This window comes from Bordetella muralis, from assembly GCF_054781015.1.
This window is the reverse complement of record NZ_BAAGVF010000008.1, coordinates 1029738-1142106: the sequence shown is the minus strand read 5'-3', so window position 1 is coordinate 1142106 and position 112369 is coordinate 1029738. Positions and strand designations below refer to the sequence as shown.

The window sequence follows — 112369 nt, the reverse complement described above, 5'->3', positions numbered from 1 at the left end:
AGGAACCTTGCCGATGATGAAGCTTCCTGTGGTCCGCAACGTGACCCCCTAACGTTTACCGTGCCCATCTCGGCACGAATACCGCGAATCTCCTAATATCGAGGTTCTGACCGTTTTCTGTCCATCCTCATTGCATTCCTATGGCCAAAGATCCTGTCTCGCATATCGACACGCTGTTGCAGCATACCGGCACGGCGCCATTCAATCCGCAAACGGGGGCGGCGCCGGTCAACCTGCCGTCGATGCGAGCCAGCACCGTGCGCTTTCAGAATCTGGACGCGCTCGAGGCCACCCAGCGGCGCAAGGCGTCTGGCCAGCGCGCCGCGACCTATGGCCGCATGGGGATGGATACGCATGCCGCGCTCGAGCAGGTGTTCTGCGAACTCGAAGGCGGCACGCATGCCTATCTGGCGTCCTCGGGGATGTCGGGCATCACCTTGGTGATGCTGTCGCTGCTCTCCGCTGGCGACCATGCGCTGGTGGCCGACTGCGTCTATGGCCCGGTATATGAACTCGATGCGGCGTTACTCAAGCGCTTGAATATCGAGATCACCTATTTCTCGGCGGATGACGATCTGGAGTCCTTGGTGCGGCCGAACACCCGGCTGTTGTACGTCGAATCCCCGGGTTCGTTGCTGTTCCAGATGCTGGATATTCCCGCATTGGCGGCGTTTGCGCGCAGCCATGACCTCGTGCTGGCTTGCGACAACACGTGGGGATCGGGGTACATCTATCAGCCGTTGAAGTTGGGCGCGCACGTCTCGGTCGTGGCCGGCACGAAATACGTGGGCGGACACTCGGACCTGATGCTGGGCGCGGTCGTCACGAATGATGCCGAGGTTGCGCAGCGCCTGAATCGCACGCAGTACGCCATGGGATATTCGATCAGTGCCGACGATGCCTGGCTGGCGCTGCGCGGGGTGCGGACCCTGCCCATCCGTATGGCACAACACGCCAATCATGCACTGCAGGTATGCGAGTTTCTCGCGGGACGCCCAGAGGTCGCGCGCATTTATCACCCCGCCTGGCGGGACGACACGGGCCATGCGCTGTGGCAGCGCGACTGCACTGGTTCAAATGGCATGTTGGCTGTCGAGCTGCGCCTTTCTCCCGAAGCCTCGCGCCGTTTCGTGGACGCGTTGCAGCTGTTCGGCATCGGCTTTTCCTGGGGCGGCTTCGAAAGCCTGGTGCAGTGGGTGACGCGTGGCGAGCTTGCACGGCATCGCTATTGGACGGGCGGTGATCACGCATTGGTGCGGCTGCATATCGGGTTGGAAAACCCGGCAGATGTGATCGCCGATCTGTCGCAGGCGCTGGATCAGGCCAGCGGGTCACAACCACAGTAGAACTATTGAGTTTCAACGAAAAAAAGCCCCACGCTACGCGCAAGGGGCTTTTTGTTTTGGGCGGCCCGGCAACAAAAAACCGCCTGAATCACAGGCGGTTTGATCACGTGCTTACTTGCGCGCCATCGGGATCAAGCGATCGATTTCCTGGATCGCACCCTCGTAGCTGTTGCCCGCCAAGCTGGGCGAGGTGATGAACTTGCCGCCCACGCTGAACGTCGGCGTGCCGTCGATCTTGTATTCCTGAGCCAATTGATCGGCGCGTTGCACTTGGGTCTGCACGCTGAACGAATCGAAAATCGAATCGAACTGGGCACGATCGACACCCTGCTCGGCCGCCCAATCGCCCATGGCTTTCTTGTCGAACAGGCGCTTGCGCTCGACGTGCATGGCGGTGAACACCTTGGTGTGCAGGTCGGGGCGATTCAGCGTCTGCAGCGTGTAGTACAGCTGCTGCAACGGCTTCATGCTGGCGTTGAAAGCGATGGGAACTTGCTTGAGCACGACATCGTCCGGCTTGGTCTTGGCCCAGCTCTCGACCATGGGTTCCATCGTGGCGCAGTGCGGGCAGGTATAGGCAAAGAATTCCAGCACCTCGATTTTGCCCGGGGTGTCAGACGGCAGCGGCGGATTGACCGCTACATACTGCTGGTTGCTTTGTGCCTGGCTGGCGGGGGCGAACAAGGTGGTGGCAGCCAACGCGGCGGCGGCGGCAAAGCGGGTGAGCATGGAGAACTGCATCGTGCGTATTCCTGAGTAAATAGTTACTAGCTACGGTGACAGACTGATCGTACCCGAGATAAGTTCCGGGGGTTACCAGGTGCAACGGCCGTGGGCGGGTTCGACGGGTGGCGCCAGATGATGCGTCACCTGATGTTTCCTACTGCCGCACCACAGCCGTCTCGATCTTGTTTTCGCCCAAACGGCCTCGGGCGCGGTTCATATCGTCCAGCCGGGCAAAGGGACCGACTCGTACGCGGTTGATCTGTTTGCCATTGACCTCGGCACGCTGCACGGCGACGGGCAGGCCCAACAACAAGATGCGGGCTTTGACCGCCTCGGCGTCCGCTGCCCCCTGGTAGGCGCCGGCCTGCAGAAAATACTTGCCGCTGGATGTGGCTGCTGGGGGGGCTGCGGCAGGAGTTGCCGCCGGGCGTTTTTGCGTGGCGGCGGGGGCCGGTGCCGGTGCTGCAGCGGGCGCCTGGGCGCCGCTGGGCGGCAACGTCGCAATCAACGCGCCCAGTTCGTCTGACGGCTTGCTAGCGGGCGTGTCGGGCGTAGGCGTCGGGATAGCCGGCTGCAAATTGGGCAAAGGCGCGGGCGCCGTGGCCGTCGGGCCGCTGGGCGGTATGCCTGCGGCGCCATCGCGTCCATACAGTCCCAGATTCGGGTCCGGCGCCAGGCGAGGATCGGGCTGTTCGGTCCGGTCGGGATCGCGTGTGGCACGGTCTACAAAAGGCATCGGGGCCTTGGTGACGTAGAACGCCACGATGGCCGCGATGATGAGGCCGATGAGCAGTCCGGCCAGCGCACCGTACATGGTGCTGCCGCGTTGTTGGGGCTGACGGGAGGTTGATTTGCGTTTGGTTGCCATGAAACTGCTTACATTCGTTGCGGGGCCGATACGCCCAGCAGCGCCAGCCCGTTGGCCAGGACCTGCCGGGTGGTGGCGGCCAGGCGCAGACGGGCTAATTTGAGAGACTCATCGTCGACCAGGACACGTTCGGCGTTATACCAGGCGTGGAAGTCAGAGGCACAATCACGCAGCCAGAACGCGATGTGATGCGGCGAGAGCTCCTGCGCCGCGAGCGCCACGACCTGAGGGAGCCCAGCCAGACGTTGCATCAGGGCGAATTCCGAGGGCGCGGTCAGCAGCGCCACGTCGGCCTGCGCGATCTTGGCGTCGTCGGCGTCCGCATTTGCAATCATCGAGCAGATGCGGGCGTGGGCGTATTGGATGTAGTACACCGGGTTTTCGTCGCTCTTGGACAGTGCCAGATCGATATCGAAAACGAATTCGGTATCGGCGCGGCGCTGGATCAGGAAATAGCGAACGGCGTCGCGGCCCACCCAGTCGATCAGGTCGCGCAGGGTGACGTAGCTGCCGGCGCGCTTGGAGATCTTGACCTCTTCGCCGCCGCGCATGACCTTGACCATCTTGTGCAGCACATACGACGGGTAGTCTTTCGGGATGCCCTCTTCGAGGGCCTGCAGGCCGGCGCGCACGCGTGCTACCGTGCCGTGGTGGTCACTGCCCTGAATGTTGACGGCACGGTGAAAGCCGCGTTCCCATTTGGCCTTGTGGTAGGCCACGTCGGGGACGAAATACGTATAGCCGCCCTCGCTTTTGCGCATGACGCGGTCTTTGTCGTCGCCCGTACCCAGCTCGGTCGTGCGCAGCCACAGGGCGCCGCCTTCTTCGTAGGTATGGCCCTTGGCGATCAGGGCCTGGACGGTCTGTTCGACCCGGCCAGATGTATACAGCGAGCTTTCGAGATAGTAGTTGTCGAAAGCCAGGCCGAATGCCTGCAGGTCCAAATCCTGTTCGCGGCGCAGATACGCCACGGCGAATACGCGGATGTCGTCGAGGTTGTCGACGTTACCCGTGGCGGTGACTGCCTGGTCATCGGCGGTTACCGTTTTGCCGGCGACGAAATCCTGGGCAATCTCGACGATATAGTCGCCCTTGTAGCCATCGGCGGGATAATCCGGCGAGTCGGGGGCAATGCCGCGGGCGCGCGCCTGCACGCTGATGGCCAGGTTCTGGATCTGGTTGCCGGCGTCGTTGTAGTAGAACTCGCGCGTGACATCCAGGCCGGTGGCCTCATACAAGCGGCAAATGGCATCGCCCAGCGCTGCCTGGCGAGCGTGGCCCACGTGCAGCGGGCCGGTCGGGTTGGCCGAGACGAATTCGACCAGGACTTTTTCGCCATTGCGGGGCGCGCGGCCAAAGGCCTCGCCCTGCTCGGCTACCGCCTGGATCACGGCCTGTCGGGCGGCCGCAGTGATGCGGAAATTGATGAACCCGGGACCTGCGATCTCGGCGCTCTCGATGAGCGCCCGCGCCGGGGTCTCGGCCATCAGGGCATCGACGATCCCCTGAGCCAATTCGCGCGGATTACGGCGGGCGGGCTTGGCCAGTTGCATGGCGACATTGGTCGCGACATCGCCGTGCGCGGCGACTTTGGGACGCTCCAGCAGCACCTGGGCCTGGGCATCGGGCAGGCAGCGCGCGACAGCGGCCTGAATCAGCGAGATGAGTTGTTGTTGTTGCTCAGGGAGCATGAGAGAAATCAGAAGAAAGTTTTAAGTATCAGTGACGAGATGCCAGTCAACGGCAAGCCGGCTGCCCATGTCGGGCGTATCAAGAACCATGGCATTCACGGGAATTCCCTAGATCATAGCGTGATTTGGCCGGTTTTCTCTGTGTAACGGCAATGTAGCGGTTCATCTCAAGCTGTCGCCCGCATGAGGAAATCCGTACTATGTATCTTGCCAGTGGCAGTGTGCGCCACATTGCGGTAGTGTATGCAAATGTCCATTGTGGAAGTCCGCAACATGCTTATCAAATTTCACTCCAAAACCGTCGCTGAAGTCCTGATGTTGTCGCCCAATGCCGCGCCATTGTTGCGTGCCGCAGGCAAGTCGATAGGCGATCAGGTGCCCGAGCGTGGGGTCTTTACGGTCGAGCAGTTGCCCGCCGCCATTGCGGGTATCGAGGCCGCGATCAACGCCGAGGAACGCGGCCACCCGTCAAAAGCGAACGATGCTGACGAAGACGAGGAAAAATCCGTCCCCGCCATGGCTCAGCATGTGGAATTGCACCAGCGGGCGTATCCCCTCGTGGACATGATGCGCCGTTCGCTGGCGGATGGCGAGGATGTTACCTGGGAAGCCACCAAGGGTTGGTGAGGGACAGATGGAGGGCGCCATGCGCAGCGATGTGACAGTCATTTTCGATACTCGTCGTACGGTCAATCTTTCCGTCGATGTTGAGCCCTCTGCGCAAGCTGCCAGCGACGCGCGCGATTGGTTCGAGGCAGCCTGGGATACGCTCGGATGCGAACCGCTGCGCCCCAGTGGCAAGGTGCTGCTGCTCGACAAGATCATGGGCGTGGCCGATGCCCTGGGGTATGAAATCCTGACCTCCGACGCCAAGGAAAGCCAGGAATTCGCTCAGCATGCCGCGCTGGCCCTGGACAAGCCCCGCGTCATCGTGGACCTGCCGGGACTGTCGGTTGGCTATTAATCGTCTCGATAGCCGCGTTTCGCTTCGCTGCCGCGCTAACGGATTCCCGCTCGCATAAACGATTGCACGAATTGCCGCTGAAACAGCAGAAAAGCGATCAATAAAGGGGCGGCCGACAGCAAGGTCGCTGCCGTGATCACGGACCAGTCGATGCCCTGGTCCGTCGACGAAAACACCTGCAAACCGACCGTCAGAGGCCGTGACTCTACCGAATTGGTGATGATCAGCGGCCACAGAAAATTATTCCAATGGTGGCTGACCGATACCAGTCCGTACGCGACGTAAATCGGCTTGGCCAGCGGCACGTAGACTTTCATCAAGATCTGCAACGGACCCGCTCCCTCTACGCGTGCAGCCTCCTCCAGCTCTCGCGGTACGGTCTTGAACGTCTGCCGCAGCAAAAAGATGCCGAATGCCGACGCAAAATATGGCAAACCCACTGCGAAGACGGTATCGCGCACCCCCAACAGGCTCATGGAGCGGTAGTTTTCCACCAGCAATACATCGGGCATGATCATCAGTTGCAGCAGCACCAGCATGAATGCGACATCGCGACCGCGGAATTCAAAGCGTGCAAAGGCATAGCCCGCCAGTGTGGACAACACCAACTGTGCCGCCAACACCATCGTCACCAGTAGAAACGTATTCAGGAAATACCGTGGAAACGGCGCCGCGTGCCAGGCGCGGCTGAAGTTTTCCAGCGTCAACGGCGCCAGCAGATCGAAACGCGTGGCATAGGCCGGCGGATGAAACGCTGCCCAGACGGCATAGGCCAGCGGCAAGATCCACAGCAGGCCCAGCAGCCAGGCACCCAGAGTGTCGAGTTTGTGGGTCATTGGTAGTGCGTCTTTCTATCGAGCCAGCGGAACTTCACCAATGCGGTGATGGCCAGGATCAGCAACAACACGACGGTCAGCGTGGCGGCATACGAGGTGTCCCAGAAACTGAAACCCACCTGGTAGATGTAGTACAGCAACAAGGTACTGGCGTTATCGGGCCCGCCCCGTGTCATGACCACCACATGGTCCACCAGCCGGAATGCATTGATCAGCGCGTTGACCAGCACGAACAGCGTTGTGGGCATCAGCAATGGCCACAGCACGCGGCGGAAATATTGCCAACGTGATGCACCCTCCAACAGCGCCGCTTCGCGCAGCGACGGCGATACCGTCTGCAATGCAGCCAGATAAAAAATCATGAAAAAACCGGCTTCTTTCCAGATCGTCACGACCATCAACGCCGGCAGCGCGGTATCGCGGCTGCCCAGCCAGTTCGGACTGGGCATGCCGAACATCTGCAGCACCTGCGCGATCAGGCCATATTGCGGGGTATAGAAAAACAACCAGATATTGGCCACGGCCACCATCGGCAGGACCGTGGGCGTGAAATACGCCATGCGCAGAAAGCCGCGCCCTGCCAAATTGCGATTGACCCACAAGGCCATGATGAGCGCGATCGCGATCGATGTGGGAATCGTACCCAGGGCAAACCACAAGTTGTTCCATAGCGATTGCCAGAACACCGGATCATCGCGCATCAGCGTGTAGTTCTCGAGCCCCACGAAGCGCGCAGGACGGCTGCCTCGCGGGGTCGAGAAAAAGCTGTGCCACAACGTAGCCAGCGCAGGATAGTGCGTGAACGCGGCCAGCAATACGATCGCCGGCAGCAACAGCAGCCAACCGTAGACCGCTTGCATGGACTTGTTCATCGCACGGTGCCTTTACCGATAGCTGCGCAGCACGCGGTCGGCTTCGCGTTGCGCGTCGCCAAGTGCTTGCTCAGGGGTCTTGGAGCCCGTCAGCATGGCTTGCAGCGCATCGTTCAGGGTCTTGGTCACGCGCTGATTGTCGTGCGTGGAGAACTCCGCCACGCTGACATCCAACTGGTCACGCGCGACCGTCGCGGCTGGGACTTCCTCGGCGTATTTTTTCATCTTGTCGGTGGACCAGGCCGCAGGCGTGACGGCAACGTAGCCCGTTGCAATACTCCAGTCCGCAGCGCGTTCGGGCGTCGTGGCCCATTGCGCGAATTTCAGCGCCGCGGCCTGTTGCTCCGGCGTGCCGCTCTTGAACACATAGAAATTGCCGCCGCCCGTCGGGCTGCCGCCGCGTTTGGCCTTGGGCATCATGGCGACACCGAACGGAAAGCTGGCATTCTTGCGGATGTTGGTCAGATTGCCGGTGGTGGTCCAGACAATGGCGGCCTTCTTTTCCAGGAAATCCTTGGGCGTAGTGCCCCAATCGATCGTCCCACGCGGCATGACGCCGTGCTTGGCCGACAAATCATTCCAGAACGTGGCGGCTTCGATGGCGCCGGGTTTGTTCAGATAGACTTCGTTGCCTGCTTCGTTCATCAATATGGCATCGTTGGGCGTGGTCAATGCCTGGAACAGCCAATATGCAAAGGCACCCCCCGACGGGATTTCCAGGCCCCACTGCGTGACGTTGCCGGAGGCGTCTTTCTTGGTCAGCTTCTTGCTGTATTCAACCAACTCGTCCCAGGTCGCGGGCGCGCGTTCAGGATCCAGGCCGGCTTCTTTGAACAGATCCTTGTTGTAGTACATCACGATGGTCGAGCGCTGAAACGGTACGCCCCACACATGACCGCCGGTGCGGCTGTTCTGCATGAACGCATCATAAAAACTGCCCAGCCATTTTTTGTCGGCATCGGATTTCGCCAGGCCGTCGATAGGGACAATGGCGTCTTCATCGATCAGCGTAAACATGTCGGTCGATAACAGCACCGCCAGTTGCGGGGGCGTGCCGCCCTTGAGCGCCGTCAATGCCTTGGCGATCGAGTCTTGATACGAGCCCGCGTAGATAGGCTTGATGTCGATGTCGGGATTTTCTTTTTCGAATGCGGCCACCATGTCGTCGACGATTTTGGTGATCGGACCGCCGACGGCAACGGGGTAATAGAACTCGACTTCGACAGGTTTGGCCTGCGCGTAAATAGGCAGTGACAGAACGGCGCCAGCCAGACCGGCTGCAATGGCTTTGAGAGCGGTGCGTCGCATGATGGCTTTCCTAAAGGGATGGAGAGTCGGCGCCTGAGCGCCCAGAGGGGGTAATAGCGGCCGCATCGGCGGCGAAAAAATGCTGGTGCTCGGGTTGCCACGTCAGCTTCACCGCATCGCCAGCCGCAGCCCGTAAATGGCCTGGCGCACGTACGGCAATGCCGCTACAAGTACCGATCCGGCACACCACAATGGAATCTGCGCCAAAATATTCGACGCTTTCCACGACAGCAGGACGGCCATCGCCGTCAATCCGAATATGTTCCGGCCGAACGCCTAGACGCTTTGCTTGAACAGGGGCTGCGATGGCCGGCAGGCTTTCTGTGCCGGCGATGCCGAGGCCGTTGCCTTGTGTAGACAAGTCCATGAGGTTCATCGGCGGTGTGCCGATAAAACGCGCCGCAAACTCAGTGGCAGGCCGTGCATACAAGCCATCAGGCGTGTCGCGTTGCTCGATGCGTCCATCACGCAGCAACACGACCTGATCGGCCATGCTCATGGCCTCGGTCTGATCGTGCGTGACATACACCATGGTGATCCCGAGCGACTGTTGCAAGGCGCGGATCTCGCGCCGCATCTCATGGCGCAACTGTGCATCCAGATTCGAAAGCGGTTCGTCCATCAGGCATACCGGTGCCTCTGAAATGACTGCACGCCCTAATGCCACCCGTTGTTGTTGCCCGCCTGACAACTGCGAGGGCTTGCGATCCAGCAGGGCCGTCAAGCCCAGCAAATCCGCCACGCGCTTGAGCCGGCGAGGATAGTCGGCAGACGGTTCTTTGCGAACCTTCAGGCCAAACAAAATATTCTCGCGCACCGATAGGTGAGGAAACAACGCATACGACTGGAACACCATCGAGATGCGCCGTTGGGACGGCGGCAGATGCGTGACATCGCGATCCCCGATACGAATGTGGCCCGACGTCGGCGTGTCGAGTCCTGCGATCATGCGCAGCGTCGTCGATTTGCCGCAGCCTGATGGTCCCAGCAGCACCGTAAAACTCCCCGCAGGCGCAGTGAAGCTGACGCCCTGGATGGCAGCCGCATCGCCGTACTGTTTGGTCAGGTCTTCCAGGATGAGCGTGGACATAATGATCGTTGGGTGGAATCGGATATGCGTGCGGCGGTGTGAACCCCTGGGGGCGCGAACCTCCTATTCTGGGGGTAAATGAAATCCTTTTCATTCTGCGGTGCAAACATGACGTGGCCGTGTCAGGGCCACGCCTGCAGCACCAATTACTCATCGATCAGGACGCCGCCCTCTTCGTGAAACGGATAGGGGCCGGGATAGTCGCCGATGTAGGCATGGTGCGTGACCAGGACGCCGTTACGCCATTCATGTAAGTGAAAACCCGGTGGCTCCATGACAAAAGCAGAGGGGCCATCCGGCCGTAAATCCAGTGCGACTTGATGCGCCGGACTCGGGCAAGTCGAGGCAATAGTGCCGCCAAAACGCTGAAAAATGGTGCGGTGCAGATGGCCGCACAGAATGCGTTCCACATTGGGATGCGCGGCGACGATCTGTTCCAGCTCGGGCGCACCCGAGAGCAGGCCAATTGCATCCATGTGAGCAATGCCGGTAATGAACGGCGGGTGATGCATGGCAATCGCGGTGGGCCGGCCCGGTTGTTCCGCGAGGCGTTCACGCAGCCAATCCAGCCGCTGCGAGCACAATGTGCCGTGGCTTTGCATCGGCACGACCGTGTCCAGCATCAACAGGCGCAGAGGGTGATCCTCGACCGCGTATTGAACAAAGCCGTTTGCACCCTGCAGATAGGCGTGCGAGGGAAAGGCCGCCAATAATGCTTCGCGCGCATCGTGATTACCGGGCATCAAAAAATACGGCGCATGCAAAGCATCCAGCATATTTTTGAGATGGGCGTATTCCTGCGGCCGGCCAAAATCGGTGAGATCTCCACTGATGATGACCAGATCGGGCGCGGGATCGAGGCGGTTCAATGCTTCGATGGCAGGCGGCAGATATCGGTCGGTTTCGACCACGCGATAGGCTTTCTGGCCCGGCATGCGGATATGCAAATCAGTAATCTGTGCGATGAGCATGATGAGTGTATAGGTGAGAGTCGTTAAATATGGCCGGCAGCAGGCAACGCAATCGCGGACCTCGCCAGCACAATGCTGACGTGATCGCCTGCGGCATGTTGACTATGTGCGGGGGCAACCACCGGAAATCGCTGACCGTCGTCCAGGCCGATTTCGTAGCGGACTGAACTGCCGAGAAAGAAGCGGGCCAGCACACGGCCTGTCAATGCGCTGTCGTGAGGCGCCTCGAGTTGCGCCTCATGCGGACGAAACGCGACGGCATCATCACCGGCAATCAACCTGCCATCGTGCAGCCGCGCACGGACGCGGCACAAGGTGCCGAGAAACTCCGCGACGAAATCGCTGGCCGGCTCTTGATACAGGGTTTCTGCGGTGCCGACTTGTTCCAGATGCCCTGCAGACATGACGGCGATGCGGTCACCCAGCATCATCGCTTCGTCCTGGTCGTGCGTGACGATGACCGTGGTGATGCGTAATTCACGCAGCATCTGCGCCAACTCCACGCGCAGATGCTCACGCAGTTTGGCATCCAGTGCCGTCAGCGGCTCGTCAAGCAATAGCACACGCGGCTCGATAGCCAGGGCACGGGCCAGGGCCACGCGCTGACGCTGTCCACCGGACAACTGATCGATGCGCCGATCGGCATAGACCTCCAGGCGCACCAGCGCCAGCAGTTCGCGTGCGCGCCGTTCGCGCTCGCTCGCGTTGATATTGCGCACGCGCAGACCATACGCCACGTTCTGCACGACCGTCATGTTGGGAAACAAAGCATAGCTTTGGAACACTACGCCTACGCCTCTATCTTCTGGCGAGAGCTGTGATACCTCGTCATTGCCGAAACGAATAGACGCGCCGGCATCGGCCTGCTCCAGGCCACAGATCAGACGCAGCAGCGTCGTTTTTCCACAGCCTGATGGACCCAGTAATGCCAGCGTTTCGCCGCCCTGCACGTGCAGATCAATGGGATGCAGGGCGCGCGTTCCATCTGGCCAGGTCTTGGCGCAGCCGCCGAGCGTAATAGCGACAGGGTCGGTCATGATGAAGAAGTCCGGATAACAGGTGTGTGGGCGGGCCGATCGCCGCGCGCAGCCAGCCATTGCAGGCCTACCAGTAGCGGGATCAGCATCAACAGAAAGACCAGGGTATATGCCGATGCGATCTCCAATCGCATCGAGGCATAGCTGTCGGCCAGCCCGACAGGTAAAGTCTTGGTCAACGGCGTGTGCAGCAACCAGGTCAGATTGAATTCACCGATCGATAGCGTCAGCACGGTCAACGCGCCAGTGACGATGCCGGGCGCGGCATTGGGCACGACAATGTGCAAAAAACGCTGTATGCGTGTTGCGCCCAGCGTCGAGGCGGCCTCGTCCAGCGTTGCCAGGTCAGCGCCTTGCATGCTGGCGCGCGCGGCACGCACCATGAATGGCAGCGTGAACAACACATGTCCGATCACGATGAACCAGACGCTGCCGCGCAGCCCGCTGACGGTGCCCCACGATACGATCAGGGCCAGCGCCGAGGCCAGGCCCGGGACGGCAACGGGCAAGGTCAACAGTTCCTCCAGCGCGCGAGCCAGACGCCCGCGATGCAGCGTGAGCACCCACGCCGCAGGGACACCGACGAGCGTACAAATCGCCAGGGTTAACAACGCTACTGCGAACGAACGCCAGATGGTATCGGCGTAGAGTGCCCACACCTCGGCCACCCATCGCAGCGTCAGTCCGCTGGAAAGTCCGACAAAATAATTGTTGGTGAGACCCGCCAGGACGGACAGCACAACGGGGCCGATCAAGAACGCCGCGACCGCCAGCGTGACGGTCAGTCCCAAGCGCGTATCAAATTTGGAAGCATGCATCATGGACCTCATCACGCAGCCGCACCTGCGCGGGCTCCCGCCAGACTATGAGCGAGATACAGCACTGCCCACGTGGCCAGGCCCAGCACGATAGACAGTGCCGCGGCGACCGGGATGTTCGCGTAGTTGGTGAACTCGTTATAGATAGTGATGGGCAGCACGTCGATTTGTGTTGCCAATGTGAACGCCGTACCGAATGCGCCCATGCTGGTCGCAAAACTCATCGCACCTGCGCCGATCAAGGCAGGCGTCAATGCCGGTAATTCAATATCCATGAAGCGACGCCACGGGCTCGCGCCCAATGTCCGTGCGGCCTCGAGCAAGCTCTGATCAATTTGTTCGGCCGCCGCCGTCAGCACACCGACACAACGCGGCAGCGAAAAATACAGATAACCCAAAAACAGTCCGGCCATGCCATAGGCAAACACCACGGTATCACCGGTGAGCCATTTCGTGAGTGCGCCAATGATCCCCTGACGTCCCGCGAGCAAGATGATCAGGAACCCGACGACTACACCCGGAAAGGCCAATGGAAACATCAGCAAGGAAATCAGCAAGCGGCGTCCGGCAAAATGCCGATGGCGGGCCAGAAAGCGGCCCACCGGCAACGCCACCAGCAATGTGGCCAACGTCGCGGCCAGTGACAGCACGACGGTATTGAACAAACTGATCCAATACTGCGTGCCCGTCAGCACCGTCCAGTAGGCCGATTGCCCGTTGCGGCTTTCTGCGCCTGCCAGCGCCAGCCCTGCCATGGGCAACAGCCAGAATGCCAGAAACAGCGTGGCAGCAGGCGCCGCAAACCAAATCCATCCGCGACGTCCCATTTCAGTGCACTCCCAGGACAATGCCGACAAGCACGCAGAACATCAGTTCACCTCTTTGGCGTACCGCTGCGAAAACGCGCGCTGACCTTCGGCCATTTTGACGTAGTCCACCGTACCGGCGCGAGCATACTCTGCCTCAGGCAAGAATTTTTTCTGTGCTTCGGCCGACATGGCTTCCGGCCGCACGGGACGCAGGAACGCGTTGGCCCAGATGGCTTGGCCCGCATCCGACAACGTAAAGTCCAGCACTTTCTTGCCATTGTCGGCATGCGGTGCATTGGCCACCAGGCTCATAACGTAAGGCACGGCGATCGTGCCCTCGGCGGGGATCACGAATTCAACGTTGCTGTGGTCCTTATATTTGGCCCGATACGCATTGAAGTCGTAGTCGATCAAGATCGGAATTTCGCCCGACAAGACGCGCGCATACGCCGTTTGTTTAGGCACGATGGGTTGGTTGGCCTTCATGTCCTTGAACCACTTGAGGGCCGGGTCGAAGTTATCCGGCGTGCCTCCCAGCGCGCGGTTGATGGCGACGGCGCCGACATAGCCGACAAAGGCCGAGGCCGGATCCAGATAACCAACCATGCCCTTGTACTCAGGCTTGAGCAGATCGGCCCACGAACGCGGAACAGGCTTGCCATCGAGGGCGTCGACGTTGACCATCAGGCCCAACGTGCCCGAATGGATGGCGAACCACTTGCCATCAGGATCTTTCATGCCGGCGGGAATTTGATCCCAATGTTGCGGCTTGTAGTTTTGCACCAGTCCGTCCTGGGCAGCCTGGATACCAAACGTGACGCCGTAGTACACGACATCGGCCACGGGATTGCCTTTTTCCGCCGCGATGGAGGCTAGCGATTGTCCCGAGTTTTTGTTGTCTGCAGGTACGGTGATGCCGGTGGCTTTCTTGATGGCTTGGAGCTGTGTGCCCCAATCCGCCCACTCGGGTGGACAGTTGTAGCAGATTGCGTTTTGCGCGTAGGCCGATGCGCCTGTCAGAGAAAGCGCCAATGTGGCAGCGCGTAACACGCAATGGACGAGGGATTTCATGTCGAACGTTTCCTTGGCGAGGGGGGAAAAGAATGCGCCGCCACGCTTGCTGCAGCGCGGCGACGCTGCCCTTCATGAGGGCGTTTTGCTTCTTCAGACGGGTTGGTAATGCAGAGCGCAGTAGCCGTGCCGCCATCGGAAATACGGTGTGGCAGCCTGACTGATGAGGGTTTGTCTCCCTCCAGGCAGCCCAGTAATAAGGCGCACGCTGTCGCGCCAATTTCGCGGCTCGGTTGTGCCACCGTGGTCAGCGCCGGGACCATGAGTGCGCCAATGCTTGCACCGTCGAATCCGCAGACAGCAACGTCATCGGGTACGCGTATCCCCAGCGAAGCGAGTTGGGCAATGACGGAGACGGCCAGCAGATCGTTAGAGCAAAACAATGCACTGGGGGCATCTGGATGCGCCAGCATGTCACGCAGCATCGGCGCGCTGGACTCGGTGTGCGCAGGCATGACCCAGTGCGCAATCGGAGGCAAGCCTGCCGTTTTCGCACAGGCCTGCGCGCCTTGCAGGCGGCGTCGCGCGCGATCCGACGCCGTCAATGGGCCGCTGACAAAGGCAATGCGCCGATGGCCCAGTGCGCTCAGACGCGACACCATGTCATGTGCGGCGGCCTTGTTATCAACCGAGACAAAAGGGTGCGAGTTTGATTCGTTATAGGCCAGAATGTGCGGCATGCCTGCTTCATCCAACGCGCGCAAAGTCGCATTGCGCGAGGGATTTCCCACTGTCAGGATCAAGCCATCGATCTGATGATCGATCAAGGCTTGCACACATTCCGATTCCACCGACGGGTCGTAGCCCGTGATCCCCATCATGACGCTATAGCCCGCTTTGCGTGCGTATTGCTCGGCGCCTTCGAAACAATCTGCGAATACCGGATTGGCCAGCGTAGGCAGCAACAGACCGATGGTACGCGTGCGGCCGGCGCGCAAACTGCGGCCCACCCGGTTGGGGCGAAATCCGATGCGTTGCGCGACAGCGGCGATATGCGCACGCGTTTCGGGGCGCAGCAGCTCGGGTTGGTTGAAGGCGCGCGAAACCGTCGCAGGCGATACGCCGGCCTGCTTGGCGATCTCCAGTATCGACGGTCGGTGCGGTGTTTTTGCGGTCACGGCAGGCTCGGCAATGAAAACGATTTCATCTTAGGGGTAATACATGACAGCCAGATTTCACGAGATACGGTATCGTGCTTGTATGGCAGTGCCAATGAAAATCGGTGTTGCGATGCGGCACGAGTTCATGATCGTGACATTTTTTTGTCGTATGAACTTACAGAAAACCAATGTTGCCGCAACGCAATAAAGATGGTGCGCCTGTGCTACATCTGTAGGACGCAAAATTGAGGATCATCCCGGGGAAGGGGTATGGGTGTGCAGCAGAAAAAAACTATTGAACTGAATCGTCTGAGCGCAACGCGTGCGGCGCAGCTATTGGCACGTCGCGAATTGAGCGCCGAGCAATTGCTACGGGCGTGTTTTGCGCGCATCGAACAGCGTGAGGGCGTGGTGCGTGCATGGGCTGCCTTGGACAAGGAGCTCGCGCTGACGCGTGCCCGCGAGTTGGACCGGTCGAGCACGCAAGGGGTTTTGCATGGTTTGCCGATCGGTGTGAAAGACATCTTCGCGACCAGCGATTTGCCCACGCGCTATGGCTCGCCCATCTATGACGATCATCAGCCGTCTATGGACGCGGCAGCGGTCGCGTTGTGCCGCGAGGCGGGAGCCGTGGTAGCGGGCAAAACCGTAACGACGGAGTTCGCAACCTTTCAAGCGGGCCCCACACGTAATCCACACAATCCGGCTTACAGTCCAGGCGGTTCATCCAGCGGCTCTGCGGCTGCAGTGGCCGATCATATGGTGCCACTGGCGCTGGGCACTCAGACCGCCGGTTCGATCATTCGTCCTGCCGCCTATTGTGGCGTTGTCGGATACAAACCTTCCTTTGGCCGCATTCAACGCGCCGGTTTAAAGACAACCGCCGATTCATTGGACACCATTGGCGGCTTCGCACGCTCGGTTGACGATGTTGCATTGTTAGCCTCTGTGCTGATGCGTGATCCCGAGCTGCGCGAACTCGACTACGATGCCAAGCCTCGTATTGGCATGTATCGCACCTCGCAATGGCGGCATACGGATCATGCCACGCGCGATGCCTATGCACAGGCTGCGAGCGTGCTGTCGCGTGCGGGTGCGCAGATCGATGAGGTGGAGCTGCCACCGATACTGTGTTCCCTGGTGCAGGTGCACGCCGATATCATGGGCTTTGAGATGGCGCAGTCGTTGGCTTTCGAGCGCACGCGTCATCGAGCGAGTCTGAGCAGCTCGCTACAGGCTTTGCTGGATGCTGGATCCCAGATCACTGCAGAGGAGCATCGCGCGAATCTGGTCCGCGTCGAAGAAGGCCGCCAGCGTGCGCTGGATTGGTTTGAGCAGTACGACGTTATCTTGGCGCCCAGCGCCAGCGGCGAGGCTCCTTTTTTTGACCAGGGTACGGGCGATCCTTTGTTCTGCCGCGTGTGGACACTGTTCGGTGCACCTTGCGTGCATCTGCCGTTCTACACCGGTCCTCAGGGCCTGCCTGTGGGATTGCAGGTGGTGGGGCGCAGTGGCGACGACAGGCGTACGCTCGCCCTCGCCCGGTGGCTTTTGAATGTGCTGCGTCCCGATGACGTGGATTGATCAGCGCCATAGTATGGACCGACGGCATGACTGCATGCGCCGCGACTCCATGGTTGCCTCATAGAACACAAGCTAAAAGGCCTGAGTCCGATGCAGAATCGGACTCAGGCCTTTTCAATTCAGCCCGGCTTTTGGACTTCAACTTCCTTGTGGGCAGTTCAAGTAGACGGGCTTTTCATGGTTACCCAGGACTGCGGATCACGCAGCCTGGGCCGTCTCGCTTTCAGCTTGTTCGGCAGTAACGCGCGACAAATGACGGTTGACGGCGCCGAGCACGGCGCGGAACGAGGCGGTGACGATATCGCGGTCGATGCCGACGCCAAAGCCGGTTGCGGAGTCTCCGACGCGCAGCTCAACATAGCTGGCCGCGCGGGTATCTGTGCCCGTGCCGATGGCGTGCTCGTGGTAATCCATGATGCGCACGGGAATATCCAACGCGTTCACAAAGGCCGAGATGGCGCCATCGCCCGAGCCCGTGACGACGCGGCGTTCACCGTTGTAGTCCAGCTCGACCTGGATGTTGAATTGCTTGCCTTCACCGGCAGACGGATCGCCCTCGATGCGGTGGCGCACCAGCTTCCAGGGCGTATGTTGTTCCAGGTATTCGCTGCTGAAGATCGTGTGAACGTCATCCGCTGTGACTTCGCGGCCGGTTTCGTCGGTGACCCGTTGAATGGCGCGGCTGAATTCGATTTGCAGGCGGCGCGGCAAGACCAGGCCATGTTCTTGTTCGAGCAGGTACGAGACACCGCCCTTGCCCGATTGGCTGTTGACGCGGATGACGGCGTCGTAGCTGCGGCCGAGGTCGGCCGGGTCGATAGGCAAATAGGGGACTTCCCAAACGGCATCGGCCTGCTGTTGAGCAAAGCCCTTTTTGATGGCGTCCTGATGCGAGCCGGAAAAGGCCGTGAACACCAAATCGCCCGCATAAGGATGGCGCGGATGCACGGGCAACTGATTGCAGTACTCGGCACAACGGCGCACTTCGTCGATATCGGAAAAGTCCAGGCCCGGGTGCACGCCTTGGGTGTAGAGGTTCAGCGCGAGCGTGACCAGGTCGACGTTACCCGTACGTTCACCGCTGCCGAACAGGCAGCCCTCGATACGATCGGCGCCGGCCATCACGGCAAACTCGGCGGCAGCGACAGCAGTGCCGCGGTCATTATGCGGATGTACGCTGATGATGATGCTGTCACGGCGAGCGAGGTTCTTATGCATCCACTCGATCTGATCGGCATACAGATTCGGCGTGGTCGCCTCGATCGTTGCGGGCAGATTCAGCACCATTTTTTTCTGCGGCGTGGCGCCCCAGGTTTCGGCGACGGCATTGGAGACTTCGAGCGCGAATTCAGGTTCGGTGGTGCTGAAGACTTCGGGCGAGTATTCGTAGCGCCATTGCGTCTCCGGATACTTGGCCATGTGTTGCTTGATCAACTGCGTACCGGTGACGGCGATTTGCTTGATCTCGTCTTTGCTCATGTTGAAGACGATCTTGCGAAACGCCGGTGCGCACGCGTTGTACAGGTGCACCATCGCTTGCTTGGCGCCGGCTGCCGATTCGACCGTGCGGCTGATCAGGTCTTCGCGTGATTGGGTCAGAACGATGATGGTGACGTCATCGGGAATGCGTTTCTCGTCGATCAGCTTGCGTACGAAATCGAAATCCGTTTGCGAGGCGGACGGAAAACCGACTTCGATTTCCTTGAAGCCGATCTTGACCAGCTGTTCAAAGAAACGCAGCTTGCGTTCGATGCTCATCGGTTCGATCAGCGCCTGGTTGCCGTCGCGCAAGTCGGTGCTCATCCAGATGGGCGGCTGCGTGATGCGGCGGCTGGGCCAGGTGCGTTCGGAAAAGTCACGCGCGAACGGGGCAAACGGTACGTATTTGGTAGCGGGGTTGGCAAGCATCATTACACCTTGATCAGTAGTCCCGGGGGTGGCGGGATAAGTATTTCCGGGTTTTGTTACCGGCATGCTCTGTTCGGCTGGTCAGGGTTCTAGGCCTGGACCGTCAGTGGACCGTGGATGGGCCGACTGGAATCAATAAGTGAACAGAGAAACTTGTGGCGTACGAGGCTGCCGAGCTACCACAGGCGCGAGGCCCGGCAACCGATCGGTAGGTGTAGCGATAGCGCGATGAGGGAAATACGAGCGCGCAGGCCGGCACCCGGTGCGCTGAAGCGTCCGGAGGCAATCGCGAGGGGGATTCGGATATCGGCCATAAGACGATAGTCAAACACATTTTTGGCCAAGATGCAACGGACACGGGCGGGACGAGCGTAAAAAGCATCACACGGCGCTCGCCGCATGCTGTCCGCCTCACGGCAATAAGCCTTGCGGATTGGTCGGAAACAAAGCAGCAGGCGGGCGGATCTGCCCGGGAGGTACATTTTGGATGCCAAGTCGAAAAAAAATCGCCTCGAGAGGCGATTTTTTCAAAGACCGGAGTGGCGCTGCCTGCTACAGGTTGGGCTCGATGCGCCCTGAGGTTGGGCGTGTCTCGGTAGCGGCGGCTGGCGTCGTCAGGATGGCGGCCTGGGCGGGGGCCGGAGCCGGAGCCGCCGCAGGTGTGCTGCGAGCGGGTTGGGAGCGTGTCGCGGCAGCCGTCTGGCCATCAAGAATGTTGCCTTGCTCTCGGACCAAGTCGATTTTATCGATGCGGCCATGGCGCAACTCGATATGCGCCTGGCGCAAGTCGCCGAGCGTAAACGGCTCTTCGCGATTGCCCCAGACCCAGCGCAGAACATTGGTGACTTCGTCGCAGAGCTGCGAAGTCAAGGCGGACAGATCTCTCGGGGCGACCGGTTTGGCACGCGCGGCGTCAATGTCTGAGGTCACCCAGGCGCGTACTGCGAAAAATACAATCAGCGACCAGATGACCACGACACCCCACCATAGATAGGGGTTGACGCGCGTCAGGAGGTCGATCGCCTGCTGGCCAAAAGCCTGCAGGCCTTCAAAGCTCAGGCTGCGGCCGAAATCCAGCAACCACGAGGCGACTAATAGCCATATGATGGCGGCGATGACCAGCACCACCCCCCGGACTATGAGTCGAGGCAGCGCTAATTTCAGCAGCGTTTGGCCGATCAGTCGGCGATCTTGGCGTACGCGTTCGGGCGAGGCGGCATTCATCATGCAAAATATTGTACCTATGACTCGGCCCGCATTAGAACTTCGTACTGGTCAACATTTGACGTTGACCCCTCAACTGCAGCAATCTATCCGATTGTTGCAGCTTTCGACGCTGGACTTGCAGGCCGAAATCTCGCAGGCGCTGGCTGAGAACCCGATGCTGGAGCGCAGCGAAGAACAGGCGGAGGCCGAGCCAGACGCGCCGGCCGAACGCGAAACGTCGATGGACGACGAGTCATTACGCGATACGGAGCCCCGCACAGAGGAAATGCCCGGCTCGGGGGGCGTCTATCCCGATGACCGTTCCGACGGCCCGGATCGCGCATGCGTCGATACGTTACGTGAGCACTTACTTTCACAGTTGGGCCTGACCCGCGCGGGAACCCGTGATGCAGTATTGGTCGCGTTGCTGATTGATGAGCTGGATGAGAACGGTTATCTAGGGTCTTCGCTGGAGGAGATTCTCACGTGGATGCCCCTTGAGGCCGAGACGGACCTGGACGAGCTGAGGGCGGCGCTGACGTTACTGCAGTCATTCGACCCGCCCGGGATCGGTGCGAGGGATATGGCGGAATGTCTAGTGTTGCAATTACGCAACCCCGACGTGCAACATTTGCGCGAAGCCGCCGATCCGAAAGTGCTGGCCTGTGCACGTCGGCTATGTGCCGAGCATTTGCAGTTGTTGGCCACCGGCAATATGACGCGGCTGCGCGATGCCTTGCATTGCGATGAGGCGACGGCGCGCGCGGCGCAAACGCTGATTCGCAAACTGGACCCTCGCCCGGGCCGCGCCTGGACGGTGCCCGCGGCCGATTATGCGGTGCCGGACGTCATTGTGCGCAAGACCCGCCTGGGATGGCAGGTGGTGCTGAACACCGCGGCTGTCCCGCGTTTGCAGGTCAATGCACTGTACGCCCAATTGCTGGGCAATCAGCGTGAGGCCAGCCATGCGGGGCTGCATGCCCAGTTGCAGCAGGCGCGTTGGATGATCCGCAATGTGGAGCAGCGCTTTGACACCATCCTGCGTGTGGCGCAGGCCATCGTGGCGCATCAGACCGCTTTTTTCAGTGAGGGCCCCGCTGCCATGCGTCCGTTGATTCTGAAGGATATTGCTGCAGAGCTGGGATTGCACGAGTCCACCATTTCACGGGCGACGACGCAAAAATACATGTTGACGCCGTTCGGGACCTTGGAGCTGAAGCATTTCTTTGGAACGGGCGTGGCGACTGACGGTGGCGAGGTGGCCTCGGCCACGGCGGTACAAGCCGTGATCCGCCAAATGGTGGCCGACGAGGACCGCGGCAAGCCTTTATCCGATAGCCAATTGACAAAGCGCCTGGCCGATCAGGGCATCGTGATTGCCCGCCGCACGGTGGCCAAGTATCGCGAGGCCATGCGGATTGCCCCGGCCAGCCTGCGAAAGGCGCACGCGGCACGATAGATAGTTCGGGTGCTGCGGCGCTGTGCGTCTGTAGGGCGGTTTTTCTGCCAGAGTGAAATGGCGATAGTTTTGTCCCTATTTTTCAATGACTTGGAGGAAACGGATCGCCATTTGACCCGCTTGCTTTTGCGAGAATAAATCACGATAATTATTCTCATGTACATTTGCATATGTAATGCCGTCACTGAACGCCAAGTTCACGCCGCCGTCGATGCGGGCGCTACTACATTGTCCGATTTGCAGTTTGAATTGGGGGTAGCCTCGTGCTGTGGTTGCTGTGCAGAGATGGCTCAAGAATATCTGCCAGGTGGCCGCTGTTCCAGCGTGTGTCAGGGCAAGTCGATGGCTGTGGATCTCACGGCCTCTGCACCCATGGTCGACGCCCAGCCCGCTGCCAATAGTTTCCCGATCGCGCTGGTTGCAGCAGCCTGAGCCGGGGCATCGTTGCGCAGTCAGGCAGCGCGTGTATCGTGCCTGGTAGCGACGGCGCGCGGTCGCGTGCGTTGCAGTTCTCCAACATCACGCCTTGTCGAGATTTGAGTCGATTTGCCCCCGTACGGTGCTGATAATTCGACATTCGGCAGGCAATTTTCCCCGAGATTTTCCGTATTGGCCGGCCTCAATGGCAAGCCTGGCGTCACGCTATGTGCGGATAGTCCGAAACGCATACTCATTCTCATTGTGTTGTCGCTTTCAGATTGCGCTTGCAAAGCCATTTATCAAATGCAGCGCGGCTCTAGCCGTGACCCTGCCGGCGGTGTTAGCCTGCGATCGTTGCATACGCGATAAGGCGTACGCAGGGTCGCGGGCGCCGCGTCCCGGGATCGTAAGGAGTACACCATGAAAGGCGATAAAACCGTCATCCAGTTTCTGAACAAGCAACTGACCAATGAGCTGACGGCCATCAATCAATATTTCCTGCATGCCCGCATCTTGGGGCATTGGGGCCTGAAGAAGCTGGGCAAGCACGAGTACGAAGAATCGATTGGTGAGATGAAGCACGCCGATCGTTTGATCGAGCGTATCTTGATGTTGGACGGTCTGCCGAATTTGCAAGACCTGCACAAACTGCTGATCGGCGAAGACGTTCCCGAGTTGCTGGCCTGTGACCTGAAGGTCGAGCAAGGCGCGCAAGCCACGGTGAAAGAAGCCATCGCTTACTGTGAGTCAGTGCGTGATTACGTGTCCCGCGATCTGTTCCAGGCCATCCTGGACGATACCGAAGAACACATCGACTACCTGGAAACCCAGATCGAGTTGATCGACAAGGTCGGCCTGCAGAATTATCTGCAAAGCCAAATGGAAGTCGAAGGCTGATTGGTTGCAGGTGGCGTCGATGCGCTAACGCCCGCATTGCCGTTGTGTTGATGAGCCCGTACAGGCCTGCTGGTCTGTACGGGCTCAATGCATTTGAAGGTCAGCGGTGTATATCGCCGCTGCCTCATTGCCAATCAGTCTGTCAGTGGCCCCTATCGTTCAGGGTTTGACGATATGCCAGACGTCTTTGACGTTGTCGCCCGTCTTGTCGCCCGGGTTTTTGTCTTTCACGAACAGGTACAGGGGCTTTCCTTTGTAGGCCCATTGTTTGGAGCCATCGTCGCGGGTGATGATGCTCAGGTCGCCTTGCGCTTTCGCATCGGCGGCGGCCATCACCGGCGGCCATGCCTTGGCGCACTGGTCATAGCAGGCGCTCTTGCCGTTTGTGTCCTTGTCGAAGGTATAGAGCGTCATGCCGGCGTTGTCGACCAGCATGCCGTCCTGGGTCTTGACTGCCTGAGCGTGGGCGCCGACCGAAAACAGGGTGGCGCAGGAGACGAGCAGGGTTGCAGCGATTCGAGTGTGCATGGCGTGTCATCCAGTATGAGAAAAGGGGACTGCTTGCTATAGACGTCACTGATATCTACTTTATTCCACTTCCGATGAAAATAAGGATAAAAAAAGGCTACCTCGTTTGAGGCAGCCCTTTTTAGCGGAGGTGATACCAGTCGCCCGGTCGCCCGGCGGATGGTGCACCTGCCGTCCTGTGCCGGTGACCTATGCTCCGAGTCCTATTGACGTGCCGGACACTCGGCGATGGTGCCCCAGGCCCGATTCGGGCCACAGTACTTGTTGCGAGCGTTCCAGGAGCACGTGGGGCGTTGGAAGAAGCCCTCATTGGCGCATTGGGCCAGTTCTCGTTTCAGGGATTCCTGCCAGTTGCCCGCAGGAGCAGGCGTTGCTCCTCGAGGCGCGGCGCTTGGCGCAGTGTTCGCCGCGGTGATCGCATAACCGTCCTGATTGGCGGGCGGAGGCGTGGTGGTGGTGGGCGGCAAGGCCTGCAGATCCAGCGTGGTGACGTCAGAGGTGCCGGAAGGCAGCGGGACGTTGGATGCCGCTGCGAGGTGGCGGGCCTCGTCCATACTGATATTGTTACGCGAAATCTGAATCGACGGGTCCTTGGCCGTTTCGAACAAGGAAACCGTCGGTACGGCCCAGCTCTGGCCGTTGGGCTTGTCGGGCACGCCGAGGCTGCCGTCCACCCGAGGCTGGGGAGGCTGAGCGACATAGGGACGACCGTTGGCGTCCAGGATCGGCTCTTGAGACGCCAGGGCTTCCTGGCCCGGTGCGGCCGAGGCTTTGGGGGCGTGTGAAACCAGCCAATCACCCAGTTGGATTCCACCCCACGCCGCGACGCCCAGTGCCAGCAGAAGCGTCGCGAATAATACTCGCCAAGACATTGCTACCCTCATTTTTGCGGCGCCCTGTGCAGTTTACGCATGGCTGCCAAAAACCTGACCGCCGTGCTCACGCATGGCGTGGAATTTCACATCCGGATACAGGTCCTCAGCCACGCGCAGCTGCGCAGGCGAACCAATCAAAAAAGCCGCCGCATCAACGACATCATAGGCGATGTGCGCTGCGTTGGCATCCATGAACTTGCGCAGCGCGCGTGGGTTGTCCGACGTGATCCACCGAGCCATGGTGTAGCGCGACGGCAACATCCGGGCCTCGACACCGTATTCGGTCTTAAGGCGATGGGCGACGACCTCGAACTGCAGTTGACCGACTGCACCGAGCAGCAGCGTGCCGCCAGCCGCCTCGGGACGAAAGACTTGGATCGCGCCTTCTTCGCCCAACTGGGTCAGACCCACGCGCAACTGCTTGGTGCGTAAAGGATCTTTGACTTCCACGGCTTGAAAGAGTTCGGGCGCAAAGAACGGCAAGCCCGTAAAACGCAGGCTTTCGCCCTCGGTGAGCACATCACCCAGCTGCAATACGCCGTGGTTCGGAATACCGATGACGTCGCCGGCATAGGCCTCGTCGAGCAGCTCGCGGCGCTGAGACAGGAACGACACCACGTTATTGGGGCGCATTTCCTTGTTGGTGCGTGCGACTTTCAGGCGCATGCCCCGCTCAAAACGCCCCGAGCTGACGCGTACGAACGCCACGCGGTCACGGTGGGCGGGGTCCATGTTGGCCTGCACCTTGAACACGACGCCAGTGAATTTGGGCTCTTGAGGCTCGACCAGACGTTCCAGTGCCTGGCGTGCACCAGGCGCGGGGGCTTGTTCCACCAGCGCGTCCAGGACCTCTTGAACACCGAAGTTGTTGATGGCCGAGCCGAAAAATACCGGGGTCTGCTTGCCGGCCAGAAAGGCGTCGCGATCGAAGGCGGGAGCCGCCTCCTGGATGAGCTCGATTTCGCCGTTGGCCTGTTCGAAGGCCGAGCCGAAGCGTTTGGCGATTTCCGGGTTGGACAGGCCATTGATGATGTCGTCGTCGTCCGAGCGGCGTTCCTGGCCGGGACGGAAGACGCGCATGCGATCGCGGCGGATGTCGAATACCCCGCCAAAGGCCTTGCCCATGCCGACTGGCCAGGAGAACGGCACGGCGTCCATGCCCAGATGGCCCTCGATTTCGGAAAGCAGATCCAGGGGCTCGCGGACTTCGCGGTCCATCTTGTTGATGAACGTGATGATGGGGGTATTACGGGCACGGCATACCTGCAGCAACCGGATGGTTTGCGGCTCTACCCCGTTTGCGGCATCGATCACCATGAGCGCGGCGTCTACCGCCGTCAGCACCCGATAGGTGTCTTCGGAGAAGTCTTGGTGGCCGGGAGTGTCCAGCAGGTTGATGACGCAATCGCGGTATTCCATCTGCATCACGGACGATGCGACCGAAATCCCGCGCTGCTTTTCGATTTCCATCCAGTCCGACGAGGCGTGGCGCGAGGCCTTGCGCGCCTTGACGCTGCCGGCGATCTGAATCGCACCTGCGAACAGCAGGAGCTTTTCGGTCAGCGTGGTTTTGCCCGCGTCCGGGTGAGAGATGATGGCGAAGGTACGTCGCCGGGCGACTTCTTGGGAAATATTCATGGTTGATGCGATTTTACTGACGCGGATCGTACGCCGGTAACCGGCCCTGTTACATAGGCTTTGTTACGAGTGACGACGAAAAGTGGCCAGGAAGGCGCCCGCCAAGATGAACAGAGAGCCGAAGATGCGGTTCATCCAACGGATATGGCGGGCGCTGCGCAACAGGCGCAGCACCTTGGCGGCCAACAGGGTATAGACGCCCATGGCGACCAGGTCGGTGAATACCAGTGTGCCGGCCAGGGCCAGGTACTGGGGCGTCAGAGACGCTGCGGGGTTCACAAACTGGGGCACCACGGCCAGCAGGAAAACCGTGCCTTTGGGGTTCATCAGATTGACCAGGACGCCGCGCAGCACCAGATCGCGCACCGAAAAGTCGGCAGGGTTGCCGGCATCGACGGCGACGGGCGCCGCATCGGTACGAATCTGGCGTATGCCCAGATAGACCAGATAGGCCACCCCCAGGTATTTCACGATCGAGAATGCGAGCTCGGACGTGGCCAGTACCGCGCCCAGGCCCACCGCAACAATCACGAACTGCGCCATGATCCCGATGATCAAGCCCACCGTGTTCCAGTACCCGCGTTTAAAACCATACTTCAGGCCCGAGGTCATGGCCGAGATGGCGCCCGCGCCCGGCGAGAAGGAAATAGCCCATGAGGCCACAAAAAAGGTCAGCCAGGTCGAGAGCGTCATGATGGTTTACAGACAGAATGACACGGGTGAAAGGAACGAGGGATAGATATTACTTGCCCAACAACGCCGCGCGGGGAGCACCGGCAGAGCGATTGGCCCCTGCAGCGGGGCGACCAGCGCCTGCGGGACGGCCTGATGAACGGACGTTGCCCTCGGTGCTGCGGGGACCTTGCGATGACGGTCGGCTGTCTTGGCGATGGTTGCCGGCTGGGCGGTCGCCGCGGGCGGCGGCCGGTTGGCGCGGATTGCCTGCCTGACCTTGGCCCGCGGGGCGGCCTGCTCCCGCACCATGGCGAGGCGACTGCCCCGGGCGCGCTGCGCGGTGTTCCGCATTGTTGCCGCCATGGGACTCGCCGCTATTGCGCGCGGGACGAGACTCGCCATTGACGCTGCGAGCGTCGTTGGTGCGAGGGCTATTCGTACCGGCGCTGCGGCTGCCGCCCGGGCGTTGGCCGCCCTGACGGCGCGGCTGGCGCGAGTCTTCGTCGCGCTCTTGGCGCGCATAGGCTGCAGCGGTGCTGCCGGCGGACGGCGTCCAGCCTTCTACGGGCAGGCGCTCGATGGTTTTGCCGATGAGGCGTTCGATGCCTTTGAGCAGCTTGATTTCACTTTGGTCGACCAGCGAGACTGCCGCGCCTGTCGCCCCTGCCCGGCCCGTGCGGCCGATGCGGTGCACGTAGTCCTCGGGGACGTTGGGCAGTTCGAAGTTCACGACTTGCGGCAATTGATCGATATCCAGGCCGCGCGCGGCGATATCGGTGGCCACCAGGACGGCCACGTTGCCGTCTTTGAAGCCGGCCAGCGCGCGCGTGCGTGCCGCCTGGCTCTTGTTGCCGTGAATGGCGGCGGCGCTCAGGCCGTCTTTCACCAGTTTTTCGGCCAGCCGGTTCGCGCCGTGTTTGGTGCGCGTGAAGACCAGAACCTGATACCAGCCGCTTTCGCGGATGATGTGGCTGATGAGATCGCGTTTGTGGTGTTGTTCGACCACGTGCACGGTCTGCTTCACCAACTCGGTCGCGGTATTGCGCGGGGTGACGGAGACTTCGCCGGGATTGTTCAGTACGCCGCGGGCCAGGCCGCGGATCTCGTCCGAGAACGTTGCCGAGAACAGCAGGTTCTGGCGTTGCTTGGGTAGCAGTGCCAGGACTTTGCGGATGTCACGGATAAAGCCCATGTCCAGCATGCGGTCGGCTTCGTCCAGGACCAGAATCTCGACGCCGGACAGATCCACGGTTTTCTGGCCGCAGTGATCCAGCAGGCGGCCGGGCGTGGCCACCAGGATGTCCACGGGCTTTCTCAGCGCGCTGATTTGGGGATTGATGTTGACTCCGCCAAACATCACCATGGAGGTCAACGGCGTATGTTTGCCGTAGGTCTGCACGGATTCGGCGACCTGCGCGGTGAGTTCGCGCGTCGGGGTCAGAATCAGGCAGCGCGGTCGCCCTGGGCCTTTCAGGGCGGGTTTGTTTTGCATCAGCAGATGCAGGATGGGCAGCGTAAAGCCGGCGGTTTTGCCGGTGCCCGTCTGGGCAGCAGCGAGCAAATCGCCGCCTTTTAGTACCTGAGGAATGGCTTGCGCCTGAATCGGGGTGGGCGCGGTGTAGCCGGTTTCGGCAATGGCACGCAAAAGGGGATCGGCCAGCCCGAGGTCGGCAAAAGAAACAGTGGCAGTCAAAACAACTCCAGCAACAGCCAGTCGCTCTAGTTGAGAGACTCCAATCCAGGCGGTCGAGTGAGGAGATAAAGGAAAGGCCCGGCTCATGTCGGGCCTGGCGTGGCGGCCTAGCGCCAGCGAATGTGTGCTGATTGGCTAAGCACACGACGTGTATTGTAGCCCATGCCCGGGGGATTTCGCGTAACAAGAGATAGGGGGCGCGTTACATCGCGCGCTGGGCAAAGCAGGCTCAACCTGCTGTAATGTTCCTCTCTCTGTTGAAAGGATTGAGGATACGATGAACATTCCCCGTTGGCTGGGTCTTTCTTGGTTGGCGTTGATTGCCGCTTTGCTGTCGGGTTGCGGCTACAACAGCATTCAGGCGGCGGACGAGGAGGTCAGTGCCTCATGGTCCGAAGTGCTTAACCAATATCAACGGCGTGCGGACCTCGTGCCGCAGTTGGTGAAATCGGTCGATGCCTATATGACGCACGAGCGCGAGGTACTGACCCAGGTGACCGAGGCGCGCAGTAAAGTCGGCAGCTTGCAGATTTCTGCGGATCAACTGGACGACCCTGCTGCGCTGGAGCGTTTTCAACAGGCACAGGGTCAGTTGACGTCTGCATTGTCGCGCCTGATCGCGGTGTCGGAAAATTATCCGCAACTCAAGGCGGATGGCTTGTTTCGCGATCTGATGACGCAGCTCGAGGGCACGGAAAACCGCATTTCGGTTGCGCGCGGCCGGTATGTGAAATCGGTGCAGGCGTATAACGTGCTGGTGCGCCAGTTCCCTGCCGTGATTACCGCCAAGGTGTTCGGCTATGCGCCCAAGGCCAATTTCAGCGTGGAGAACGAGGCATCCATTTCGCAGGCGCCGAACATTCAATTCAGCAATCAGGCTCCGTCTTCTGCCCCGGCAACGACTGCGCCTGCTCCGGCTCAGTAAGCGGGTGATGGTAAATCGGGTGTTGTCGCGTATGGTCTGGCGCAAAGGTGAATCCTGGCTCCCCCGGGGGCTGACACTGGTGTTGTCCGGCATGCTGATTGGCATGCCGGTGAGTGCGCAGCTCGCGCCGGCCGCACAGCATGATGCTGTGCCTCCTGTCATACGGACGATTCCGCCGGTTTCGCCGGCAGCGCCTGGTACGGGAACGGTCCCCGCTGTTCCCCTGGCGCCCGCGCCAGAGACCCCGGCGTCGACGCCGTCGAGGGCGCCGACGGCCTTGCCAGCCGATGGCTCGACAGCGGATGCTCCCGTCGGCGTGCCGACATTGCAGGCGCGTGTCACAGATCTGACGGGCACGCTGGATACGGCACGTCGCCAAGGGCTGGAGCAGCGCCTGGCCGCATTGGAGCAACGCAAGGGTGCGCAGGTCGCCGTGTTGATTGTGCCGACGACGGCGCCGGACACGATCGAGCAATATGCCACGCGTGTGTTCGATGCCTGGAAACTGGGGCGCAAGGGCACAGACGATGGCGTGCTGCTGATCATGGCCAAGAATGACCGCACATTGCGTATCGAAGTCGGCTATGGCTTGGAAGGCGCCATTCCAGATGCGATTGCGGGCCGCATTATTCGCGAACAGATCGTGCCGAGGTTGCAGGCGGGTGATTATGCCGGGGGTATCGAGGCCGGCGTCGCGGCGATCGAGAAATTGGTCGATGGCGAGGCGTTGCCTGCTCCGTCCGCAAATCCCGACGAGTCCATGTTCAGCGGGTTCGGTGTATCGGAGCTGGACTTGGCGTTTGTGATCGGAATGATCGTCTTGTTCCTGGCAGGATCCACCCTGGTAGCAGGACTGGGAGCGGCAGTCGCCTCATGGTTCTTTTTTGGCACGTGGTGGGCTGCCGCCGCGGGCGGTGTGGCGGGCCTGTTGCTGAGCGGTGTGTTGGGGGTGTTGGGGGTCAAACGCCTATTTCGGGAATGGCTCGGCCGGGGTGGCGGTGGTGGTGGCGGCGGTTTTGGTGGTGGATTTGGCGGTGGCCGAGGGGGCCGCGGCGGGTTCGGAGGCGGAGGCGGATTTCGCGGAGGCTTCGGGGGCGGCGGTGGCCGCAGCGGAGGCGGCGGCGCGTCAGGGCGTTGGTAGTGCTGCTGCGTGAGGGGCGCTCTGTTGGGTTCTTAAGACGTCCCGGGTGCGTGCCGGCAGGAATGCAGTGTGGGAAGCGATCACGTTAGGCGGTGGTTGCTTCTATTTCCAGTGATTCCCGGGACATGGCTTGTAGTTGCGGCATCAGGTTCAATAGATGGCGGGAATATTCGTGCTGCGGGGTCTTGAATAGCGTTTCGGTGTCTGCGACCTCTAGCAGTTCTCCGTGACGCATGACGCCGACACGGTCGCACATCTGGCGGATGACGGGCAGGTCGTGACTGATGAACAGCATGGTCAGGCCCAGTTGTTCCTGCAGGTCTTTGAGCAGGTTCAGGATCTGCGCCTGGATGGATACGTCCAACGCTGACGTCGGCTCGTCGCAGATCAGAAAGCGGGGCCGTGTCGCCAACGCGCGCGCAATGCATATACGTTGGCGTTGCCCACCGGAAAACTCGTGCGGATAGCGTGGGGCCGCACTGGCGCCCAGTCCGACGACATCGAGCAGGTCGGACACAATGCTGCGGGTCTGGGCTTCGTTATCGGCCAATTTGTGAAATCGGATTGGCTCTGCAACGATGTCGAGTACGCGCATGCGTGGATTGAGAGACGAAAACGGATCCTGGAACACCATCTGGATCTGGCGTCGAAAAGCGTTCATGCGTTTTTCGTCTTTCAGTGTCGTGAGATTGGTGCCGTTGAAAATCACGGATCCGCCGCTGGGGGTATACAGTCCGCTGATCAGGCGCGCGACGGTCGACTTGCCTGAGCCCGATTCACCGACCAAGCCAAACACCTCGCCCTGTGCAATCGAAAAATTCACTTGTTTGACCGCATCCAGCGTGCGCCGATTGCGCGCCAGAAAGGCACTCTTGAGGACAAAGCGCATGCCGATGTCTTGCACCTGGACCAGCGGCCCATCGACGTGTTCGCCAAAGTCGCGGCGCTGGCCTAACCAGTGCGTGGCGATGTCCATTGGCTTGACTGGTGTTCTGACGTCCTCGATGTAGGTCACCAAGGGGAAGCGCCGCAGTTTGATATCGGGGCGTGGGACGGCTGAAATCAGGCTGCGTGTGTAGGGATGGTCGGGGTTGCCCAGGATTTTGGCAGTGGGGCCTTGTTCGACCAGCTTGCCGCGATAGAGCACCGCAACACGATCGGTGATGTCTGCGATCACACCCATGTCGTGCGTGATGATGATCATGCCGACCTGTTTTTCTTTACATAGCTTGCGCAGCAGATCGAGGATCTGGGCTTGAATCGATACGTCCAGCGCCGTGGTGGGCTCGTCGGCGATGATGATCTCGGGTTCGCAGCACAGGGCCAGCGCAATCACCACGCGTTGACGCATTCCTCCCGAGAATTGATGCGGATATTGTTTGACGCGCAGTTCTGGCTGATCAATGCCGACTTGCCTGAGCAGATCAACCGCACGTTGCTGTGCCTGGGCCTGGCTCAAGTCCAGATGCACCAGCATGGTTTCGACCAACTGGCTTTCTACGGTTTGCAGCGGGTCCAGCGATGTCAGCGGATCTTGAAAGATCATGCCGATGCGGCGCCCGCGCACTTTGCGTTTGTCGGATTCGGACAAGGTATCGATGCGCTGTCCATCCAGATGCACCTCGCCACCAGCGAGGCGCCCTGGATATTCCAACAAGCCGATCACGGCGTTGCCGATGGTGGATTTCCCCGCCCCGGACTCCCCGACCACACCGAGAATTTCGCCTCGATCCAACGAGAGCGATACGCCATCGACGGCGACCAGGGTGCCGCGTCGGCTGGCGAATTCTATGCGCATACGGGCGATATCAAGTAATGCCATGACAGTCCTTTAGCGCAATTTGGGATTGAGTGCGTCGCGTAGCCAATCGCCCAGCAAATTGACCGACAACACTAATGCGACGAGGGCAATGCCCGGGAAAATCGATATCCACCACATCCCGGAAAACAGATAACTGTTGCCGATGCGAATCAACGTGCCCAGCGATGGTGCGGTGGGTGGAACGCCCACGCCCAGGAATGACAGCGTGGCCTCGGTAATGATGGCAATGGCCAGGTGGATGGTCGCGATGACCAGCACCGGGCCCATGACATTGGGCAAGATATGCCGGCGCAAAATCGTCAACGGACCGATGCCTATCAGTTTGGCAGCCTGCACGTATTCCTTGTTGCGCTCGACCATGGTCGAGCCGCGCACCGTGCGTGCGTATTGCACCCAGCCCGAGATGCCGATGGCAAAGATCAACACATACAACGCCAATTGATCATGCATGTCGCGCGGCAACAGGCCGCGTGCCACGCCGTCGATCAATAGCGCAATCAAAATCGCGGGAAACGAGAGTTGTACGTCGGCGATACGCATGATGATGCTATCGACACGGCCGCCCACGTAACCGCTGATCAAGCCCAGCGAGACGCCCAGCACCATGGAAAACAGCACGGACGCAAAACCGACAAACAGGGATACGCGAGAGCCATACAGGATCGCTGACAAAATATCGCGGCCCTGATCATCGGTACCCAGTAGAAAGTCGGTCGTGCCGTCAGGATTCCACGCGGGCGGCGTGTTGGCATCCATGATATTCAACGATGCCAGATCGAAAGGATTGTGTGGCGCGATGAAAGGTGCGCATAGCGCACCGATCACGATGATCAGTGTGATGACGGCAGAAATGACGGCGCTGGGTGTACGTTTGAAGCTATACCAAAGGTCGCTGTCGGCCGCGCGTGCAAACAATGGGGCCAGGCGGGCAATCATGAGTGCTCCTTCACTTGCTTTGCACGCGCAGGCGCGGGTCGACGACGACATACAGAATGTCGACAATGAGATTGATCAGCACAAAAAAGAACGCAGTCAATACCAAGTAGGCTGCCATCACCGGAATATCGACCGTGCTGATGGCCTGAATGAACAGCAGCCCCATGCCGGGCCACTGGAAGACGGTTTCCGTAATGATGGCAAAGGCAATGATTGAGCCCAGCTGCAGGCCCGTGATGGTGATGACGGGAACCAGCGTGTTTTTTAATGCATGGCGGAAATTGATCAAGCGCTGCGGCAGGCCGCGCGCGCGGGCGAATTTGATGAAGTCCGCACGCAGGATCTCCAGCATCTCGGCGCGCACCAGACGCATGATCAGCGTCATTTGGAACAATGCCAGCGTGATCGCCGGCAGGATCAGTGCAGCCAGACCCGACGGCGTGAGCAGACCCGTCGTCCAGCCGCCGATCGCGATGACCTCGCCGCGGCCGAAGCTGGGCAGCCAACGCAACTGCACACTGAATACCAGAATGAGCAAAATGCCGATCAGAAAGGTCGGCAAGGAAATGCCCGCTAGCGATAAGGCCATGAAAGCCCGGGACAGTACGCCGTGGCGACGCAGCGCGGTGTAGATGCCCATGGGAATGCCAAAGGCCAAGGCCATCAACGCAGAGACAAAAGACAGTTCCAATGTGGCAGGCAGTCGCTGCTCGATGAGGTCGCTGACAGGCTGGCGCTGCCGATACGAGATGCCGAAATTTCCCTGCACAGCATTGCTCACAAAGCGCGCATACTGTACGACGAACGGATCGTTGAGTCCTAAACTCTCGCGCAGCTCGGCGCGTTGAGCCTCGGTGGTGTCTTGCCCTACCATGCTGACGATTGGGTCGCCAACATAGCGGAACATGGCAAATGCAATGAGCGCGACGGTCAGCATGACCAGGACCGATTGCAGCAGGCGTCGCCCGATAAAAGCCAGCATGAGCGGATTCCGTGAGGGGAAAATCAGATACGCGCGATGTGACGGATCGTGCGTATCGTGTTTTCGTGTGCGGCGTATCGCGCAGCAGGGACCGAGCCTGCCGCGCGAGACATGAATTCAGCGTGTCCCGCGCTGCGCGACGATGCGAGATGACCAGCGAGTCTTATCCTGCAAGTCTGCTCATCCTCGCGCAGCGGTTCGTCAAGGCATGACGACGTTGCGTAGATCCAATACGTCGTCGGCGCGCTGTACGACCTGGAGCGAGTCTTTGATGCCCCATGACATGGGTTGCTGATGTAAAGGCAGGTAGCCGTAGTCTTTGCGCACGATCTCAAAGGCTTCTTTGATCATGGCGTTGCGCTTGGCCTGATCGGTTTCTACACCGATCTTGTTGGTAAGCTCGTCGACTTTCGGATTGCAATAACCCCCCAGATTGAATTGCCCCGCCGCTGTCTTGCTGTCTCGGCACGATGCCAGGTTCAACAGCACGTTGTGGGCATCGGTCGAGCTTGGTGTCCAGCCGAGCATATACATGCTGGTGTCGTTGCCGGCCTGCAGCAGGATCTTGCCGAAATACTTGGACTTGGTTTGCGCAAGCAGATTGATCTTGATGCCGATGCGCGCCAGCATGCCGGCGACAGCCTGGCAGATTTTCTCGTCGTTGACGTAGCGATCGTTGGGGCAGTCCAGCGTGACGGTAAAGCCATCGGGATAGCCGGCATCGGCCAGCAGTTTCTTGGCGCGGGCGGGATCGGGTTTGTAGGGTTCGCCGTAGGAGGCATCGTAGCCGTTGACCGAGGTCGCGACTAACGAGCCCAAGGGTTTGGCGGCGCCGCGCATGATCTTCTGGTTGATGGCGTTGATGTCTACTGCCAGCACAACCGCCTCGCGCACGCGGGCGTCCTTGAAGGGGTTTTTCCCCTTGATGTTCGAGTACAGCAGTTCGTCGCGGTGTTGATCCATCCCGATGAACACGGTACGGGCCTCGGGTTCGGTCAGGGGCTTCACGCCGGGGGCGTCTTCCAGGCGTTTCCAATCCTGTACCGGCACGGGTTGCACGATGTCCATCTCGCCCGATATCAATGCCGCGACCCGTGTGGCTTCTTGAGTGATCGGTTGGAACACGACTTCGTCGATATTGGTCTTGATGTCTTTATTCCAATAGCCGTCAAAGCGTTTAAGCGTGGTTTTTACATCGGGCTGGCGCTCTACCAGGACAAATGGTCCCGTGCCATTGGCATGCAGGTTGGCATAGTTGCCCTGATTGTCGCCTTTGACGTTTGTGGCCTCGGTGGTCTTGTTTTTCTCCGACCATGATTTGCTCATGATGTAGAGAAAGGTCCATTCCCGCGGCAAAATCGGGTTCGGCGTGGGCGTGATGACCTCGATGGTGTGGTCATCGATTTTCTTGACCTCGGAAGCTTTGGCGCCATAGCCCTTCATGTCCGAGCCCGGCGTCATGCTGCGTTTCCACGAGAAAATCACATCGTCTGCGGTAAAGGGGGAGCCGTCATGAAATTTGACGCCTTTGCGCAGCTTGAACACCCATTTCGTCGGTTCGGTGTTTTCCCAGCTCTCTGCCAATAGCGGGACCAGCTTCATCTCGCCGTCGTAACCGGCGAGCGTTTCGTAGATGTTGCCTTGAAAGCCCAGTGTGAAGGTTTCATTCAACGCCATGGGATCCATGGAGGTGGCATCGCCTTGGTAGGCCCAATGCAGGGTCTTGGCGTGCGCGGTGCCCGCGACTGTCGCGGCGCAAATGGCTAGCGCCAACGCCGAACGCTTGATGAGAGGAGTGATACGCATAGCCCTTTGTGCTCCGTGTAATGCGCGGATTGCGCGACAGAAGTAACAGGGCCCCCGCCCCAATGGTATGTACAGGCCGGGGGCTCGGCGTATTGCTTACAACGATGCGAGGTCTCGTATGAGGCGACGCACGACGACGTGCGCATGAAGGCGCGCAGCGGCGGCGTTGATCACTGCATAGGACTTCGAATTCACGATAGACCTGACCTCGGGTGATTCGGTTGCTCGGCGTGGGATAAGTGCTGCCAAGGTACGTCGAATCTTATAGAGGCAGTGATTTAAGCGTCAACTGTTTTGGCTTGGGGTTAGTACTCGGTTGCGGGTAGTGAAAAACCCGGGTGTGACGGTGTGGATCACCGGCCGAGGGTGTCTTGGCCGTGCGGCGGAAAGCGCCGATACCGTCTGGCTCAGGATGCGCTGTCCTGCGTGGCCAACACGCGAGACAGGTCGGCGACGGCGCGTTTGCGGCGCTCGTCGTCGTCGTGGCCCTTGTTTAGTGCGGACCACTCGGGCCGGCTGCGGGCTTCTTTCAAGATATCGGGCAGGCGACCCGAACGCCACGTCTGGTCGGCGGGCCGATCCAGGTGTACCGGGTCGCGCGCGGCGTGGCCGCGACGTTCCAAGGCGCGAATCAATTGACGTTGTCGCAATGCCAATAAACGCAGTACCGCATCGTCGACGGTGATTTCACGATAGCCGCGCAGTTTGCCCATCAGCCGCCCGCCAAAGCGTTCGACGCCCTGCCAGAGGCCTCCTGCGGCGGCGCCAATCAGCATGCCGGTACCCAGGCTCAGGCCCGCGCTGAGCATATCGACGGCGGCGCCCGCCATGGCGCCAGCGGCCATGCCTGTGCCCAATTGAATCCCCATGTCTTTCAACGCCTGTGGATGAAACAAATCCATGCCCCAACGTGCATCCGTCAACGGCAGATCATCGTCGGCGTAGTCGTGGCGATGAAAGTTGTAAAGCGCGAGCAAGGCATCGACACAGGCCTGTTCGCGGCGGCGGACATGTTCGCGCAACGTCGCAGCGTGCGTGCGTAGCGCCTCGTCATCGGCCGGGCTGGCCATCCGTAGCGCGGCCACGTCTATCAGCAGGTCTGCCGCCAATTGCCACGCCGCCTGGCGGCGTTCGTCACGCTGGCGCGCCAGTGCATCGGAGAGAAGATGCAGCGTGGCGGCATGGCGGTCCAGCAAGACGGCCAATTTGCCATACAACTGCCGCTCGCCGTCCAGGGGCGGTGCGATCGTGTCGAACTCCAGTGCCGCATGCAAACCCAGACGCGCCATGGCGTCTCGCCATTCATCGGCGCGGTGCGCAGGTGCGTTGACGAAATTCAGCACCGGCAACAAGGGCCGGCCGCACGCCGCGAGCAAGGCCAATTCGTCTCGATGCTTGCTCAGCACGGGATCGCGCGCGTCGATCACGTACAAGGCCGCGTCGCAGTCCAGCATCTTGGTCAGTACGCGAGCTTCTTGTTCGTAGCGTCGATGCGCTTCGGGGGAATCCAGAAAACGGCGGATACGCGCAGGCCCATCGCGGCGACTATCCGGGTCGTCCAGTCTTTCCAGATATTCGAGCAAGGCGATGCTGTCTTCCATGCCTGGCGTGTCAAACCATTCCAGGGCAGGTTTGCCGTCCAATTGCAGACGCGCGCCTTCGACATGGCGCGTGGTGCCTGGACCGTCGGCCACGTCGCCGAAGTCACTGTTGCGCGTGAGCGTACGCAGCAAGGAGGTCTTGCCGGTATTGGTGTGTCCGACGACCGCGATTTTCAGCATCGGATCAGTCATCGCCAGTCTCCAGCCAGCGTAGCGGTTGATCGGAATTCTGCACAATGGCCGCCGGTGCCATGCCTGCTTCCGTGAGACGTTCGCGCCACGTTTGCGTGCGATGCGATGTCGACGACGGCTCGTCGTTTGTGTATAACCAGACGCGCGTTTGAGCGGCTTTATCGGTCAATGATGCGATCAAGCCCAGCGTGCCGCGATCAGGGGTTTGCCGCGCGTCGCAGGCGATCAGCAGACGCGGAGTGTGGCTTTGCGCCAGCGCGTCTTGCAAGCGATTGCGTTGTTCGCGCGAGTCCAGGTTGCCCGCGTTGTATATGCCGGCGGGGAGATCGCCCGGTGGCCAGGGGATATCGGAGGGCAGCTCCAGGCTGACCAGCAGGGGGTGGGTGCCCAATGCCTCCAGCGCGCCGGATTCGATGGTGCGCCCGGCGCCGATCTGCGGTTGATGTAGGGGATCCACGGGACGATCGATGCCGCTGGACTGTACTGCCGGCAACAACCGGTCGCGCAGCGTGGCGTAGCCCGGCAATGCGGGATCGATGTGTATGCGTCGTTGAGCGCGGATCGTCTGCATCAGGCAGAGCAGCCAAGCGATCAATCGGGGCAATACGCCATACACCACGATCACGCCGATGAGCCAGACGGACCATTGCGCCTGCGCCGTCGCAGGCAGGACCTGACTGTTGTCGCTGGCTCGCACGATATCGTCGGCCGGGACGGCAAACCCCAGTTGTGCCGGTAACCAGCCGAGCGCGCGCGTCAGGAAAACGAAGGTGTCCGGTTGCAATAGCGTCGTTGCCCAGACAAAACGATAGCTGGCGGTGGAGAGCATGATCAACAAGGTAATCAATGCCGCTGCCAAGCCCGCCAGCCAGAGTGTGTGGCTGATGGTGCCGAACAACCCGCGCAGGGCGCCCGCCCGCGCCTGCAGATTCATCAAGGCCTGGGGCACGAGCGCGGCATCCGGACCGCGCGCGAATTTGCGGGTGGCCCATAGCCATATGCGCCCCAGTCCCGTCGTGTGAGCGGGGCGCAGCAGGAACGAAAGCAGCCACAGCAAAAACGTCAACGCATGCAGGCCGAGCAGCGCGCCGACCGCCCACAGCACGTTTACCGGACGTGTCCCGTCGCCCAGTGCGCCCGCGGCCGAGCCTATCCCCGCCACGACGGCAATCAACAGCAATAGCAGCAAGCTGATGATCGCGCCTTGGCGCCAGCGCCCTATCAACTGGTCCAGTCCTTCGCGCCGGCCGAGCCATTGGGCTCGCACCAAAATCCGGTCTTCGAGGGCACCCGGTCCATTACGCGCCTGGCGTACGGCGTCGGCGTCTTCGAGCGGGCCCCAGTGTTCTTCGCGCAGGCGTATGGTCTCGGCCAGCCAGTGGGCTTGCCATGGCGGGTTGTCCTGGGGGGCCGTCGTGATGGCGGCGCGCGAAGTCATTAACGAGCGTTGGGAGCGTCGGTCGTGTCTGCTGTGCCAAACCAGTTTTGCAGCTTGACGCTGGCCTGTTGTTTGACGTCGTCGTTGATGTAGAACGCCACGGTCGCGAGCGCCGCCGTCATGACGCTCAGGTCATCGGTGTAACCCACCAGAGGCGCCAAGTCCGGAATGGCGTCCAGCGGCAGCACGAAATAACCCAGCGCGCCATAAATGACGCGGCGTGCCCACTTGGGCGTGTCGGGGCTCTTGACGGCGTAATACAGCCAAAGCGCTTTTTCCAGGGCCTGCTTGCCTGCCGCCGACGCATGGCGTGTCGCCTTGCGCCAGAAGCGCTGGTCGGAGTAGGCCTTTTCGTAGGTAGGGTTCGCAGTCGACATAGTGCAGTGGGCACGAGGCCCAGCGTTGATCAGGTGATGCCCCATTGTAGACCCCGAGCCGGGATTTCAGTGGCCCCCTCAGCGTTGTGAAATTCGGACAGAAAGGAGGTTGTTAAAAATAATATTTATTATTTGCATGTTGCTGCACTGCGTTTGGCCTAATTCGATCAATTAATTTTAATTAATGTTAATAAATTGATCGTGCCGCTGAGCGGGCCGTCACGCAATTATGCAGCGAGAGTCATTATGTTGAACAAAAATGGCTAGTCGCATGCACTGTCATGGCCGCTTTCGGCCAATCTCCGGCATCCGTTGCCGGCTCGATTTCTGGGCAGATCGGCCTGCAAACGTTCATCGAGCCGAGTTGCATGATCAGCAATGGGAGCAGCGGTGCCGAATCCACCGAACAATGGGCACGATTGATTTTGGTCGTGCCACGGATCTTTGCTCTGGCGCAGACGCAGTGAGTATGGTGGACGGGGTTATGTACTGTGTGGTGCCGGTGAAAGGAATCGAACCCTCGACCTTCTCATTACAAGTGAGCTGCTCTACCAACTGAGCTACACCGGCAGACGCACCGCCATGGAGGGCATGGGGGCGAAGGGTTTGCATTGTATAGGAAACTCAGGGCGGGCATGTGCCCGTCCTGGAGTTCCTTCGGCAAATCTGAGGCATTTACCGATGACGAACGGTCTTGCCGCCCTACTTGACGATGGTCAGCCGGGGGCGTTTGGGTTCGTCATCATCGCCGTCGCCATTGCTGTCATCGGCAGCCGGGGCGAGCTCGCCCGGTTCGACGTCTGCGGCATCGGCGGGTACGGCGGCATCATCTGCACTGGGAGCCTCGTAGGGCTGGACTTCGAAGCCCATGCCGGCACCTGTTTCACGCGCGTAGATCGCACTGACGGCAGCCACTGGTACCCAGACGTTTTCCGCGACGCCGCTGAAGCGGGCTTGGAATTCGATGAATTCGTTGCCCAATACCAGCTTGTTGGTAGCCAGCGTGCCCACGTTGAGCGTGATCTGGCCATCGCGGACGTGTGCCATGGGCACCCGGGTGTGCTCGTCGACTTGTACGGTGATGTACGGCGTATAGCCGTTGTCCGTGCACCATTCGTGCAAGGCGCGCAACAGATACGGTTTGGTGGAAGTTTCACCCATCGTACACAGCCCTCCGCTTAGCGACGCATCACTTTTTCAGAGGGCGTCAGCGCCTCGATGTACGCAGGACGCGAGAAGATGCGTTCGGCGTACTTTTGCAGCGGTGCGGCGTTCTTGGGCAGCTCGATGCCGTAGTGATCCAGGCGCCACAACAAGGGGGCGACTGCCACGTCCAGCATGGAGAACTCTTCACCCAGCATGTACTTGTTTTTCAACAGCAACGGAGCCAACTGAGCCAGACGGTCGCGGATGGCTTGACGAGCGGTGGCCAGTTTCTTTTCGTCGGGCTTGCTGCTGCGGTCTTCCAGGGTGGAGACGTGCACGAACAGCTCTTTTTCGAAGTTGTACAGGAACAGGCGGGTGCGCGCGCGCATGACCGGATCGGCCGGCATCAATTGCGGGTGAGGGAAACGCTCGTCGATGTATTCGTTGATGATGTTGGACTCGTACAGCACCAGGTCACGTTCGACCAGGATGGGTACCTGGCCGTACGGGTTCATGACGGCGATGTCTTCGGGTTTGTTGTACAGGTCGATGTCGCGGATTTCGAAATCCATTCCTTTTTCGAAGAGCACAAAGCGGCAGCGTTGCGAAAAAGGGCAGGTGGTTCCGGAATAGAGCACCATCATGGCGGTGAGTCCTTGTATGAAAAGCGAAAGGCCAGCGCCGCTAATCTAGCAAACGCTGGCCCCGATTACCAGGGTGGGGCGGGCGGACCGTAGCCCGATCGGGATTAGGTTGCCGGCCCCGAAGTGTATTGCATAGTCCAGCTGTCCGGTGGGGCGAACTTCAGCGAACGTGTTTCCAATAGGAAGCGTTCAGACGCCAAGCCACCAGCAGGAACAGGCCCAGGAACAACAGCACCCAGACCCCTAATTGCTTGCGGAACAACTGTTGGGGTTCGGCCATCCAGGACAAAAATGCGGTCAGATCGGCCACATCATTGTCGTAGCTGGCCACTTTGGCCGGGTCCAGAGCCTTGAACTTAGCCTCAAGTGTAGCGTGTCCGTGGAAATTCGCGACTGGCTCGGTCTTGACCTGGGCGTAACCCTGGCTGTCGTAGGTGGTGGTGACGCGTTCCCAGCCGCCGCCCGAAACCTCGTGCATCGCCACGGTGGTGAGCTCGCGCGGGCCTTGCAGTTCCCAGAGTACGTGCGGCATCCCTACGTTGGGAAAGACCAGGTTGTTCCAGCCGGTGGCCCGGGCGGTGTCCCGATAGAACGTGCGCAGATAGGTATAGATGTAATCGGCGCCGGTCGGGCCCGCGTTGACGGATTTGGCGCGGGCAATGACGGACAAGTCTGGCGGCGTGGTGCCGAACCATTTCTTGGCGTCCTGCGGCGTCATGGCGACATGCATCAGATCGCCGACTTTCTCGCCGGTAAATAGCAGGTTTTCTTTGATCTGCTCGTCGGTCAGTCCGATGTCCTGGAGCTTGTTGTAGCGCATGGAGGATGCGCTGTGACAGTTCAGACAGTAGTTGACGAACAGTTTGGCGCCGTTTTGCAGGGCGGCCACGTCGTTGACGCGGTTGGGGGCGGTTTCCAGGGGGTAGCCGCCCTCTGCGGCGTAGGCGCCAGCGCACGCGAACATGAACGCGACAGCACCAATCAGCTTCTTGATCATGGTCATTCCGTTTTCGGTTCGTGGGTCAATGGGCATGGAACGTCACGCGGTCGGGCACGGGCTTGAAAGTCCCTAACCGGCTCCAGACCGGCATCAGGAAGAAAAAGCCCAGATAGATCAGCGTGCCGATCTGCGACATGAGGTTGTACACGTCGTTGGGTGGTTGAGTACCCAGGAAGCCCAGCACCAGGAAATTGACAATGAAAATGCCGTAGAACCATTTATGCCACGTGGGGCGATAACGGATGGATTTGACCGGGGAATGGTCCAGCCACGGCAGGAAGAACAGGATGACCACCGCCCCGCCCATGGCGACCACGCCCCAGAATTTGGCGTCGATCGTGCGCAGCAGGACAGCGACGATGATCAGCACCGCGGGGATGGCGATGCGCAGGATGCCTTTCAGGCTGCTCTTGAACAACAACGCGATCGCGCCCAGGACAGCCGCGCCGGCCAGGATCCAGGTGAATTCGGCCGTGGTGGCGCGCAGCATCGAGTAGAACGGCGTGAAATACCACACTGGAGCGATGTGCGGCGGCGTCTTGAGCGGGTCGGCAGGGATGAAGTTGTTGTATTCCAGGAAATACCCGCCCATTTCAGGCGCAAAGAACACAATCGCTGCGAAGACGATCAGGAAGCCGGCGACCCCCATGATGTCGTGCACGGTGTAGAACGGATGGAATGGAATGCCGTCTTTCGGGCGGCCGTATTTGTCTTTGGGACCTTGCTTGATCTCGACGCCGTCGGGGTTGTTGGAGCCGACTTCGTGCAGCGCGACCAAGTGTGCAGCGACCAGACCGATCAGCACGAGCGGAATGGCGATGACGTGGAACGAGAAGAAGCGGTTCAGGGTGGCGTCGGACACGACGTAGTCGCCGCGGATCCAGATCGACAGTTCAGGCCCGATGAAAGGAATGGCCGAGAACAGGTTCACGATCACCTGGGCGCCCCAGTAGGACATCTGGCCCCAGGGCAGCAGGTAGCCGAAGAACGCCTCGCCCATCAGGCACAGGAAAATGGCGACGCCAAATATCCAGACCAGCTCGCGCGGCTTGCGATAGGACCCGTAGAAGAGCCCGCGCAACATGTGCAGGTAGACCACGACAAAGAACATCGAGGCCCCGGTGGAGTGCATGTAGCGCACCAGCCAGCCCCATGGAACCTCGCGCATGATGTATTCGACCGACTGGAACGCGCGTTCGGCGTCGGGCTTGTAGTGCATGACGAGGAAGATGCCGGTGACGATCTGGATGACCAGCACCAGCAGGGCCAGGGACCCGAAGAAATACCAGAAATTGAAGTTCTTGGGCGCGTAGTATTCGGAAAGATGCGCCTTCCAGGTTGAGGTTACCGGAAAGCGCCGGTCCAGCCAGCCCAGCAGCCCTGTTGTCTCGACGGTTTTTTCGCCAGCCATGAATGGCTCCTTCTATACGAGGCGTATTTTGCTAAGGTCGGGGTAAAGCCGCGCGCAGCGCGCGTCAGGCCTTGTTGTCTTCGTCAACCCCGACGATGATGCGGGTGTCGCTCAGGTATTGATATGGCGGAACTTCGAGGTTATCGGGCGCGGGTTTGTTTTTGTACACGCGACCGGCCAGATCGAAGGTCGAGCCGTGGCAGGGGCACAGAAAGCCGCCTTCCCAGGATGCGGGCAGGCCACCGCCGCCACCGGTTTCGAAGTGCGCAGTGGGGGAACAGCCCAGATGGGTACAGATGCCCACACAGACGAACAGATCGGGTTTGCGAGACCGGTCTTCGTTTTTGGCGTATTCCGGCGTGAAGCCTGGACGCTCGGAATTGGGGTCCGCGAGATACGGATCTTGTTTTTTGATGCCGGCGAGTTGGGCATCGCTGCGGCGCAGGATCCAGACCGGCTTGCCGCGCCATTCGACGGTGCGCATTTGACCGGGGGTCAGGTCGGCAACGTCGACTTCGACGGGGGCGCCCGCAGCGCGCGCTTTTTCGGATGGGGCAAAGGTACTAACTAATGGAATGGCGGTCGCTACACCGGCCACACCGCCCACCGCACAGGCCGTAGTGACCCAGAAGCGGCGAGAAGGATCTGGTGGCAGGTTGGGATCAACCGCACCATCTTCGTCATGCAACAGCGTATCCTGACTCATCTTCCCATCCTTATTGATGCGCCTGCATTACCTGTATAGCATCAGGATTCACGCACGCAGCACCTGTTGTGTGAAACATGTAACAGTGTCGCAACCGCTTATTATAGCGCCTGCCCAGTCACGGGCGAACGACCTAAGGAGCATTCATGAGCAAGACATCGGGTTTTCTCAAAGAGTTTCGCGATTTTGCGGTTAAAGGTAATGCAGTTGATCTGGCGATTGGTGTCATTATCGGTGCGGCGTTTGGCAAGATCGTGGACTCGATAGTGAAGGACTTGATCATGCCGTTGGTGAATTTCATCCTCGGCGGCTCGGTTGATTTTTCCAACAAGTTCCTCGTTTTGTCTATGCCCGAGGGCTACACGGGCCCCATGACCTATGCGGATTTGAGCAAGGCTGGCGCCAATGTGTTGGCTTGGGGCAACTTCTTGACGATCCTTATCAATTTCATTCTGTTAGCGTTTGTTGTTTTCATTATTGTCAAGATGATCAACACGGCGCGCCGCAAGGAAGAAGAAGCCCCTGCCGCGCCTGAAGCGCCTCCTGAGGATGTGGTGGTTCTGCGCGAAATCCGCGATTTGCTGAGGAAGTAGTCTCCGATGATGCTGCCCCACGGCGCACGACTGGGCTTGGTATGACGCATGCCCCTGGCTGGGATGGCCAGGGGCATGCGTCATCATCGGGGTTGTGGGCGTAGACCGTGGACCATCCGTCGAGGCTCGGTTGCCGCGATAGCCGTGGGCTGCGTGGGTTTATACGGGGTTGTCGATGTCGATGAATTCGACGCGAATGCCGAAGTGTTTTGCCACGGCTTCACCCAATGCCTGGGCACCATAGCGTTCTGTGGCGTGGTGGCCGGCGCCAATAAATCCTGTGCCGGTTTCGCGCGCCAAGTGGTAGGTAGGTTCTGAAGCCTCGCCCGTGATGTAGGCATCCGCGCCGGCATCGATGGCATCGGCCAACATGCTTTGTGCGCCGCCAGTGCACCACGCGATGCGGCGCAGCGGCCGGTCGGGATCGCCGATGAGCAGGGGCTGGCGCCCCAGGCGTTGTTGCACGCGTGTCGCCAATGCGCCCAGCGTGCTCAAGTCTGGCGCATTGCCGAGCCAGATCAGGTCACCGTGGCCACACGTAATGGGTGCCCCTGTGTCGTCGCGCTCGGGTGTCAATCCCAGTACACGCGCCAGTTGAGCGTTGTTGCCCCATTCAGGGTGAGCATCCAACGGCAAGTGGTACGCGAACAGATTGAGATCGTGCGCCAGCGTGAGTGCCAGGCGGGTGCGGCGAGGGCCGCGTACGCGGGGATCCTCATTTTTCCAGAACCAACCGTGGTGCACGAGTACGGCATCTGCGTTACGTTCGATGGCAGCGCGTATGAGCGCCTCGGAGGCGGTGACTCCGGTGATAATGTGGCCTACGCGCGGCTTGCCTTCGACTTGCAGGCCGTTGGGACAGTAATCTTTGAATCGCGGCGCTTGCAGCGTGGCGTCCAGCCAGGCCGCCAGTTCGCGGGTGTCGATCGTTTTCATTGCCCTACCTTGTCAGGATTATGCGTCGCTATTGGCTGATATTTGCTCAGGCCGTCACGGTGTGTCTGGCCATTTTATTCGTCGTGACTACGTTGCGGCCCGATTGGCTGCGTCTGTCGGCGCCTGCGCCCGCCTCCGATGCGGCCAGGCCAAGCGCGCCTGCCGCGCCCGTCAGCGGTGCAGGTGTACCGGCCGTCATTGAGCCTGGTGTCTCGTCATACTCCTACGCCGTGTCGCGCGCGACACCGGCTGTGGTGAACGTGTACACCAGCAAGCACGTGGATGTACCGGTCGTGCCGTTGCCCGAGGATCCGATTCTGCGCCAGTTGTTTGGCCAGGTGCCGGGCTTGAGCCGCCGCCAGGCGTCCACGAGTCTGGGATCCGGCGTGATTGTGAGCAGCGAAGGCTACGTGCTGACGAACTATCACGTAGTCGAGGCGGCCGACGCGATCGAAGTGGCGCTGGCCGATGGCCGTGCGGGAACCGCGAAGGTCGTGGGGGCCGACCCGGATACCGATCTGGCTGTGTTGAAACTGGCTGATAACTTGCGCCCGCTGCCGGTAGCGGTGTTGGCGACCGATCGCAGCCTGCATGTAGGCGACGTGGTGTTGGCGATTGGCAATCCGTTCGGGGTGGGGCAGACCACGACACAGGGGATTGTGTCGGCATTGGGCCGTAATGGCCTGGGCATCAATACGTACGAGAATTTCATCCAGACCGATGCTGCGATCAACCCTGGAAACTCAGGCGGTGCGCTGATCGATACACAAGGCAATCTGGTGGGGATCAATGCAGCGATTTATTCCGAGACGGGCGGCTCTCTGGGAATCGGATTTGCGATTCCTGTGGATACGGCGCGCAAGATCATGGAAGAAATCATCAAGACGGGAGCGGTACGGCGGGGGTGGCTGGGGATCGAGCCGCAAGACATCACTCCCGATCTGGCGCGCGCCTTCAGTCTGCCGGCCAATACCAAAGGTGTGGTGATTGCAGGCGTGATTCGTGATGGTCCTGCAGGCAAAAGTGGGCTGCGCGTCGGCGATATTGTGCAGACAGTGGATGATGCCGAGGTGCAGGATACGATGACGTTGCTGCGCTTGATCGCGGCATTGCCGCCGGGAGAAAAGGCTACGCTGGGTGTGATGCGCGGCGGCAAGTTGCGCGATATGTCGGTGACCATCGGGACGCGGCCGACACAGCCACGTTGAATCGGGAGAGCAGCGAGGCGGGCATTCCCGTGCGGCATACCGTGCGGCGCTAGAAACCGGATTGGTGTTCAGCAGACGCCTGGCGTGCCGAGCTGAGGCGCGAATGATACTGCCCCCAGAGGCTTGGATGTTGATCCAAGGTCTGGGGGCAGTGTTATTGGGGCGCCTGTGTACGGTTACCGTTGTTCTGTGAGGTTGCCTGTGTCGTCTGAACCGGTGTCTTTGCTGTTAGGTGTGACCATGCGCGCCACGATCAAGCCGACCTCGTACAACAAGCACAGCGGGACGGCCAGCATGAATTGGCTGACGACGTCGGGTGGTGTGACGACCGCAGCAATGACAAAGGCGCCGACGACAACGTAGCCGCGCGCGCTGCGCAGTTTGCTTAGTTCGACGATACCGGTCTTGACCAGTAAGACCACGGCGACCGGGACTTCGAACGTGATACCGAATGCCATGAACATCGTCATGACGAAGCTGAGATAGGCCTCGATATCCGGTGCTGGCGTGATGGATTGCGGGGCGAAGGTCGAAATGAAGTGAAAGACCGTGCGAAAGACAAAGAAATAGCAGAAGGCCATGCCCAGCATGAACAGCAACGTGCTGGATACGATGAGCGGCAAGGCCAGGCGCTTTTCGTGACGATACAGACCAGGCGCGACAAAGGCCCAGGCCTGGTACAGCACGACGGGCAACGAGATGACAAAGGCGGCCATCAAGGTGACCTTGACCGGCACCATGAATGGCGTGATGACGCCCGTGGCGATCATGCGTGTGCCTTCGGGCAGCGAAGCCAGCATGGGTTGGGCCAGGATGTCATAGATGACCGAGGCGCCCGGATAGAGAAACAAAATGATGAAGACACCGAGTACGGCGGCGGCAGCCTTCATGAGACGGCTACGTAGCTCGACCAGGTGCGAGATGAAGGTTTCTTGCGGCTGATCCTGGTCCAGCTCGTCGTGCTTGGTGGTCTGAGTCACGGCGTGGTCGAGGTTTTCGGTTGGGGGGGCGCCGCCGAGTCAGTAACGGCCGCGGTATCGTTAACGGACGCAGAAGCCGGCGATGCCGTTGGGGCGGGCGATTCCGCACCAACAGGGGTCGTTGCTGCGGTCGAGGCCTCTGCACGGGCAGTTGCCGTGCCGGTCGCGACAGGCGGGGTTGCATCCAGTGCAGGAGCGTCCGTGGCTGTCGAACGGTTATCGGCGCCCGCGGGGGCCTCGACTTCTTTTTTCAGATCCGAAATGCTTTGCGTGGCTTCGCGGGCTGTATCGTTCAGACCCGTACGCAGCGAGTTTTCGGTGTCTCGCAGCGACGTTTTCACGCTGCTTGCGGCATCGTCCATTTCGCTTTTGAACTTGCGCAGTTCATCGAGCTCGATCTCGCGTTGGATGTCGCTTTTGACGTCATTGACGTAACGTTGGGCACGGCCGAGCAAATGTCCGACGGTGCGTGCCACTTTGGGCAGCCGTTCCGGCCCGATGACAATCAGCGCAATGACGCCAATCACCATCAGCTCAGTGAAACTGACATCAAACATGCGACATCTGCTCGCTTAAACAAAGAGACAAGGACAACGCAGCAAGGCAACGTCTGACGACGTTGCCTGCGGGACGGTTAAACCCGAGCCACGTGGATTAGGAGTTGTTGGTCTTTTCTTTGGCCTGGACGTCGATGGTGTCGTCGGCGACTTTCTGCTGCGAGACCTGTTCGGGCTTGGTATCGCTGTTGGCTTCTTTCATGCCTTCCTTGAAGCCTTTGACGGCGCCGCCAAGATCTCCGCCGATATTGCGCAGTTTCTTGGTGCCGAATACGAGTGCCACGATGACCAGGACGATCAACCAATGCCAGATGCTAAAGCTACCCATGATGACGGTTCTCCGGGGTTATGCGTTGGGAGCCACGCGCCCTTTCCAGGGACGCTGACCGCCGATGATATGGAAATGCAAATGCGGTACTTCCTGGCCACCGTCGATGCCGGCGTTGGCAACGAGACGGAATCCCCCATCGGGGCCCGGTCGGCAGCCATTTTCCGCTGCTAGGCGGGATGCCAATACTGTCATTTTACCTAACCAGCCCGCATCGTCTGCGCCGACGTCCTGCAGCGAGACAATGTGTCGGCGCGGGATGAGCAGCAGATGGACGGGCGCGGCTGGGTTAATGTCGTGAAACGCAACGAATTCCTCGTCCTGGTGGACGATTTTCGAGGGAATTTCGCCGCGGGCGATTTTGCAGAAAATACAGTTGTCGCTCATGGTTGTTCCGTACTCAAGACGCGGGGCGCCGTGCTTTTTCTTCGAGACCCGAGAGGCCTTCCCGTCGTGCCAGCTCGGCCAACACGTCTTCGGGGCGCAGATTGTAGTGAGTCAACGTGACGAGACAATGAAACCACAGATCGGCGGTCTCGCTGATGATGCGGTCTGGCACGCCGTCTTTGGCCGCCATGACGAGTTCGGTGGCTTCTTCGCCGATTTTCTTCAAAAAGGCGTCGGGGCCTTTGGCCAGCAGTTTGGCGACATACGACGATTGCGGATCGCCGCCGTTTTCGGGGCGGCGGGTCTCCAGAGTGTCGGCGATACGCGCGAGCGTGTCGGCGCCGGATAAGGGCTGGCTCATTTGTAAATGTGTTCCGGGTCTTTCAGGACGGGGTCGACAGTCACCCAGGAGGCGCTGTCGGCCGGGCCCTCCAGGTGGCGGAAAAAGCAGCTGGCCCGACCAGTATGGCAGGCGATACCGCCCTCTTGGTGCACCTTGAGCAGGATGACATCGCCGTCGCAGTCCAGGCGCAAATCGTGCACGGTCTGTGTGTGGCCGGATTCTTCGCCCTTGCGCCAGAGGCGTTGGCGTGAACGAGACCAATAGACGGCGCGCCCCGTGGCGGCAGTTTCGGCCAGGGACTCGCGGTTCATCCAGGCCACCATCAGGATCTGGCCGTTTTCGGCGTCTTGAGCGATGGCGGGAATCAGGCCGTTGTCGTCAAAAACAACCTCGGCCATCCAGGCGGGATCGGTATTCATGGGTACAGTCTAATCTAGTCTGACGGCGATGCCTTGGTTGGCCATGAATGTCTTGCATTCGCGTACCGTGTGTTGACCAAAGTGGAAAATGCTGGCCGCGAGCACTGCACTGGCGCGCCCGGCGGTGACGCCGTCGGCCAAGTGCTGCAGGCTGCCTACGCCGCCTGAGGCAATCACCGGAACCGGCACGGCGTCCGAGACGGCGCGGGTCAGTTCGATATCAAAGCCCGATTTGGTGCCGTCGCGGTCCATACTGGTCAACAGGATTTCGCCCGCACCATAGGCCGCCATCTGGCTGGCCCATTGCACAGCGTCCAGCCCCGTCGATTTGCGTCCGCCGTGGGTAAAGACCTCCCAACGGGCTGGCTCGCCAGGCGCGGAGACCCGGCGGGCATCGATGGCGACCACGATGCATTGCGAGCCGTGGTAACTGGCAGCAGCACGCACCAATTCCGGGTTGGCGACGGCCGCGCTGTTGATGCTGATCTTGTCGGCGCCAGCATTGAGCAGGCGCTGCACGTCGGAGACCTGGCGTACGCCACCGCCAACGGTCAGGGGGATGAATACCTGCGAGGCGACCTGCTCGATGATCGGCAGAATCAGATCGCGATCATCGCTGGTGGCGGTGATGTCCAGGAACGTGAGCTCGTCGGCGCCCTGCTCGTCGTAACGGCGCGCGATTTCAACCGGGTCGCCGGCGTCGGTCAGGTTGACGAAGTTGACCCCTTTGACGACGCGTCCCGCCGTGACGTCCAGGCACGGAATGATGCGGCGGGTCAGCGCACCGGATGGTCCAGCGGTATTCGCGGACGTGGCCGGTGTTGCGGTTGTCGTGGCGGTGGGCGTGTTCATGGATTCAGTTCGTCGGCGCGAGCCTGGGCGGCCTGAAAGTCGAGCGTGCCTTCGTAGATGCTGCGGCCCAGAATGGCGCCCTCGACGCCTTCGTCTTCGACTGCGCACAGGGCCTCGATGTCTTTCATGTCGGCAATGCCGCCCGAGGCGAACACGGGAATGCGGACGTGCTGCGCGAGCTTGACTGTGGCATCAACGTTCACGCCCGAGAGCATGCCATCGCGGCTGATGTCGGTGTAAATGATCGATTCGCAACCGTAGTCTTCGAACTTTTTGGCCAAGTCCAGCACGTCGTGGCGGGTGAGTTTGCTCCAGCCGTCAGTGGCGATCTTGCCATCCCGGGCGTCCAGGCCCACGATGATTTTGCCGGGAAAGGCGCCGCAGGCGTCTTGCAGGAATCCCGGGTTTTTCACCGCAGCCGTGCCGATGATGACGTACGAGATGCCGGCATCCAGATAAGACTCGATGGTGTCGAGGTCACGGATACCGCCGCCGATTTGCACGGGAATTTCGTCGCCCACGGCCTCCAGAATGGCTTTGATGGGAGCGTCGTTCTTGGGCTTGCCGGCGACGGCGCCGTTCAGGTCGACCAAGTGCAGGCGGCGTGCGCCCAGGTCGAGCCAGTGCGAGGCCATGGCGGCGGGTTCTTCAGAGAATACCGTTACCTCGTCGAGGTCTCCCTGGCGTAGGCGTACGCAGCGCCCGTCTTTGAGATCGATGGCGGGGATCAGCAGCATGGTGAATAGCGAGCGTTGAAAAAGGTGGTTGAAAAAAGTCCGGCCCGAGGCTCGTACGGGAGTTATGGGTTCCAGTCTACAAAATTGCGATACAGGCGCAAACCGTGAGCCGCACTTTTCTCGGGGTGAAATTGCACCGCGAAAATGTTAGCGGCTGCGACAGCGCACGTAAACTTGCCGCCATAGTCGGTTTCCCCGATAGTCAGCGCGGGATCGGCAGGCGCGGCATAGTAGCTGTGCACAAAGTAAAAATGCGTGAGATCCGGAATCCCGTCCCACAAAGCATGGGAGCGCGTTTGTCGGACTTGGTTCCAGCCCATGTGAGGGACTTTCAGGCGTTCAGTGCCGGTGGATGGGGTGCCGTCCGCAAACTGGTCGCCCGAAAATCGGCGTACGGTGCCCGGGAACACGCCCAGGCACGGGGTGTTGCCCTCTTCGCTGCTTTCGAACAGCATCTGTTCGCCTACGCATACGCCCAGCAGCGGTTTGGCGCGAGCAGCGCGCACGACGGCGTCGCGCAGCCCCGATTCGTTCAGGGTGCGCATGCAGTCGGCCATGGCGCCCTGGCCGGGAAATACGACGCGATCGGCCGCATCAATATCGGCGGCACGGTTGCAGATGCGAATGTCGGCATCGGGCGCAGCGTAGCGCAGCGCGCGCGCCACGGAATGGAAATTGCCCATTCCATAATCGACGATGGCAATGGTGGTCACTGAATTCTGCCTGCGGGTGGTGGAGTTACAGCACGCCTTTGGTGGAGGGCACGACGTCGCCCATACGCGGATCGATTTCCAGCGCCATGCGCAGGGCACGCCCGAACGCCTTGAAGACGGTCTCGCATTGGTGATGGGCGTTGAAGCCGCGCAGGTTGTCGATGTGCAGCGTGGTCAACGCGTGATTGACGAAGCCCTGGAAAAATTCGCGGGTCAGGTCCACGTCGAAATTCCCGATGCGCGCACGCGTGAACGGGATGTGATATTCCAGGCCCGGCCGGCCGGAAAAGTCGATGACCACGCGCGACAGGGCCTCGTCCAGCGGCACGTAGGCATGTCCGTAGCGGCGCAGGCCGGCCTTGTTGCCGACGGCTTTGGCGACGGCCATACCCAAGGTGATGCCGACATCTTCGACGGTGTGGTGCGCATCGATGTGCAGATCCCCTTCGGCCTTGATGTCCAGGTCGATCAAGCCATGCCGGGCGATTTGATCCAGCATATGGTCCAGAAACGGTACGCCTGTGTCCAGGGTTTGCTTGCCGGTGCCGTCCAGATTGACGGACACGCGGATGCGCGTTTCGTTGGTGTTGCGGGTGATATCGGCGGTACGCATAAAAAGAGGGGCGAGCCTAATGGGAACGGAGAATGTCTTGTAGAGCGGATAGCAACGCGGTGTTTTCGGCGGGCGTGCCTATCGAGATTCGCAGGCAGTTGGCCAGCAACGGGTGCGCGCTGGAAACGTTCTTTACCAGTATTTTGCGCGTTTTCAGCGCAAGATGCACAGCGTTACCGTCGAACTCGCCGGAAAAGCGGGCAAGAATGAAGTTTCCGGCGCTCGGAAACACGGTGACGTCCGGCAAATCGGCCAGCGCGCGGGCCAGCGGCTCGCGATCGGCGCGCAACTGGGCTGCCTGCCGGTCGAGGACGGCTTTGTGGCGTAATACCACACGCAATGCGGCTTGCGTCAGCACGTTCAGGTTGTACGGCGGACGGACTTTGTCGAACTGTGCGATCCAGTCGGGATGGCCGGACAGGTAACCGAAGCGCAGACCCGCCAGGCCGATCTTGGAAACGGTGCGCAAGATCACGGCATGGGGCAGCGTAGGCAGACGCGTCATCCAAGTATGGTTGGCGAAGGGCTGATAGGCCTCGTCCAGGACCACCAACCCAGGCGCGGCATCGATGATGGCCTGCACGGCTTCGTCGGGCCACAGGCCGCCGGTGGGGTTATTCGGCAAGGCTAAAAAGACCACTTTGGGACGATCTTGGGCGATGGCCTGCAACATCGCGGGCAAATCCAGCTGCAGATCCGCAGTCAGTGGTACGCCGACGAAACGCGCGTGATCAAAACGCGCCGCCATGTCGAAATAGACAAACGATGGCCACGGCGACAGCACGGTGTCGCCGGGCTCGCAACAGGCTTGAACGATCAGGTGGATGAGTTCGTCGGAGCCGTTGCCAAACAACAATCCGGACTCGGCAGGAATGCCGAACGCCTGGCGTACGTCATGGGCGAGTTCGGTAGTGTCGCCCGCCGGATAACGATTGAGCGCCGTATCGTGGACGGCGCGAGCGATGTCGTCGCGTACGGCATCCGGCAACTCGTATGGGCATTCCATGGCGTCGAGCTTGATGCCGCCCGCGGCAGGCGGCACAGGATAGGCGCTCAACGCCCGGATATCCGCCCGAACCGTACCGGCGATGCGGTCGGCCGCGGTGCGCGGCGTCATGGTTTGTCCAGCCGGTATTGCGCGCTGGCTGCGTGGGCCTGCAGACCCTCGCCCAGCGCGAGTTCGGCGGCAATGCGGCCCAGTGTCTGAGCACCCTGATGAGATACCTGAATCAGGCTGGAGCGCTTTTGAAAGTCATACACGCCCAGCGGCGAGGAAAACCGGGCGGTGCGGGATGTGGGCAATACGTGGTTGGGGCCGGCGCAATAGTCGCCCAGCGATTCGGAGCTGAAACGGCCCATGAAGATGGCGCCAGCATGCCGGATGCGCGCGGTCCAGTGTTCGGGCTGCTCCGTCGAGATTTCCAAGTGCTCGGGAGCGATGTCGTTCGCGATGGCACAGGCTTCGTCCAGATCCCGCACCAAAATCAACGCGCCGCGATTGGCGAGGCTCACACGCAGAATGTCGGCGCGTGGCATGGTGGGCAGCAGACGCTCGATGGCGGCCTCGACCTCGTCGATGAAGGCAGCATCGGGGCACAAGAGAATGGATTGTGCCAATTCGTCGTGCTCGGCCTGCGAAAACAGGTCCATGGCGATCCAGTCGGCCGGGGTATTGCCGTCGCAGATGACCAGGATTTCGCTGGGGCCCGCGATCATGTCGATGCCCACGGTGCCGAATACGCGACGCTTGGCGGCCGCGACATAGGCGTTGCCCGGACCGACGATCTTGTCTACTGCCGGCACGGTCGCCGTGCCGTAGGCCAATGCACCGATCGCTTGGGCGCCGCCGATGGCGAATGCGCGGTCCACGCCGGCTATGGCGGCAGCGGCCAGGACGATCGGATTGCGTACGCCGTCAGGCGTGGGCGTGACCATGATCAACTCGGGGACGCCTGCCACTTTGGCGGGGATCGCATTCATCAGGACCGACGAGGGATAGGCAGCCTTGCCGCCCGGCACGTACAAGCCCACGCGGTCCAGCGGGGTGATCTGCTGGCCCAGCAAGGTGCCCTCGGCGTCGGTGTAGGTCCAGGTCTCGCCACGTTGGTGTTCGTGATAGGCGCGGACGCGATCGGCGGCGGTTTCCAACGCATTACGTTGCGCGGCGGGCAAAGCCGCCAAGGCGGCATGCCAGTCGGCCTTGGGAATTTCGAGAGCGTCGGCCGACGACACGGCAACGCGATCAAAGCGCTGGGTATATTCCAGCAGCGCCGTGTCACCGCGATGGCGTACATCCGCCAGAATGCCGGCCGCGGCGCGGTCGATGGATTCGTCTTCGGTGGCTTCGAAAGCCAGCAGTTTGGACAGCGCGGCAGCAAAATCCGGCTGACGGGAATCGAGGCGATTGATCAGGGCCATGGCGTCATGGTGAAGCAAAGAGACCCCCGGCGGCGTATATCAGCACGGCCACCGGAGCAGGTAAAGACATAGTGTAGCGGGCGCAGGCCGCGTCAGGCCGCGGCGCCGGCATTTGCCGCCCGTTGGAACGCGTCCAGCAGGGGTTGCAGCCGCGCGCCGCGCGTCTTGAGCGAGGCCTGGTTGACGATCAGGCGCGACGAGATAGCCATGATGTCTTCTACGGCGACCAGGTCATTGGCGCGCAGCGTGCCGCCCGAGGACACCAGGTCGACGATGCAGTCGGCCAGTCCGACCAGCGGGGCGAGCTCCATCGAGCCATACAGCTTGATGATGTCGACGTAGACGCCTTTGGCCGCAAAGTGCTCGCGTGCAGATTGCACGTATTTGGTGGCTACGCGCAGGCGTGCGCCTTGGTGGACAGCGGCTTCGTAGTCGAATCCGTTGCGCACCGCGACGCACAGCCGGCATTTGGCGATGTTCAGGTCGATGGGCTGATACAGGCCACCGGGCTGCTGGGCTGCGTGCTCGATCAGCACGTCTTTACCGGCGATGCCGAGATCGGCAGCGCCGTACTGGACGTACGTGGGAACGTCGGAGGCACGAACAATGATCAGGCGCAGGCCGGGGTCGCTGGTCGGCAGAATCAGCTTGCGCGAGCTCTCCGGGTTTTCGGGGACCTCAATACCGGCCTCAGCCAGCAGTGGCAGTGTTTCCTCGAAAATGCGGCCCTTGGATAACGCCAGGGTGATGGGAGCGTTGGCGACGGGGCTCATAGGGATTCCTTGCCGCTCAAGCGCTGAATGTCAGCGCCCAGCGCGCGTAGTTTGACTTCCATGCGGTCGTAGCCGCGATCCAGGTGGTAAATGCGGTCGATGGTGGTTTGCCCTTCGGCGGCCAGGCCGGCGATGACCAGGCTGGCCGAGGCGCGCAGATCGGTGGCCATGACGGTGGCGCCCGACAGGCGTTCAACGCCGCGCACCACCGCGGTGTGGCCATCGATGTCGATGTCCGCACCCATGCGGCGTAGCTCTTGCACGTGCATGTAGCGGTTTTCAAAGATGGTTTCTACGATCACCGAGGTGCCTTGCGCGATAGTGTCCAAGGCCATCAGCTGGGCTTGCATGTCGGTGGCAAAGCCCGGGTATTCGTGAGTGCGGAAGCCGACCGCGCGCGGCCGGCCTTGCATGGCGCCGCGAATCCAGTCCGGGCCGGTTTCCAGCGTAAGGCCGGCTTCGGTGAGTTTGTCCAAGGTCGCACCCATCATGTCCGGGGCGACGTTGCGCAGAACGATGTCGCCGCCCGCCGCACCCACGGCGCAGAGAAAGGTCCCGGCCTCGATCCGGTCGGGGCTGACACGATGCTCGGCGCCATGCAGGCTGTCCACGCCATCGATCACGATGCGGTCCGTGCCATGACCCTGGATACGCGCGCCCATTTTGATCAGCAGCTCGGCCAGATCGACGACTTCTGGTTCGCGGGCAGCATTTTCGAGAACGGTCTGGCCCTCGGCCAATACGGCGGCCATCAGCAGGTTTTCCGTGCCTGTGACGGTGACCATGTCTGTGAGAATGGAGGCGCCCTTTAGCCGTGCAGCTTTGGCGATGACGAAGCCGTGTTCGATGCGAATGTCGGCGCCCAATGCCGCCAGGCCCTTGATATGCTGGTCGACGGGGCGTTGCCCGATGCTACATCCGCCCGGCAGGCTGACGCGAGCCTCGCCGAAGCGGGCGAGCAGCGGCCCGAGCACCAGGATCGAGGCACGCATGGTCTTGACCAGATCGTAGGGAGCTTCCAGATTGTCGACCTGGTGGGCTTGCAAGGTCACGATGCCGTCGGCGCCGCGTTCTGCCTTGACCCCCATGCGGGCCAACAGGCGCAACATGGTGGACGTGTCATTCAGGGCTGGCACGTTGGCCAGAGAGACGGTGTCGGCAGTAAGCAGGCCTGCGCACAGAATAGGCAATGCCGCGTTCTTGGCGCCAGAAACGGTGACCTCGCCGCGCAGGGGCGCGCCGCCGGTGATACATAGCTTGTCCATCAGTTGCCCGCCTTGGTGTATTCGTCGGGAGTCAGGGTGCGCATGGATAGCGCGTGGATTTCGGCCTTCATGCGGTCGCCCAGTGCGGCGTAGACCAATTGATGGCGTGCGATCAAGCGTTTACCTTCGAATGCGGGGCTGACGATAACGGCGTCAAAATGGGAGCCGTCGCCCTGCACATCCAGATGATCGCAAGGCAGCCCGTCGGCGATATATTGGCGAACCTGCTCGGGGGTAGGCAGCATGGCGTCAATTCCTGAGTTTGTAACCGCTGGCCAGGAGCCGCAAGGCACAGATCACCAAGGCGGCGAAGACCCCTGTCACGACGGCCAGGCTGTGCCATGGCGAGACGTCCGATACGGAGAAGAACCCGTAGCGAAAGCCATCGATCGTATAAAAAATGGGGTTCCAGTGCGACACGGTTTGCCAGAACGGCGGCAGTGTGTGAATGGAGTAGAACACGCCGGACAGAAAGGTGGCCGGCATGATCAGAAAGTTTTGGAATACAGCGAGCTGGTCGAATTTTTCCGACCATAGACCGGCAATCAGGCCCAATGTGCCCATGATGCCGCAGGCCAGAATAGCGAATACGACGATCCAGCCTGGATGGGCCAAAGGCAACGATGTGAAGCAGATGGCCACCAGCCACACACAGGCACCCACCGCCAGGCCGCGCACAATCGCCGCCAGAAGATAGGCCGAGAAAATCTCGCGATGCGATAACGGAGGCAGGAGCACGAACACCAGGTTGCCGGTGATACGGCTCTGGATCAACGACGATGACGGATTCGCGAAAGCATTTTGCAGCATGCTCATCATCATCAGCCCCGGGATCAGGAACGCGGTGTACGGCACGGTGTTGTACACCATGACGCGCCCTTCCAGGACGTGGGCGAACACCAGCAGGTAGAGCAAGGCCGTGACAACGGGGGCGGCAATGGTCTGGAACGCCACTTTCCAGAAACGCAGGAGCTCCTTGCGCAACAGCGTAGGAAAGCCGGAGCCCGCATCCAGACGAGGCTGCACCAATGGTTGTTCGGTCGGGGTCAGCGGCGGGGTCACGAAAGGGCCTCTTCAGGTTCGAGTTCGGCCGACAACGGCGTGTCCTGGTGCATGATGCGCACAAAGGCGTCTTCGAGGTCCACACCGCCCACGCGCGCCAGCAAGGCCTGCGTGGTGTCCAGCGCCACGATGCGCCCGCCTTTCAGCATGGCGATACGGCCACACAAAGCCTCGGCTTCTTCGAGGTAGTGCGTGGTCAGCATGATGGTGTGGCCGGCTTTGTTCAGCCGCGAGATGAATTCCCACAGGGTGCGGCGCAGGTCGACATCCACGCCCGCGGTGGGCTCGTCCAGCACAATGACGGGCGGACGGTGCACCAGCGCCTGAGCGACCAGGACGCGTCGTTTCATACCGCCCGACAAGGCACGCATATTGCTGTCAGCCTTGTCTGCCAAGCCTAAATTGAACAGGATTTCGTCGATCCAGTCGTCGTTCTTGCGCAGGCCAAAATAGCCCGACTGGATGCGCAGCGTTTCGCGCACGGTGAAAAACGGGTCGTAGACCAATTCTTGCGGTACGACGCCCAGCGCGCGGCGGGCCATTTTATAGTCGGCGGAAACATCGTAGCCACAGACACTGGCACTGCCGCTGGAGGCACGCGCCAAGCCGGCCAGGATGGAAATCAAGGTGGTCTTGCCGGCTCCATTAGGCCCCAGCAAGCCAAAAAACTCGCCGGGCTCGATGCGCAGGCTGACATCGTTCAGGGCCTGAAATCCCTGGCCGGGGGTACGTCCAAGCCATTTTTTCCAACCCGCCTGGCGTGGTGGATAAATCTTGGATACGTGTTCTAGACTGACTGCTGACATGGCGACGGCGAAGGCCCAGGAAAGAGCGAATCGCCCATTATAAATGGCGGCCCCGCCGGGACGGCTTTGTCCCGGTTGCCGCCTGGGTTTATTGGTTGCGCTGGTTCAGCGCCTTGATCAATCCGTCAATGCCGGACTGCTCGATCTGTTGCGCGAATTGATTGCGGTAGTTCTGGATCAGCCAGATGCCTTCGACGTTCATGTCGTAGATTCGCCAGCCCTGCTTGGGGTCTTTTTCGAGTCGATAGTCAACACCGACGGGCTGGCCGTTTGCCTGCGTGATCAGGCTGCGCACGACCACATCGTCTGCGTTGGGATCATCCCGAAACGGCAGCAATTTAATGGACGTGTTTTGCGTCACACCGGTCAGGGCGCCGCTATAGGTGCGCACCAGGGTGCCGCGAAAAGCGTTGGCCAAGGCCGTTTGTTGCTCGGGCGTGGCTTGGCGCCAGTAACGGCCGGCAGACAACTGCGTGGTTCTACGGAAATTGACGTACGGCAGGATGTAGGTGTCGACGACCTGGTTGATGTGGGCGAGATCGCCGGATTTGACCTTGGAATCGGCCTTGAGCACGTCCAGCGCCTCATTGGCGGCGTCAAGCACGAACTTGTCGGGCGCGCCGTGGGCATCGGGCTTGGCGTGGGCCGCGGTAGCGGCCATCAGGCCGATGGCCGCAGCCAGGAATAGACGTTGCAGCAAGGAAAAAGCGGAAATTCGCATGAGAGCTCCTTTTGAGTGGGGCGTCTTGATTATTGGGTAGGCGTAGGCGCAGGGCCGGCAGGTTGAGCCGGCGTGGCGGCTGCATCGTCCTCGTCCTCGATGCTGTAATCCGGCAGATTACCCTCGCCCTCGGCGCTGCCTCGCACCATGGCGGCGCGGCGTTGCAGGTAGGCATCGCGAATGAAGCTGTAGGGGTCCAGCGCTACCCGGTCGACCGTATCGGTGGTGTCGAGCAGGCTCGCACGCGTGTCGACGAGATCCAGGCCCCACAGGCTGTTGCGGATCGGTACGTTCTCGATCGCGCCCGGGCTGCTGTAGGTGTAAAGACCGCCTTGCCAGTCGCCGATCAGGCCCACGCCGTCACGCACGCTGCTCGAGCCAAAGAACGGCAGCACCAAATAGGGACCTTGGCCAAGGCCCCATACGCCCAGCGTCGTGCCGAAGTCGTTGGGGATCTTGCGGGCGCCATTGGCCGAAGCGACGTCAAAGCAGCCGCCCACGCCCATGGTGGTGTTGAACAGGAATCGTCCGAGCGTGTTGACGAAATCGTGGCCGCGGCCCTGCAGGAAACTGTTGGTGGCTGACCAGAGATCGCCCACGTTACTGAACATGTTGTGGACGCAGCTACGTACCGGCTCGGGCGTGACATAGGTGTATGCCTGCGCGACGGGCTTGAACAGGGCCCGGTCCACAGTGTCATTGAACTTGTATACACCGCGGTTGAAGCCTTCCCAGGGATCGCGGGGATCCGGGTTGCCTGGAGCGGCGCAACCGGCGGTCAGTGCGCAGACGGCCAGGACAGAGGCAAATCGAGCGTAGGTGGGCATAGTCATGATGGGGTCAATGCCAAGCAAAGGTTCTGTTCTCAAGTAGCCTGCCGCAGCAGGCCGCGCAAGGGCGTTCGGTCAGCGTCAGGCGGTGCGGTATTTCAGTTCGCCGGCGGCGCACTGGGTGTTTCGCCGGATTTTTCCGAATTGGACCCTTGGTTTTGCGCGCTGTTGTAGAGGAATTGGCTAATCAGGTTTTCCAGGACAACGGCGCTTTGGGTATAGCGGATTTTGCCTCCATCGGCAAAATTTTGCTCGTCGCCACCGGCCGTCAGCCCTACGTACTGCTCGCCTAGCAGCCCCGAGGTCAAAATGGAGGCCGACGTGTCTTTGGGGAATTGATAGCCTTCTTCCAGGTTGAGCGCGACAACGGCCTTGAAAGAACGGTCGTCAAAGGTGATGCTGCTGACGCGCCCCACCACCACGCCGGCGCTTTTGACGGGCGCGCGGGCTTTCAGGCCGCCGATATTGTCAAAGTCGGCGGTCAGCGTGTATGTCGGCGCAAACGAGAAACTGCTGAGGTTGCCGGCACGCAAGGCCAGAAACACCAGGGCGGCTGCGCCGAGCAGCACGAAGAGCCCTACCCAAAAATCGGTTTTTTCGCGTGACATGATGCAAATCCGTATTAATTGCCAAACATCAGGGCGGTAAGCAGGAAATCCAGGCCCAGCACGGCGAGCGAGCCTACGACGACAGTGCGGGTGGTGGCTCGTGCCACGCCCTCGGGGGTGGCGCGGGCGTGCCAGCCCTCGTAGAGGGCGACGAGCGTGACCGTGACGCCGAACACAATGCTTTTCAGGACGCCATTGGCGACATCATCCCAGACGTCCACGCCATTTTGCATCTGCGACCAGAAAGCGCCGGCATCTACCCCGATGAGCAGTACGCCGACGACCCAGCCGCCCAGGATGCCCACCATGGAAAATACAGCGGCCAATACCGGCATGGCGATGATGCCGCCCCACAAACGCGGCACGAGCACCCGCCGCATCGGATCGACGGCCATGACTTCCATGGCCGAGAGCTGCTCCCCTGCCTTCATGAGGCCGATCTCGGCCGTCAGCGAGGTACCGGCACGGCCGGCAAACAGGAGCGCCGTCACCACAGGGCCCAACTCGCGAACCAGGGACAGAGCGACCAGCAGGCCGAGGGCTTCTTCGGAACCGTAGCGGTTCAGTGTGTAATAGCCCTGCAATCCCAGCACAAAGCCGACAAACAGGCCCGATACGACGATGATCAGCAGGGAATAGTTGCCGATGAAGTGCACTTGCTGGGAGACCAGCCGGGGACGCGACAAAGCGATGCCACTGCGCGCCAGGAGACTGTTTACAAAGCGGGTGAACCCGCCGACGCCGCTGATGCTGTCGCGCACCCAGCGGCCCAGGGTGCTGATCGCTCGAACTGGCCCGGTCATGATTTTCGGCCTCCGAGGGAAGATTGGGCTGCGTCGGCTTTGGGAGACGGGGTCGATTTCGCCCCAGCCCCGGAGGGGCCCGCCTGTTTGGCGAGCCAGGCCTGAAATGCCGGCGTGTCGGGATACTGAAAGGCGACAGGGCCGTCGGGCTCGCCGCCCAGGAATTGTTTGACGTAAGGGTCTTGCGATTCGGATAGGGATTGCGGTGACCCGGAGATAACCAAGCGGCCCTGGCCTACCAGGTAGACCTGATCGGCAATGGCAAAGGATTCCTGGACGTCATGGGTGATCAGCACCGATGCGCAGTGCAGCCGGTCAGACAGATCGCGGATCAGGCGGGCCGTGATGCCCATCGAGATCGGATCCAGCCCCGCGAAGGGTTCGTCGTACAGAATGAGTTCGGGCTCCAGCACCACGGCGCGAGCCAGCGCTACCCGCCGGGACATGCCACCAGAGATTTCCGCTACGCGCAGATGTGCCGCGGCACGCAGTCCGACGGCGTCGAGCTTGTCCAGGACGCGGGACACGATCTCTGCCTCTGGCAACTGGGTGTGCTCGCGCAGGGGAAAAGCGACATTTTCAAAGACATTCAGGTCTGTAAACAGCGCGCCTTGCTGAAAAAGCACACCCATGCGTTTGCGCAACGCCTGCAATTCATTATGATCGACGCGGCCTAGATCGGTGCCGAATGCGTGGACTTGGCCGCGCAAGGGCTGAAGCTGGCCTGTCGCAGCCCGCAACAACGTGGTTTTGCCGGAGCCGGAGCCGCCCATGATGGCTACAACCTGCCCGGGCTGGACTGTCATGGTGATGTCTTGCAGCACCGTGAATTCGCCATAGCCAAGCGCCACTGCGTCCAGTGACAAAACAGGGGGCGGGCTATCGGGCGTGTGATCGGGCATAGGCAACAGTGTGGGCCTGGACAGGTGAACAGTGTCCTACAAAGGGGACGACCATAGAGTTTTTGGCCGAACCGGTCAAGGCGTCGACCTCGGGTACTGTACCTGCCAGGCGACCGTGATTATTGCGGCGGCATGTTTCAGGCAGATGCTATTGTAACTTGCCGCCTCACGGTGATTGTCGCCGCAACCGTGCCGTTACTGCAGCGTAATGTTGCCTTTCTGGATCACTTCTGCCCATTTCCGGGTTTCGCTGGCGATGAATTTGGCGAAATCTTCCGGGGTGCCGCCTCCTGCCTGGCTACCCGTATCGGCAATGGCTCGTTGCACTTCCGGGTCTTGCAGGATGTTGTTCAGCTCCGCGTTCAGCTTGGCGATGATGGGGGCGGGCGTACCTGCCGGTGCGATGATCCCCTGCCAGTTATATGACTCGAACCCAGGCAATCCTGCCTCGGCCAGTGTGGGCACATCGGGCAGCACCGTCAGGCGTTTGGCGGACGTCACGGCAATAGGATGAACTTTTTTGCTCTGAATGGCGGGCAACGCTGCATATCCCATTTCAAACATCATCGAAATATGTCCACCCATCAGATCCGCAGACGCCGGGCTGCCGCCTTTATACGGCACATGGACGATATCGATGCCTGCCTGTTCGCGGAACATTTCGCCTGACAAGTGGTGCGCACCGCCTACGCCCGAGGAACCAAAGGTCAGTGTCCCCGGTTTTTGCTTGGCCAGAGCAATCAATTCCTGCAGGTTTTTGACCGGCAATGCATTCGTCACGCTCAGCACGAGAGGGCTGTTCTCGACCAGAATGATGGGCGCCAGGTCTTTGTCTGCTTTGTAGGGCATCTGCGCCATCAGACTGGGATTGACTGCCAGGGGAGCCAGATTGCCCGCGCCGATGGTGTAGCCATCGGGAGTCGCTTTGGCGACCAGGTTTGTGCCGATGACACCGCCCGCGCCCGCCTTGTTTTCGACAACGACGGTTTGCTTGAGCACATCGCCCAGCTTGCGTGCGATGAGACGCATACGAGTATCGGCAAAGCCGCCGGGCGCATAAGGCACGATGAAGGTAATCGGCTTGGACGGCCAATCACCGAGATCTTGGGCGCGGGCCTGCGACGCGCCGGCTACAGTGGCGATCGCCAACAGGCTGGCGAGCAAGGGACGTAAAGATTTCATGCGCGAGCTCCTCTTTCTTAGACGTAGCGCGGAGCCAACAATTATGACCGTTATGACCTCTTCGCGCCCGCTGCCGCGCTGGCGTTAAAAGCGATAACCGACCGCCAAGGTCGTGACCCACGGGTCAATGCGCGCCGTGCCGATGCGTTGGCCGTCGAGTTTTACCTTTGACGAGATGTCGATGTAACGGACATCCGCATTCATAAACCAGCGGTCGCTGAGTTTAATATCAACGCCAAGCTGTCCGGCGAATCCCCAGGAGTCGCTGAGCTTCAGGCTGGAGCCGGCGAGTGGGCCGCGTGTGTGCGTGTCAAAGAAATGGGTGTAGTTCAGCCCCACGCCGACGTAGGGTTGTACCGTGTGATCCGGCAGGAAATGCCATTGCACGCTGAGCGTGGGGGGCAGCTGTTTGGTTGTGCCGATTTTTCCCAACCCGGCGTCACCGGATACGTTGTGCTGAAAGGGCAACGCGCCCAGCAGTTCGATACCGATATGTCGAGTGGCCATATAGGTCACCGTGAAACTCGGCCGCACGCTGCTGCTGACATCGAGATCGACTGTGCCATCGAGCACGCTGCCATTGTTGGATTTCGGGCTGACCTGGGTGACGCCCAGTTTGAAAAGCCAATCGCCGGCTTCGTGGGCGTGGGCGGGGATGGCGCTCAGGCTGGTCAGGCAGAATGCGGCCGCCAAGGTACTGCGTAATGACATGACTTCTCCGTAAAGACCGAAAGCTATCGGCACGGAGATGGTGGCAGGGTCTATCGATATCCGGCTTGATCCATATCAAGCAGGGCAGCATTGCGCGAAAAACTCATGCAGCGCGTCAGGGCTAAGCGCCCTGTTCGATGACGCATCGCGCGGCGTCGAGAAAACGGCGGCCGAGCAGCGGCAACGGAGCGAGCGTGGAGTGGGTGGCCCAGATTTCCACATGAGCGTCTGGATGAATGGGCCGGATTGCCACGCGCTCAGCCAACTCCGGCGTGATGCACCAGCGATCTACGAGGGCCGGCCCCAAGCCCTGCAGTACGAAAGCACAGGCCGTGACTGGAGAATGGACTTCGACTGCAGCAGGACAGGGCTGCGTGTCACCAAAGAACGCGGTGAGTGCATGATCGAGGGGCGTTCCGGTGGGGTAACCTATCCACTGCGCAGAGCCGAAGTCGTCAGCGTGCACGATATCGTGGCTTGCCAACGGGTGACCTTTCGGCGCGATACAGACAATGGGCACGGTTCCCAGCCGCACGGAATTCAGATGGGGATGTTGAGGTGGGGACATGGATAGTCCGACATCGGCGCGTCCCGTCAGAAAGTAGCCCGCGAGTTCGTCAAAGGTAACGCTGCGGTAGTCGACTCGGCTACGTTCCGTACGCCCGCGCATGGCCAACAGCGTACGCGGCACCAGGCGCTGCCCGTAGCTGGCAGAGCACACGACGCGCAATACGCCGGCGCCTGCTTCGCCTAACGCAATCGCGAGATCGTTGACGCGCTGAATGCCGCCATAGACTTGCTCGACTTCCGCGTAGAGGCGCAGCGCTTCAGGCGTAGGCGTCAGCCGGCTTTTCGCACGCTCGAAAAGCGGATAGCCGAGGCGCGATTCCGTGAGCGACAGCACGCGGCTGACCGCGGGTTGCGAGACGTGCAGCAACCGGCCCGCTCCACTGATCGAACCCGCCATCATGATGGCGCGAAAGACTTCGATCTGGCGCAGATTCAGAGGCCTCGCGGCGGGGTGGGCTGGGGTGCCTGCTTCGGTGATCGCGTCGTCCTGCATCGCGGTTTTCCTGTCTGGGGCAATAACGGCGGATTATAGGTGTGGGACATTTTTCGATGAGTGCTCTGGCGGATGCCGGTGATAACCTGACTTGCAAGAAGACGCCGGGTCACTCCTCGTTTTCTTGCTCCCGCGGGCCTGGTTCGGTAACGCACGGTCCCGAGGAGTGCAGCAATGAAACCAAACCACATATATCCAGGGGAATTACATGTATCGAACTCTTGCCCGTTGTTTGAGCGCTCTAGCCGTTGCTTGCACGGCAACGGGCGCCGCCGTCAGTGCCCACGCCGCTTTTCCGGACAAGCCGATTACCTTCATCGTGCCCTCTGCCGCAGGGGGATCGCCCGACGTGTTATCGCGCTTGATCACAACGCAGATCGCCAAAGACTCTGGCGCGACGCTGGTGATCGAGAACCGTCCTGGTGCGGCGGGCAACATCGGCGTGTCGCAGATCAAGCGCGCAACGGCTGATGGCTACACCATCGGCTACGGCAATATCAACACCTTGGCCGTGAACCGCTCGCTATTCAAAAAGCTGCCTTACGATGTGGACAAGGATCTCGTCCCGGTAGGCCAGATGTTCAATATTTATAACGTGCTGATCGTGCCGGCCGATTCGCCGATCAAATCGGTGCAAGACCTGATCGACCGTGCCAAGGCCGAGCCGGGCCGCCTCTCGTATGGCGCCTCGGGTGTCGGCACCACGGGCCACATGGGTGGCGAGCTTTTTAAAAGCATGGCTAAAGTCGATGTCATGTTCATCCCCTATAACGGCGGACCGGCCGCGATGCAGGATTTGATGGGCGGACGGTTGGACTTTACCTTTGCGAATACGTCGGAGGCCGTACCGCTGATTCAAAGCGGCAAAGTGCGCGCCTTGGGCGTCAGCAGTCTCAAACGCCTGGCCTTGCTGCCCGATGTTCCGACACTGGACGAAAGCGGTCTGAAGGGCTACGAGACAATCGCCTGGGGAGGTGCGGTGGCGCCTGCAGGGACGCCGGCCGATATCATCAAAAAGCTCAACGCCGACTTGAACAAGGCGCTGGAAAATCCCGAGGTCCAAAAATCATTGGCAGCGCTCGGCGCCGATCCTGCTGGCGGCAGCCCCGAGGATTTCAAGCGGCTCATGGATGCGGAAACCGCTAAGTGGGGCAAACTGATCGAGAGCGCAGGCATCGAAAAGCTGGACTGACCAACACAACCCATCATCATTCTATGCAAGCTGATCTGATTATTACGAATGCCCTGCTGGTTGACGGCAGTGGCGCAGAACCGGTGCAGGGCGACCTGGCCATTAAAGGTGAGCGTATCGCCGCTCTGGGCGATTTCCCGCACCCGGCCGGCATTCCTGTTCTGGATGCCGCCGGGCGCGTGTTGGCGCCGGGTTTTATCGACTCGCATACGCATGATGATGGCTATCTGCTGGCACATCCGGAAATGACGCCGAAGGTGTCGCAGGGCGTCACGAGTGTGGTCACGGGTAACTGCGGCATCAGCCTGGCCCCGTTGACGCGTCAGGATGTGCCGCAACCGCTGGATCTGCTCGGCCCTGCCGAGTTCTTCCGTTTTTCTACCTTTGCGCAGTGGATAGAGGCTTTGCGCGAGGCGCCGGCCGCCACCAATGTGATTCCATTGGTGGGGCACACGACGCTGCGTGTGGCAGTGATGGGCGACGCGGTCGATCGCGCTGCCGACGCGGGTGAGCGCCAGGCCATGCGCGAGTTGCTGGCCGAGGCGTTGGCCGCAGGCGCTTTCGGGGTATCGACCGGGACGTTCTACCCCCCTGCCGCCGCGGCGCCCACCGACGAGATCATCGAGGTTTGCGCGCCGATGGCTGGACGTCATGCCATCTACGCGACGCATTTACGCGATGAGGCTGATCACGTCGTGCCGGCCATGGAGGAGGCGCTGGCCATTGGGCGTGCCGTCGATGCGCGGGTTGTGTTCTCGCATCACAAAGTGGCGGGCAGCCGCAATCATGGCCGCACCCGCGAAACGCTCGATATGATCAGCCGAGCCGCGGCGAGTCAGCCAGTCTGCCTGGATTGCCACCCGTACCCTGCGACGTCCACGATGCTGCGCCTGGACCGTGTGCGCATTGCCAGCCGCACCATGATCACGTGGTCCAAGGGATATCCGGCTGCCACGGGGCGTGATTACGCCGATGTGCAGGCCGAATTGGGCCTGGACGACGAAGCCATGCTGGCGCGGCTGGCGCCCGCGGGCGCGATCTATTTTTTGATGGACCCCAACGATGTGCGGCGTATTTTCGAGCACCCGCTCACCATGGTCGGATCCGATGGCCTGCCCTTTGATCCCCATCCGCATCCGCGTCAATGGGGCACCTTTCCCCAGGTGTTGCGCCGCTTAGTGCGCGAAGAAGGCGTGTTGACACTCACGGCGGCGATTCATCGCATGACAGGCTTGGCCGCAACGCAGTATGGCCTGTCGCAGCGAGGCCTGCTCCAGCCCGGTTATTATGCTGACTTGGTATTGCTGGATCCCGAACGCGTCACCGATCTGGCGACCTTTGAGAAACCTGTCCAGGTCAGCCAGGGCATTGACGGTGTCTGGGTCAACGGCCAATCTGTCTGGAACGGGGACCAAGCCAGCGGCGCACGGCCCGGCCAGGTATTGCGCCCCGGCATCGTCGGCATGAGCCCATAGGGGCAGCCGCAACAAGCAGGATTGGAATGTTGCGCCGTCGGGCGCTCGAACGTGCATGGAAACAAGACATATGTTGGGTGTATTGGGTGGAATGGGGCCGCTGGCAGGCGCAGCGTTCGCACTGCGATTGGCGGCGCTGACGCCGGTCGACAGGGATCAAGAACACATTCCCACCCTGTTGTTGAATGACCCGCGGATACCCGACCGCAGCGCAGCGCGGCTGGCTGGCGGCGAAGACCCGTTGCCAGCAATGCGCGCAGGCATTGAATTTCTGAATGCGTCGGGAGCGGACCTGATCGCCATTCCTTGCAATACGGCGCATCTCTGGTACGACGAACTGGCCCTGGCCTCGCAATGTCCCGTCCTGCATATCATCGAGGCCGTTGCCGACGATCTGCGCCGCCAAGGCGTGACGCGCGGCCGGATAGGATTGATGGGGACCTCGGCGACATTGGCATTGGGCCTGTATCAACGCACCCTGGAACAGCACGGCTACGAATGCATCGTGCCACAGGACGACGAGGTAGAGTCATTGTGCATGACATCTATCCGCGCGGTGAAAGCCAACCGGCTGGATGATTCCTTGGGGCCTGCAGTGGAGTGCGTGCAGCGGCTACGTGCACGTGGTGCTGATGCCGTGGTGTTGGGATGTACGGAGTTGCCGTTGGCCATTCCCCACGCGGTGCGGCCATCGTTGGGCGTGGTGACGACGGACTCGATCGACGCGCTTGCTCTGGCCGTGATTGAGCATTACCAGAAGGCCGGCAAACTCGCGACGCATCGCGTCTAGAAATAAAAAACGGCCCCCACGCTGCGCCTTTGGCTTGCTGCCCCCGGAGGGGGCGTTTTTGCCTTGGGACGGCCCGGCGGCAAAAAAGGCCCCCACGCTACGCCTTTGGCTTGCTGCCCCCCGAGGGGGCATTTTTGCCTTGGGACGGCCCGGCGGCAAAAAACGGCCAGTCCCCGCAGAAACTGGCCGTTTGATGGCATGACGGTGCTGATCAGCGTGGCAATTCGCTGGCGCCCATCAGATACTCATCCACTGAGCGAGCACATTGACGTCCTTCGCGGATGGCCCAGACCACCAGCGATTGGCCGCGACGCATGTCGCCAGCGGCAAAGACTTTATCGACATTGGTGCGATAGTCGTCAGTATTCGCGCGCACATTGCCACGTGCATCGCGATCCACGCCAAAGGCGTCCAGCACCTGCTGCACCGGCGAGACAAAGCCCATCGCCAATAGCACCAGGTCCGCCTGGATTTCGAATTCCGAGCCTTCGACCTCACGCATTTTCATCTGGCCGGTGGCTTCGTCCTTGAACCATTCGACACGTGCGCCGACCAGTTTTTCGACTTTACCGTTGCTGCCCTTGAGCAGCTTGGTCGTTACCGACCAGTCGCGCTCGCAACCCTCTTCGTGCGACGACGAGGTGCGCATCTTCAGGGGCCAGTACGGCCACACGAGCGGCTTGTTTTCCGACTCAGGCGGTTGGGGCATCAATTCGAATTGCGTGACCGAGGCTGCGCCATGGCGGTTGCTGGTGCCCACGCAATCCGAGCCCGTATCGCCGCCGCCGATCACGACGACGTGCTTGCCCTTGGCCAGCGTTTGTTTGGTCAGACGATCGCCTGCCACGGCCTTGTTCTGCTGACGCAGGAAGTCCATGGCGAAGTACACGCCTTCGAGCTCGCGGCCCGGCACAGGCAGATCGCGCGGCGTTTCCGAACCGCCCGTCATGACGACGGCATCGAATTCATCGGTCAACGATTTCGGGGTGCGCACGGTCAAGCCGTCGGCCACGGAATCGCTGGCGTTGCCCACATACGTGGACGGTGCGAACTCGACGCCTTCGGCTTCCATTTGCGAGATACGGCGGTCGATTTGCGATTTTTCCAACTTGAAGTCAGGGATGCCGTAGCGCAGCAGCCCGCCAATGCGGTCGCTTTTTTCGAACACAGTCACGGCGTGGCCCGCGCGCGCCAACTGTTGCGCGCATGCCAGGCCGGATGGGCCGGAGCCCACGACCGCGACTTTCTTGCCGGTCTTGCGAGCAGGGACTTGCGGCACAACCCAGCCTTCCGCCCAGCCCTTGTCGATGATGGCGTGCTCGATCGATTTGATGCCCACCGCATCGCTGTTGATGTTGAGGGTACAGGCCGCCTCGCACGGTGCCGGACAGATGCGGCCCGTGAACTCTGGAAAGTTGTTCGTCGAATGCAACACGTGCAGCGCGCGGCGCCATTCCTGACGGTAGACCAGGTCGTTCCAGTCAGGAATGATATTGTTGACCGGGCACCCGCTGTTGCAAAACGGGATGCCGCAGTCCATGCAGCGAGCTGCCTGTTGCTTGGACTGGTCATCGCTCAGGTGCAGGACGAATTCGCGCCAGTTCTTCAGGCGTTTTTGCGGAGCTTCAGAGGCTTCCTGCAGCCGCTGATATTCCATAAAGCCAGTGATTTTTCCCATGATTGGTCCTTAGGCCTTACGCAGCCAATTGTTCAGGATTGGCTGCACGCCACATTTCGCCCAATGCGCGGCGGTATTCCGTCGGCATCACTTTGATGAACTTGCCGCGCGAGGTTTCCCAGTCGCCCAGGATTTCGCGGGCGCGGAAGCTGCCGGTATAACGGAAGTGATCCTCGATCAGCTTGCGCAGAATCGCCTCGTCGGTGTCGCGTTCGCCACCGCGCTGAGCGCTGTGCCAGCAGGACTGATCGTTTTGCGCCAGCTGTTCCGCATGCGGCACGATGCCTTCCAGTTCGACCATCGACAGGTTGCAACGGTGTTTGAAGCTGCGGTCCGGATCCCAGACATAGGCCACGCCGCCCGACATCCCGGCCGCGAAGTTACGGCCGGTCTCACCCAGCACCACGACCGTACCACCGGTCATGTATTCGCAACCGTGGTCGCCGGTGCCTTCGACAACGGTCGCTGCACCCGAGTTGCGCACGGCAAAGCGCTCGCCTGCCACGCCATTAAAGAAAGCCTCGCCAGCCAGGGCGCCGTACAGCACCGTATTGCCCGCGATGATGTGATCCGGGCCAAAGCCACGGAAATCATTAGGCGAGCGCACGATGATGCGGCCACCCGAGAGGCCCTTGCCCACGTAGTCGTTGCCTTCGCCCACCAGGTCCAGCGTGATGCCATGCGCCAGGAACGCGCCAAAGCTCTGTCCTGCGGTGCCGTTGCACTGAATATGGATGGTGTCATCAGGCAGGCCATCGTGGCCATAGCGTGCCGCGACCGCGCCCGACAGCATGGCGCCGATCGTACGATTGCGGTTGCGCACCGGCGTGATGAACGAGACTTTCTCGCCGCGTTCGAGCGCAGGCTTGCTGCGTTCGATCAACAGGTGATCCAGCGCGCCGGCCAGGCCGTGGTCTTGTGCTTCGGTTTGGCGTTTTTCGGTATCGATCTGCGGTTGATAGAACACGCGGCCGAAATCCAGGCCTTGCGCTTTCCAGTGCTCGATGCCGGCACGCATGTCCAGCAGATCCGAACGGCCGATCAGGTCGTCGAATTTGCGGATACCCAACTGCGCCATGATTTCGCGGACTTCTTCGGCGATAAAGAAGAAGAAGTTCACGACGTGCTCGGGCTTGCCCTGGAACTTGCGGCGCAGGACCGGGTCTTGCGTGGCCACGCCTACCGGGCAGGTGTTCAGGTGGCACTTGCGCATCATGATGCAGCCTTCCACGACCAGCGGTGCGGTCGCAAAGCCGAATTCGTCGGCGCCCAGCAGCGCGCCGATGACAACGTCGCGGCCGGTCTTCATCTGGCCGTCGGCCTGCACGCGAATGCGGCTGCGCAGGCGGTTGAGCACCAGCGTTTGCTGCGTTTCGGCCAGGCCCAGTTCCCAGGGCGTGCCCACGTGCTTGATCGACGAGACGGGCGATGCGCCGGTACCGCCGTCATGGCCGGCGATCACGACGTGATCGGCTTTCGCCTTGGCCACACCCGCGGCCACAGTACCCACGCCCACTTCGGATACGAGCTTGACCGAGATCGAGGATTTGCTGTTGACGTTCTTCAGATCGTGAATCAGCTGAGCCAAGTCTTCGATCGAATAAATGTCGTGGTGCGGCGGGGGCGAAATCAGGCCGACGCCAGGCACCGAGTAACGCAGCTTGGCGATGTAGTCCGTGACCTTATGGCCGGGCAATTGGCCGCCCTCGCCGGGCTTGGCGCCCTGCGCCATCTTGATCTGGATCTGGTCGGCGCTGCTCAGGTATTCGGCGGTGACACCAAAACGGCCCGATGCAACCTGTTTGATGCGCGAACGCAGCGAGTCGCCGGCCTTCAGCGGGACATCGGCTTCGATGCGGTCGGTGCCCAGGACGGACGACAGCGTATCGCCGTCCTTGATGGTGCTCTTGCCATCGCGCATTTCGGCGCGATAACGCAATTCGTCTTCGCCACCTTCGCCCGTGTTCGATTTACCGCCGATGCGGTTCATCGCGACAGCCAGCACCGAGTGGGCTTCTGTAGAGATCGAGCCCAGCGACATCGCGCCCGTGGCAAAGCGTTTGACGATTTCCTTGGCAGGTTCGACGTCTTCCAGGGGAATCGCGCGCGAGGGATCAAAACGGAATTCGAACAAGCCGCGCAGCGTCATGTGACGGCGGGTCTGGTCGTTGATGATCTGCGCGTACTCCTTGTACGTGCGGTAGTTGTTGGCACGCGAAGCATGCTGCAGCTTGGCGATCGAGTCCGGCGTCCACATATGCTCTTCGCCGCGGATACGGAATGCGTACTCGCCGCCTGCATCCAGGTCGTTGGCCAATACGGGATCGCTGCTGAAGGCCGCGCGATGCTGGCGCAGAGCTTCTTCGGCGACCTCGAAAATGCCAATGCCTTCGACGTTCGATGCCGTACCCGTGAAGTACTTGTCCACCAGGCTGCGTTGCAGGCCGACGGCTTCGAAAATCTGCGCGCCGGTATAGGACATGTAGGTCGAGATGCCCATCTTGGACATGACCTTGTTCAGGCCCTTGCCGATGGCCTTGATGAAATTCTTGACCGCCTTTTCCGGATCGGCCATGCGTCCCAGCGATTCCAGCGCCAGATAGGGGTGGATCGCTTCGGCGCCGTAGCCGCCCAGCAGCGCGAAATGATGCACTTCGCGGGCCGAGCCTGTTTCCACGACCAGGCCGGTTGCCGTGCGCAGACCCGAACGGATCAGGTGCTGGTGGACTGCCGACGTGGCCAGCAACGCCGGGATGGCGACGCGCTCGCTGTCGACCAGGCGGTCAGACACGATCAGAATGTTGTAGCCGCTTTGTACGGCATCCACTGCACGAGCGCACAACGCGGCCACGCGGGCCTCGATGCCCTCGGAACCCCAGGCGGCCGGATAGGTGATATCCAACTCGTAGCTGCGGAATTTCTTGCCCGTGACTTGCTCGATGTCGCGGATCTGCGCCATGGCCGCGAAATCCAGCACCGGCTGCGAGACTTCCAGGCGCAGCGGCGGATTCACGTTGTTGATGTCCAGCAGGTTCGGCTTGGGACCGATGAACGACACCAGCGACATCACCATCTGTTCGCGGATGGGGTCGATGGGCGGATTGGTCACTTGCGCGAACAACTGGCGGAAATAGTTGTAGAACGGCTTGGCGCGGTTCGACAGCACGGCCAGCGGGGCGTCGTTACCCATCGAGCCGATGACTTCTTCGCCGGACGTGGCCATGGGTTCCAGAATGAACTTGTAGTCTTCCTGGGTCCAGCCAAATGCTTGTTGGCGATCGAGCAGCGAAATCGACGATTCGGGTGCTTGTGCCGCCTGGCGCGGCGTGGGCAGGGCTTCCAGCTTGAGCTGCAGGCGTTCGATCCATTGGCGATACGGGCGGCTGTTGGCCAGCTGCAGTTTGATTTCCGTATCGTCGATGATGCGGCCCTGTTCCAGATCGATCAGGAACATCTTGCCCGGCTGCAGGCGCCATTTTTTGACGATGCGATTTTCGGGAATCGACAGCGTGCCGGCTTCGGACGCCATGATGACCATATCGTCATCGGTAATCAGGTAGCGTGCAGGACGCAGGCCGTTGCGGTCCAACGTGGCGCCGATCTGGCGGCCGTCGGTGAACGCCACGGCCGCGGGGCCGTCCCACGGTTCCATCATGGCCGCGTGATATTCATAGAACGCGCGGCGGCTCGCGTCCATCTGCGTATGCTGTTCCCAAGCCTCGGGAATCATCATCATCATCGCGTGCGACAGCGAGTAGCCCGAATTCACGAGCAGTTCCAGGCAGTTGTCGAACGTCGCCGTATCGGACTGCCCTTCGTACACGATGGGGTAGAGTTTTTTCAGATCATCGCCCAGCACGGCCGACTGCATCATGCCTTCGCGAGCGCGCAGCCAGTTGAAGTTGCCCTTGACGGTGTTGATCTCACCATTGTGCGCAATCATGCGGTAGGGGTGAGCCAGCGGCCAGGCGGGGAACGTGTTGGTCGAGAAACGTTGATGCACCAGCGCCAGCGCCGACACCGTGCGCGGATCGGCCAGGTCGCGGTAGTAGCGGCCGACCTGATCGGCCAGCAACAAGCCTTTGTACACGACGGTGCGCACCGAGGCCGACGGCACGAAATATTCCTTGCCATGCGCCAGCTTCATTGCCTGGATGGCGTGGCTGGCGGTTTTGCGGATGACGTAGAGCTTGCGTTCCAGCGCGTCGGGTACCATCACGTCGGCGCCACGGCCGATGAACAGCTGGCGGATGACGGGTTCGACCGAACGCACGGTAGGCGACATCGGCATGTCGACGTCCACCGGCACATCGCGCCAGCCCAGCACAATCTGGCCCTCGGCGCGCACGGCGCGTTCGAGTTCCTGCTCACAGGCTAGTCGCGAAGCGGTTTCCTTGGGCAGGAACATCATGGCCACGCCATATTCGCCCGGTGCCGGCAGCGTGATGCCCTGTTGGCTCATCTCGTCGCGATAAAGCGCGTCGGGAATTTGAATCAGAATGCCGGCGCCATCGCCCATCAGCTTGTCGGCGCCGACGGCACCGCGGTGATCCAGGTTTTCCAGGATCTTCAGGCCTTGTTGAATGATGGCGTGGCTCTTGCGCCCTTTAATGTGTGCGACGAACCCGACGCCACAGGCATCGTGCTCGTGCTGAGGGCTGTACAGACCCTGTGCGGCGGGAATGCCGATGCGGGTTGCATCAATAGGCGTCGCCACCGGGCGACAGGAATCGGTTTGAGAATTCGAGGACATAGCGCGCTCCGCAGAGAACTGCGTCGGAATGTTGCAGTGCAAGGTCTCGACAATACTGCGGTACGGGTTAGGGCGCAACAAAAATAAATGTGGTACGTCCCTAATTTAAGCAGGGCACTGTTTTGGTGCCAATATATGGGGACATATTAAAATCATATAAAAATCAAATGCCTATGTATTCACGTTAATCTAGGTCAGAGGCAGGCACCTTCCAACAGGACAAAAACATGTTTATGTGTCCCTATTTTAGGGGGCGTTTTTGTTGTGAAATGGCGGCGCAGTTTTCAATCAATGCGCTCGCGGCGCCTCGTTGTCGCCACATGGTGCGGCGCATGACGTCATGTTGTGATGTGAGCCGGTGCGTTGGCGCCGAAGCCTATGAGGTTTTTGTTTCTACGGGCGTCTTGCGCGGTCGGCCCCGTCGGCCGGGGGCGACGCGGCGGCTGGCGGTATGCGTCAGGCTGGCAATGAAATCGGCGCCGCCCAGTGCCCACTGTCCGGACACTGCCTGGTCGATGCGCTGGCTTTCCTCACGCGACAAGCCCTCTTGCAGGCGCCGACGGTAATTCGCCTGGCGATCAAACGGCGTATTGCCGCAGGCCCAGTAGTCGGCATGATCAGACTGCCACGGCGACGGGGGCGTGGCCGCTGCCGTGTTGCCTGTGTGGCTGCCTGCCGATGACCAAGGCCAGGAATCGGGGTCGTGTGCGGCACCGCTGCGTACCGGGTAAGTCTCGAGCCAGACCAAGGCGGGCAGCACCCAGACACCCGGCTCCAGCAAGGCGGATCGATAACGCCCGGCAAAAACCCGCCCGCCGCGCAAGCGAGCCGCCAGATTGCGGCCCAGTGTCTGCATCAAGCGAGGCAAACCCTCCTCGTCACTGGGCGTCGCCAGTAGCAGGATGCGATCGTTGGCCAACACCCATCCGTGCACCGCAACGCGGTGCCGCTGAGCAGAATCGCCAAGCCAGGCGGCCAATTGGTTGAGCACTTCTTGGGGCGCCGGCTGCGAAGGCGCTGCCAGCGGCTGAACGAAGTTGGCCTGTACCAGTTGCGGTAACCCGGGGGCGTACAAACGGGGCAGTCGAGCCATAGCGTGTAGGGGCACCAAGCCAGAAAGAACGGTGGTGTTGACCACTATATATAAATAGTGCCACAGCCGTCGAGAGGGGATGGTACCCGTAGACAATTGTGTCTCTCTCTGTCAGCGCGGTCAGACACGCAGGTTAACATCGGTCGTATACGCAACCAGTAAGGAAAACCCTGCGCCATGGCAGACTTGGAATTGATCTCCCAGCACCGCTGTTTCGGTGGATGGCAACGTTATTACCGCCACGACTCGGTCCAGATCGGCTTGCCCATGAGATTCTCGGTGTATGTCCCCCCGCAGGTAGAACGGGGGCCAGTGCCGGTGCTGTTTTATCTGGCCGGGCTGACCTGCACCGAGGAAACCTTCATGATAAAGGGCGGCGCGCAACGTCTGGCTGCCGAATATGGCTTGATGCTGGTTGCCCCGGATACCAGCCCCCGCGGCGCTGGCGTCGCTGGCGAGGACCAGGATTGGGATTTCGGCACCGGAGCGGGCTTTTATCTCGACGCCACAGCGCAGCCCTGGAGCACCCATTATCGGATGGAAAGCTATGTGACCGACGAGCTATACGGCATCGTCACCCAGGATTTGCCCGGTGATGTCCAACGCGTAGGGATCTTTGGCCATTCCATGGGCGGGCATGGCGCGCTGGTGCTGGCATTGCGCCATCCTGACAAATTCCGTTCCGTCTCCGCCTTTGCGCCGATCGCGGCGCCGACCCGTTGTCCATGGGGTCAGAAGGCCTTTAACGGCTATTTGGGGCCCGATATGAACGCCTGGAGGGCCTACGATGCCAGCGAGCTCATGTCGCGCGCCCGGCAGCCGTTTCCGCACGGCATTCTGATTGATCAGGGTCTGGCCGATGGTTTTCTGGCCGAGCAACTGTATCCCGAGGTATTCGAGCAGGCCTGCCAACAGGCCGGCCAGCCGCTGACGTTGCGGCGTCATGCCGATTACGACCATGGGTACTATTTTATTTCTACCTTCATGCAGGATCACGTGCGGTTTCACGCTGATCAACATTGTTAACGGTACGCCAGCAAATCGAGCTATTGTTGACGGCGGCCGCCTTGCTGCCCGTTTAGCAGGGCCGCCCTCGCCCACAAACGTGAGGATTGCCTAGTGATCAATGGTTTTGCCCCCTTTGTCTGGATGGCCCTGGCGGCCTTGATTGTGTTGATACCGGGGATGGCCCTGTTATTCGGGCGTGGAGGGCCGCGCGATGCTTCCGGGCGCCGGGTATTCAGGCTGCGGCCGATACGGCGCTTGTTCGGTGTTCTGCTGATCGCCCTGGCAGGCGTATCGGCCATGCTGGCATTGACGCTGGTTCAGTTCGTCCGATTGACTACCGATGTGCCCGTTGCGACGGTAACCATGCATGAACAGACGCCGGGGCAGTTCCTGGTTACGACCGACCTCCCCGGCAAAGGCGAGCGTATTTATCCTCTTTCGGGGGATCAGTGGCAGATCGACGCCAAGGTTATACGCTGGCGTTTGCCTGCGTTGCTCGCAGGCGCGCCGCCCCTGTATGCGTTTGAACGCCTGTCCGGGCGTTATCGTGACGTTGAACAGGAGAAGACGGCGACGCGCAGCGTTCACGACTTGTCCGATTGGCCCGTGCCCGATCTGGCTCAGTTGAGAAAGGTGTTCCCGAACTGGCTGCCTTTTGTTGATGTTCAATATGGCAGTGCTGCCTATATGCCCATGCTCGACGGAGCGCGCTACCAGGTCTATATGGACCCCCGGGGTGGCGTCGTGATACGGCCCGACGGTCAGGCGACCGAGGATGCGCTGCGCCAAGCGGGTTGGTAACGCAGGTCAAGGCACCATTCAGAAAAAAAGGACCAATCCGGCCGCCTTGCCCGAGCGGTCAGCGCGACGCTTGGTGAACCTCGTGCGAGGCCTCGAGCACGTGCTCGCGCAGTTTTTGCGCGGCCGGTGATAACGGCCGGTTGCGCAAGGTCAACAGGAAGTACGGTGGCACGCGCATTTCGCCGCCTACCGGAAGCACGGCAAAGGCATTCCCCATGTCGTCCTGCGTGAGTAATTCGGCCACTTCTTCGGACAGGGCGACGATGGCATCGGTCGTACGCAGATAGGCAATGGTAAAGACCAGGGACGGCGAATTCATGATGTTGGCCGGCTCGGACAGGCCGAGTTGACCAAAACACTCGAGCACGGTTTCCCGGATCGGATTGCCGCGTGCCTGCATGATCCACTCATAGTCCGCCAACTCTGCCAGCGAGGCCGGGTGCTGATGTGCCAGGGGATGCGAGGCTCGTACCAGCAATACGATTTTTTCATCGCGCATGGGCTGCAGGTCGAATTCGCGGCTATCGAATTCTGACAGCAGCCGAGCCAACGCGAAATCCAGCTCGCCTTTGGCCAATTGCTGAACCAGCTCGCGCGAAGGTAATACCTCGACGGTGATTACTGCGCCGGGATTCGTCTGTTTGAAGGCACGGACGGCATTGACCAGGACGCCTGCGGCGGGACCGGTCACCGCCCCGATTTTCACTTCGCCGCCGCCGCCTGAGTGGTAGGTCTCGATGTCCTCTCGCAAGCTATGCAATTCGCGCAACAACGCGCGCACGCGCCGAATGACCAGCAGGCCGAGTTCGGTGGGCACCATGCCCTTGGCGTGTCGATGAAAAAGCGTCCCGCCGGCCGCGGCCTCGATGTCGGCCAGCATCCGGGATGCGGCCGGTTGCGACATGGCGATTTTCTGCGCGGCGAGTTGAAGCTGGTTCAGGTCGGCGATTGCCGCGAGTAATTGCATCTGCGCGGGTTTGAGCAGAAAGCGAGATCGCATATCTCATACCTTTATTGGTATGTAAAAGTCAAAAAATAGCATTTTACTGTTATGTTTTGGGCGGCGTAGCATGCATGCGCTACCCCTAGATCGAGGGGCTGCAGGCCCGGCGAGCACCAGCCCAGCCTGAGATCAAAGATCAAAGGAGACAAGACAATGTTCAAGAAAATTGTGACCGCCGTACTGGCGGCCGGGGCGGCGTGCGCGGTTTCGGTGGCCGCTGCCGAGACCGTTGGCATTGCGATGCCCACCAAGTCGTCTCCGCGCTGGATCGCGGACGGTAACGCGATGGTCAAACTGTTCCAGGAAGCGGGCTACGACACACAGTTGCAGTTTGCCGAGGATGACATTCCGAATCAGTTGGCCCAGATCGAAAACATGATCACGCGGGGGGTGGATGTGCTAGTCATCGCTGCCATCGATGGCAGTACGCTGACCAACACACTCGAGAACGCTGCGGCGGCCGACATCAAGGTCGTTGCCTATGATCGCCTGATCCGCGGCACCGAACATGTCGATTACTACGCCACGTTCGACAATTTCAAAGTGGGCGTAGAGCAAGCGCAGTCGCTGATCAGCGGGCTGAAGCAGCGCTTTGGCGGCGTCAAACCCTGGAACGTGGAGTTATTCGGCGGCAGTCCCGACGACAACAACGCCTATTTCTTCTACGACGGCGCCATGTCCGTGCTCAAGCCGTTGATTGATGCCGGTGACATCAAGATCGTGTCGGGTCAGACCGGCATGGACAGGGTGGGCACCCTGCGCTGGGATGGCGCCGCGGCCCAAGCCCGTATGGATAACCTGCTGTCCTCGAGCTATACCAAAGAGCGCCTGCACGGCGTGCTGTCGCCGTATGACGGCATGTCCATCGGCATTCTTTCGTCGCTCAAAGGCGTGGGATATGGCTCGGGCGGGCAGAGTATGCCCGTGGTTACCGGTCAAGACGCGGAGTTGCCGTCGATCAAATCCATTCTCGCCAACGAGCAGTATTCCACGATATTCAAGGACACCCGAGAGTTGGCACGCGTCACGGTAGGGATGGTCGACGCGATGCTCAAGGAAGGCAAACCGCAAGTCAACGACACCAAGACATACAACAATGGCGTGAAAGTCGTTCCCGCCTTCCTGCTGCAACCCACGGTGGTCAACGCAGACAATTGGGAGGCGGTGCTGGTCCAGTCGGGTTATTACCAGAAATCAGATATCCGGTAGGTCGCATCTATGGCCTATCTTCTGGAAATGCGCGCCATCACGAAGACCTTTCCAGGCGTGAAGGCGCTGAACCGGGTCGATCTGGCGGTCAGGCATAACGAGATTCACGCCATTTGTGGCGAGAACGGCGCAGGCAAGTCCACGCTGATGAAGGTATTGTCGGGCGTCTATGCTCACGGCAGCTACGACGGCGAGATCGCCTACGACGGCGAGGTTATGTGCTTTCGCTCCATCCGCGACAGCGAGGCGCACGGTATCGTCATCATCCACCAGGAACTTGCGCTGGTGCCGCAGTTGTCCATTGCCGAGAATATCTTTCTGGGCAATGAGCGTGCGTCAGGCGGCGTGGTGTCGTGGCACGAAACCTTTCGCCAGGCGGGAGAACTGCTGCGCAAGGTTGGTTTGACCGATGCGCCCGGCACGATGGTCGGAACGCTCGGAGTCGGCAAGCAACAGTTGGTCGAGATCGCCAAAGCGCTCTCCAAGAACGTGCGGCTGCTCATTCTGGACGAACCGACGGCAGCTTTGTCCGAAACGGACAGCCAGGCTTTGCTGGACTTGCTGCTGGAGTTGAAGGCACAGGGCGTGACGTCCATCATCATCAGCCACAAGCTCAACGAAGTGCGCCGCGTCGCCGATCGGGTCAGTGTGATACGTGACGGATCGACGGTCTCGACCTTGGATGCCGCGACCGAAGCTTTGTGCGAGGACCGCATCGTGCGCGACATGGTGGGACGGGACATGTCGCAGCGCTATCCGCCGCGCGAGCGCCGTGCCGGCGAGGCGGTGCTCGAGGTACGCGACTGGAACGTCTGGCATCCCGAGCAGGCAGGCCGGCAGATGATCAAGAATGTGTCCTTCACAGTGCGCGCCGGCGAAGTGGTGGGTATTGCCGGACTGATGGGAGCGGGCCGAACCGAACTTGCCATGTCGATCTTCGGGCGTGGATATGGCCGCCATATCTCCGGTCAGGTGCGAATGCGGGGAAAGCCAGTCGATGTGTCGGACGTACCCAGGGCCATCAAGGCCGGCCTGGCTTACGTCACCGAAGACCGCAAGTCGCTGGGTCTGCTTCTGGAGGACACGGTCTTGCGCAACATCACCCTGGCCAGCCTGGAGCGCGTCGCTCGCGCAGGGGTAATCGACCGTCGGCGCGAAATCGAGATATCGGAAAAATACCGAACGATCATGCGCATCCGCACGCCTTCGGTATTTCAGAAGGTCGCCAATCTGTCCGGCGGCAATCAGCAGAAGGTGGTCTTGTCCAAATGGCTTTTCACCGAACCGGACGCGCTGATTCTGGACGAACCCACGCGCGGCATCGATGTGGGCGCGAAATACGAAATATACGGAATCATCAACGAGTTGAGCGAACAGGGTAAAGCCGTGGTCATGATCTCTTCGGAACTGCCCGAGTTGCTGGGCATGTGTGACCGCATCTACGTGATGAACGAGGGCGCTTTCATCGGAGAACTCGACGCCGGGCAGGCAACCCAGGAACGCATCATGTCGCTCATCGTCAGCGACGAGGAGCAGAGCTTATGAATACCTCGACTTCCCTGTCAGCGCCGGGCGGCAACCGCAACAGCGTCGGCGCCTATTTTGCGAAGCATGTGCGCGAATACGGCTTGCTGATCGCCTTGGTCGCCATCCTGATCATGTTTCAGGTGCTGACCGACGGCACGCTGATGCGGCCGGTCAACATCACCAACCTGCTGCTGCAGAACAGCTACATCGTCATCATGGCCTTGGGCATGTTGATGGTGATCGTGTCGGGACACATCGATCTGTCGGTGGGGTCGGTGATGGGCTTTGTCGGCGCGCTGGCCGCCGTGCTGATTGTCCAACAGGATTGGCCCGTCTGGACAGCGGTGCCGGCATGCCTGCTGGCCGGCATGGCTATCGGTGCGGTCCAGGGATACTTCATTGCGTTCTGGAAGATCCCAGCCTTTATCGTGACATTGGCCGGCATGTTGATCTTCCGGGGGCTGTCACTGTGGCTGCTGCAAGGGCAATCGGTCGGCCCCTTTCCTCGCGACTTCCAACTGCTGTCCACCGGTTTCGTGCCGGACCTGTTCGGCGCGGGCAAGCCCAATGTCACCGCGCTGATAGTGGGAATCGTGGGTGTGGCGCTGCTGATGTACTCATCCTGTCGGGCGTGGTCGCGTAATCGCCGATATGGTATTGACGCAGAGCCGCTGGGGTTTTTCGTGGGACGCCTGGCCATCATCTCGGTGGCGATCCTGTTCTTCACATGGAAGCTCGCGGGTTTTCGCGGTTTGCCCAACGTGCTGCTCTCCATGGGAATACTGACTGCGATTTACGTCTTCATCACTGAGAAGACGACCCTGGGTCGACGCATTTATGCACTGGGCGGCAACGAGAAGGCCGCGCGTATCTCGGGCATCAAGACCGAACGATTGACCTTTCTCACGTTTGTGAACATGGGTTTCCTGGCGGCGTTGGCGGGACTGATCTTTGCCGCGCGCCTGAACACGGCCACACCCAAGGCCGGCTTCGGACTCGAACTGGATGTCATTGCCGCCGTGTTCATCGGTGGGGCCTCGGCCTCGGGCGGCACGGGCAAGATCATCGGCGCGGTGGTGGGGGCTTTCATCATGGGTGTCATGAACAACGGCATGTCTATTCTCGGCATCGGTATCGACTACCAGCAAGTCATCAAGGGATGCGCCCTGCTGGCCGCCGTTTTCTTCGATGTCTATAACCGACGCAGGCAAAGCTGATCCCGATCCGGATCAAATCACTATAAAGAAAGAAAGGGAGACCCTATGGCTTTTCAACCCGCGCCCTGGCCACGTTCGCTGCGCTCACAGCATTGGTATGGAGGCAATACGCGCGATGTCATCTATCACCGCGGCTGGCTCAAGAATCAGGGCCATCCACACGACTTGTTCGACGGCCGTCCGGTCATCGGCATCCTGAATACCTGGTCTGACCTGACGCCATGCAATGGGCACCTGCGCGAATTGGCCGAGAAGGTGAAGGCCGGCATCTGGGAGGCTGGCGGCTTTCCCGTCGAGGTACCAGTGTTCTCGGTTTCCGAGAACACCTACCGGCCGACCGCGATGCTGTATCGCAATCTGGCCGCACTGGCGGTCGAGGAGGCAATGCGCGGTCAGCCCATCGATGGTGCCGTACTGCTGGTCGGCTGCGACAAAACTACGCCGTCCTTGCTCATGGGAGCGGCGTCCACCGACTTGCCCTCCATCGTCGTGACCGGGGGGCCCATGCTCAACGGTTACTTTCAAGGTGAGCGCGTCGGATCCGGCACGCATTTGTGGCGATTTTCAGAGGCCGTCAAGGCTGGCGAAATGACGCAGGAGGACTTCCTCCAGGCAGAGCAGTCGATGTCGCGCTCTTCGGGCACCTGCAACACCATGGGTACGGCCTCGACCATGGCATCAATGGCCGAGGCGCTGGGCATGGCGCTGTCGGGCAATGCCGCGATCCCCGCGGTCGATAGCCGTCGGCGCGTGCTGGCGCAGTTATCGGGCCGGCGCATCGTGCAGATGGTCAAGGATGACCTCAAACCGTCGGACGTCATGACCCGGGCAGCTTTCGAGAACGCCATTCGCACCAATGCCGCGATAGGCGGTTCGACCAATGCCGTCATTCACCTGCTGGCCATCGCTGGCCGCATCGGGGTCGACTTGACGCTGGATGACTGGGATCGTTTCGGGCGGGACGTGCCCACAATCGTCAACCTGATGCCGTCGGGCGAGTACTTGATGGAGGAGTTCTTCTACGCGGGCGGATTGCCTGTCGTGCTCAAGCGTCTGGGCGAAGCCGGTCTGCTGCATAAAGACGTGTTGACGGTCTCTGGCGGCACGCTGTGGGACGAGGTCAAGGAAGTTCGCAACTGGAACGAGGAAGTGATTTTGCCTGAAGGCAGGGCGCTGGCGGCTTCGGGCGGCATCGTCGTGCTCAAGGGTAATCTGGCACCGAACGGGGCGGTGCTCAAGCCCTCGGCCGCCAGTCCCCACCTGATGACGCACCGAGGACGCGCGGTTGTCTTCGAAGACATCGACGATTACAAGGCGAAGATCAACGACGAGGCGCTGGATATCGACGAAACCTGCATCATGGTCCTGAAGAACTGTGGCCCCCGAGGCTATCCAGGCATGGCCGAAGTCGGCAACATGGGGTTACCCCCCAAGGTGTTGCGCAAGGGGATTACCGATATGGTGCGAATCTCGGATGCGCGCATGTCCGGGACGGCCTATGGCACAGTGATTCTGCACGCCGCGCCGGAGGCGGCAGCGGGCGGCCCGTTGGCGGTGGTGCGTACCGGAGACATGATCTCCTTGGACGTGCACGCTCGATCGCTGATCCTGGAGGTGTCGGACGTCGAACTGGCCGAGCGGCTGGCGACCTGGCGTCCAGTACATCAGCCTGTGTCCACCGGCTATATCTGGCTGCACCAACAGCATGTCGGCGGTGCCGATACTGGTGCCGACCTCGATTTTCTGAAAGGTTGCCGAGGCTCGGCGGTCGGCAAGGAGTCCCACTGATGAAAATCGCGCTCGTAGGTGTGGGAAAGATCGCCCAGGCCCAGCATGTGCCTGCTTTGCAGGCCTCGCCGCATTGGCGTCTGGCGGCGACGGTCTCGCAGGAGGGCAGTGTGAATGGCGTCAAGGCCTATACGGATTTCGACCGCTTCCTGGACGAAAATCCCGATATTCCCGTTGTGTCCTTGTGTGTGCCGCCCGCGGCGCGTTTCGACTATGCGTACCGGGCGTTGGAGGCAGGACGCCATATCATGCTCGAAAAACCGCCCGGTGCGACTCTGGCTGAAGTCGAGATCCTGTCCGCCCTGGCTCGACAGCGCGGGTTGACGATCTACACGACCTGGCATTCGCGCCTCGCTCACGCCGTCGCGCCAGCCAAGGTGTGGCTGGCTGGCAAGACCGTCAGCGCCGCGCGCATCGTCTGGAAGGAAGACGTGCGGCATTGGCATCCCGGCCAGATCTGGGTGTCGCAGCCTGGGGGGATGGGTGTGTTCGATACGGGTATCAATGCTTTCTCCATCCTCACCGAGATCCTGCCCGCGCCCGTGTATCTGCAGTCGGCCTCGCTTGAGGTGCCCGAGAACTGGCACGTGCCTATTGCTGCGCGCTTGCAGTTTTCCGGCAACGTGTACGCAGAGCTGGATTGGCGTCAGACAGGGCCGCAGACCTGGGATATGGAGATCGATACCGATCAGGGCAAGCTCGCCCTGCGCCTGGGCGGCAATGTGCTGGAGATCAACGGCAAAGCGGTCGCCGGGCAGGACAACATCGCGGGAGAGTACCCGGCACTGTATGCCCGCATGGCCGACCTGGTGGCCAACGGCGAATCCGAGGTCGACCTGATGCCTATGGTGCATGTGGCCGATGCGCTCAGCCTCGGCAGACGTACGGTGATTTCGCCCTTCGATTTGTCATTGTCTGCCAGCACAGCCGTGACCACGGGTCCAGCGGCATGAGCACGGTTTTCGACAGCCGTCCGTGCCATCTCGGCGAGGGCGCACTCTGGCATCCCCGACGCGAAATGCTGTTTTGGTTCGACATTCTGGACAACCGTCTGTTGGGGCGGGGAACGGATGGTATCTACGAGGCCGAGCTTTTCGAACGGCATTCAGCCGCTGCATGGATCGATGCCAGTCGGCTGCTGCTGGCCTCCGAGACCGGTCTGTGGTGCTTTGATCTGGATAGCCGGCAGCGTACTCTCGTGGCGGAAATCGAGGCGCAAGACGCCACGACACGTTCGAACGATGGCCGCGCCGACCCATGGGGCGGTTTCTGGATCGGCACCATGGGCAAGCAGGCCCAGCCTGGCGCTGGCGCCCTTTACCGTTTTTTCCAGGGCCGATTGGTGCGCATGAGGGCCGGGCTGACGATACCCAACGCGATCTGCTTTGCGCCGGATCGCAGCCGTGCGTATTTTGCCGACACGGCGATCCAGCGCGTGTGGCAGTGGACGCTGGATCCTGCGGGCTGGCCGCTAGGCGAACCGCAGGTGTTCATGGATTTTGCCGCGGCAGGGCTGTATCCCGATGGTGCAGTCACCGACGCAGACGGCGCGCTCTGGATCGCGCATTGGGGCGCGGGTTGCGTCGGCCATTATGACGCAGGGGGCGCTTGCCTCGCTCGCCGCGATCTGCCCTCGCCTCAGCCCACCTGCCCGGCATTCGGGGCCGGCCGCCTGTATGTGACTTCGGCGTGGGAAGGCATGCCGTCACAGGTGCGCGCGGCTCACCCGTTGGCCGGTCAGACCTTCGACCTGGGGCCGGTTGCGCGGGGACGCGACGAGCCCGCCTTTTCCCTGTGATTCTGTCCGTCCTGCTGCCTCGGCCGCCCTGGTGCATGACCCCGGAAGGCGTGACTCGGATTGAACTTTGATGCACTGCGGCAGTCGAATTAGCACTCGTATTAATAGAGTGCTAATATCAACTGATGCCCCTGTCAATTTCTATCTTGGAGGACGCAACCATGAAGCAACCCAGTAGTTCGTTGGCCCTGTCCGGCAACGCTCTGGCGCTGGCCGTTGCCAATCCGGGCTCACTAGGTACGATCGAAGCCTACATCTCGGCGGTCAATCACCTGCCGGTGTTGACTGCCGAGCGCGAAACCGAACTCGGCCGCCGTTTGCGCGACCAGGACGACATTCAGGCCGCCCGTGAGTTGGTGTTGTCGCACCTGCGCCTAGTGGTATCCGTTGCTCGCCAGTATCTAGGCTATGGCCTGCCCCATGCTGACCTCATCCAGGAAGGCAACGTCGGTCTGATGAAGGCCGTCAAGCGCTTTGACCCAGAACGTGGCGTGCGCTTGGTGTCGTTCGCCGTGCACTGGATCAAGGCCGAGATTCACGAGTTCATCATCCGCAATTGGCGCATGGTCAAGGTGGCCACCACCAAGGCCCAGCGCAAGCTGTTTTTCAATCTGCGCAGCATGCGTCCCGACGGTCATACACTCGACCCCGAGCAGGTCGATCGCATTGCCCAGGAACTGAACGTGCGCCGCGAGGACGTCAGCGAAATGGAGGTCCGCCTGTCGGGCCGCGACATGTCGCTGGAAAAACAGGACGACGAGGACGAGGCGTATGCGCCTATCTCGTATTTGTCCGACGAGGGCCATGCAGAGCCGACGCGCGTGCTTGATCGCCGTGAACACGATGAGCTGCAAGGCGAAGGCTTGGCGAACGCCTTGCAAGCCCTGGATGCACGCTCCCGCCGCATCATCGAGGCCCGCTGGCTCCAAGACGAAGGCGGAACCACGCTGCAAGAGCTGGCACAAGAGTTCGGCGTCTCCGCAGAGCGCATTCGCCAGATCGAATCTGCTGCACTAAAGAAAATGCGTGGCGCCTTGGCTGCCGCCTGATTCGCCCATTCTGTTGTACGCGAAAGCCCCGGCATAGCGATGCCGGGGCTTTCGCGTTTTGGGCAGGGTTATGGTTGAAACAAAATTTCCGTTATAGATACAATTTGATTCGATTTTCTGCTGCTGAAGACGGCTCGCACAGGAAACTTATTCGACGCCGCCGAGACTAAATACCTGTAGACCGCAATTGCCGCATCCCGGCGTGTAGTCTTGCATCCGTTTCGGCTTCTCCTCTTCCCCTCCCCTATGAAACGGATGCTTGCAGGGCACCTCGCATATCGGTGCCCTATTTTTTTGCCTGCAGCCAGGCGGCATCACTCAGGCGCCGTACGCCGGTCGCCAGCGATCCGTCACGGTACAGTTTCAGCCAGCGGTACCCCGGCGGGGAGTCGTCCAGCACGTGCTGGCCGTCGCGGATGCTGAACTGAAAGCACGTCGACGGGGTGGCCAGCAGGCGCATGTGGTGGCGGCGGCGGTCAAATGCCTGGTGGACATGGCCCCACAACAGCACCCGCGCGCGCGGCAGGTTGGCCAGACGCTGAAACAGCGCTTGCGCATTGTCCACCATCATCTTGTCGGGAAAGCTGCTGTCCATTTGTACCGGATTGTGGTGCAGCGCAACGAGTACGTGCCGATCGCCTGCCAAAGCCGATGCCTGTTCCAGCAGATCGAATTGTTCTTCACTGATATGGCCCGCGTTCGAGTCGGGTACCGTGGAATCCAACAAAATGATGCGCCAGGCGCCGATGTCCGTGACAGGCTGTGCCCAGAGTCCCATGGTTTCACGCAGGAGTCGCGGATCATCGTGATTGCCCGGCAGGCAGCGCACTGGCCAGTCAGTCTGCTCCAGCAGACTGCGCAGGCGTCGATAGGCCTGGACAGAGCTATCTTGCGACAGATCTCCGGTCGCCAGCAATAGATCGGGGCGATGCCCGTTGGCGCGAACCAAGTCCATCACCGCACGCAAACTGGCATCGGTGTTGACTTGGCACATGACGCTTTCTGGTTCAGCCATCAGATGTAAATCCGTCAGCTGCACCAGCAGTGTTGGCGCGTCGGCGCGGCCCGCGCTGGTAGTCGAACCCGGCAAGAGGCCTCCTGAATATCCAATAAAGCTCAGTACCATACCCAAAAAGCGTCCCCACTGGACCATTTGAACAGTCCCGACCCGTAACGAAACGTGCGCCGCAGCGGCATCTTCGCTGGAACGCCGTAAAAAAAGCTATCCTTGTTCTCTGTCTGATACGTTTGCGGCTTGTACACCCTTCATGGATATAGGTTTTATTGTTTTCGGTTTATCCGGCCTACTCACATTGGTGTGCTTCATGCCGCCCTTGGCCGGTCGCGTCAAGCTGCCCTATTCAGTCCTGTTGGCCATTGTGGGTTGCTTGCTGGGTATCGGACTGCACTTGCATGGTTGGGCTCCGCCCGTGCTGGGGGATCTGTTCGACACCATCGAACGTTTCGAGATTTCATCCGAAACCTTCTTGATGGTGTTCCTGCCGGTGCTGTTGTTTGAAACCGCCCTGGCCATGAATGTGCGTCGCTTGATGGACGATATCGGTCCTATTTTGATGATGGCCATCGTGGCGGTGGTGGTGTGTACCGTCGTGGTCGGTTTCACCGTCAATGCCGTGTCGTCGTATGGACTGGTGGCGTGTCTGCTGCTGGGGGCGATCGTGGCCACGACAGACCCGGTGGCGGTGGTGGGGATATTCCGCGAGGTCGGAGCTCCCAAGCGATTGACTACGCTCGTCGAGGGCGAAAGCCTGTTCAACGATGCCGCCTCGATTGCTTTGTATTCCGTGCTGCTCGCGGTGCTGGGCGGCACGGGCACGCTGTCGGTCAGCGGCATATTCACTGACTTCGTCGTGCACTTTATCGGCGGTGGATTGGCGGGTTATGTCATGGGCCGCGGGGCATGCTTTCTATTTGCCTGGCTGCGCGGGTTTCCTACCGCCGAGATCACGCTGACGCTGACCCTGGCATATCTGTCCTTTTTCATTTCCGAACATTATTTGGGCGTGTCTGGCGTGGTCGCCACTGTGATTGCAGGGCTGGTGGTGGGCTCGACGGGACGGACCCGCATGTCGCCCGTGACGTTCGAGCATCTGGCCAGTTCCTGGGAGCAGTTCGGATTCTGGGCGAACTCGCTGATCTTTATTTTTGCCGCGATGCTGGTCCCCAAACTGATGGCCGCGACCGATCTGCAAGAGCTGCTGCTGGTCGTAGTGGTCTTTGTGGTGACACTGCTGGCGCGCGGTATCGTCGTGTTCGGCCTGTTGCCGCTGCTCGGATTGACGCCGCTGGGCACCAAAGTCAGTACGCCCTACAAGCTTGTCATGATGTGGGGCGGCCTGCGGGGCGCCGTATCGTTGGCCTTGGCGCTGGCCGTGACGGAACAAGCGGCAGTACCTGAGGACGCGCGGCACTTTATCGCGGTTGTGACGACGGGCTTTGTACTGTCGACACTGTTTGTTAATGGCATGACCTTGCGTCCGTTGATTCGCATGCTGGGGCTGAACCAGCTATCGATGGTCGAACGCACGATCCGTAATCAGGCGCTGGTCGTCGCGCTCGAGGGTTTGCAGGACAAGGCCGACGACATCGCGAAAACAGACCATATCAGCCCCGAGGCCCGTGATCGTATTCACGCCGTGTTCGATGCGAGCCTGGCCAGTGTGCACGATGGTCAGGTGAGCCAGATGACCGATGAGCAACGCGTCGCGGTGGGGCTCGTCATCCTGGCGCAGCGCGAGCAGGAAATGTTCTTTGATATTCTGAAAGCGCAAATTGTGGATTGGCGCATGGCGGAATCCTTGCTGGCCCGGTCCGAACGCCTGGAAGACGCCATACGCACGGGGGGGGTGGAGGGCTTTGAACGCGGCATCGTAGCGGACGTGCGCTATTCGAGGGCGTTTCGCCTGGCTCTGCGCATGCATTACATGTTTGGCTTTCAAGGCTGGCTGGCCTATGAGCTGGGACAGCGCTTTGCCGGTCTATTGACCAAGCAATCCGTGGCTCAACGGCTGATTGTCTTTTCTCGAGAACAGATCGCGCCATTACTGGGCGAGACGGCTGCCCAGCAAATTGTGGCGGTACATCAACGGCGCTTGGATCTGATCGCCCATGCGTTGCAGGCGCTCAATCTGCAATACCCCTCATATGCTTTGTGGCTGCAAGAAAGCTATCTGGGGCGTACGGCGCGCGAGCTCGAACGCATCCGTTATCACGACATGCTGGAGCAATTCCTCATCAGTGGTGAAGTGTACGCAGATCTGATGAACCAGTTGAAGAGCCGCTGGCGTCACATTGACAAGCATCCCCCTCTGGATATGGAGCTCGGCGCTGCAGAGTTGATTACCCGGGTGCCTTTGTTCGAGGGCTTGAGTGCCGATTCATTGCGTGCCATCAGCCGGCTCCTGAAACCACGCCTGGCCTTGCCCGATCAACCCGTGTTGACGCGTGGTCGGCATGGACTGGAAATGTGTTTCGTAGCCTCTGGTGCGGTGTCTGTGCAGTTGCCTGACGGCACCGCGATCGAGTTGGGCAGCGGTGAGTTCTTCGGCGAGTTGGCGCTATTGGGCGAGCAACAAATCACGCCCGATGTCTATTCGTTGGGCTACAGCAAATTACTGATGCTGTCGCTGCGTGATTTTGAGGCCCTTTTGGCGCGGGACGTGAATTTGCGCGAACGAGTCCAGGTCGTGGCCAAACAGCGCTTGCGCGCTATCGAAGTCTGGCGGCAGTTTTCTCAGACTGGGACAACGTCGCCTTCGGCGACACCCGTCCCGCAAGTGACTGCACCGCCGCCCGAAACGCCTTCCGCTGCGCCCGCCGCAGCAGCGTCGTCGAATCTGGCGTCTGCGGCCGTATCCGGAGGCACCGCACCGTCAGAACCAGCGCCTGCGGCTGCCCCCGAGGTGGAGACGCCGGCGAGACCGCCATCGCCCCCTTCTGCTGCGCAAGAGGCGTGAGCGTCAGATTTCGCCGTGGGCGCGGCGCTGGGTGATGTCTTCGAGGATCACCAGTGCCGCTTCGACGGTGAATTCGCCATCGGCGATCTGACGCACGGCCTCGGCGACCGTGATGTGGGCGATTTCCATGACTTCGCCATCCTGGTTTGCCGGTTGTGTGTCAGCCGGCAGGACGCAGGTGCTGGTCAGCAGGTCCTCGACCTGATACCCCTCCGGCAATCGACGCTGCACGCGCAGTATCGTGCGCAGTGGCGTGCGTGTCGTCAGCGACGCGGGCGCGAGGCCGGCTTCTTCTGCGCATTCTCGCAACAACCCTTGTTCCAGATCTTCTTGTGTACTGACCAGGCCGCCTACCAAGGTGTCCCACATGCCGGGGTCCGTCGATTTGCTGAGTGCGCGTCGCGCTACCCACAGGCGGCCATCCGGGGTCCATGCGTTCAGGTGCACCGCGCGCGTCAATAGCCCGAGCGGACGCATGGCGGCGCGTTCGATGATGCCCAGGCATCCGTCAGGGCCGAGGACATCCATCAGCTCGTCACGCCACCCACGCAGGCAGTCCGCCTCGCGTAGTGTTTGCGCAACCTGAGCCAATAGTGCGTTCAGCTCAGGTCCGATGGCAAGCCCGGCACCGATGCGCAGCGCATCGGTCTCTACCTGTACTTTCGGCAGCCGCCTGAGCGCATCGCAGGCGGCGTGCGTCGCCCACCCGCAACACCGATCGGCGATGTATAGTGGCCGCGCCAACTCGGGGGGCGGCTCTTGTACACGTTGCGTGAATTGCGCGTACAGCGCGGCCATCCGGGCCGGTTCATGATGAAAAGAAGTCGTCAGCATGAGGGGATTTTAGTGCACCGCGAGCACCGCAGACGGGCCGATCTCGCACAGTTGTGTATGATGCTAGAGCGCTGGATAACATCGGCGGTGGTGCGTCCGCTATAATTCCGCGGTTCTTTGTGATTCGAGTGGGGTAAACCGGCTTCGAGTCTGTTTCGCACCTGCCGTCTTAAATAATTGCGTGGATTCCGCCCTCTCGCGGCTAAGCGGGCGCGGAAGAGCCCGCGACATGTTTCGGAGTAAGCATGAAGAAGTGGTGGAGAGGGATACTGGGCGCCTGTGTATTGCTGTTTAGCTGTGCCGTTGGTGCGCAGGTACAAGACATGCCCGGCGGCCCAAAAGTTGATCAGCTGAATCTGCACGAAGGCGTCACCCAGATAGCACAGGATGTCATGTGGCTGCATTGGCTGCTGCTGATAATCTGTGGTGTGATTTTCATTGGCGTCTTCGGCGTCATGTTCTACTCCATTTGGGCGCACCGAAAATCACGCGGCCATAAAGCCTCCACTTTCCATGAGCATCTGGGCGTCGAAGTCGCCTGGACGGTCATTCCCTTTTTCATCGTGATCGCCATGGCGCTGCCGGCTACCAAGACGGTCGTCGCCATGAAAGACACGTCCAGTCCCGATCTGACTGTCAAGGTTACGGGCTATCAATGGAAATGGGGCTACGAATACCTCGATGGGCCCGCCGCCGGCGTCAAGTTCCTGGCGACATTGTCCACGCCTCGTGCCCAGATCGAGGGTAAAGAGCCCAAGGGCCAGTACTATTTGATGGAGACCGACAACCATCTGGTGGTGCCGGTCGACAGAAAAATCCGCATCGTCCTGACGGCGGGCGATGTCATCCATTCCTGGATGGTCCCCGACTTTGGCGTCAAGCAGGACGCGATTCCCGGATTCCTGCGTGATACCTGGTTCCGTGCACAAAAAACCGGCATCTACCGAGGACAGTGTGCGGAGCTCTGTGGCAAAGACCACGCCTTCATGCCCATCGTGGTCGAGGTTCTGCCTCAGGCCGAGTACGACGCCTGGGCCGAAGACCAGAAAAAGAAAATGGCCGCCAACGCCGACGATCCCAACAAGGAATGGACCAAAGAAGAGCTCATCGCCCGCGGCGAGAAAGTCTATGGCGCGAACTGCGTGGCCTGTCACCAGGCCAACGGCAAGGGCGTACCCGGTTCGTTCCCTGCGCTTGACGGCGACAAGACGGTGCTGGGTCCCAAGGACGCTCAACTGCAGACGGTGCTGCACGGCCGTCCCGGTACCGCGATGGCGGCGTTTGCCGGTCAGCTGAATGACGTTGAAATCGCCGCCGTCATTACCTATACGCGCCACGCCTGGAGCAATGCGGGCAAGGGCGAAGACCCCGTGGTACAGCCCAAGGACTCGGTGGCCAAGCGCTAGTCGCCGGCCCCGGCCCTTGTTGTAGTCGCACCCGTTACGAGACACGACCGGCCCCGTCAAACGAGGCCGGCACATAGCAGGAAGGAGTCGATCATGAGCAGCGTCACTGTAGACCACGTGTCGCCAGGCCACGGACAGGGCCACGACCACGGCCACGATGACCATCACCACGCGATCCCTACGGGATGGCGCCGCTGGCTATTTGCGACCAACCACAAAGACATCGGGACGATGTATCTCATCTTCTCGTTTGTCATGCTGCTCGAGGGCGGCACGCTGGCGCTGTTGCTGCGCACCGAGCTCTTTGAGCCCGGGCTGCAGTTCTTTCAGCCGGAGCTGTTCAACCAGTTCACCACCATGCACGGCCTGATCATGGTGTTCGGCGCGATCATGCCGTCATTCGTGGGCTTTGCAAACTGGATGATTCCGATGCAGATCGGCGCGTCCGACATGGCTTTTGCCCGCATGAATAACTTCAGCTTCTGGCTGCTGCCCGTGGCTGCCATCATGCTGACGGCATCGTTCTTTGTGCCAGGCGGCGCGACGGCTGCCGGCTGGACGCTGTATGCTCCGCTGTCGGCCCAGATGGGCCCAGGCATGGACCTGGCTATTTTTGCCGTGCACATCATGGGCGCGTCGTCCATCATGGGTGCGATCAACGTCATCGTCACGATTTTGAACATGCGTGCACCGGGCATGACGCTGATGAAGATGCCCTTGTTCTGCTGGACCTGGCTGATCACGGCGTTCTTGCTGATTGCCGTGATGCCCGTGCTGGCAGCTGCCATCACCATGGTGCTGACCGATCGCCATTTTGGCACCGGCTTTTTCAACGCGGCCGCCGGCGGTGACCCGGTGCTTTATCAGCACGTGTTCTGGTTCTTCGGGCATCCCGAGGTCTACATCATGATCTTGCCGGCGTTCGGCATCGTGTCGGCCATCGTGCCCGCCTTTGCCCGCAAAAAGCTGTTCGGCTATGCTTCCATGGTGTATGCGACCTCGGCGATTGCGGTGCTGTCGTTCATCGTGTGGGCTCACCACATGTTTACCACCGGCATGCCCGTCACCGGCCAGTTGTATTTCATGTACGCCACCATGTTGATTTCCATCCCGACCGGGGTAAAGGTTTTCAACTGGATCGCGACCATGTGGCGCGGTTCGATGACCTTTGAAACCCCGATGCTGTTCGCGGTGGGCTTTATCTTTGTGTTCACCATGGGCGGCTTTACGGGCCTGATCCTGTCGGTCGCGCCCATCGATATCCAGGTGCACGATACCTACTACGTGGTGGCGCATTTCCATTACGTGCTGGTGGCTGGCTCGTTGTTCGCCCTGTTTGCAGGCGCCTATTACTGGGTACCCAAATGGACCGGCCGCATGTACAACGAAAAACTCGGCAAATGGCATTTCTGGTCGACGCTGATTTCGTTCAACGTGACGTTCTTCCCGATGCACTTCCTGGGTCTGGCCGGCATGCCGCGCCGCTATGCCGACTACGCCGCGCAGTTCACGACGTTCCACCAGATCGCCACCATCGGCGCATTCTGGTTCGGCCTGTCGCAACTGCTGTTCCTGTACACCATCCTGCGTTGTTACCGTGGCAAGGGCGAGGTCGCTGCCGCAAAACCCTGGGAAGGCGCCGAGGGCCTGGAATGGACCGTGCCATCGCCGGCCCCGTTCCATACCTTTGAAACGCCGCCCGAGGTCAAGTGAATCCGACTCGCAGGTTGTCATGACTCCAGAACAACGTCGTCGTAACCGGATTATCGGATTGGTCTTGCTGGCGCTGGTGGTGGCCATCTTTGCCTGGACCTTCTTTCGAGGTTCGGCGACGCTGGGTGGCGTAGCCGTGAAGTAGGTAACCATGACACACGACATCCGGAATGCCTCGCAACGCAAGCTGAATTTCCTGCAAACGCTGAAAGCGGTGTTGTGGGGCATGTTTGGCGTGCGGCGCGGGGCAGGCTACGAAGAGGATGCGGGCAAACTGAATCCCGTGCATCTGATCGTGGCCGGCGTGTTGGCTGGCGTGATTTTTGTGTTGGTGCTAGTCGCTATCGTGCGATGGGCCGTGGCTAGTTTGAGCTAAGGAGAAGACCATGAGTGCAAGCCACTCGGTTCAAGGAAAAGAGGCACCGTACTACTACGTACCGGCGGATTCTGCTCATCCCGTGCGCAGCGCTGTGGCTTTGCTGGCAACGGGGATAGGCGCGGCTGCCTGGGTCAACGATGTCAGTTGGGGAAAGTGGCTGGTCCTGGCCGGGATACTCAGTCTGATAGTCGTGTTGTATTTCTGGTTCGGCGACGCTATACACGAGTCCGAGACGGGAATGAACAGCAAGCGCATCGACCTGTCGTATCGCTGGGGCATGAGCTGGTTCATCTTTTCCGAGGTCATGTTCTTTGCGGGTTTTTTTGGCGCGCTCTGGTACGTGCGTACGATCACGACGCCCTGGCTGGGAGACCTGGACCACAAACTGATGCTTTGGCCGGATTTCCAGGCGGCATGGCCGAATTTCGGGCCGGCAGGCGTCGTCGAGCATTTCCAGACGGTCGGCCCGTTCTGGCTGCCCACCATCAACACCGCCTTGCTGTTGTCCTCGGGCGTGACGCTGACCATCGCGCACCATGCCTTGCGTGAGAACCATCGCGGTAAAACCATGTTCTGGTTGTTTGCGACCGTGGTGTTGGGCTTTGTGTTTGTGGCCTGTCAGGCTTATGAATACCATCACGCCATCACCGAACTGAATCTGAAATTCAACTCAGGCGTGTATGGGTCGCTGTTCTACATGTTGACTGGATTCCACGGCTTTCACGTCATTATGGGCGCGACCATGCTGACGGTGATCCTGATTCGTTTGATGCGCGGACACTTTACGGCCGACCATCATTTTGGTTTCGAGGGCGCAGCCTGGTATTGGCACTTTGTGGACGTGGTCTGGCTCGGCCTGTACCTGTTCGTGTATTGGTTCTAAATCGTCTGAGCGACCGCGAATGCCCCCGTCAGGGGGCATTCGCACACCAGCGATTGTGATTTGCTGCGAGGGAATGCACCGACGGCCGTATTGTGGCCGGCCAGCCACGCTGGCGCTCATCGATAACCGGTGCTTTCGATCCAGCCCATATGATGGGCGAACAAGACAAACAGAAATAGGGCGACCGACAGCCCGATACGTACGGTCAGTGCGTTGACGGTCCGATTGGTCGTGCCCTTGTCTTTCATCAAATAAATCAGCGCAGAGGCGAGACTGGCCAAAATACCGATGAATGCCAAGACGACAAATATGCGCATTTTGGCCTCCGGGTAAAACGGAATTATTGCAGACATGGCTCATTCAGTTCGGCGTATCTTTGCGGCTTTGGTATTGCTGGGCGTAGCCGTTGCAGTGCTGGCGTCACTGGGGGCGTGGCAACTGCGCCGTGCCGATGAACGGCGAGCCATTGCCGCCAGTATCGAGGCTGGACGGGCACAGCCGCCATTGGTATTGACCCCCGAGACGCAGTCCGATGTGCTGACTGCCTGGCGGCCGGCCCAGGCCACAGGGCAATGGCTGAATCAATACAGCGTCCTGCTGGATAACCGCAATCAGGACGGCAAGCCCGGCTATTGGCTGGCCACGCCGCTATTGCTGGACGCCGCGAGTCACCGGGCGGTGCTGGTTCTGCGAGGCTGGTTGCCGCGCTCGCTGTCCCCCCCGTCGTCTTCATCTCCGTCACCCAGGTCATCGGCGCCGCAATTACCCGACACGCCGGCCGGTGTGCAGTCCGTCATCGGCGAGCTGTCTGCGCGCGTGCCTCGTTTGTTCGAACTCTGGTCATTGGGCGGCGCGTCGCAGGGGCAGTTACCCGACGCGCTGCCTGCCGCGGACGGCCGTGTGCCTCAAGTCCAGAATCTGGAGTTGCCCGCCTATGCTCGAGCCACCGGTCTGAGCCTGCTGCCGGCCGTGCTGATGCAAACGCGTGGCGCGGATACACTGGTGCGCGATTGGCCCCAACCTTCGGTCGATTACAACCAGAATCGGGGTTATGCCTTGCAGTGGTTCTCGTTCGCTGCGATTGCGGCGGCTGCCTGGCTGGTGCTGGCATGGCGTGCCTTGCGCCGCCGGCGCGAACGCCAATTCGATGGTTCCCAGAACCCTTGAATGTGTCGCCGGTCTGATCATTCATTCTTGCACAGGAAAACGCGCGTGGCCCAAGTAACTCCTACTGCTCCTGCAAAAAAACGCTCGCTGATGCCGCTGGTATTGGTGTTCCTGTGCACCTTGGCACCGATTCTGGCGGCCTTTGTCATGTACAACAACCCGCAATGGTGGCCGGACGACTCCAGCAACTACGGCACCTTGATCGAGCCGCAGCGCCCCATGCCGAGCGCGAGCGAGCTGCAATTGACTACACTAGAGGGCAAGCCTTTCGATCTGCAAAGCTTGAAAGGCAAATGGTTGCTGCTCAGTGTGGGTGAAGCGGCCTGCCCGGAATCCTGCGCCCGCAAGCTCTTCATCACCCGTAATTCGCATGCCAGCCAGGGAAAAAACGTCGATCGTCTGGCGCGTGTCTGGTTCATCACTGACGACGGCGACGTCCCCGCCAAAGTGCTGGAGGCCTACCAAGGCACCATCATGGTCCGGGCGCGGCCCGAGCAATTGGCGCGTTTCCTGGTGGCGCGGGATGCGGGGGCGCCTACCACCCCCACCTCTGGCCAGCCGTCTGATTCACCTGTTCCATCGTTATCGAATTCCTCTTCATCCGGTCAATCCGCTTTATCCGCCCCTTCGGACCTATTGGGGCCCATCTGGGTCATTGATCCTCTGGGCAATCTCATGCTGCAGTTTCCCCCAGAGGCCGATGGCGTCAAGGTGCGCAAAGACATCAGCAAACTGATCTATAGCTCGCGCATTGGCTGACGGCCGGTCTTACTATGCAACACATCAAACAACGTTATCGCAAGCTGGTTTTCTTCACTTGGTTTCTGACGCTCGACCTGATCATGTTCGGTGCGTTTGTGCGCTTGACCGACTCCGGGCTCGGCTGCCCGGATTGGCCCGGCTGCTATGGCAAGGTGACGCCCCTGGGCGCCATGGGCGACATTCATCAGGCCACGCAATCCATGCCCTACGGGCCGGTCACGCTTTCCAAAGCGTGGATCGAGATGATTCACCGCTATGTCGGTGCGTTTCTGGGCATGTTGATCATTGCGATTGTGTTCATGGCTTGGCGTTATCGCCGCGAACTGGGGCGTTCTCCGGCGTTGGCGGTCGTGACGCTGGTTGCGGTGTGCGTGCAAGGGGCTTTTGGCGCCTGGACGGTGACGCACAAGCTCATGCCTGCCGTGGTGACCGCGCATTTGGTGCTGGGCCTGTCGCTGCTGGCGCTGATGACGTGGCTGTCGGCCCGCGAGCACCCGCATGCGCCGCTGCCGGCCACTGCCATCCGATGGCGTCCCTGGCTGATCGTGGGCGTTGCGCTGTTGGCCGTGCAAGTCGCCCTGGGGGGCTGGGTCAGTACGAACTATGCCGCCTTGGCATGTCTGGATTTTCCGACCTGCCACGGGCAATGGCTGCCGGATATGGATTTTCACGGTGGTTTTTCCATCATCCGGGGGCTAGGTGAATTGCCCTCTGGCGAGATGATTTCCCAGCATGCCCTGACGGCAATTCACTGGGTACATCGCAATTTTGCGTTTGTAGTGTTGATTTACCTGGGGATTTTGGCGTGGCGCCTGCGGGCGGAGCCCGGCCTGAGGGGGCCGGCCACCCTGACCTTGGCCCTGCTGGCGGCACAGTTGTGTACCGGTTTGACCACGATTTTCTTCCAGTGGCCCTTGCTGATTGCAGTGTTACATAATGGGGGCGCAGCCGGGCTGACCCTGGCCTGCGTGGTCATGTTGGTGCGTCTTTCCAACGCCGGGCGCCCTGCTCCGACCGCCTGATGGCCGTCAGCGTTTAAAATAGCCCCATTATGTCCAGTCTTGCCGCTCCTCAATCCGGCCTGCTACGCCAGTATCTCGTGCTGACCAAACCGCGCGTGACACAACTGGCGGTGTTCTGTGCCGTCATTGGTATGTTCCTGGCCGTGCCAGGCGTACCTGATCTCAACCATGTCGTTTTTGGCACGCTCGGTATTTGGCTCTTGGCCGCCGCGGCCTTTGCCATCAATTGCCTGATCGAACAGGAAGTCGATGCGCGCATGCTGCGCACGGCTCGCCGCGCTACGGCGCAGGGCACGATTTCGTCTGCCCAGGTCATCACGCTGTCGGGCTTGCTCGGCGGGGCAGGCATGCTGGTGCTGTATCACCTGGTCAACCCGCTGACCATGTGGCTGACGTTTGCCACATTTGTGGGTTACGCGATCATCTACACCATCATTCTCAAGCCGCGCACGCCGCAGAATATCGTCATCGGGGGGCTGTCGGGTGCGATGCCGCCGGCCCTGGGCTGGGCAGCAGTCGCGAATTCCGTGCCGGCCGAGGCATGGATACTGGTATTGATCATTTTCATCTGGACGCCGCCGCATTTCTGGGCGCTGGCCCTGTATCGCAGGCACGATTACGTCAAATCGGGCCTGCCCATGCTGCCGGTCACGCATGGGCAGAAATACACGCAGTTGCAGATCCTGCTGTATAGCCTCGTGTTGCTGGCCTCGACCACACTGCCCTATATCATCCGCATGAGCGGGTTATTCTATTTGGCATCGGCACTCGTGTTGGGCGCCGTGTTTGTCGCCTACGCCTGGCGGCTTTATCGTGAATACAGCGACGAGCTGGCGCGCCGGCTGTTCCGCTTTTCCATCCTGTATCTGTCGCTGTTGTTCGCCGCGTTGTTGGTGGACCACTGGGCCGGCATATTGCTTTGACCTGGGAGATCCCGTTTCATGTCCGTGTTTTCTACCCATCGCCGTGCCGTGCTGCGTGGCGCGGCTGCCCTTGTGCTGACGAGTGCTCTGGCCGCCTGCGGCGATCCTGCACCGAAATTCAAAGGTAACGACATCTCCGGTACGCAATTGGGTAAAGCGCTGGCATTGAATGACCATAACGGCCAGGCGCGCACGTTGCAGGATTTCGCCGGGAAAGTCGTCGTGGCATTTTTCGGCTTTACCCAATGCCCCGATGTTTGCCCCACGGCCTTGGCAGAGCTGTCGCAGGTCATGCAGAAACTGGGGCCCGATGCCGATCGCGTCCAGGTGTTGCTGATCAGTGTCGATCCCGAGCGCGATACGCCCGAGATCCTCAAGCAATACGTCACGACGTTCGACCCGCGTTTCCTGGGATTGACCGGCACGCCCGATCAAGTCAAAGCCACGGCCGCCTCGTTCAAGGCCTATTACGCCAAGGTCCCGACCGGGGACGGCAAGAACTACACCATGGATCACACTGCCGCGTTTTACCTGTTCGACGGTAAAGGCGAGTCGCGTGTGCTGGCCAACAGCACCATCGGCGTTGAGGCGATGGTGCACGATATCAAGCTATTGCTCGACTGATCATCGGCCTATTTGTCGATCCAGGGCGATTGCTGCCAGAGCTTGCGAAAATTGGCTTCGCCCACCTCCAGTTCCTTGGCGTAATCCGCTGGCGCCAAATAGCGCAGCGGGGCGAACATATCGCGCGCCTTGGCCTGAAACTCCGGATCTTGCATAGTCTTGTTCAAGGCATCGACCAGCTTGTCGCGCACATCCGCCGGCAGACCCTTGGGCGCGGCCAGGCCGCGTAATGAGGCCAGCTCGATATCGAAACCCTGTTCCTTAAAGGTGGGGATATCGGGCAGCGCTGATGAACGCGTCGAACCCATTTGCCCCAGGAAATGCAGCGGCGTGCCGCCTTTTTTGTATTGCAGAACTTCGCCGACGTTGATGGCGCCGATCATGATTTCGCCGCCTGCCACTGCGCCGCGCACTTCGCCCGCGCCCTTATAGGGCACATGAGTCAGCTTGGCGCCTGACGCGCGTGCGAATTGCAGCATCGCCAAATGGTCATCAGAGCCTGTGCCGGTCGTGCCGACGGTGGCCTTACCCGGTTTTTGCTTGGCATAGGCAGTCAGATCGGCCAAGGTTTTCACTTGATTGGTCTCGAGCACCGCGAAAGCCCCGGGATCATCGACAACGTTGCCAATCAGATCAAAGCTCTTCCAGGTGAATGAGGTTTCGCGCTCAATGGGGATCGTGAGCAGATTCGGGGTGTTGATGAAACCGATGGTGTAGCCATCCGGCTGCGCACGCGCGAGCTCCGCAAAACCGATGGCGCCGCCCGCACCAGGCCGGTTCAGCACCACAATGCGGCTGTCGCTACCCAAGTACTTCTGTAGAAACGGCGCCATCATGCGGGCGACCAAATCCGTCCCGCCGCCAGGGCCATACGACACGATGAAATTAATAGGGTGCGAGGGATAGTTAGCGGCCTGTGCCGTGCCTGTCAGGCCCATTACCGCGCCAAGGCAGGCTGCGCTCGCCGTCAAGCGAATGAAATGGCGCCGCAAGTTCAGAGTCTGCATAAGGTTGTCTCCTGGTGATGGCGGATGTCCCGCTCGTTTTCAGAAAGAATGCCGGCCAAGGCGCTCTAGAAACCGTGGCCAGACATCGGGGTTCAACAGACGTGGCGGCCGTTCGCCGCGCAGCATCATGATGAGTTGTTCTGCCGCGCCTCGCGCGACATTGCGCCGGGCTTCGTGGGTCACGCCCGCCGTATGAAAACTTCCTACGACGTTGTCATGCTGCAGCAGCGGGGCGTCGTTGCCCGGAGGCTCCTGATCCCAGACGTCCAGGCCAGCGCCCGCCAAGTGACCGCTGGTCAAGGCCGCATTGAGCGCGGCCTCATCGTGAATGCCGCCACGGGCCGTGGTGATAAATACCGATCCGCGCTTCATGGCGGAAAATTGATGCGTGCTGAACATCCCGCGTGTCTGAGCATTCAGCGGGCAATGCAGCGAGACGACATCCGCGGTGGCCAGCAACATGTCCAGATCCATCGGTTCGGCTCCGCGTTCGCGGATCGTCGTTGCATCCAGCAGCGGATCATAGGCGCACACACGCATGCCAAAACCCTGTGCGATCCGCACTACCCGGCGGCCAATTTCGCCGACGCCGATCAGGCCTATGCAGGTGCCTCGTATTTCATGGCCCATCAGCGATTCACGGCTGAAGCCGGTCGCAGTGCGGAGTTGCTGGTGAGACAGGACGATGCGTCGCTGTACGGCCAGCAGCAAGGCAAAGGTGTGTTCGGCAACCGAGTCCGCATTCATGCCCGCCTGGTTCACGACGGCTACGCCCGCCTCGGTGCACGCGGCCACGTCGATGGTGTCGTAGCCGGCTCCTGAGGACGAGACGCAAAGCAGCTCAGGGCAATTGCGCAGCAATTCGCGTGAGACAAACCATTCGTGCGGGAGCTCGTCCTTGGCCGCCGAAGCCAGATAGGCATGGGCCTGCTGCAGCTGGGCTAGCGTGTGATCCTTGTTGCCGCGGGCCGGCAATACCGATAGCGTGGCCGATTGCGCGACCAGTTCATCAAAAATCGGATTGACCCACAGGTCCAATCGGCAAACAAGAGGTGTCATTCTCAAACCGTCCTTTAACGTGCGGTGCGCGCTAAGCCGCCGCGCTCGGACAAGCAAGGGACAGTGCGCGGGGCCGGATGCCTACTCAGGCAGTCGCGGCGCGCAAGTCTCCATGATGTCGTTTCGAGGACTGTACGGAACTTATGTGGTGAAATAAAGCGAATATTTTTCCAAAAAATAAAACGCTTTTAGGAAACAAAGATTGGCGAGAAAGGCGTGCAAAGGCGCCGCGCGCATGCCGTCGACTCAGAGCATGCAGCTGGGCGCGTGAAAATCAATGGTCTCCACAGCCAGTTTGCGCATGCTTTCCAACATGGGCCGGGTATCGTCGCGCCGCCATTCAAAGCAATATTGCAGCGGCGTGAGTGGCGGAAACTCCGCCAGCAGCACCATTTCGCCGCGTTGACACAGCAACTGTGCCCAGGCGCTCGGCAAAAAGCCTACGCCCAATCCCTGGCGGATGATCCCCGCCACTGCGCCCCAGCTGTTGCACGACAGCGTACGTCCGGGAGCAAGCCGGTTGCTGGTCAGCCATTCGTCCAGGATACGGATGACGCCGGAGTTATGCGGCAGCGTCACCAGTGTCAGCTCGGACAGTTGTGCAGGTAGTGCCGGGCCGCGCCGGCCGAGCGCGCGAGGTGTGCCCACCCACGAGAATTCCACCTGCCCGATGGTGCTGGACGCAATGGCGGGTCGGGACGAGGGGCCGCCGATGATCGCGAAATCGAGCTCTCCTTCCTCCAGCTTGTCTTCTACCAGATGGCCGACATCGGCAAAGGGCTCGACCCGCAAATCGGGATGATCGCGCTGAATGGCCTCGATAAACTGCGGCATCCACGTCCACGAGGTCAATTCCCCCACGCCGAAACAGCAGCGCCCCGAGTAGTTCAGATGTGTGCCGGCTTGCTGCATGAACAGGTCCGCTCCCCGCAGCAACTCCTTCGCATGAGGCAGCAGGTGATCGCCCAACGGCGTCAGCGTTGCGGTGCGTGCGCTGCGATTAAAGAGTTGCGCGCCCAGCGACGTCTCCAGTTCGCCGATGCGTTTGGAGAGCGACGAGACGGAGATATTCAAACGGTTGGCGGCAATAGCGAAGTTCTTGCAGATTGCTGCCCAATAGAACGCTTCCAGTTGTTTGAGAGTCATATCTCGCCCGGCGGTGGGAAAAAAGCGAAATCAAATATATCAATAAATTCGCTTTTCTGAGATAAACCGTCGCGGACGCTACACCGGGCAATGCCCTTTTCACCCATGCGCTGCGCGCCACGCCTGGTACGCGGCCAGCGCCGCAGGCGTCAACTCGGCCGGCGTGATCTCGCGCTGATGTCCCATGATCATCAACGCGTAAGGCGTCGCCAGGGCGGCAGCCTCGGCACATAGGCGGGCCTCCTCGCCTTGCGAGGGCAGCCGGTTGCGCCAATAATTGATGGCCTGCTCGAGGTCGGGCAATGAGATGGGCGTATTCATGCTGGTATTGTCCCAGAACGACGCGTGAGAAGTCCGCCACGGTTTGCAAAGCGTCACGATAGCAACACGCCGATACTGCGGCCAGATGCTATATAACGGGCCGTGTTGTCGATGGAGGCACATTATGAATACCCAAGTTCCTACGCCGGGCGAAACGCCGCGTCGCCGTTTGCACCCGTTGGTAGCTACCGCCGCCGTGTCGGTCATCGTGTTGTCCACAGTCGCAGTGGCCTCTTTGCTGGGTTGGATTCCCACACCCGGGGCAGAGCCTACCGGCCAGACGCCTGTGCACGAAGCTCAAGTCCAGGCCGAGGCCGAGGCGCAGCAGGCCTCGGCTGACCCCGACGCTTCATCAGGCGTCGTAGGCGAAGGGGAGACTGCTCCCCCGGCCTCCCAGGCTGATGCTTCCGCGCAAGGCCGCACCAAAGCCCCATCGCCCGCGCCAGCCAAGTCCGCCAGCGTCTCAAAATCGTCTGCCTCTCAGACCTCGGCGGCCGGCAAATCGTCCGTGTCCTCTGCCACTTGCGCGAACTGTGGCGTGGTGGAGACCATACGGACCGTCCAGGTTCCCAAGAAAAACGAGGGCTATAACGTGGTGGGCACCGTCGCCGGCGGTGTCGTCGGAGGTGTAGTAGGCCATCAGTTCGGTGGGGGCAGCGGCAAAGACGCTCTGACCGTGCTGGGCGCCGTCGGTGGCGCTTTGGCAGGTCATGAAATCGAGCGTAATATCAGACAGCAACAGACCGTGACACACTACGAGCTGACGGTGCGCATGGATAATGGCAGCAAGCGTACGTTTCGCAGCTCGCAGCCGTTTGCCTATGCCTCCGGTGATCACGTCCGCGTCGAAAACGACCAACTGCTGCCACGCTAAGCATCGCCTCCTGGAGACTGCATGTCCAAGTCCAATACCAATCCCTTTGTTTTGCCTGGTTTAGGGCAGGACAACGACCTTTCGGGTAACCCGTTGCTGGCCAGCATGGAGATGATGCGCAAGGCATGGGCGGGACTGGCGGGCCCGGGGGGCTTGGCACAATCGTTGCCTATTGCCCCTCCGATGAATCTCGAGGAGCTCGAGCGCCGCATTGCCGAACTGCGTACCGTCGAAAGCTGGCTGCGCATGAACCTGTCAATGTTGAGCAGCGCCATCCAAGGCATGGAGGTTCAGCGTTCCACCATCACAACGTTGCGCTCCTTTGTGGCTGGCGCGACCGGGAATGGTCCATCTCCCCTGGAGATCGTGCTGGGACTGAAACCTGCTCAGGGTGCGGCTAAGCCTGCGCCGGCATCGACGGGGGCGTCCTCCCGTTCCGAACCCCGCCCGTCAACTGCCGAGGCACCGGCTTCCTCTGGCGATGAGGGACCGGCGCCATCCGTTGGTGCCGATACTGCCAGCATGGCCGATCAGATGAATCAGGCCTCGCAAGCATGGTGGAATCTGCTGCAGCAGCAATTCAACCAGATCGCGACAGCCACGGCCTCCAGCATGCCCGATCCCGCCGCCATGCAAGCGGCAGCTGAAGCGGCGACCGGGGCTCCTCCTGCGCAAGCGAACTCTGCACCAGCCGCTGCGCCTGCGGCTCCTCGCAAGCGTGCGCCGCGCAAAGCCGCGGCCAAACGTGCGCCCGCCGCACCGAAGTCATAACCTTTCCATTCAATCGCGCGGCGAGCCTGTTGCTTGTCGCCCTAAAGCTGTTTCCTGAATTCCTATGCTAAATGTCGTTATTCTTGCCGCCGGACTGGGTAAACGCATGCAGTCCGATCTGCCCAAAGTCTTGCACCCCCTCGCGGGCAAACCGATGCTCGAGCATGTGCTCGATAGCGCCAGCCAACTGAATCCCGGCCGCATTACGATCGTGGTCGGTCATGGCGCCGACCGTGTCCGTGGGGCATTCGACGGCCGCGCAGACCTCAGCTTTGCCTTGCAACAGCCGCAACAGGGCACAGGCCATGCCGTTCAGCAGGCAGTTCCGTTCCTGCAGGAAGACGGTAAAGACGATGTGACGCTGGTGCTATACGGCGATGTGCCGTTGGTGCAGCCCGACACACTGCGCCGCTTGCTTGACGCGCGCGGCGAGGGTGCTGCCGTCTTGACCGAGATTCTGGACGATGCGACGGGTTATGGCCGTATCGTGCGCAACGACCAGGGCCAGGTCACGCGCATCGTCGAACACAAGGACGCCAGCGAGGCTGAACGCGCCATTCGCGAGGTCAATACCGGCATTCTGGTAGCTCCCACGGCCAAGCTCAAGGACTGGCTCAGCCGTATCGACAACAACAACGCTCAGGGCGAGTACTACCTGACCGACGTGGTCGGCCTGGCTGTCGCCGATGGTGTGCCGGTGGGCGCTGCCCAGCCCGCTGCAGGTTGGGAAACGCTGGGTGTAAACAGTCGCGTGCAGCAAGCCGAGCTGGAGCGCCGTTACCAGCAAGAACAAGCCCGTCGTCTGCTCGAGGCGGGTGTGACGCTCGCTGACCCTGCACGTTTCGACGTGCGCGGTTCGCTGACCTGCGGACGCGACGTGGTCATCGATGTGGGCTGCGTATTCGAGGGCAAAGTCGAATTGGCCGATGGCGTGCGCGTCGGCCCGCATTGCGTATTGCGTGACGTTTCTGTGGGCGCCGGCACGCAGATCGAGGCATTCAGCCATATTCAGCAAGCCGTTGTCGGCAGCGACGCGCGTATCGGCCCCTATGCCCGGCTGCGTCCCGGCGCACAGTTGGGCGATCGCACTCATGTAGGCAACTTTGTCGAAATCAAAAACAGCGTGCTGGACGTGGACAGCAAAGCCAACCATTTGGCGTATATCGGTGACGCCGATATCGGCGCTCGCGTCAACGTTGGCGCAGGGGTCATCACCTGCAACTACGACGGTGCCAACAAGTTCCGCACGACCATCGAGGACGATGCTTTTATCGGTTCGGATAGCCAACTGGTTGCTCCGGTGCGCGTGGGCCGTGGCGCCACATTAGGCGCTGGCACCACGTTGACCACCGACGCACCCGCAGGGAAACTGACCATCTCGCCACGGGCGCGCCCGAGCACGATCGAGGGCTGGCAGCGCCCCCAGAAAAAGTCGTGAGCGCCGCAGCACCGGAGGAACCGGAACCTCGCGAAGAGCCTCGCCCTCGTCCTGCGTTGCCTGATGGCTTGCCGACACCGCGGCGATATTGGGCAGCCGCTACGGTCCTGACGGGCATCAGCCTGTCGGTGTTGGATACCTCCATCGCCAATGTGGCGCTGCCCACCATTTCCGTCGACCTGCAGGCGCAGCCCTCGCAGGCGGTGTGGGTGGTCAACGCCTACAACTTGGCAGTGGTGATGCTGTTGCTGCCGTTGTCCGCCTTATCCGAGCGCATCGGCTTTCGGCGCATGTTTTCGATCGGGTTGGCCTTGTTCACCGTCGCATCGTTATGCGGTGCGATCTCGACGTCGCTGTGGCAATTAACCGCTGCGCGTGTGGTGCAGGGCATCGGCGCAGCTTCGCTGATGTGCATGTTCGGCGGGTTGGTGCGCAATATCTATCCGCTGCACATGCTCGGTCGCGGTATCAGCATCAATGCGACCGCTGTGGCAGTCATGTCCGTGCTGGGGCCCACGATAGGCTCGGTCATCCTCGAGCTCGCACACTGGCGCTGGATCTTTGCCATTAATCTTCCCATCTGCATCGGCGTCATGTTTGGCCTGCGGCATCTACCCGAGGTACCTCGCAGCAACATTCGTCTCGATTGGCGCAGTGCCTTGCTATGCATGTTGACGCTCGGCGTCTTTATTTCCGGTGTGGACACGCTGGGCCAGAACGCCTGGCGCGGTGTGTTGCTCATCGCGGTAGCGGTTGTGGCGGGCTGCATATTGGTGCGTCGTGTGAGTCATCAACCTGCGCCCTTGGTGCCCATCGATCTGTTGCGGATTCGATCCGTTGCCTATGCGGTAGCGGCGTCGGCATGTACTTTTGCGGCCCAGATGGCCTCGTTTGTGTCATTGCCGTTTTATTTTCAACAGGTCCTGGGCCGACCCTATTTAGAGGTCGGCATGTTGATGGGGGCGTGGCCAGTCGGTACCGCCATCGTGGCGCCCTTGGCAGGCCGCATGTCCGATCGTTATTCCGCTGCGATGCTCAGTGGCGCGGGGGCCGCGGCCATGATGTTGGGACTGGCCACCCTGGCATTCTTGCCGCTCAGCGCGAGCAATACCTGGATCATGGTCGCGATGTTCATTACTGGCATGGGGTTCGGTTTTTTTCAGACCCCCAATAACCGGGCCATGTTGTCCTCGGCACCGCGGCAACGCAGCGGCGCTGCGGGCGGTATGCAGGCGACGACACGCGTATTTGGTCAGAGTTTCGGTACGGCATTGGTCGCTATCGCCTTTGGTATGGGTGGTGCTCACGGACCTTCTGTCGCCTTGATATTGGCAACGGTATGCGCGGCGTTGGCGATAGGCGTCAACACAGTGCGAGCCAACAAGCTTCGGACAGATTGAAATCCCGAAAGCATCCCTCGCATGTCGTGCTCCTATAATGCGCCGATATAGGCTTCCTTAGACGTTGCGCATGAAAATCCTGCAACTCAATTTTGAAAAAGGCTGGCGCGGCGGCGAACGTCAAACGCTCTATTGCATGCGCGCCTTTCGCGCCGCGGGCCACGACGTAGAGGTGCTGTGCCGTGCGGGCGCGCCGCTGCAGGCACGTGCTGCCGAAGACGGCTTCGTCGCCCATGGCGTACACAACGTATTTGCGCAACTCGCCTATTTGGCACGCGCCGGCCACCGCTACGACATCATCCATGCGCAAACGGCCAACACCGTGACCTGGGCGGTGCTGACCAAGGCCTTGCATCGTTGTCCCGTTGTGTTTTCCCGCCGCACCTCGTTCGAGGTCAAACCCAACGAAGAATGGAAAACCGGCGCCAAGTGGCGGCGTGTCGACTGTTTTGTCGCCATCAGCGAAATGGCCGCTGCCGAGCCGCGCCGTCTCGGTTTGCATCCCGTCATCATCCGCAGCGCGGTCGAGCCGCACACCATCGATACCGGCAACGTCGGGCGCTTGGTTGCCGAGCTGGGCCTGCAGGGCAAAAAGGTCTTGGCGACCTCAGCCGCGCTCATTCATGACAAAGATCCCATCACGCTGATCCGTGCGGTCGGCGAGTTGGCCCGCACGCGTAGCGACTTTGTTTTTGTGCACTTTGGCGCGGGAGGTGATCGCGAGGTGCAGGCCCGGGCAGAGGTTGAGGCACTCGGATTACAAGATATCTATCTCTTTGCCGGCTTTCGTAAAGGCATCGAAGACTACTACAGCATCTTTGACGTGTTTGTCATGAGCTCCCTCGAAGAGGCGCTGGGCAGCAGCGTGCTCGACGCCTTTCTGCAGCGTGTGCCTGTGGTCTCAACCGACGCCGGTGGCCTGAAAGAAAGCCTCGCAGATGGCCGTGGCGTGTTGTGCGCGGTGGGAGACATGCAAGGCATGGCGCAAGGCATGGCCCGTTGTCTGGATGATGCGGCCTTTCGCGCCGACTGCACCCAACGCGCCTACGATTATGTGCGCACCGAGCATGACGTCACCGAGATGGGACGGCGCTACCTCGCGCAGTTCAACAAACTGCTGGCCTCACGCCGAGTCTGATCGATGCTATGCATCGGGCACTTCGACTCGTGTTTCGAATTTTGCCCGATGCACTGAAAAAAACGTGCGCACGTTACGCACATTCGCTTGTGCCGTGAACGCCCGATGCACTAGCGCATGATAGGCGGGCATATCCCGCACTTGCACGATCACGACAAAATCCGGACCTGTCGATACCCGATAGCATTGCTGTACGGCCGGTTCATCCATCAGGCTGCGTTCAAACGCATTCAGACTTTCTGCCGCCTGCACATCCAGCGTGATCTCCACAATCGCCGTCAAACTGCTGCCCAGCTTTTCCGGCGCCAGGATGGCCACCTGCCGTGCGATCACTCCCGATTCCACCAATCGCCGCACCCGGCGCAGGCAGGTCGGTGGCGATGCATGCACCCGCGCCGCCAACTCCTGGTTCGTCAGCGCGCTGTCCTGCTGCAGCTGATTCAGGATGCGACGATCCAAATCATCCAATTCCAGCGGGAGGGGGTCATTGTCTTGCATTTTTATTTCATAAATATGGATTAAACGAAAATATATTTAATCACGTTTAAGTAAGAAAATAAGATTTCATAGGTAATCAAATAAGGAAATCAAATTTCACTCCATCCGGCGCACAATCTGCCCCATACCCAAATTATTGGAGATCCACCTTATGTGCGGCATCGTTGGCGCCGTCGCTCAACGCGACATTACCCCCATCCTGGTCGAGGGCCTGAAGCGGCTCGAATACCGTGGCTACGATTCCTGCGGCGTCGCGCTGTACATGGACGGACATCTGCGCCGTACGCGCAGCACGCAGCGCGTTGCTGAGCTGGGCGAC

110 protein-coding genes, 1 tRNA gene and 1 pseudogene (1 of these 112 running past the window's edge) are annotated in these 112369 nt (G+C 60.6%); 41 read left to right on the top strand and 71 right to left on the bottom strand.

The genetic code is table 11. The features are described from left to right. Window positions 1–140 precede the first annotated feature (140 nt). Window positions 141–1346, top strand: a complete 1206-nt coding sequence (gene metC, locus ACYVIT_RS22980) for a cystathionine beta-lyase (protein ID WP_415804779.1) — start codon at window positions 141–143, stop codon at window positions 1344–1346. Between the two features lie 111 nt (window positions 1347–1457). Here metC and ACYVIT_RS22975 read toward each other — a convergent pair whose 3' ends face one another. The 3 genes from ACYVIT_RS22975 to argS all read right to left on the bottom strand — a co-directional run bounded on the left by ACYVIT_RS22975 (window position 1458) and on the right by argS (window position 4631). Further along, a complete protein-coding gene (locus ACYVIT_RS22975; RefSeq protein WP_415804778.1) occupies window positions 1458–2087 on the bottom strand; it encodes a thiol:disulfide interchange protein DsbA/DsbL in 630 nt (209 codons plus the stop codon). Window positions 2088–2226: 139 nt separating this feature from the next. After that, window positions 2227–2940 carry an SPOR domain-containing protein gene (locus ACYVIT_RS22970; RefSeq protein WP_415804777.1) on the bottom strand — a complete coding sequence of 238 codons (714 nt, stop codon included), beginning with the start codon at window positions 2938–2940 and terminating at the stop codon, window positions 2227–2229. A gap of 8 nt (window positions 2941–2948) precedes the next feature. Next, window positions 2949–4631: an arginine--tRNA ligase gene (gene argS / locus ACYVIT_RS22965; RefSeq protein WP_415804776.1), complete on the bottom strand. Its 1683-nt coding sequence runs from the start codon at window positions 4629–4631 to the stop codon at window positions 2949–2951. 273 nt (window positions 4632–4904) lie between these two features. Here argS and ACYVIT_RS22960 point away from each other — a divergent pair, with 273 nt between their 5' ends. Next, window positions 4905–5258: a DUF1840 domain-containing protein gene (locus ACYVIT_RS22960; RefSeq protein ID WP_415804775.1), complete on the top strand. Its 354-nt coding sequence runs from the start codon at window positions 4905–4907 to the stop codon at window positions 5256–5258. A 19-nt stretch (window positions 5259–5277) separates the two neighbouring features. Further along, window positions 5278–5595: a hypothetical protein gene (locus ACYVIT_RS22955; protein WP_415804774.1), complete on the top strand. Its 318-nt coding sequence runs from the start codon at window positions 5278–5280 to the stop codon at window positions 5593–5595. A 35-nt stretch (window positions 5596–5630) separates the two neighbouring features. Here ACYVIT_RS22955 and ACYVIT_RS22950 read toward each other — a convergent pair whose 3' ends face one another. The 10 genes from ACYVIT_RS22950 to ACYVIT_RS22905 form a co-directional block, all read right to left on the bottom strand. Continuing rightward, window positions 5631–6431, bottom strand: coding sequence for a carbohydrate ABC transporter permease (locus tag ACYVIT_RS22950; protein ID WP_094824040.1), 801 nt, complete (start codon window positions 6429–6431; stop codon window positions 5631–5633). Beyond that, a complete protein-coding gene (locus tag ACYVIT_RS22945) occupies window positions 6428–7291 on the bottom strand; it encodes a carbohydrate ABC transporter permease (RefSeq protein WP_415804839.1) in 864 nt (287 codons plus the stop codon). Before ACYVIT_RS22945 ends, ACYVIT_RS22950 begins: the two co-directional genes overlap by 4 nt. A gap of 24 nt (window positions 7292–7315) precedes the next feature. Then, the gene (locus tag ACYVIT_RS22940) at window positions 7316–8611 is read right to left on the bottom strand and encodes an ABC transporter substrate-binding protein (RefSeq protein WP_415804773.1); all 1296 of its coding nucleotides are present in this window, start codon (window positions 8609–8611) and stop codon (window positions 7316–7318) included. Between the two features lie 10 nt (window positions 8612–8621). Beyond that, a complete protein-coding gene (locus tag ACYVIT_RS22935) occupies window positions 8622–9701 on the bottom strand; it encodes an ABC transporter ATP-binding protein (RefSeq protein ID WP_415804771.1) in 1080 nt (359 codons plus the stop codon). 146 nt (window positions 9702–9847) lie between these two features. Further along, a complete protein-coding gene (locus tag ACYVIT_RS22930) occupies window positions 9848–10672 on the bottom strand; it encodes a phosphodiesterase (protein ID WP_415804770.1) in 825 nt (274 codons plus the stop codon). Between the two features lie 23 nt (window positions 10673–10695). Continuing rightward, the gene (locus ACYVIT_RS22925) at window positions 10696–11709 is read right to left on the bottom strand and encodes an ABC transporter ATP-binding protein (protein WP_460478292.1); all 1014 of its coding nucleotides are present in this window, start codon (window positions 11707–11709) and stop codon (window positions 10696–10698) included. Further along, entirely contained in the window at window positions 11706–12530 is an 825-nt protein-coding gene (locus tag ACYVIT_RS22920; RefSeq protein ID WP_415804768.1) for an ABC transporter permease, read from the bottom strand. The genes ACYVIT_RS22925 and ACYVIT_RS22920 overlap by 4 nt, the downstream gene beginning before the upstream one ends. Window positions 12531–12538: 8 nt before the next feature. Further along, complete coding sequence (locus ACYVIT_RS22915; RefSeq protein ID WP_415804767.1) at window positions 12539–13354, bottom strand: ABC transporter permease; 816 nt, start codon at window positions 13352–13354, stop codon at window positions 12539–12541. 42 nt (window positions 13355–13396) lie between these two features. Further along, on the bottom strand, window positions 13397–14407 hold the full coding sequence (locus ACYVIT_RS22910) for an ABC transporter substrate-binding protein (RefSeq protein WP_415804766.1): 1011 nt from the start codon (window positions 14405–14407) through the stop codon (window positions 13397–13399). Continuing rightward, complete coding sequence (locus tag ACYVIT_RS22905; protein ID WP_415804765.1) at window positions 14404–15525, bottom strand: LacI family DNA-binding transcriptional regulator; 1122 nt, start codon at window positions 15523–15525, stop codon at window positions 14404–14406. Before ACYVIT_RS22905 ends, ACYVIT_RS22910 begins: the two co-directional genes overlap by 4 nt. Window positions 15526–15801: 276 nt before the next feature. Between ACYVIT_RS22905 and ACYVIT_RS22900 the strand changes: the two genes are divergently transcribed. Continuing rightward, window positions 15802–17091 carry an amidase gene (locus tag ACYVIT_RS22900; protein WP_415804838.1) on the top strand — a complete coding sequence of 430 codons (1290 nt, stop codon included), beginning with the start codon at window positions 15802–15804 and terminating at the stop codon, window positions 17089–17091. Between the two features lie 198 nt (window positions 17092–17289). Here the strand turns inward: ACYVIT_RS22900 and leuA are convergent, their stop codons facing one another. Together leuA and ACYVIT_RS22890 are read right to left on the bottom strand one after the other, a co-directional pair. Then, window positions 17290–19002 (bottom strand): 2-isopropylmalate synthase, encoded by a 1713-nt coding sequence (gene leuA, locus ACYVIT_RS22895; RefSeq protein WP_415804763.1) that lies wholly within the window; start codon window positions 19000–19002, stop codon window positions 17290–17292. Window positions 19003–19551: 549 nt separating this feature from the next. Then, complete coding sequence (locus ACYVIT_RS22890) at window positions 19552–20226, bottom strand: hypothetical protein (RefSeq protein ID WP_415804762.1); 675 nt, start codon at window positions 20224–20226, stop codon at window positions 19552–19554. 16 nt (window positions 20227–20242) lie between these two features. On the opposite strand from ACYVIT_RS22890, the gene rpoN reads away from it, so the two are divergent. The 3 genes from rpoN (at window position 20243) to bfr (ending at window position 22981) form a co-directional block, all read left to right on the top strand. After that, window positions 20243–21664, top strand: a complete 1422-nt coding sequence (gene rpoN / locus ACYVIT_RS22885) for an RNA polymerase factor sigma-54 (protein ID WP_460478296.1) — start codon at window positions 20243–20245, stop codon at window positions 21662–21664. 156 nt (window positions 21665–21820) lie between these two features. After that, a complete protein-coding gene (locus tag ACYVIT_RS22880) occupies window positions 21821–22096 on the top strand; it encodes a (2Fe-2S)-binding protein (protein WP_094824053.1) in 276 nt (91 codons plus the stop codon). 408 nt (window positions 22097–22504) lie between these two features. Beyond that, window positions 22505–22981 carry a bacterioferritin gene (gene bfr, locus ACYVIT_RS22875; RefSeq protein ID WP_094824054.1) on the top strand — a complete coding sequence of 159 codons (477 nt, stop codon included), beginning with the start codon at window positions 22505–22507 and terminating at the stop codon, window positions 22979–22981. 159 nt (window positions 22982–23140) lie between these two features. Here bfr and ACYVIT_RS22870 read toward each other — a convergent pair whose 3' ends face one another. The 5 genes from ACYVIT_RS22870 to ACYVIT_RS22850 all read right to left on the bottom strand — a co-directional run bounded on the left by ACYVIT_RS22870 (window position 23141) and on the right by ACYVIT_RS22850 (window position 28390). Then, the gene (locus ACYVIT_RS22870) at window positions 23141–23509 is read right to left on the bottom strand and encodes a COG4315 family predicted lipoprotein (protein ID WP_415804760.1); all 369 of its coding nucleotides are present in this window, start codon (window positions 23507–23509) and stop codon (window positions 23141–23143) included. 203 nt (window positions 23510–23712) lie between these two features. Then, window positions 23713–24393, bottom strand: coding sequence for a hypothetical protein (locus tag ACYVIT_RS22865; RefSeq protein WP_415804759.1), 681 nt, complete (start codon window positions 24391–24393; stop codon window positions 23713–23715). 21 nt (window positions 24394–24414) lie between these two features. After that, entirely contained in the window at window positions 24415–26022 is a 1608-nt protein-coding gene (locus tag ACYVIT_RS22860) for a peptide chain release factor 3 (RefSeq protein WP_415804758.1), read from the bottom strand. Window positions 26023–26085: 63 nt separating this feature from the next. Further along, entirely contained in the window at window positions 26086–26715 is a 630-nt protein-coding gene (locus ACYVIT_RS22855; RefSeq protein WP_415804757.1) for a LysE family transporter, read from the bottom strand. Window positions 26716–26764: 49 nt separating this feature from the next. Further along, entirely contained in the window at window positions 26765–28390 is a 1626-nt protein-coding gene (locus ACYVIT_RS22850) for a DEAD/DEAH box helicase (RefSeq protein WP_415804756.1), read from the bottom strand. Between the two features lie 277 nt (window positions 28391–28667). Between ACYVIT_RS22850 and ACYVIT_RS22845 the strand changes: the two genes are divergently transcribed. Both ACYVIT_RS22845 and ACYVIT_RS22840 read left to right on the top strand, forming a co-directional pair. Beyond that, a complete protein-coding gene (locus ACYVIT_RS22845) occupies window positions 28668–29315 on the top strand; it encodes a LemA family protein (protein WP_415804755.1) in 648 nt (215 codons plus the stop codon). A gap of 31 nt (window positions 29316–29346) precedes the next feature. Then, the gene (locus ACYVIT_RS22840; protein WP_460478291.1) at window positions 29347–30456 is read left to right on the top strand and encodes a TPM domain-containing protein; all 1110 of its coding nucleotides are present in this window, start codon (window positions 29347–29349) and stop codon (window positions 30454–30456) included. Window positions 30457–30541: 85 nt separating this feature from the next. Here ACYVIT_RS22840 and ACYVIT_RS22835 read toward each other — a convergent pair whose 3' ends face one another. The 7 genes from ACYVIT_RS22835 to ACYVIT_RS22805 all read right to left on the bottom strand — a co-directional run bounded on the left by ACYVIT_RS22835 (window position 30542) and on the right by ACYVIT_RS22805 (window position 39610). Beyond that, window positions 30542–32278, bottom strand: coding sequence for a dipeptide ABC transporter ATP-binding protein (locus ACYVIT_RS22835; protein WP_415804754.1), 1737 nt, complete (start codon window positions 32276–32278; stop codon window positions 30542–30544). Between the two features lie 9 nt (window positions 32279–32287). Further along, on the bottom strand, window positions 32288–33214 hold the full coding sequence (locus ACYVIT_RS22830; RefSeq protein WP_415804753.1) for an ABC transporter permease: 927 nt from the start codon (window positions 33212–33214) through the stop codon (window positions 32288–32290). A gap of 10 nt (window positions 33215–33224) precedes the next feature. Beyond that, on the bottom strand, window positions 33225–34196 hold the full coding sequence (locus ACYVIT_RS22825) for an ABC transporter permease (protein WP_415804752.1): 972 nt from the start codon (window positions 34194–34196) through the stop codon (window positions 33225–33227). 201 nt (window positions 34197–34397) lie between these two features. Further along, entirely contained in the window at window positions 34398–36002 is a 1605-nt protein-coding gene (locus ACYVIT_RS22820; RefSeq protein WP_415804751.1) for an ABC transporter substrate-binding protein, read from the bottom strand. A 407-nt stretch (window positions 36003–36409) separates the two neighbouring features. Next, window positions 36410–37795: a GTPase/DUF3482 domain-containing protein gene (locus tag ACYVIT_RS22815; RefSeq protein WP_415804750.1), complete on the bottom strand. Its 1386-nt coding sequence runs from the start codon at window positions 37793–37795 to the stop codon at window positions 36410–36412. Next, window positions 37788–39233, bottom strand: a complete 1446-nt coding sequence (locus ACYVIT_RS22810) for a DUF2868 domain-containing protein (RefSeq protein WP_415804749.1) — start codon at window positions 39231–39233, stop codon at window positions 37788–37790. Before ACYVIT_RS22810 ends, ACYVIT_RS22815 begins: the two co-directional genes overlap by 8 nt. Then, window positions 39233–39610 (bottom strand): YkvA family protein, encoded by a 378-nt coding sequence (locus tag ACYVIT_RS22805; protein WP_415804748.1) that lies wholly within the window; start codon window positions 39608–39610, stop codon window positions 39233–39235. Before ACYVIT_RS22805 ends, ACYVIT_RS22810 begins: the two co-directional genes overlap by 1 nt. 281 nt (window positions 39611–39891) lie before the next feature. Here ACYVIT_RS22805 and ACYVIT_RS22800 point away from each other — a divergent pair, with 281 nt between their 5' ends. Further along, window positions 39892–40077, top strand: coding sequence for a hypothetical protein (locus ACYVIT_RS22800; RefSeq protein ID WP_415804747.1), 186 nt, complete (start codon window positions 39892–39894; stop codon window positions 40075–40077). 27 nt (window positions 40078–40104) lie between these two features. Here the strand turns inward: ACYVIT_RS22800 and ACYVIT_RS22795 are convergent. The 6 genes from ACYVIT_RS22795 to petA form a co-directional block, all read right to left on the bottom strand. After that, window positions 40105–40180, bottom strand: a tRNA-Thr gene (locus ACYVIT_RS22795). 132 nt (window positions 40181–40312) lie between these two features. Next, window positions 40313–40771: a ClpXP protease specificity-enhancing factor gene (locus ACYVIT_RS22790; protein WP_415804746.1), complete on the bottom strand. Its 459-nt coding sequence runs from the start codon at window positions 40769–40771 to the stop codon at window positions 40313–40315. Window positions 40772–40788: 17 nt separating this feature from the next. After that, window positions 40789–41400, bottom strand: a complete 612-nt coding sequence (locus ACYVIT_RS22785; RefSeq protein ID WP_415804745.1) for a glutathione S-transferase N-terminal domain-containing protein — start codon at window positions 41398–41400, stop codon at window positions 40789–40791. Between the two features lie 160 nt (window positions 41401–41560). Further along, the gene (locus tag ACYVIT_RS22780) at window positions 41561–42403 is read right to left on the bottom strand and encodes a cytochrome c1 (RefSeq protein WP_415804744.1); all 843 of its coding nucleotides are present in this window, start codon (window positions 42401–42403) and stop codon (window positions 41561–41563) included. Window positions 42404–42422: 19 nt separating this feature from the next. Next, the gene (locus ACYVIT_RS22775) at window positions 42423–43811 is read right to left on the bottom strand and encodes a cytochrome b (RefSeq protein WP_415804743.1); all 1389 of its coding nucleotides are present in this window, start codon (window positions 43809–43811) and stop codon (window positions 42423–42425) included. Between the two features lie 64 nt (window positions 43812–43875). Continuing rightward, window positions 43876–44517, bottom strand: coding sequence for a ubiquinol-cytochrome c reductase iron-sulfur subunit (gene petA, locus ACYVIT_RS22770; RefSeq protein WP_415804742.1), 642 nt, complete (start codon window positions 44515–44517; stop codon window positions 43876–43878). Window positions 44518–44663: 146 nt separating this feature from the next. On the opposite strand from petA, the gene mscL reads away from it, so the two are divergent. Beyond that, window positions 44664–45110 carry a large conductance mechanosensitive channel protein MscL gene (mscL, locus tag ACYVIT_RS22765; protein ID WP_415804741.1) on the top strand — a complete coding sequence of 149 codons (447 nt, stop codon included), beginning with the start codon at window positions 44664–44666 and terminating at the stop codon, window positions 45108–45110. Between the two features lie 159 nt (window positions 45111–45269). On the opposite strand, the gene ACYVIT_RS22760 is transcribed toward mscL, so the two are convergent. Beyond that, complete coding sequence (locus tag ACYVIT_RS22760) at window positions 45270–46046, bottom strand: Nif3-like dinuclear metal center hexameric protein (protein WP_415804740.1); 777 nt, start codon at window positions 46044–46046, stop codon at window positions 45270–45272. A 20-nt stretch (window positions 46047–46066) separates the two neighbouring features. Here ACYVIT_RS22760 and ACYVIT_RS22755 point away from each other — a divergent pair, with 20 nt between their 5' ends. Continuing rightward, window positions 46067–47254 carry a Do family serine endopeptidase gene (locus ACYVIT_RS22755; RefSeq protein ID WP_460478290.1) on the top strand — a complete coding sequence of 396 codons (1188 nt, stop codon included), beginning with the start codon at window positions 46067–46069 and terminating at the stop codon, window positions 47252–47254. Window positions 47255–47430: 176 nt separating this feature from the next. Here ACYVIT_RS22755 and tatC read toward each other — a convergent pair whose 3' ends face one another. From tatC to ACYVIT_RS22630, 25 genes and pseudogenes are all read right to left on the bottom strand, one after another. After that, the gene (gene tatC / locus ACYVIT_RS22750; protein WP_415804837.1) at window positions 47431–48144 is read right to left on the bottom strand and encodes a twin-arginine translocase subunit TatC; all 714 of its coding nucleotides are present in this window, start codon (window positions 48142–48144) and stop codon (window positions 47431–47433) included. An 86-nt stretch (window positions 48145–48230) separates the two neighbouring features. Beyond that, a complete protein-coding gene (gene tatB, locus ACYVIT_RS22745; RefSeq protein WP_415804738.1) occupies window positions 48231–48791 on the bottom strand; it encodes a Sec-independent protein translocase protein TatB in 561 nt (186 codons plus the stop codon). A 97-nt stretch (window positions 48792–48888) separates the two neighbouring features. Continuing rightward, entirely contained in the window at window positions 48889–49119 is a 231-nt protein-coding gene (gene tatA / locus ACYVIT_RS22740; RefSeq protein ID WP_094824085.1) for a Sec-independent protein translocase subunit TatA, read from the bottom strand. A gap of 18 nt (window positions 49120–49137) precedes the next feature. Then, on the bottom strand, window positions 49138–49506 hold the full coding sequence (locus tag ACYVIT_RS22735; protein WP_415804737.1) for a histidine triad nucleotide-binding protein: 369 nt from the start codon (window positions 49504–49506) through the stop codon (window positions 49138–49140). A gap of 13 nt (window positions 49507–49519) precedes the next feature. Continuing rightward, window positions 49520–49867, bottom strand: a complete 348-nt coding sequence (locus tag ACYVIT_RS22730) for a phosphoribosyl-ATP diphosphatase (RefSeq protein WP_094824087.1) — start codon at window positions 49865–49867, stop codon at window positions 49520–49522. Then, complete coding sequence (hisI, locus tag ACYVIT_RS22725; RefSeq protein WP_094836990.1) at window positions 49864–50268, bottom strand: phosphoribosyl-AMP cyclohydrolase; 405 nt, start codon at window positions 50266–50268, stop codon at window positions 49864–49866. Before hisI ends, ACYVIT_RS22730 begins: the two co-directional genes overlap by 4 nt. A 9-nt stretch (window positions 50269–50277) precedes the next feature. Beyond that, window positions 50278–51120 (bottom strand): imidazole glycerol phosphate synthase subunit HisF, encoded by an 843-nt coding sequence (hisF, locus tag ACYVIT_RS22720; protein ID WP_415804736.1) that lies wholly within the window; start codon window positions 51118–51120, stop codon window positions 50278–50280. After that, window positions 51117–51857, bottom strand: coding sequence for a 1-(5-phosphoribosyl)-5-[(5-phosphoribosylamino)methylideneamino]imidazole-4-carboxamide isomerase (gene hisA, locus ACYVIT_RS22715; protein WP_415804735.1), 741 nt, complete (start codon window positions 51855–51857; stop codon window positions 51117–51119). The genes hisF and hisA overlap by 4 nt, the downstream gene beginning before the upstream one ends. Before the next feature lie 62 nt (window positions 51858–51919). Next, window positions 51920–52570: an imidazole glycerol phosphate synthase subunit HisH gene (gene hisH / locus ACYVIT_RS22710; protein ID WP_415804734.1), complete on the bottom strand. Its 651-nt coding sequence runs from the start codon at window positions 52568–52570 to the stop codon at window positions 51920–51922. A 25-nt stretch (window positions 52571–52595) separates the two neighbouring features. After that, entirely contained in the window at window positions 52596–53183 is a 588-nt protein-coding gene (gene hisB / locus ACYVIT_RS22705; protein ID WP_415804733.1) for an imidazoleglycerol-phosphate dehydratase HisB, read from the bottom strand. A gap of 16 nt (window positions 53184–53199) precedes the next feature. Further along, window positions 53200–54300: a histidinol-phosphate transaminase gene (gene hisC, locus ACYVIT_RS22700; protein WP_415804732.1), complete on the bottom strand. Its 1101-nt coding sequence runs from the start codon at window positions 54298–54300 to the stop codon at window positions 53200–53202. After that, the gene (gene hisD, locus ACYVIT_RS22695; RefSeq protein ID WP_415804731.1) at window positions 54297–55601 is read right to left on the bottom strand and encodes a histidinol dehydrogenase; all 1305 of its coding nucleotides are present in this window, start codon (window positions 55599–55601) and stop codon (window positions 54297–54299) included. The genes hisC and hisD overlap by 4 nt, the downstream gene beginning before the upstream one ends. Before the next feature lie 92 nt (window positions 55602–55693). After that, window positions 55694–56374, bottom strand: coding sequence for an ATP phosphoribosyltransferase (gene hisG / locus ACYVIT_RS22690; RefSeq protein ID WP_415804730.1), 681 nt, complete (start codon window positions 56372–56374; stop codon window positions 55694–55696). Beyond that, window positions 56371–57639: a UDP-N-acetylglucosamine 1-carboxyvinyltransferase gene (murA, locus tag ACYVIT_RS22685; protein ID WP_415804729.1), complete on the bottom strand. Its 1269-nt coding sequence runs from the start codon at window positions 57637–57639 to the stop codon at window positions 56371–56373. Before murA ends, hisG begins: the two co-directional genes overlap by 4 nt. Next, window positions 57639–57884 carry a BolA family protein gene (locus ACYVIT_RS22680; RefSeq protein WP_094824096.1) on the bottom strand — a complete coding sequence of 82 codons (246 nt, stop codon included), beginning with the start codon at window positions 57882–57884 and terminating at the stop codon, window positions 57639–57641. Before ACYVIT_RS22680 ends, murA begins: the two co-directional genes overlap by 1 nt. Window positions 57885–57888: 4 nt before the next feature. Next, window positions 57889–58701, bottom strand: a complete 813-nt coding sequence (locus tag ACYVIT_RS22675) for an ABC transporter permease (protein ID WP_415804728.1) — start codon at window positions 58699–58701, stop codon at window positions 57889–57891. Continuing rightward, entirely contained in the window at window positions 58698–59507 is an 810-nt protein-coding gene (locus ACYVIT_RS22670; RefSeq protein WP_415804727.1) for an ABC transporter ATP-binding protein, read from the bottom strand. The genes ACYVIT_RS22675 and ACYVIT_RS22670 overlap by 4 nt, the downstream gene beginning before the upstream one ends. Window positions 59508–59595: 88 nt before the next feature. After that, window positions 59596–60228, bottom strand: coding sequence for an MlaC/ttg2D family ABC transporter substrate-binding protein (locus ACYVIT_RS22665; protein ID WP_415804726.1), 633 nt, complete (start codon window positions 60226–60228; stop codon window positions 59596–59598). Window positions 60229–60257: 29 nt separating this feature from the next. Next, on the bottom strand, window positions 60258–61061 hold the full coding sequence (locus ACYVIT_RS22660; protein ID WP_415804725.1) for an MlaA family lipoprotein: 804 nt from the start codon (window positions 61059–61061) through the stop codon (window positions 60258–60260). A 95-nt stretch (window positions 61062–61156) separates the two neighbouring features. Next, window positions 61157–61666 carry an outer membrane lipid asymmetry maintenance protein MlaD gene (gene mlaD, locus ACYVIT_RS22655; RefSeq protein ID WP_415804724.1) on the bottom strand — a complete coding sequence of 170 codons (510 nt, stop codon included), beginning with the start codon at window positions 61664–61666 and terminating at the stop codon, window positions 61157–61159. A gap of 14 nt (window positions 61667–61680) precedes the next feature. Then, window positions 61681–62469 (bottom strand): lipid asymmetry maintenance ABC transporter permease subunit MlaE, encoded by a 789-nt coding sequence (gene mlaE, locus ACYVIT_RS22650; RefSeq protein ID WP_415804723.1) that lies wholly within the window; start codon window positions 62467–62469, stop codon window positions 61681–61683. 77 nt (window positions 62470–62546) lie between these two features. Beyond that, a pseudogene (locus tag ACYVIT_RS22645) lies at window positions 62547–63371 on the bottom strand (ABC transporter ATP-binding protein); the annotation flags it as partial. Between the two features lie 195 nt (window positions 63372–63566). Beyond that, the gene (locus ACYVIT_RS22640; protein ID WP_415804722.1) at window positions 63567–64553 is read right to left on the bottom strand and encodes a Bug family tripartite tricarboxylate transporter substrate binding protein; all 987 of its coding nucleotides are present in this window, start codon (window positions 64551–64553) and stop codon (window positions 63567–63569) included. An 84-nt stretch (window positions 64554–64637) separates the two neighbouring features. Beyond that, window positions 64638–65264: an OmpW/AlkL family protein gene (locus ACYVIT_RS22635; protein ID WP_415804721.1), complete on the bottom strand. Its 627-nt coding sequence runs from the start codon at window positions 65262–65264 to the stop codon at window positions 64638–64640. 121 nt (window positions 65265–65385) lie between these two features. Beyond that, window positions 65386–66327 (bottom strand): LysR family transcriptional regulator, encoded by a 942-nt coding sequence (locus ACYVIT_RS22630; protein WP_415804720.1) that lies wholly within the window; start codon window positions 66325–66327, stop codon window positions 65386–65388. 208 nt (window positions 66328–66535) lie between these two features. Here ACYVIT_RS22630 and ACYVIT_RS22625 point away from each other — a divergent pair, with 208 nt between their 5' ends. Genes ACYVIT_RS22625 through cuyB form a run of 3 tightly spaced genes read left to right on the top strand, consistent with a single transcriptional unit; the run spans window position 66536 to window position 69784 of the window. After that, a complete protein-coding gene (locus ACYVIT_RS22625; protein ID WP_415804719.1) occupies window positions 66536–67519 on the top strand; it encodes a Bug family tripartite tricarboxylate transporter substrate binding protein in 984 nt (327 codons plus the stop codon). Window positions 67520–67542: 23 nt separating this feature from the next. Further along, window positions 67543–68994 carry an N-acyl-D-amino-acid deacylase family protein gene (locus tag ACYVIT_RS22620; protein WP_415804718.1) on the top strand — a complete coding sequence of 484 codons (1452 nt, stop codon included), beginning with the start codon at window positions 67543–67545 and terminating at the stop codon, window positions 68992–68994. Between the two features lie 55 nt (window positions 68995–69049). Beyond that, on the top strand, window positions 69050–69784 hold the full coding sequence (gene cuyB, locus ACYVIT_RS22615; protein ID WP_415804717.1) for a cysteate racemase: 735 nt from the start codon (window positions 69050–69052) through the stop codon (window positions 69782–69784). Between the two features lie 211 nt (window positions 69785–69995). On the opposite strand, the gene ACYVIT_RS22610 is transcribed toward cuyB, so the two are convergent. From ACYVIT_RS22610 to ACYVIT_RS22600, 3 genes are all read right to left on the bottom strand, one after another. Further along, window positions 69996–71462, bottom strand: coding sequence for a glutamate synthase subunit beta (locus ACYVIT_RS22610; protein ID WP_415804716.1), 1467 nt, complete (start codon window positions 71460–71462; stop codon window positions 69996–69998). Window positions 71463–71478: 16 nt separating this feature from the next. Continuing rightward, complete coding sequence (locus ACYVIT_RS22605; RefSeq protein WP_415804715.1) at window positions 71479–76215, bottom strand: glutamate synthase-related protein; 4737 nt, start codon at window positions 76213–76215, stop codon at window positions 71479–71481. A 376-nt stretch (window positions 76216–76591) separates the two neighbouring features. Next, a complete protein-coding gene (locus ACYVIT_RS22600) occupies window positions 76592–77308 on the bottom strand; it encodes a hypothetical protein (RefSeq protein ID WP_415804714.1) in 717 nt (238 codons plus the stop codon). Window positions 77309–77485: 177 nt separating this feature from the next. On the opposite strand from ACYVIT_RS22600, the gene fghA reads away from it, so the two are divergent. After that, complete coding sequence (gene fghA / locus ACYVIT_RS22595) at window positions 77486–78334, top strand: S-formylglutathione hydrolase (protein WP_415804713.1); 849 nt, start codon at window positions 77486–77488, stop codon at window positions 78332–78334. Between the two features lie 93 nt (window positions 78335–78427). Beyond that, complete coding sequence (locus ACYVIT_RS22590) at window positions 78428–79117, top strand: hypothetical protein (RefSeq protein ID WP_415804712.1); 690 nt, start codon at window positions 78428–78430, stop codon at window positions 79115–79117. Between the two features lie 58 nt (window positions 79118–79175). On the opposite strand, the gene ACYVIT_RS22585 is transcribed toward ACYVIT_RS22590, so the two are convergent. Further along, window positions 79176–80117: a LysR family transcriptional regulator gene (locus tag ACYVIT_RS22585; RefSeq protein ID WP_415804711.1), complete on the bottom strand. Its 942-nt coding sequence runs from the start codon at window positions 80115–80117 to the stop codon at window positions 79176–79178. A gap of 156 nt (window positions 80118–80273) precedes the next feature. Between ACYVIT_RS22585 and chvE the strand changes: the two genes are divergently transcribed. The 7 genes from chvE (at window position 80274) to rpoH (ending at window position 88708) form a co-directional block, all read left to right on the top strand. Further along, entirely contained in the window at window positions 80274–81329 is a 1056-nt protein-coding gene (chvE, locus tag ACYVIT_RS22580) for a multiple monosaccharide ABC transporter substrate-binding protein (RefSeq protein WP_415804710.1), read from the top strand. 9 nt (window positions 81330–81338) lie between these two features. Continuing rightward, entirely contained in the window at window positions 81339–82874 is a 1536-nt protein-coding gene (gene mmsA / locus ACYVIT_RS22575; protein ID WP_415804709.1) for a multiple monosaccharide ABC transporter ATP-binding protein, read from the top strand. Next, window positions 82871–84073: a multiple monosaccharide ABC transporter permease gene (gene mmsB / locus ACYVIT_RS22570; protein WP_415804708.1), complete on the top strand. Its 1203-nt coding sequence runs from the start codon at window positions 82871–82873 to the stop codon at window positions 84071–84073. The genes mmsA and mmsB overlap by 4 nt, the downstream gene beginning before the upstream one ends. A 45-nt stretch (window positions 84074–84118) precedes the next feature. After that, window positions 84119–85861: an IlvD/Edd family dehydratase gene (araD, locus tag ACYVIT_RS22565; protein ID WP_460478289.1), complete on the top strand. Its 1743-nt coding sequence runs from the start codon at window positions 84119–84121 to the stop codon at window positions 85859–85861. After that, window positions 85861–86814 (top strand): Gfo/Idh/MocA family protein, encoded by a 954-nt coding sequence (locus ACYVIT_RS22560; protein ID WP_415804706.1) that lies wholly within the window; start codon window positions 85861–85863, stop codon window positions 86812–86814. Before araD ends, ACYVIT_RS22560 begins: the two co-directional genes overlap by 1 nt. Further along, complete coding sequence (locus ACYVIT_RS22555; protein WP_415804705.1) at window positions 86811–87659, top strand: SMP-30/gluconolactonase/LRE family protein; 849 nt, start codon at window positions 86811–86813, stop codon at window positions 87657–87659. Before ACYVIT_RS22560 ends, ACYVIT_RS22555 begins: the two co-directional genes overlap by 4 nt. A 161-nt stretch (window positions 87660–87820) precedes the next feature. Beyond that, on the top strand, window positions 87821–88708 hold the full coding sequence (rpoH, locus tag ACYVIT_RS22550; RefSeq protein WP_415804704.1) for an RNA polymerase sigma factor RpoH: 888 nt from the start codon (window positions 87821–87823) through the stop codon (window positions 88706–88708). A gap of 286 nt (window positions 88709–88994) precedes the next feature. On the opposite strand, the gene ACYVIT_RS22545 is transcribed toward rpoH, so the two are convergent. Next, a complete protein-coding gene (locus ACYVIT_RS22545; protein WP_415804703.1) occupies window positions 88995–89798 on the bottom strand; it encodes a phosphodiesterase in 804 nt (267 codons plus the stop codon). A gap of 178 nt (window positions 89799–89976) precedes the next feature. Here ACYVIT_RS22545 and ACYVIT_RS22540 point away from each other — a divergent pair, with 178 nt between their 5' ends. After that, complete coding sequence (locus ACYVIT_RS22540; protein ID WP_415804702.1) at window positions 89977–92685, top strand: cation:proton antiporter; 2709 nt, start codon at window positions 89977–89979, stop codon at window positions 92683–92685. A gap of 3 nt (window positions 92686–92688) precedes the next feature. On the opposite strand, the gene ACYVIT_RS22535 is transcribed toward ACYVIT_RS22540, so the two are convergent. Beyond that, window positions 92689–93519: an NUDIX hydrolase gene (locus ACYVIT_RS22535; RefSeq protein ID WP_415804701.1), complete on the bottom strand. Its 831-nt coding sequence runs from the start codon at window positions 93517–93519 to the stop codon at window positions 92689–92691. A 245-nt stretch (window positions 93520–93764) separates the two neighbouring features. Between ACYVIT_RS22535 and coxB the strand changes: the two genes are divergently transcribed. The 5 genes from coxB to ACYVIT_RS22510 all read left to right on the top strand — a co-directional run bounded on the left by coxB (window position 93765) and on the right by ACYVIT_RS22510 (window position 97900). Beyond that, the gene (gene coxB, locus ACYVIT_RS22530; protein ID WP_415804700.1) at window positions 93765–94925 is read left to right on the top strand and encodes a cytochrome c oxidase subunit II; all 1161 of its coding nucleotides are present in this window, start codon (window positions 93765–93767) and stop codon (window positions 94923–94925) included. Between the two features lie 93 nt (window positions 94926–95018). Next, window positions 95019–96638: a cytochrome c oxidase subunit I gene (gene ctaD / locus ACYVIT_RS22525; protein ID WP_415804699.1), complete on the top strand. Its 1620-nt coding sequence runs from the start codon at window positions 95019–95021 to the stop codon at window positions 96636–96638. A gap of 19 nt (window positions 96639–96657) precedes the next feature. Continuing rightward, a complete protein-coding gene (locus tag ACYVIT_RS22520; RefSeq protein WP_217903900.1) occupies window positions 96658–96783 on the top strand; it encodes a cytochrome oxidase small assembly protein in 126 nt (41 codons plus the stop codon). A gap of 6 nt (window positions 96784–96789) precedes the next feature. Then, a complete protein-coding gene (locus tag ACYVIT_RS22515; RefSeq protein WP_415804698.1) occupies window positions 96790–97014 on the top strand; it encodes a DUF2970 domain-containing protein in 225 nt (74 codons plus the stop codon). A gap of 10 nt (window positions 97015–97024) precedes the next feature. Further along, window positions 97025–97900, top strand: coding sequence for a cytochrome c oxidase subunit 3 (locus ACYVIT_RS22510; protein ID WP_415804697.1), 876 nt, complete (start codon window positions 97025–97027; stop codon window positions 97898–97900). A gap of 116 nt (window positions 97901–98016) precedes the next feature. Here ACYVIT_RS22510 and ACYVIT_RS22505 read toward each other — a convergent pair whose 3' ends face one another. After that, the gene (locus ACYVIT_RS22505) at window positions 98017–98217 is read right to left on the bottom strand and encodes a twin transmembrane helix small protein (RefSeq protein WP_094819629.1); all 201 of its coding nucleotides are present in this window, start codon (window positions 98215–98217) and stop codon (window positions 98017–98019) included. A 34-nt stretch (window positions 98218–98251) separates the two neighbouring features. On the opposite strand from ACYVIT_RS22505, the gene ACYVIT_RS22500 reads away from it, so the two are divergent. The 5 genes from ACYVIT_RS22500 (at window position 98252) to ACYVIT_RS22480 (ending at window position 102398) form a co-directional block, all read left to right on the top strand. After that, entirely contained in the window at window positions 98252–99067 is an 816-nt protein-coding gene (locus ACYVIT_RS22500) for an SURF1 family protein (RefSeq protein ID WP_415804696.1), read from the top strand. A 90-nt stretch (window positions 99068–99157) separates the two neighbouring features. Continuing rightward, the gene (locus ACYVIT_RS22495) at window positions 99158–99826 is read left to right on the top strand and encodes an SCO family protein (protein ID WP_415804836.1); all 669 of its coding nucleotides are present in this window, start codon (window positions 99158–99160) and stop codon (window positions 99824–99826) included. 14 nt (window positions 99827–99840) lie between these two features. After that, window positions 99841–100851 carry a COX15/CtaA family protein gene (locus ACYVIT_RS22490; protein ID WP_415804695.1) on the top strand — a complete coding sequence of 337 codons (1011 nt, stop codon included), beginning with the start codon at window positions 99841–99843 and terminating at the stop codon, window positions 100849–100851. Window positions 100852–100880: 29 nt separating this feature from the next. Continuing rightward, a complete protein-coding gene (gene cyoE / locus ACYVIT_RS22485; RefSeq protein WP_415804694.1) occupies window positions 100881–101774 on the top strand; it encodes a heme o synthase in 894 nt (297 codons plus the stop codon). Between the two features lie 18 nt (window positions 101775–101792). Next, window positions 101793–102398: an SCO family protein gene (locus tag ACYVIT_RS22480; protein WP_415804693.1), complete on the top strand. Its 606-nt coding sequence runs from the start codon at window positions 101793–101795 to the stop codon at window positions 102396–102398. Window positions 102399–102406: 8 nt separating this feature from the next. On the opposite strand, the gene ACYVIT_RS22475 is transcribed toward ACYVIT_RS22480, so the two are convergent. The 4 genes from ACYVIT_RS22475 to ACYVIT_RS22460 form a co-directional block, all read right to left on the bottom strand. Next, on the bottom strand, window positions 102407–103405 hold the full coding sequence (locus tag ACYVIT_RS22475; RefSeq protein ID WP_415804692.1) for a Bug family tripartite tricarboxylate transporter substrate binding protein: 999 nt from the start codon (window positions 103403–103405) through the stop codon (window positions 102407–102409). 39 nt (window positions 103406–103444) lie between these two features. After that, window positions 103445–104464 (bottom strand): hydroxyacid dehydrogenase, encoded by a 1020-nt coding sequence (locus ACYVIT_RS22470; RefSeq protein WP_415804691.1) that lies wholly within the window; start codon window positions 104462–104464, stop codon window positions 103445–103447. Between the two features lie 246 nt (window positions 104465–104710). Beyond that, on the bottom strand, window positions 104711–105610 hold the full coding sequence (locus tag ACYVIT_RS22465; protein ID WP_415804690.1) for a LysR family transcriptional regulator: 900 nt from the start codon (window positions 105608–105610) through the stop codon (window positions 104711–104713). Window positions 105611–105709: 99 nt separating this feature from the next. After that, window positions 105710–105931 (bottom strand): DUF3717 domain-containing protein, encoded by a 222-nt coding sequence (locus tag ACYVIT_RS22460; protein WP_094819496.1) that lies wholly within the window; start codon window positions 105929–105931, stop codon window positions 105710–105712. Window positions 105932–106055: 124 nt separating this feature from the next. Between ACYVIT_RS22460 and ACYVIT_RS22455 the strand changes: the two genes are divergently transcribed. The 5 genes from ACYVIT_RS22455 to ACYVIT_RS22435 all read left to right on the top strand — a co-directional run bounded on the left by ACYVIT_RS22455 (window position 106056) and on the right by ACYVIT_RS22435 (window position 111552). Continuing rightward, the gene (locus ACYVIT_RS22455; RefSeq protein WP_415804689.1) at window positions 106056–106805 is read left to right on the top strand and encodes a glycine zipper 2TM domain-containing protein; all 750 of its coding nucleotides are present in this window, start codon (window positions 106056–106058) and stop codon (window positions 106803–106805) included. Between the two features lie 21 nt (window positions 106806–106826). After that, window positions 106827–107576 carry a PhaM family polyhydroxyalkanoate granule multifunctional regulatory protein gene (locus ACYVIT_RS22450; protein ID WP_415804688.1) on the top strand — a complete coding sequence of 250 codons (750 nt, stop codon included), beginning with the start codon at window positions 106827–106829 and terminating at the stop codon, window positions 107574–107576. A gap of 64 nt (window positions 107577–107640) precedes the next feature. Further along, complete coding sequence (gene glmU / locus ACYVIT_RS22445; RefSeq protein ID WP_415804687.1) at window positions 107641–109014, top strand: bifunctional UDP-N-acetylglucosamine diphosphorylase/glucosamine-1-phosphate N-acetyltransferase GlmU; 1374 nt, start codon at window positions 107641–107643, stop codon at window positions 109012–109014. Next, complete coding sequence (locus ACYVIT_RS22440) at window positions 109011–110414, top strand: MFS transporter (protein ID WP_415804686.1); 1404 nt, start codon at window positions 109011–109013, stop codon at window positions 110412–110414. Before glmU ends, ACYVIT_RS22440 begins: the two co-directional genes overlap by 4 nt. A 70-nt stretch (window positions 110415–110484) precedes the next feature. After that, window positions 110485–111552 (top strand): glycosyltransferase family 4 protein, encoded by a 1068-nt coding sequence (locus tag ACYVIT_RS22435; RefSeq protein ID WP_415804685.1) that lies wholly within the window; start codon window positions 110485–110487, stop codon window positions 111550–111552. Window positions 111553–111558: 6 nt separating this feature from the next. Here the strand turns inward: ACYVIT_RS22435 and ACYVIT_RS22430 are convergent, their stop codons facing one another. Then, window positions 111559–112050: an Lrp/AsnC family transcriptional regulator gene (locus tag ACYVIT_RS22430; RefSeq protein WP_415804684.1), complete on the bottom strand. Its 492-nt coding sequence runs from the start codon at window positions 112048–112050 to the stop codon at window positions 111559–111561. A gap of 151 nt (window positions 112051–112201) precedes the next feature. On the opposite strand from ACYVIT_RS22430, the gene glmS reads away from it, so the two are divergent. Further along, window positions 112202–112369: the 5' end (the start) of a glutamine--fructose-6-phosphate transaminase (isomerizing) gene (glmS, locus tag ACYVIT_RS22425; protein ID WP_415804683.1), read on the top strand. 1665 nt of this gene lie beyond the right edge of the window; only the first 168 of its 1833 coding nucleotides appear in the window; it begins with the start codon at window positions 112202–112204; its stop codon lies beyond the right edge, outside the window.

Bases quoted from the DNA above. Each gene is read 5' to 3' on its own strand.
- ctaD (WP_415804699.1), top strand. From the start codon at position 95,019: ATGAGCAGCGTCACTGTAGACCACGTGTCGCCAGGCCACGGACAGGGC.
- ACYVIT_RS22840 (WP_460478291.1), top strand. From the start codon at position 29,347: ATGGTCTGGCGCAAAGGTGAATCCTGGCTCCCCCGGGGGCTGACACTG.
- petA (WP_415804742.1), bottom strand. From the start codon at position 44,517: ATGAGTCAGGATACGCTGTTGCATGACGAAGATGGTGCGGTTGATCCC.
- ACYVIT_RS22460 (WP_094819496.1), bottom strand. From the start codon at position 105,931: ATGAATACGCCCATCTCATTGCCCGACCTCGAGCAGGCCATCAATTAT.
- hisD (WP_415804731.1), bottom strand. From the start codon at position 55,601: ATGGCCCTGATCAATCGCCTCGATTCCCGTCAGCCGGATTTTGCTGCC.
- ACYVIT_RS22820 (WP_415804751.1), bottom strand. From the start codon at position 36,002: ATGCGTATCACTCCTCTCATCAAGCGTTCGGCGTTGGCGCTAGCCATT.
- ACYVIT_RS22495 (WP_415804836.1), top strand. From the start codon at position 99,158: ATGCCGCTGGTATTGGTGTTCCTGTGCACCTTGGCACCGATTCTGGCG.
- hisF (WP_415804736.1), bottom strand. From the start codon at position 51,120: ATGAACACGCCCACCGCCACGACAACCGCAACACCGGCCACGTCCGCG.
- ACYVIT_RS22515 (WP_415804698.1), top strand. From the start codon at position 96,790: ATGACACACGACATCCGGAATGCCTCGCAACGCAAGCTGAATTTCCTG.
- glmU (WP_415804687.1), top strand. From the start codon at position 107,641: ATGCTAAATGTCGTTATTCTTGCCGCCGGACTGGGTAAACGCATGCAG.
- ACYVIT_RS22470 (WP_415804691.1), bottom strand. From the start codon at position 104,464: ATGACACCTCTTGTTTGCCGATTGGACCTGTGGGTCAATCCGATTTTT.
- ACYVIT_RS22865 (WP_415804759.1), bottom strand. From the start codon at position 24,393: ATGAGGGTAGCAATGTCTTGGCGAGTATTATTCGCGACGCTTCTGCTG.
- ACYVIT_RS22925 (WP_460478292.1), bottom strand. From the start codon at position 11,709: ATGACCGACCCTGTCGCTATTACGCTCGGCGGCTGCGCCAAGACCTGG.
- ACYVIT_RS22780 (WP_415804744.1), bottom strand. From the start codon at position 42,403: ATGACCATGATCAAGAAGCTGATTGGTGCTGTCGCGTTCATGTTCGCG.
- leuA (WP_415804763.1), bottom strand. From the start codon at position 19,002: ATGATGCTTGCCAACCCCGCTACCAAATACGTACCGTTTGCCCCGTTC.
- ACYVIT_RS22880 (WP_094824053.1), top strand. From the start codon at position 21,821: ATGTACATTTGCATATGTAATGCCGTCACTGAACGCCAAGTTCACGCC.
- hisG (WP_415804730.1), bottom strand. From the start codon at position 56,374: ATGAGCCCCGTCGCCAACGCTCCCATCACCCTGGCGTTATCCAAGGGC.
- ACYVIT_RS22870 (WP_415804760.1), bottom strand. From the start codon at position 23,509: ATGCACACTCGAATCGCTGCAACCCTGCTCGTCTCCTGCGCCACCCTG.
- ACYVIT_RS22950 (WP_094824040.1), bottom strand. From the start codon at position 6,431: ATGACCCACAAACTCGACACTCTGGGTGCCTGGCTGCTGGGCCTGCTG.
- ACYVIT_RS22835 (WP_415804754.1), bottom strand. From the start codon at position 32,278: ATGGCATTACTTGATATCGCCCGTATGCGCATAGAATTCGCCAGCCGA.
- ACYVIT_RS22560 (WP_415804706.1), top strand. From the start codon at position 85,861: ATGAAAATCGCGCTCGTAGGTGTGGGAAAGATCGCCCAGGCCCAGCAT.
- ACYVIT_RS22670 (WP_415804727.1), bottom strand. From the start codon at position 59,507: ATGTCAGCAGTCAGTCTAGAACACGTATCCAAGATTTATCCACCACGC.
- ACYVIT_RS22860 (WP_415804758.1), bottom strand. From the start codon at position 26,022: ATGAATATTTCCCAAGAAGTCGCCCGGCGACGTACCTTCGCCATCATC.
- ACYVIT_RS22490 (WP_415804695.1), top strand. From the start codon at position 99,841: ATGCAACACATCAAACAACGTTATCGCAAGCTGGTTTTCTTCACTTGG.
- ACYVIT_RS22610 (WP_415804716.1), bottom strand. From the start codon at position 71,462: ATGGGAAAAATCACTGGCTTTATGGAATATCAGCGGCTGCAGGAAGCC.
- fghA (WP_415804713.1), top strand. From the start codon at position 77,486: ATGGCAGACTTGGAATTGATCTCCCAGCACCGCTGTTTCGGTGGATGG.
- ACYVIT_RS22600 (WP_415804714.1), bottom strand. From the start codon at position 77,308: ATGGCTCGACTGCCCCGTTTGTACGCCCCCGGGTTACCGCAACTGGTA.
- ACYVIT_RS22945 (WP_415804839.1), bottom strand. From the start codon at position 7,291: ATGCAAGCGGTCTACGGTTGGCTGCTGTTGCTGCCGGCGATCGTATTG.
- ACYVIT_RS22620 (WP_415804718.1), top strand. From the start codon at position 67,543: ATGCAAGCTGATCTGATTATTACGAATGCCCTGCTGGTTGACGGCAGT.
- ACYVIT_RS22555 (WP_415804705.1), top strand. From the start codon at position 86,811: ATGAGCACGGTTTTCGACAGCCGTCCGTGCCATCTCGGCGAGGGCGCA.
- murA (WP_415804729.1), bottom strand. From the start codon at position 57,639: ATGGACAAGCTATGTATCACCGGCGGCGCGCCCCTGCGCGGCGAGGTC.
- ACYVIT_RS22540 (WP_415804702.1), top strand. From the start codon at position 89,977: ATGGATATAGGTTTTATTGTTTTCGGTTTATCCGGCCTACTCACATTG.
- hisC (WP_415804732.1), bottom strand. From the start codon at position 54,300: ATGACGCCGCGCACCGCGGCCGACCGCATCGCCGGTACGGTTCGGGCG.
- ACYVIT_RS22830 (WP_415804753.1), bottom strand. From the start codon at position 33,214: ATGATTGCCCGCCTGGCCCCATTGTTTGCACGCGCGGCCGACAGCGAC.
- ACYVIT_RS22605 (WP_415804715.1), bottom strand. From the start codon at position 76,215: ATGTCCTCGAATTCTCAAACCGATTCCTGTCGCCCGGTGGCGACGCCT.
- ACYVIT_RS22785 (WP_415804745.1), bottom strand. From the start codon at position 41,400: ATGATGGTGCTCTATTCCGGAACCACCTGCCCTTTTTCGCAACGCTGC.
- ACYVIT_RS22735 (WP_415804737.1), bottom strand. From the start codon at position 49,506: ATGAGCGACAACTGTATTTTCTGCAAAATCGCCCGCGGCGAAATTCCC.
- cuyB (WP_415804717.1), top strand. From the start codon at position 69,050: ATGGAAACAAGACATATGTTGGGTGTATTGGGTGGAATGGGGCCGCTG.
- mscL (WP_415804741.1), top strand. From the start codon at position 44,664: ATGAGCAAGACATCGGGTTTTCTCAAAGAGTTTCGCGATTTTGCGGTT.
- argS (WP_415804776.1), bottom strand. From the start codon at position 4,631: ATGCTCCCTGAGCAACAACAACAACTCATCTCGCTGATTCAGGCCGCT.
- ACYVIT_RS22790 (WP_415804746.1), bottom strand. From the start codon at position 40,771: ATGGGTGAAACTTCCACCAAACCGTATCTGTTGCGCGCCTTGCACGAA.
- ACYVIT_RS22475 (WP_415804692.1), bottom strand. From the start codon at position 103,405: ATGCAGACTCTGAACTTGCGGCGCCATTTCATTCGCTTGACGGCGAGC.
- ACYVIT_RS22890 (WP_415804762.1), bottom strand. From the start codon at position 20,226: ATGATGAATGCCGCCTCGCCCGAACGCGTACGCCAAGATCGCCGACTG.
- ACYVIT_RS22800 (WP_415804747.1), top strand. From the start codon at position 39,892: ATGGCCGCTTTCGGCCAATCTCCGGCATCCGTTGCCGGCTCGATTTCT.
- ACYVIT_RS22755 (WP_460478290.1), top strand. From the start codon at position 46,067: ATGCGTCGCTATTGGCTGATATTTGCTCAGGCCGTCACGGTGTGTCTG.
- ACYVIT_RS22630 (WP_415804720.1), bottom strand. From the start codon at position 66,327: ATGCAGGACGACGCGATCACCGAAGCAGGCACCCCAGCCCACCCCGCC.
- ACYVIT_RS22845 (WP_415804755.1), top strand. From the start codon at position 28,668: ATGAACATTCCCCGTTGGCTGGGTCTTTCTTGGTTGGCGTTGATTGCC.
- mmsA (WP_415804709.1), top strand. From the start codon at position 81,339: ATGGCCTATCTTCTGGAAATGCGCGCCATCACGAAGACCTTTCCAGGC.
- ACYVIT_RS22810 (WP_415804749.1), bottom strand. From the start codon at position 39,233: ATGACTTCGCGCGCCGCCATCACGACGGCCCCCCAGGACAACCCGCCA.
- ACYVIT_RS22520 (WP_217903900.1), top strand. From the start codon at position 96,658: ATGACTCCAGAACAACGTCGTCGTAACCGGATTATCGGATTGGTCTTG.
- ACYVIT_RS22450 (WP_415804688.1), top strand. From the start codon at position 106,827: ATGTCCAAGTCCAATACCAATCCCTTTGTTTTGCCTGGTTTAGGGCAG.
- hisB (WP_415804733.1), bottom strand. From the start codon at position 53,183: ATGCGTACCGCCGATATCACCCGCAACACCAACGAAACGCGCATCCGC.
- ACYVIT_RS22635 (WP_415804721.1), bottom strand. From the start codon at position 65,264: ATGTCATTACGCAGTACCTTGGCGGCCGCATTCTGCCTGACCAGCCTG.
- ACYVIT_RS22815 (WP_415804750.1), bottom strand. From the start codon at position 37,795: ATGACTGATCCGATGCTGAAAATCGCGGTCGTCGGACACACCAATACC.
- ACYVIT_RS22955 (WP_415804774.1), top strand. From the start codon at position 5,278: ATGCGCAGCGATGTGACAGTCATTTTCGATACTCGTCGTACGGTCAAT.
- ACYVIT_RS22940 (WP_415804773.1), bottom strand. From the start codon at position 8,611: ATGCGACGCACCGCTCTCAAAGCCATTGCAGCCGGTCTGGCTGGCGCC.
- ACYVIT_RS22535 (WP_415804701.1), bottom strand. From the start codon at position 93,519: ATGCTGACGACTTCTTTTCATCATGAACCGGCCCGGATGGCCGCGCTG.
- ACYVIT_RS22960 (WP_415804775.1), top strand. From the start codon at position 4,905: ATGCTTATCAAATTTCACTCCAAAACCGTCGCTGAAGTCCTGATGTTG.
- ACYVIT_RS22970 (WP_415804777.1), bottom strand. From the start codon at position 2,940: ATGGCAACCAAACGCAAATCAACCTCCCGTCAGCCCCAACAACGCGGC.
- cyoE (WP_415804694.1), top strand. From the start codon at position 100,881: ATGTCCAGTCTTGCCGCTCCTCAATCCGGCCTGCTACGCCAGTATCTC.
- ACYVIT_RS22730 (WP_094824087.1), bottom strand. From the start codon at position 49,867: ATGAGCCAGCCCTTATCCGGCGCCGACACGCTCGCGCGTATCGCCGAC.
- coxB (WP_415804700.1), top strand. From the start codon at position 93,765: ATGAAGAAGTGGTGGAGAGGGATACTGGGCGCCTGTGTATTGCTGTTT.
- tatA (WP_094824085.1), bottom strand. From the start codon at position 49,119: ATGGGTAGCTTTAGCATCTGGCATTGGTTGATCGTCCTGGTCATCGTG.
- hisA (WP_415804735.1), bottom strand. From the start codon at position 51,857: ATGCTGCTGATCCCCGCCATCGATCTCAAAGACGGGCGCTGCGTACGC.
- ACYVIT_RS22455 (WP_415804689.1), top strand. From the start codon at position 106,056: ATGAATACCCAAGTTCCTACGCCGGGCGAAACGCCGCGTCGCCGTTTG.
- bfr (WP_094824054.1), top strand. From the start codon at position 22,505: ATGAAAGGCGATAAAACCGTCATCCAGTTTCTGAACAAGCAACTGACC.
- tatB (WP_415804738.1), bottom strand. From the start codon at position 48,791: ATGTTTGATGTCAGTTTCACTGAGCTGATGGTGATTGGCGTCATTGCG.
- metC (WP_415804779.1), top strand. From the start codon at position 141: ATGGCCAAAGATCCTGTCTCGCATATCGACACGCTGTTGCAGCATACC.
- ACYVIT_RS22975 (WP_415804778.1), bottom strand. From the start codon at position 2,087: ATGCAGTTCTCCATGCTCACCCGCTTTGCCGCCGCCGCCGCGTTGGCT.
- ACYVIT_RS22435 (WP_415804685.1), top strand. From the start codon at position 110,485: ATGAAAATCCTGCAACTCAATTTTGAAAAAGGCTGGCGCGGCGGCGAA.
- ACYVIT_RS22930 (WP_415804770.1), bottom strand. From the start codon at position 10,672: ATGCTCATCGCACAGATTACTGATTTGCATATCCGCATGCCGGGCCAG.
- ACYVIT_RS22775 (WP_415804743.1), bottom strand. From the start codon at position 43,811: ATGGCTGGCGAAAAAACCGTCGAGACAACAGGGCTGCTGGGCTGGCTG.
- rpoN (WP_460478296.1), top strand. From the start codon at position 20,243: ATGACTCGGCCCGCATTAGAACTTCGTACTGGTCAACATTTGACGTTG.
- ACYVIT_RS22915 (WP_415804767.1), bottom strand. From the start codon at position 13,354: ATGGGACGTCGCGGATGGATTTGGTTTGCGGCGCCTGCTGCCACGCTG.
- ACYVIT_RS22935 (WP_415804771.1), bottom strand. From the start codon at position 9,701: ATGTCCACGCTCATCCTGGAAGACCTGACCAAACAGTACGGCGATGCG.
- ACYVIT_RS22855 (WP_415804757.1), bottom strand. From the start codon at position 26,715: ATGACGCTCTCGACCTGGCTGACCTTTTTTGTGGCCTCATGGGCTATT.
- chvE (WP_415804710.1), top strand. From the start codon at position 80,274: ATGTTCAAGAAAATTGTGACCGCCGTACTGGCGGCCGGGGCGGCGTGC.
- hisI (WP_094836990.1), bottom strand. From the start codon at position 50,268: ATGAATACCGATCCCGCCTGGATGGCCGAGGTTGTTTTTGACGACAAC.
- ACYVIT_RS22680 (WP_094824096.1), bottom strand. From the start codon at position 57,884: ATGCTGCCTACCCCCGAGCAGGTTCGCCAATATATCGCCGACGGGCTG.
- ACYVIT_RS22910 (WP_415804766.1), bottom strand. From the start codon at position 14,407: ATGAAATCCCTCGTCCATTGCGTGTTACGCGCTGCCACATTGGCGCTT.
- ACYVIT_RS22920 (WP_415804768.1), bottom strand. From the start codon at position 12,530: ATGATGCATGCTTCCAAATTTGATACGCGCTTGGGACTGACCGTCACG.
- ACYVIT_RS22760 (WP_415804740.1), bottom strand. From the start codon at position 46,046: ATGAAAACGATCGACACCCGCGAACTGGCGGCCTGGCTGGACGCCACG.
- ACYVIT_RS22430 (WP_415804684.1), bottom strand. From the start codon at position 112,050: ATGCAAGACAATGACCCCCTCCCGCTGGAATTGGATGATTTGGATCGT.
- ACYVIT_RS22500 (WP_415804696.1), top strand. From the start codon at position 98,252: ATGGCTCATTCAGTTCGGCGTATCTTTGCGGCTTTGGTATTGCTGGGC.
- ACYVIT_RS22665 (WP_415804726.1), bottom strand. From the start codon at position 60,228: ATGCGAATTTCCGCTTTTTCCTTGCTGCAACGTCTATTCCTGGCTGCG.
- ACYVIT_RS22480 (WP_415804693.1), top strand. From the start codon at position 101,793: ATGTCCGTGTTTTCTACCCATCGCCGTGCCGTGCTGCGTGGCGCGGCT.
- ACYVIT_RS22825 (WP_415804752.1), bottom strand. From the start codon at position 34,196: ATGCTGGCTTTTATCGGGCGACGCCTGCTGCAATCGGTCCTGGTCATG.
- araD (WP_460478289.1), top strand. From the start codon at position 84,119: ATGGCTTTTCAACCCGCGCCCTGGCCACGTTCGCTGCGCTCACAGCAT.
- ACYVIT_RS22510 (WP_415804697.1), top strand. From the start codon at position 97,025: ATGAGTGCAAGCCACTCGGTTCAAGGAAAAGAGGCACCGTACTACTAC.
- mmsB (WP_415804708.1), top strand. From the start codon at position 82,871: ATGAATACCTCGACTTCCCTGTCAGCGCCGGGCGGCAACCGCAACAGC.
- tatC (WP_415804837.1), bottom strand. From the start codon at position 48,144: ATGAAGGCTGCCGCCGCCGTACTCGGTGTCTTCATCATTTTGTTTCTC.
- ACYVIT_RS22805 (WP_415804748.1), bottom strand. From the start codon at position 39,610: ATGTCGACTGCGAACCCTACCTACGAAAAGGCCTACTCCGACCAGCGC.
- rpoH (WP_415804704.1), top strand. From the start codon at position 87,821: ATGAAGCAACCCAGTAGTTCGTTGGCCCTGTCCGGCAACGCTCTGGCG.
- ACYVIT_RS22660 (WP_415804725.1), bottom strand. From the start codon at position 61,061: ATGACTATGCCCACCTACGCTCGATTTGCCTCTGTCCTGGCCGTCTGC.
- ACYVIT_RS22505 (WP_094819629.1), bottom strand. From the start codon at position 98,217: ATGCGCATATTTGTCGTCTTGGCATTCATCGGTATTTTGGCCAGTCTC.
- ACYVIT_RS22585 (WP_415804711.1), bottom strand. From the start codon at position 80,117: ATGCGATCTCGCTTTCTGCTCAAACCCGCGCAGATGCAATTACTCGCG.
- mlaD (WP_415804724.1), bottom strand. From the start codon at position 61,666: ATGTCACGCGAAAAAACCGATTTTTGGGTAGGGCTCTTCGTGCTGCTC.
- ACYVIT_RS22625 (WP_415804719.1), top strand. From the start codon at position 66,536: ATGTATCGAACTCTTGCCCGTTGTTTGAGCGCTCTAGCCGTTGCTTGC.
- ACYVIT_RS22465 (WP_415804690.1), bottom strand. From the start codon at position 105,610: ATGACTCTCAAACAACTGGAAGCGTTCTATTGGGCAGCAATCTGCAAG.
- mlaE (WP_415804723.1), bottom strand. From the start codon at position 62,469: ATGACCGGGCCAGTTCGAGCGATCAGCACCCTGGGCCGCTGGGTGCGC.
- ACYVIT_RS22640 (WP_415804722.1), bottom strand. From the start codon at position 64,553: ATGAAATCTTTACGTCCCTTGCTCGCCAGCCTGTTGGCGATCGCCACT.